The sequence below is a fragment of the Pseudomonas sp. R3-57 genome (assembly GCF_051132065.1).
Classification (GTDB): Bacteria; Pseudomonadota; Gammaproteobacteria; order Pseudomonadales; family Pseudomonadaceae; genus Aquipseudomonas.
Window position 1 is genome coordinate 4,405,080 of record NZ_CP071655.1, and the last position, 115,343, is coordinate 4,520,422.

A 115,343-nucleotide genomic window follows, 5' to 3' on the forward strand; every position below is an offset into this window, starting at 1 on the left:
ACCTCGAAGGCGTTGGCCAGTTGAGTCGACGCCTGCTGGGTATCGCTGACTTTGTTGATCGCCTGACCGAGCATGTCGGAAAAGCTGCTGCCCGCCAGTTCAGGAACAGCGGCGGTCGATTTGCGCGCAGACATGGCATCCACTTTCATGGCCTGCATGTCCATCATCAACCGATTAAATTCAATACCTTGGCTCATGGTCTACTCTCTTGGGCGGCCCGCAATTTTTTGACACTTCACTCGGCGGGTACACAGGTATTAGCAACAAGGGTGCCAGCTAGTGGGCACCGCTTTGAGAAAAGCATTTTGATTGTTTGCGCGGTGATTCAGGTGGCGAACAGATAGCCTTCAACGTCCATCCCGGCATCGCGCATTTGCGCCAGCTTGTAGCGCAGGGTGCGCGGGCTGATGCCGAGTTTTTCCGCGGCTTCTTTGCGTCGGCCGCGCTCGGCCCGCAGGGTGTCGATGATCATCTGAAACTCCCGGCGGCGCAGGTCATCGCCCAGCGCACCGGACGAATCCGCTTCGACTTCAAGCTCTCGAATCGCCGGCGCAGCGACCGGCAAAGCAGCAACCGGCAGCGCGCCAGCGAGACAGAAATCCTGCGGCTGAATCAACCCGCCCTGCTGCAGGATCAGCGCTCGTTGAATGGCATTATCCAGCTCGCGCACATTTCCAGGCCATGGGTAGGCCGTGAGGCATGCTTGCGCTTCAGGCGAAAGTCTTGCTGCGGCGTGCTTCATTTTATTGACGTGTTTGGCCAACAGTCTTTCTGCCAGCGGCAGGATATCGGCAGTGCGCTCGCGAAGTGGACGCCAGGCCAGAGGGAAAACCGACAGGCGGTAAAACAGATCCTCACGGAAGCGCCCCGCCGCCACTTCGCCCGCCAGATCACGGTTGGTCGTGGCGACCACGCGGATATCCAGGGTGATCGGCTTGCGTGCGCCGACGCGCTCGACTTCACGCTCCTGCAACACGCGCAGCAATTTGGCTTGCAGACCCAGAGGCATTTCCGAGATTTCGTCGAGCAGTAGGGTGCCACCGTCGGCCTGCTCGAACTTGCCGGGCTGGGCGGCGATGGCGCCGGTAAAGGAACCTTTCTCATGACCGAACAACGTCGCTTCGAGCATGTTGTCGGGGATCGCTGCGCAGTTGATCGCGATGAAGGGTTGATTGGCGCGGTGCGACTGCTGGTGAATGTAGCGCGCCAGTACTTCTTTACCGGCACCGGATTCGCCGGAGATCAATACTGTGGAATCGCTACGCGCCACGCGCGCGGCGAGATCGAGTAATTGCGCACTGGCCGGCTCGACGGCGATCGGCCCCTCGACTTCGCCGGCATTGATATTACCCAACGCATGCCGCGCCACCAGATCGAGCAGTGCTTTGGGTTCGAAAGGCTTGACCAGATAATCCGCCGCGCCCTGACGCATCGCGTCGACGGCGCGTTCGACCGCACCGTGGGCGGTCATCAGCAACACCGGCAATTGCGGCTGACGCGTGCGCAACAGCGCGAGCAATTGATGACCGTCCATGCCCGGCATGTTGACGTCACTGACCACCAGGCTGAAGGCTTCGTGCGCCACGGCCGTCAACGCGTCCTCGGCGCAACCGACCGCGCGGTAATCGTACCCGGCCAGCAATAGCGTATCGGCGAGCGCTTCGCGCAACGAACGGTCATCTTCGACCAGCAACACCTTGATGCCCATGGCAGTCACTCAACTCCTTGTGCGGCGGTAAACAATGGCAGGATCACCTGCGCGCAGGTGCCGCGACCGACCCGCGAACGCAGCCGCAATTCTCCCTGATGCGCCCGCGCCACTGCCTTGACCACGGTCAGGCCGAGGCCGGTACCGGTAACTTTAGTGGTGAAAAACGGTTCGCCAAGGCGCGCCAGTACGGCCGGCTCGATGCCGCTGCCACTGTCGCTGATGCTCAGGCGCAGAGTGTTGTCGCGGGTGTAGCAATGGACTTTCAGACGGACTGCGCCGGCGCTGGCCTGAATCGCGTTTTCGATCAGGTTCAACAGCGCGCCGACCAGCGTGTCGCGATTGCACAGCAACTCGCCGGCATGGCTGTCGCACTGCCAGCGGATCGGCAAGTCCTGCACATGGGTCAGCGCCGCGGCTTGCAGGGCCTGCATCAATGCGTTGGGGGTGAGGCGATCGGTCAGCGGCAATTCGCCGCGTGCGAACACCAGCATGTCGCGCACCTGATGCTCCAGCTCATGCAGGCGCTCTTTCAGGCGCCCGGCGAAACGCTGCTGCGTGGCGACCGGCAGCTCCTGTTCGGTCAAATGGCTGGCATACAGCAGCGCAGCCGACAGTGGCGTGCGAATCTGATGGGCCAGCGAAGCGACCATGCGCCCGAGTGAAGACAGACGCTCGTGGCGCGCCAGTTGATCCTGCAAATGACGGGTTTGCGTCAGATCGTTAAGCAGGACCAACTGCCCCGGCTCGGCATCCAGCGAGCGGGTGGCAATCGACAGGCGTCGACCGTTTTTCAGCGAGATTTCGTGACCATCGTCTTCACGCGGTGCGAAGCAGCGGGCGATCACCTGGCGCCACAACTCGCCTTCCAGCGGCAGGCCGAGCAATTCGATGGCGGCCGGATTGGCTTCGCAGACAATACCGTGGCCGTCGATGACGATGACGCCACCGGGCAACAGATCAAGGAGATTTTGCAGACGGTTGGCCAGGCGTTCCTTTTCCGCCAGCTCCTGCATGCGCTGGGCGCTGACCACCGCCAGCTCGCCCTTGAGCTCGGTCACCCGCGCTTCGAGCATGCTGTAGGAGTCGGTCAACTGGCTGGACATCTGGTTGAACAGCTCGAACGCCTGTTCAAGGCCCTGACGGCTTGCCTGCTCTACGGACGAGGGTTGCCCCACGATATTGGAGGCAGAAGAGATCTGGGCGGCTTGGGGCATTGTGCTCTCTCGCTTGGCTGACCGTCAGTGAAACGGAACGTTGCGAGGGCTGTAGCAATACCCGTGCCTAAAAAAAAGCGCTTATAGATGAAGCACTTGGAAAACAGGCGTCAATCATCCGCCTGTTCGTCTCCATCGCGCCGGCTCATGCCGTACTTGCGCATCTTTTCCACCAGTGTGGTACGACGGATGCGCAGACGTTCCGCCGCCCGCGCCACGATGCCGTTGGCATCGTCCAGCGCCTGCTGAATCAGGCCCTGCTCCAGACCACCGAGGTAGTCTTTGAGGTCCAGGCCTTCGGGCGGCAGCAATGCGTTGGCGCTGAAATCCGGTGTGTGACCGTTGATGGCCACGCGCTCTTCCAGATCGCTGCGCAGGCTGTCGACCATCTGCTCGTCTTCGTCGTCGACGTAGCGGAATTTCTTCGGCAACTCGACCACACCGATCACCCCGTACGGGTGCATGATCGCCATGCGCTCGACGAGGTTGGCCAGCTCGCGCACGTTGCCAGGCCAGCCGTGACGGCACAGCGACATGATCGCCGCCGAGTTGAAACGGATCGAGCCGCGCTTCTCATGTTCCATGCGCGAGATCAATTCGTTCATCAGCAACGGGATGTCTTCGACGCGCTCACGCAGCGGCGCCATCTCGATCGGGAACACATTCAAGCGGTAGTAGAGGTCTTCGCGGAAGCTGCCGATCTCAATCATGGTTTCGAGATTCTTGTGCGTCGCCGCGATAATGCGCACGTCGACGCTCTGGGTCTTGTTGCTGCCGACGCGCTCGAAGGTGCGCTCCTGCAGCACACGCAGCAGTTTGACCTGCATCGGCAGCGGCATGTCGCCGATTTCGTCGAGGAACAGCGTGCCGCCGTTGGCCAGCTCGAAACGCCCGGCACGGCTGGTGATCGCCCCGGTGAAGGCGCCCTTCTCGTGGCCGAACAGTTCACTTTCCAGCAGCTCTGCCGGGATCGCCCCGCAGTTGACCGGCACGAACGGCGCGTCACGACGCTTGGAATGGTAATGCAGGTTGCGCGCGACCACTTCCTTGCCGGTGCCGGATTCGCCGAGGATCAGCACGCTGGCGTCGGTGTCGGCGACCTGCTGCATCATCTGACGCACGTGCTGAATCGCCCGGCTGGTGCCGACGAGGCTGCGGAACAGATTGGGTTCGCGATGACGACCGCGCTCGCGAGCCTGGTCGTACATCTCGCGATAGACCTGGGCACGGTGCAGCGAATCAAGCAATTTGCTGTAGCTGGGCGGCATTTCCAGGGTCGAAAGCACCCGGCGTCGCTGGTCTTCAGGCAAGTCGACGGAAGAATTATCGCCCATCAACAAAACCGGAAGGAACTCATCCCAGGTTGAGAGTGTCTTTAGCAAGCCCAAAAGCGCACCAGGAGCATTGACGGTCCCGATCAGTACGCAAATGACCTCACGACTAGACGACAAAGAGCCGACTGCCTGCTGCCAGTCATGGCTGCCGCAGGGTAAATTTTCTTCGCCAAGAAAATTCAGAATCACCGCCAGGTCGCGGCGGCGGACGCTATCGTCATCGATCAGCAGAATTTTGGTTTCACGCCACATGCAATAGCAACTTCCCTAGTCAACTCAATGCCCGAAAAATGGGGCAAGCGAGACGCTTGCAGGACACCATGTGCCTGTAGACGCCCTAAATCTGATAATAGCCACTAGTTAAGTCAAAAAACCGTGCACAGTCAAATTTATGGCGCATATGCCTGGATTAACTGACGGTTAATCAACCAAACAGATGGTAAACCTTGGCCGCTTTTTGCGCTTGGGTGATCTGCGACATCTCATTGGCTATCGCCTGCCGCTCGCCCATGGCCACTTCGAGAAGCTCCTTGTAAACGAACAGCAGCTCTTCGAGGTTGTCGCGCAAGGCGACTTCGTCCAGCGATGCTTCCGCCATGACATCTTCCATGCAGGACCGGCAAGCCAGATCCAGCTCGCCGATGGCTTCCCAATTGCGTTCGGCCAGAGCACCGACCAGCGCTTCACGGGTATCGGCAATTCGCTGCAATACAAGACTCATGACGCTCTCCTTCAGAACTGCGGAGCAGGCACAGGCGCGATGGCGTCCCAGCCTTCCTTGACCGTGCTCAGCAAGCCGGCAACCTCGTCGAGAATGCGCGGGTCACTGCTGATGTTCGCCTCGGCGAGACGTTTCATCATGTAGATGTACAGGCCGTCGAGGTCAGCCAGCGCCTCGGCGTTGTTTTCCAGATCAAGACCCTCGCGCAGGCCACTGACAATGCCGATCGCCTTGCTGATCGACGTGCACTTGGCGGGGATGTCCTTGCGCTCGATGGCGCCTTTGGCCTGAGCGATACGGGCCAGGCCACCTTCCATCAACATTTGCACCAGACGGTGCGGGCTCGCTTCGGATGTCTGCGCATGGGCACCGACTTTCTGATACTGCCGAAGGGCTAACATCGGGTTCATGTTCTACCTCATTGCCACAATGACTCGTATAACCAGTGTATCGCCAACGAGCCTGAAAACTTTAGATCAAAAGACAAAAACCCGGCACACGCTGAGCTAGCGTAGCCGGGTTTTTGTCGTTACCAACGGTTACTTCGCGGACTGCTGCGCGTTGAGCGAGCTGAAGAACGAGGTGATGTTGCTCGCCGTCGCTTTCATCTGCCCTACCAGCAAGTCCATGGCGTTGTACTTGGCGGTCAACGTCGTGGTCAGGTTGGCCACGCGCAAGTCCAGCGCCACCTGCTGCTTCTGCAAGCTGCTGGTCAGATTGGTCAGGTTGGAGCTGCGCTGATCCAGCAGCCCGCCCGTCTTGACGTAAGGATCGACCGCCGCGCTCATGCGTGCCAACAGACCGTTTTTCGCGTCGGTACCGCTGAACAATTGCTGGACCTGGCCAGCCATGCCCGGGGTTTCCATACGCTTGTTGAACACGGCGGTGTCGAGGGTCAGCAAACCAGTCTTGCTGTCAGTCAACACACCCATCTGCGAGAGCACGGACAATTGCCCTGCTCCGCCCGCCCCTGGATCGGTCAACTGAGCGCGCACATCCGCCATCAACGAACGCGGCAGAGCGTCACCCGTGAAGGCTGCCGAAACGGTCAGATTGCCATCGGCGTCCGGCGTTGCCTTGGACAAGGTGTCGATGGTTTTCTTCAAGGTGTTATAGGAGTCGATGAACGACTGCAGCGATGTTTGAATCCCGGCGGTATTGGTGGCGACCGACACGGTAGACGGCGTTGCCACGCCACCGACGACAGGACTTGCGGTGACCAGATTCAGGGTCATGCCGCTGATTGCACCGGTCACGGTATTGGTCTTGCTGGTAACGGCAAGGCCGTCGATGGTCAGACTGGCATCCATCGCCAGCTTACCGACAGCACCGGACGCACCCGCCGCCGGGCTGCTGCCCATTTCCTGGGTGCCATCAATCTCCAGACCAGCGATCCCGCTGACCTGCAGGTCCATGCCGGCACCCGTCTTGTTCGAGCTGAGCACCAGTCGCGACGAACCGGTGCTGTCGGTCACGATGTTGGCCGAAATACCGTTGCTGGCCTGCGCGGTGTTGATCGCATCGCGGGTGGACTGCAAGGTGGCATTGGCCGGAATCGCGACATTGTAATCAATGCCATTCTGACTGATTTTCAGAGTACCACTCGGAATGGCACTGGCGGCCCCGCCGGCGAAGGCGGCACTGGCTACTTTCGAGCCGGTGGCCAGATTTTTCACAACAACGCTATAGGTACCCGGTACAGCGGTTTTATCCGATGTGGCACCGACAACAGTCGGCGTGTCCGAAGTCGCAGTAAAACCGGCGAACGCCGGGCTCGTTGCCTTGTTCAGATCACCCATTGCTTTCTGGTATGCCGCCAATGCGCTTTTCAGCGAACCGACGCCGGAAATCTTCAGGCTGTTGGTTTTGGTTGCGGTATCGATCTGCGTCTGCTTGGCAGACTTGTCGGCGTTGACCAGCGCAGTCACGATCGCGCCGATGTCCAGGCCGGAACCCAGTCCGGAACCCGGTAGAATTGGACTTGCCATGTGCATCTCCCTTCAGATTGTTGCCATTCTTTTGACCGTTACAGGCGTCCTGGGAACGGACAAACACTATTCATGCCATTTATCAGACTTTGGCGTCGAACAACACGTGACTGGCGTTGGCGAGGCTGTCCGCCAGCTTAAGGGCTTCGGCGGAAGGAATCTGTCGAACGACTTCACCTGTCTCGCTTGCGATCACCTTGACGATGACTTTGCCAGAATGCTCGTCGATCGAGAACTCCAGATTACGCTTGATCGACTGGACGAACTTTTCGATCTCTTGCACCGCCAGTTTTAACTTGGCGCTGTCCGAATCCTGATCCTTGACAGCGACCGGTGCTTCAGTCTTTTGGACTTTAGGCAGCTCTGACGGTTTGTCAGCAACCGGTGTCACTGGCTTGGGAGCCGGATAAGACACGTTAAGCTTTACGCTCATGTCCATGCCCATCACCTCTTAACGTAAAAAAGCGAGAGAGCACGACAAGCGCACTCCCCCGCTTAAACTCGATCCGAATTACTGAAGCAGCTTCAGTACAGCGGAAGGCAGTTGGTTGGCTTGAGCCAGTACGGAGGTCGAAGCTTGCTGCAGAGTCTGCTGCTTGGTCAGGTTAGCAGTTTCAGCGGCGAAGTCGGTGTCCTGTACACGACCCTGAGCAGCGGTGGTGTTTTCAGTGATGTTCTGCAGGTTCTGGATGGTGCTGGTCAGACGGTTTTGCGAAGCACCCAGGCTGGCACGGGTTGCACCGATGTTAGCGATAGCTGCGTCGATTGCAGTGATCGCGCTGTCGATGGCAACAGCAGCGTCAGAAGGGCTGGCGCCGGTCAGTACAACAGTGCCGCTGCCAACCGACAGGCTGACGGCGTCGAACTTGGAGCTCAGTACCAGGTCGATGTGGTTAGCCGAACCGGTGTTTGCGCCCACTTGCAGGGTCACAGTACCAGCCGAACCGTCCAGCAGGTTTTTGCCGTTCAGGTTGGTCGAAGCCGAGATACGGGTGATCTCGTCGGACATCTGAGCGAATTCAGCGTTGGTAGCGGTCTGGTCAGCAGTGCCGTTGGTACCGTTACGGGCTTTAACAGCCAGTTCACGCATACGCTGCAGAATGTCGGTAGTAGCTTGCAGAGCGCCTTCAGCGGTCTGGGCAACGGAGATACCGTCGTTGGCGTTCTGGATGGCCTGGGTGTTACCGCGGATCTGCGAGGACATACGGTTGGAGATCTGCAGGCCAGCGGCGTCGTCTTTGGCGCTGTTGATTTTCAGGCCGGAAGACAGGCGCTGCATCGAAGTGGACAGAGCGTCGGAAGCGCGGTTCAGGTTTTTCTGAACGTTCAACGATGTGGTGTTGGTGTTTACTGTTAAAGCCATGACGAATTCCTCGTTGGTTGGGTACTGCGGCTTCCGGCCCTGGCAACCGCCGGGTATGGCCTAGAGAACCTTCGTAATAGTTATCGTCGGGTTTGCAGGTTGCTTGAGGGCTTTTTGAAAAAATTTTGCCATCACCACGCCACCCCCGAGAAAACAAAGACTTAGCCGCCATCCCACCGCGAAAAACTGACGCCATAAAACCGCCTGCCGCGCAAAGCGGCGGGCCAGCGCCATCGGCCTGTTCAGGCCGCAGCACTTTCCAGCAGTTCGACCAGTTCGTACTCCATATAATCGGCCAGGGCCAGCCAGTCCTGACGCTCCTGACATTCGAACATTTGCGTCAACACCTGCGCCCACTGTTGCTGAGTCTCTACAGAGGCAGACGCCAGGCACTGCTGGGCGTTTTCGAAGACATCGACCATGCTCAGCGCCCCCTCGACATCACGACCCAGGCGAAACAGCGCTGCGGTGTCGCGGCACTGTTTTATGCAAGCGCTCAGGGCATTCATTGCACGAACTCCAGGTTGAACGCGGTTCCGGCGATCAGCGCCCCGGATCGACTGCTGTTGAGGAACTCGACCTGTGGATGCGCAGCAATGTAGCGCTCCAGCACACACAGATAACCGCGAAAATTGAGCTGCGTACTGACCCGCTGACCATGGCCGTCACGCACCCAGTGCCGCGCCTGATTCACCGGCGGCCCGAGATCGCCGTCATCCCAACCGGCGTGAGTCTTGTTCATCGGGAAGGCGAAGTCAGCACCAAACAGGGTGATCGTCGCAGCGCCCATCTTCACTGCAAGATCCACCGCTGGATGAATCACGCTGCCGCCGACGTGCAACTGGCCGCGCGGGTAGCGCTCACGTAAGTCCGCATAGATCGGGCTCGCGGAATAGCCGCCGTAGCGTTTGCCTTTCCACGCCTGCAATACCGTCGGATCGCTCATCGGCAGATACACCAGCGGGATGCCATCGGACTGCTCAAAAGGCAGATGCCGGAAGCTGATGCGCTGATCGATGCTCACTACAAGGTCAGGCGCAATCCCGTGCTCGCGCAGCGGGCGATAAGCGGTATCGACACAGATGAATAGCGGTCGCTCGGCACGTTGGCGGATCGCCGCCAGACTTGCGAAGTGCTGCTCCAGGCTCGGCCCGGTGGCAATCACGTAAATCTCCCGCCCGGCGCAGCTACCGAACAGTTGCGCCACATCGGCATCACCGAGCAGCACCGGCAGGCACTCCTGCAAGCGCTGCTGAATCTGCGCTGACTGCGGATCGAACTCGCGGTTGTTGAACATCAGATGGATTTCGTTGACCAGCCGATCGCGAATCTTCGCATTGCTGTCATCGGCCAGCAGCAACTCCGCCGGCAGGGCGAAAAACGGCGTGAAAAAGTCAGCATGCTCATCGGCGTAAAACAACTCGACGCGCGGATCGTCCAGCCACTGGCGCTGATCGAGCAGTTGCAGCACCAGTGCGAACAGCGCGCCATTGAGGATATGCACGTACAAGCGCTCAAGACCGGCACGCTCCAGCAGCACACCGGGCAAATCGCCCAGGCCGGTGCCATAAACATGCAGTTGCGGTTTTTCCGCCAGGCTCGCCGCCTGTACCTGCGCCTCATGCAGGCGATCATGACGGCTGGTCAGTTGCACGCCATTGACGCTCAGCGTCGCGCCGAGCCCGTGCACCAGTTCAGCAGCAACGCTTGCGCTGTCCTCGCCCAGCAAGCGCTCGAACAGCGCCGGCCAGCGCCGCTGCAACACCTGGGCATTGGCTTGGAAAAACTCGCTCATGGCGCCTCGCGCTCCGTATCAGGCAAAAAAATAGCGTTCAAGGTTAACCTTGAACGCTATTTTTGTATCCGCTGTTTTTGCGTCGATCAGGGACGATAGATGATCGCCGAACCCCACGACAGACCGACACCGAAGCCGCTCAGCGCGACCCGCTGCCATTGCGAATCGAGCGCGTGTTTTTCCAGCAACAGCGGAATGCTCGACGACACGGTATTGCCGGTCTCGACCATGTCCTTGATGAACTTCTCCGGCTCGCCTTCGAAACGTCGCGCCACGGCATCGACGATCGCCGCGCTGCCCTGGTGAATGCAGAACGCATCGATGTCAGCGGACTTGAGGCCGGAATCATCGAGTAGCTCGTGCAAATGCGCCGGGACCTTGAGCAGGGCAAAGTTGAAGACCTGGCGCCCGTTCATGAAGAACACGCCGTCGGTGACTTTCAAATGCGGTGCGCCGGAACCGTCCGTGCCGAACTTGGCCTTGCCCAGCGCCCAGGTCGGGTCTTCGCCCATCCAGGTCGCGGTGGCCGCATCGCCGAACAGCATGGTGGTGTTGCGGTCTTCCGGGTCGACGATTTTCGAATACGGGTCGGCGGTGATCAGCAGGCCGTTTTTCAGGCCGGCGGCTTCCATGAAGCCTTTGATCGCGTAGATGCCATAGACATAACCGGAGCAGCCCAGGGAAATGTCGAACGCCGCTACGTTGGTTGGCAGACCCAGTTTGTCTTGCACGATCGCTGCGGTGTGCGGCAGGCCTTCTTCGTCGCCGTTCTGGGTGACGACGATCAGCGCGTCGATCGATTCGCGCTTGAGCTGCGGGTTGCTGGCAAACAGCGCCTTGGCCGCTTCCACGCACAGGTCGGAGGTTTCCTGTTCAGCATCTTTGCGCGGCAGGAACGCCGAGCCGATCTTGCCAAGGATGAATTCTTCATCCTTCTCGAATTTTGCACCTTGTGCGTAATTGTCCACGCCGGCTACAGGAACGTAGCTCGCAATGCTTTTTATGCCAATCATTACGGCTTCCCAATAAAAAACAGCCCAAGACCACCGCTCGCAAGGATTTCGAGGGGCGCTGACAAACAGCAAATGGCCGCCACAACGGGCAGCCACGGGGAGCGCTAAGGGCTATCACTGGAACCGCAATACGGGCCAGGCGCCATCTCCCCGATCAATACAATACAGTGAAGATGCGCGTTATGACTCGCAGGTCACGCTATTTAGCCGAATCGGTGCAGATCGGCTTATTCGAGCAGCGACCAGTCCAGCGGCGTACCGCGCTTGATCGGCGCGCGGGCGCGACGTCCGAGGACGGCGTCGGTGTGCTTGGGCGGCAGACCGAGACCCGGGCGAATCGCGCGCAGATTGTCGCGACTGAAGGTGTCACCGGCGGCCATGTCGGCGGTGACATACAGCGAGCGCCGATACACCAGCGACTTGCGCTCGGCCTCGGTGACGCCGTAATGCACCTCGCCCATGGCTTGCCAGGCACGCTCGGTTTCCACCACCAGGCTGGCCATCTCTGAAGGTTCCAGGGAGAAACTGGCGTCAACGCCACCGGCTGAACGGTCGAGGGTGAAATGTTTTTCAACCACCGTCGCACCCAGCGCCACCGCTGCCACCGAAACACCGACGCCCATCGAATGATCCGACAGCCCGACCTCACAACCGAACAGTTCCCGCAGATGCGGGATCGTGCGCACATTGCTGTTGAGCGGGGTCGCCGGATAGGTGCTGGTGCACTTGAGCAGCACCAGATCCTTGCAGCCCGCCTCGCGAGCGGCACGCACGCTTTCATCCAGTTCGGCAATGCTGGCCATGCCGGTGGAAATGATCAACGGCTTGCCGGTGGCCGCCACACGACGAATCAGCGGCAGGTCGGTGTTTTCGAAACTGGCGATCTTGTAGGCCGGCACATCGAGGCTTTCGAGAAAATCCACCGCGCTGTCATCAAACGGCGTCGAGAATGCGAGCATCCCCAGCTCTTTAGCGCGGGCGAAGATCGGCGCGTGCCACTCCCACGGCGTGTGGGCTTTTTCGTACAGCTCATACAACGAGGTGCCAGCCCATAGGCTGCCCGGATCTTTGATGAAAAATTCACCTTCGGACAGATCCAGGGTCATGGTCTCGGCGGTATAGGTTTGCAGCTTCAAGGCATGCGCCCCGGCCCGGGCGGCGGCCTCGACGATTTGCAGGGCGAGCTCCAGCGACTGGTTATGGTTGCCGCTCATCTCGGCAATGATGAACGGCGGCGCATCGGCACCGATCAAGCGATTGCCAATCTTGAAGCTAGTCATGCGATTGATCCTTCAGAACACGGGTGAACACGCAGGCGTCCTGGCTGAAGCCGGCGTCACGAAACAGACTCAAAGAAGGCGCGTTGCCCGGCAAAACCCGGGCGCTGATGGCTTGCAGTTGCGGCCAATGCATCGCGACAAACGCTTCGCCCCGAGCCAGCAACGCCCTGCCCCAGCCCAGACCGATTCGCCCCTCGAGCAGATACAGCGAAACCTCCGCATCAAACCCGCGCAGGTCATAGCGCACGACACCGACCGAACCGTTGTCAGCCTCGGCGATGAGCAGCAACCGCTGCGGATTGCGCAGACTCGCCGACAGCCAGTCCAGATGCTGCGGCCAGTCGATCATCCCGGAATCCAGCGACCCGCGCCGCACCGCGTCGGCATTGCGCCCATCGAACAGCAACTGCGCATCGTCCAGCGTTGCCGGGCGCAGCTTCAGCACCGCCCCGGCCAACGCTGCTGCGACGCGCTCGGCGCCGCGGCCATCGACCAGTTGTCGCGAGCGTTCAGCCAGGCTCTGGCGCAAATAGAAATTGTTGGCGACGAAGCCGACCGCATCGCGCAATTGCTCAACGCTGACTTGCTCACGGGCGCCGAGAAACACATGCGCGCCCGCAGCGGCCATGACTTCGCCGTTGGCCTGCTGATTGTTCGACACCGCGATACAGATCGTCGGCAACCCGAGCGCCGCCCGTTCCCAACTGGTGCCGCCGCCAGCGCCGATGAACAGATCGGCTTCGGTCATGCGCTGATGAAAATCGTTGACGAAACTGTGCAAGCGCCAGTTCGGCCGCGTCTCGGCCAACGCCTGCATTTGTGCCCACGCCGGGTTGTCGGCGCCGGCAACGAAATCCACTTGCAGCTCGTTGAAATCGGCCAGGGCGAGCATCGCATGATGGGTCTGCATCGCCGCATCGAAGCCACCAAAGTTGACCAATACCCGGCGCGCCGTCGGTTTGATCTCGATTGCCGCACAAGCGAATTCCTCGCGCAACATCGCATAGCGCGGGCCGAGCAAGGTGCGGCATCCCGCTGGCAGCAGCGGCGCATAGTTTTCGCTGAGGCCGGACAAATTCTGGTTGAGCAACAGATCGACGCTGTAGCGCCGGGTGGCCAGATCATCCACCGCCGCGATGCGATGCGCCCAGCGCCGCGCCGCGGTTTGCCAGTGATGGTCGAGGCCGTAATGGTCGACGACGATCCAGTCGAATTCCGCCTGCCCGTCCAGACACTGGCCCAGCGCATCGATGTCGAACTGCCAAGGCAACATCGATTCGATGGCCTGCAACGGGTCTTCATCGCGATAGCGCTCGGGCAGCGCAAACGTCTCGAAGCCCTCGGCACTCAAGGCATCCAGTCGATGCCCGGGCAACCGCCGGCAGGCAAACGCGACATGGCTGCCCTGCTGGCGCAGAACCCGCGCCAGGGTCAGGCAACGGGCGATGTGGCCGCTGCCAATGGTCGGCGAAGCGTCGGCGCGAATCAGCACTCTCATGTCAGCTCTCCGCCCGCCTTGAGCGCTGCGTACAGGTATTCGGCGCGTTTCCAGTCTTCAGGCGTGTCGATGTCCTGGACCAGATAGCGCGGCAGGATCACCGGCAGGCTGGCTGGCGAATACAGCACGTCACCGCGCAACCACGCCGCGCTGCGCCCCCAATAGAACTGACCGGCATCCTGATACGCTTCGGGCAGGTCCTGCGAGCGGGTATTGCGATACTCGGGATACAAGGCCGTCAGGGCACCCTCCCCGTCCACGGTCAGCGCGCGCTGCACCGGAAACGCGAAATTGCAAACGGAGAACGCGAATGATCGATCGGGATGTCGCTCCAGCAACTCGAAGCCCTGACGCAGACAGTGCGCCTGTAACAGCGGCGCAGTGGCGTAGATGCAGCAAGCGAACTCAAAGGACGGCAACTGCTCCAGCGCATGCGCGATAACCGCCGCCGTGCCGGTAAAATCATCGGCCAGTGCTGCCGGGCGCATGAACGGCACCTGCGCACCGTGGGCCCTTGCGGCGTCGGCAATCTCAGCATCGTCGGTGCTGACCACGACCTGCTCGAACAAGCCTGAATCCAGCGCTGTGCGAATCGAGCGGACAATCATCGGCACGCCATCGAACGGCAAGAGATTCTTGCGCGGGATACGCTTGCTGCCGCCTCGGGCGGGGATGATTGCGACGTTGCTCAAGGGCGTTTTTCCAACAGGAACCAAGTGATGTCATCGGCTGGAAACTGCCGATCACGGTGATAGACGAAACCATAATCGAGCAGTTGCAGATCAGCATAGCGATCAAGCATTTCCCCGGCGAAATCGCGCTTGAACAGCTTGCCGCTGTTGCCACGATAGGCAATTTCCACCGGCGCCGGATTGTAATACTCGGCGATCAGGATGTAGCGCTGGCTCAGCTCGTACAACTGCGCATAGGCGCGCGGCAACAGCTCAGGGGCCAGATGGATCAGCACGCCTTTGCTCAGGGTCAGATCGTAGCGACGCTCGGCAGGAAAATCGAACAACGAACCGTGCCAGATCTGCGCAATGTCCAGCGCCTGCGCCTGTGCACACGCGCTTTCGTTGATCTCGACCCCGAACAGTTCGCAGCGCGGCAATAACTGACGCAGTGCCTGCAAATTGTTGCCAGCGTTGGTGCCCAGCTCCAGCAGGCTGTCAACGCGACCCGCGCGGCTCAGCGCTTTGGAGAAGAACCCTAGATTGCCCGCCACCAACGCCTGACCGACGTTGCGCTCAACGTACTGGTTGCCGAACTCACCCTGCCAGAATCTTTCCTGCTCGCTCAGATCGCGCATTGCACAGTCTCGTCCACCGCCGCAGCGGTCATCCTTCGGTCAGTCGCCGCAGTTGCTCGACTACATGATCCTGCTGCTCATCGCTCAGCAAGGGGTACAGCGGCAAGCTGATGGCTTGAGCGTAGTAGCGTTCAGCCTCGGGAAAATCGCCCTCGGCAAAACCCAGGTCGCGATAGTAAGGCTGCAAGTGCACCGGGATGTAGTGCAGATTCACACCGATACCGGCGGCGCGCAAACCCTCGAAGACCTGACGATGACTGAGGCTGATACGCTCGGTCTGCAAGCGAATCACATACAAGTGCCAGGCAGACTCCGCTTCTTCCTGCGGGCTCGGCAACGTCACCGGCAAATACGCCAGCAAGCGATCATAGCGCGCCGCCAGTTCGCGGCGCCGGGCGATGAATCCGTCCAGTTTATCCAACTGTGACAGGCCCAGCGCCGCTTGCAGATCCGTGATCCGATAGTTGAAGCCCAGCTCGATCTGCTGGTAGTACCAAGGCCCGTGACTGGGCTCGGTCATCTGCTGCGCATCACGGGTCATGCCATGGCTGCGCAGGCGTTGCAGACGCTCGGCCAGGTGTGGGCGATTGGTCAGGACCATGCCGCCCTCGGCGCTGGTGATGATTTTCACCGGATGGAAACTGAATACGGTCATCGCGGCAAATTCGCCGCACCCGACCGGGCGCCCGGCATAGCTGGCGCCAACCGCGTGCGAGGCATCCTCGATCACGGTGAAGTTGTAGCGCTCGGCCAGTTCGGCGATGCGCCGCATGTCACAGCTCTGCCCGGAGAATGCCACCGCAACCAGCACCTTGGGCAACGTGCCGTCGCGCTCGGCCTGCTCCAGCTTCGCCGCCAGCACCACCGCGTCGAGGTTCCAGGTCAGCGGGTCGATATCGACGAAATCCACCTCGGCGCCGCAATAGCGCCCGCAGTTGGCCGAGGCGAGAAAAGTGTTCGGCGTCGTCCACAAACGATCGCCCGGCCCCAGCCCCGCCGCCAGACAGGCGATGTGCAGTGCCGCGGTGGCGTTGCACACCGCCACGGCGAAATCCGCCTGACAGCGCGCGGCCATCGCCTGCTCGAAGCGCTCGATAGTCGGCCCCTGGGTCAGCCAGTCCGATTGCAGCACTTCGAGCACCGCATCGATGTCCGCCTGATCGACGCTTTGCCGACCGTAGGGGATCATACCGAGAGCTTCGCGTGCAGACCGGCGATCTGCCCGACCGAGAGGAACTGCGGGTTGGTGTCGGAGCGGTATTCGAAATCCTCACTCACCGCGCGCCCGCGCTCGCCGAGTTTGTCGACGGCAAAATCGACATCGACGCTGGTGAAGCGAATCGATGGCTGAATCGTGTAGTGATCCTCGAACTCGAGGGTCATGCGCGCATCGTCTAGCGGCACCATCAGCTCATGCAGCTTTTCGCCGGGACGGATACCGACGTTTTTGTGCGGCAGATGCCCGGCCATGCCGCGCGCCAGATCGACAATGCGGATCGACGGAATCTTCGGCACGAACACTTCGCCGCCGTGCATGCGCGCGAAGCTGTCGAGAACAAATTGCACACCATGGTCGAGGGTGATCCAGAACCGCGTCATGCGCTCGTCGGTGATCGGCAACTCCTGCGCGCCATCGGCGATCAGCTGGCTGAAGAACGGCACCACGGAGCCGCGCGAACCGGCGACGTTGCCGTAACGCACTACGGCAAAGCGGGTCTGCTGCTCGCCGGCAATGTTGTTGGCAGCGACAAACAATTTGTCCGAGAGCAGCTTGGTCGCGCCGTACAGATTGATCGGGCTGGCCGCTTTGTCGGTGGACAACGCCACGACTTTCTTCACGCCATTGTCGATGGCAGCGGCGATGATGTTTTCCGCGCCGTTGACGTTGGTGCGAATGCATTCGGTCGGGTTGTATTCCGCCGCCGGTACCTGCTTGAGCGCGGCGGCATGCACCACGTAGTCGATACCGCGCATGGCCTGACGCAAGCGATCGGCGTCACGCACGTCACCGATGAAATAGCGCATGCACGGCGCGTTGAACGTCTGCTGCATCTCGTACTGTTTCAGCTCGTCGCGGGAGAACACCACCACGCGCTTGGGCTGGTATTGCTCGAGCAAGCGACGGGTGAAGTTGCGCCCGAATGAACCGGTGCCGCCGGAGATGAAGATCGATTTACCGTTGAACATGTTCTGATTCCTGTCCGGCAAGCTTAAGCAAGCAACTGTTCCCAGTTGATCGGGGCACTTTCGCCCAGGGTAAAACCTTTGCCGGTCAGGCCCAGGTTGGCGTTGTAGGCCGGGTCGTGCGCGAAGGCGTCGGGCCATTTTTCACGCAGCGTCGCCAGTGCCGCTGGCGGCTGTGCCAGCTCGCCGTTGTGCAGCACTTGCACCAGAGGCGTCCACACGGTGAGGTAACCGGCCTGACCGGCCTTGAGGCACAGGTCAACATCGGCGAAACCTTCAGCAAAAGTCGCTTCATCCAGCCCGCCCAAGGCGCTGTACAGTTCTTTGCGCACCATCATGCAAACCCTGGAGACGGCCGAATAATTTTGCTCGGCGACCAGACGCTGCATATAACCCTCGGCCTTGTGTTTCTCGCCGATGAAGGGCGAACCCACGCCATCATTCAGACCAAGGATCAAACCGGCGTGCGAGACCTTGCCGTCGCGATCGACCAGTTTGGCACCGACGATCCCGACTTCCGGGCGCTGGGCGTGGTTGAGCAGCGAATCGATCCAGTTCGGGTTGACCACTTCGCTGTCAGCGGCCAGCAATACCAGATAGTCACCCTGGGCCTGCTCGCTGGCGGCGTTGTACAACGCGACCTCGCTCAACGGCTGATCGGCACGCAACACGTTGACCTTGGCATGGCGCAGCGTGCCCAGCCAGTCATTGACCTGCGCCGACTGCTGGGCGTTTGCCGCCAGCAATACTTCATAGCGGCTGTAACGGGTTCGCAGCAGCACACCTTCCAGGCAGCGACGCAGCGCCGGCAAATCATCGATGACCGGCACAATGATCGAAACCAGTGGCTGTTCGGTGTGGCGATAATCGATTTGCCAGGTGCCTGGCGTCTGCGAAGTAACCTTGGCCTTGTAGCCGCGATTGCCGAGATGGCGCAGCAATGCCAGGCGTTCATGGGTGTTTTCTTCCAGAGGCGCCTGCTCGGTGATCAGCAGCGGCTCATCGAGATGCGCCAGACCGTCGAGGCCACCTTGCTCAATGATGCGCAGCAGCAGATCGAATTCCAGCGCCTTGCTGAAATCAGCTTGATAGCCGCCGGCGTCGAGCAGCACTTGACGACGGATCAACCAGTGGCGCGCCATCAGGGACGGCACGCTTTGCAGCAGATCAAGATTGAAACCGGGGCGGAACACGTCGACCAGTGCACCGTTTTCCTTGCGCTGGATTTCATCGGTAGCGACAGCACGCACCCCGTCGGCGCCGATCAGTTCAACGCTGGCGCGCAACAGGCCGCTGGCGGTGAACTCATCACCGGCCTGAGCCAGCATCAACCAGTCGCTTGGCGACTGCTGAGCGCTCTGGTTGAGTTTGTCGACGAGATTGCCAGGCGTGACACGGACAAAGTGCAGGGTGTTCTGCGCAGTGGTCGCTGCTGGCGCCTCACCGGTGGTAAACACGACAATCCTGAATGCCTTGCAGTACCCCTCGACCAGGCTGTCGAGCGATACCTGCAACTTGTCGATGTCGTTGTCCAGATCAAGCAGGAAGATACCGAACTGCGGGCCACCACCTTCAGCAGCCACGTGCTGGCTGATCGACTCGAGCTGCTCGATGGCCGGCGCGCGTGCGGCCAGCCAATTCAACAGACGTCCCGATTGCATCTTGTCGAACGTGACCTGATGGTCGTCGACCGTCAGCGCCTCGAGGCGGGCGATCCATTCATGCAGTTGCGCCGCCGCCTCGTCACCGAGCATTTGCAATTGCGCGGCCAGACGCTTGGCAACCACTTGATTGAACGCATTCAGATCATGCGCCTGCCACAACCGGTCGATCACGCTCCCCGGCGTATCGTTATTGCGCGCCTCCAGCAGATGCGCCTGACGCGTCCATACGCCTTCCAGCCCTTCCAACTGAAGGCGACCCGCCGGCAGGGTATGCAGCATGAATTCAAACTGTTCCAGAAGATCGAAAAACGCCTGGTTGTAGAACGGCATCTCGACGTACTGCAGTGGGCCGAAGCGCCGATCAGGCCGGCGCAATTGCTGATTCCAGGTCGACTCGAAAATCAGCTCGGCAGTCAACGCCCGACGGACCGCCAGACTCTCGGCCATCGCCGCAAAGCTCTCCAGAACAAATGCCTTGGCCTGCCCTGCATCGAGGTTTTGAATACCGGTAGGCAGCGAGACGAGGAAATCGGCGAACGCCTCTCGTTCGGCGACTGACTTCGAATCAAGATAGGTCAGCGAGTGATACACATCGGTATTGTGTTCGGAAACGCCGTAGTTGATCTCGCGCACCACATAAGGAACAGGCAGGATCCGTGCCTTGGCGCTGGCCAGCAGGAAGTACACATGACCGATTTCCTGCCATTGAAAACTGGTCCCCGGCGGCAATGCCGAGTGCCAGGTTTTCATCAGGTCGGTACGGGTCACCGCGTAAAACGGCGGGATGTACTGACTCATGTAGTCAATGACGCGGTCCTGCGCGCGCTCGGAGCAATAGTCTTCCTGAACCTTCTTGTCGCGGCGGTAGTAGTTCACCCCATCGGCCTTGGCCAGGTACATCAGGCAATAGCCATGGCACATGCCATAGTCACGATTGGCCTGAAGAAAGCCGACAGACTCGCAGAGCGAATCGAACACGATGAAATCGTCATCCGCCGCCAGCACCATATAGGGCGTGGTCAGTCGCTCGACGCCATAGGCCAGTTTGGCCTGCATCCCCCAGTAGGCGAATTGCGGAACGTGATGATAATCGACGGCGGAAAAATCGCCTTGCGGACGTTCCGGCGTGGAATCCAGCACCATGATCCTGCACGGCAAGCTGCTGTAATACTTCACCGCACGGCGCAGGAACGCCGGTCGGTTGTGAGTAATCAGCACCACCGTCAACAACTCGTCGAGCGGTAGCGTCAGTTCAGAACTGTACTTGCCTTGCATAACTTCTCTCCACAACCGGCGACTCGCCGAGATAACGCTTGGGGGATGTTGCGAATTAACGAACGCGACGCAGATAGCCGTCCGGCGCCACGGTGATCAGCAGCTTGTTCTGCAACTGCTGGTCGATCTCGAAATCCTGGTTTTCCTCCAGGTATTTCCAGACGGCGGTTTTCGGGTTGTCACCCGGGCCCCACGGGCGATCCGGGAAGAAATCGGCCGGCATGTCTTCGACCACGGTGTCCATCACCACGCAATAGCTGTCGACCGACACCAGCGGTGCGTAGAGACGCAGCTCTTCGAGGACGTGATCGTGGGTGTGGTTGGAGTCGAGCACCAGAATGACTTTTTTGCCCTTGGCCGCCGCTTGCACCTGGGCGGCGATGCCTGCATCGATACTCGAGCCTTCGATCATCTTGATGCGCTTGGCCATCGGATGGCTTTCGATCGCTTCGCGGTTGTGCGCACGAATATCAAGGTCGATACCCAACACTTCGCCGTGACCTTGCAGTTCCAGCAACGAGGCGTAGTAGATGATCGATCCGCCGTGGGCGATGCCGCACTCGATGACCAGATCCGGTTTGACCTGCCAGATGATCTCCTGCATGGCCATCATGTCTTGTGGCAGCTGGATGATCGGGCGGCCCATCCATGAAAAGTGGTAGCTGTATTTGTGCCGGGCCGATTCGTTGAAGAAATCACGGGCAAGGCCGGTCAGTTTCGGGTCGTCACCCTGCTGGGCGATCTGCTCGCGGCACTCGGCTTCGAAGGCTTGGTTGATGCTGTGGTCGGTCATGTTGGTCATCTCAAGGGTCACTGGAACGAAGCGCTGTCGACGGCGTGATAGACGTAGCGTCCACCGGTCATCCGCTTGATCTCTTCGAGGTAATTGGAATTCATCACAAACAGGTTGGCGCCTTCGGGCAGCGCATCCATCGCCTCTTGCGGCGAAGACACCCGCGCACCGCTCAACGGCAGATACCGCCCCTGCTTGGCCGGGTTGATATCGACGACGCGGTCCACCGCGACACCGGCACGTTGCAGGAACAGCGAATAGATCACACCTTTGGACGAAGCGCCCCAGATCGCCGAGCCCTGCTCGGGGGCGGACTGAATGATCTGCACCGCGCGGTCGAGGCTGGCGGTGAAGCCATCCGGCAACGTCAGGCGCGGCACCGGTTGCTGCGGAGTCAGGCGCAAGGTTGCCAGGTCAGCGACGATGTACAGGTATTGGCCACCGAACAGATGACCAGCCTCGTGCACGCTGCCGAACAGACGGCGCAGGTCATCGAGGCGGAAATAATTGACGTGCTCATAGAACAGATCGAACCAGGCCTTGTGTTCGAGAATCCAGTCGAAGCACGGCACCTCGATGTAGATCTGCCCGCCCTGATTGGCCTCGGCGATCACGGTGAGGAAGCTCACCGGGTCCTGAATATGCTCCAGCACATGGCGCAGAACGATGGCATCGGCGGCCAGCCCCAGGCCGCGAGTAAACGGCGCCTTGATCACGTCGGCGTTCTCGCCTTCGTAAGCCGGGTCAATGCCGGTGATCGAGTAGCCCTGGCCCTTGAGCAGTTCGAGGAAATAGCCCTTGCCGCAACCGACCTCGATCAGTTCCCGGCCCTTGAAGTGCCTGGCGATAATGCCTTCGACGTCATTCAAGTGCTTCTGGAACTGGCCGGAATGCGCCTGCTCGTTCTGGTAATCGGCGTCGTAGTTGAGCTTGTCGGCATCGAACGCGGCATTGAAGATCAGACCGCTGTGCTCGTCCTGCACCAACAGCATGTCGGCACTCGCCGACGCCTGCGCCGAATCCGCGTCGGCAAAGGTGCGATTCTGCAACACCGGCAGGTCGGTGACCCGATACAACTCGTGCCTCATTGCGGCTCTCCCAGTAACTGTTGCAAGCGCTCGGTCACCGCCCAGAACGCCAGCGGTTCGTGGCTCGGATAAGGGTAATGACCAAGGTTCAATTCGATCGTCGCGCCGCGTTCGCGTAGACGCTGCTCAACCAGCGCGCGCACCGAAACCGCTTGGCCGCTGGCGCAATTGATCACACCGTTGAAATGCGGTTTTTGCACGATTGCGGCGAGGTAACCGGCTGCCTTTTCGATCGGTAGAAAATCGCGCAACTGCTCACCGGCCGACATGTTGAATGACGCCTCAGCGGCATCGATCGCCCGGTCCAGTGCCGCGAGCAGGCTGTTGGGGTTCTGCCCTTCACCGTGCAGATAGAACAACCGCGCCCATTGCAGGGTGAACGACCGTTCCTGCTGCAGATTCTGCAGAAACAGGTGCAGCGTATGCTTGGCCAGTCCGTACGGATTACTCGGGCGAGGCTCGGTTGTTTCACTGAGCGGGCCGCTTTGCATGCCATATTCGAAGCAGGTACCGGTGACCAGCACCTGCTTTACGCCGGCCTCGACCGCGCTTTTGATAAAGCGATAATCGGCCATCAGGTTGTGCTCGAAATGGAACAGCGCCCGATAGTTCGGCAAACCCGGCCAGGCCAGATGCGCCAGGGCATCGATGCCAGCGGTCAACGCGCTGACACCAAGATCGGCAGCATGAATATCCGCGGCGACGAACTCGACGTCGTTGATCCACGGCATGCCTTGCGCGGTTTGCGCATTACGCGCCACCGCGCGCACTTCGCAGCCGCGTGCCAGCAACGCGGCAACCAGATGCCGTCCGACAAACCCCGTGGCGCCCGTGACCAGCACCTTCACAGCACTTTCAACTCAGGCACGGCGATCACGAAGCGCCCGTCCCACTGACGAACCTGCGCCAGTTGCTGACTGACTTCGTGCAGCAGGTTCCACGGCAGCACCAGTACGTAATCCGGCTTGTCGATGTCGATCTGCGCCGGCGCCACAATCGGAATGCGGCTGCCCGGCAGAAATTTGCCCTGCTTGTGCGGGTTGGCATCCGCTACCCAAGCGAGCAAGTCAGGCTTGACCCCGGCGTAATTGAGCAAGGTATTGCCCTTGGCGGCCGCGCCGTAACCGACCACCCGTTTGCCCTCGGCCTTGGCCTGCAACAGAAAGCGCAGCAGTTCATGCTTGATGCGCTCAGCGGCGGGCGCGAGGGTTGCGTAGTACTCGGCGGTTTTCACCCCGGCGTCGAGTTCGGCCTGCAATTGTTGCTGAACGGCCGGTTGTACCGCTCGGCGCTCGCCGTCCTTGCGCTGCACGAACACCCGCAGCGAGCCGCCATGGGTGCTCAACTGGCTGACGTCGAAGACTTCCAGGCCATTGCGCTCGCACAAAGTCTGCACGGCGGTCAGCGACAGGTAGGAATAATGTTCGTGATACAGCGTGTCGAACTGCGCGCCGGCCATCAGTGTCAGCAATTGCGGAAATTCGAAGGTAGCGACGCCGCTCGGCTTGAGCAGTGTGGCAAATCCGCCGAGGAAATCGTTGATGTCCGGCACGTGGGCGAGCACGTTGTTGGCCGCCATCAGGTCGGCGCCCCAGCCTTCGCTTTGCAGCTGCGCAGCGGTGTCACGACCGAAAAACAGTTCACGAATCTCCAGGCCTTTTTCGCGTGCCGCCTGCGCGGTGCTGCGGGTCGGCTCGACGCCCAGGCAGGCAATGCCGCGTGCGGCGACGTATTGCAGCAAGTAGCCGTCGTTGGCGGCGACTTCGACTACGCGGCTGTCGGCGTGGAGACCGAAGCGTTCGACCATCTCGGCAACATAACGCTCAGCGTGGGTCAGCCAGGTGCTGGAAAACGAACTGAAATAGGCGTACTCGGCGTCGAACAGGCTGTCGGCGCGGGTGTAATCCTCGGTCTGTACCAGCCAGCATTGCTGACACACGGCGACTTTGAGCGGCACCCACTGCTCAGCCTGCTCCAGGCGATCGGCATGCACATAGGCATTGGACGGTGGCGAGGTGCCGAGGTCGATCAGCGGCAGGCTCAGCGGTGCAGCGCACCCACGGCAGTTCATAGACGCACTCCAGCAAAGTGTTGATCGAGCGCGGGATGGCTGGAATCCCGCGCTGACAAATTATTGACAGGCAGCGGCCAGGCAATCGCCAGCCGCGGATCGTTCACCGACAGACCGCCCTCATGCTCCGGCGCGTAATCGGCGCTGTGCAGGTAAAGCAGTTCGGCGTCTTCAGTCAGTGTCTGAAAGCCATGGGCAAAACCGGCCGGAATCAGCAGACTGCGGCCATCGCCAGCCTTCAGATGCTCGGCATGCCAGTGCAGAAACGTCTCTGAATCCGGGCGCAAATCCACTGCCACGTCCCAGACTTCGCCGCGCAGGCAGGTGATCAGTTTGGCTTCCGGGGCGTTGGCATTCTGGTAATGCAGCCCACGTACACTGCCCTTCTCGCGGGTGCAGGAATGGTTGATCTGGCGGATATGAAACTCGCTACCGAACGCGCTCAGACTGCCCTCGCAGAACAGCCGGGCGAAGTGCCCGCGCTGGTCTTCGAAACGTTTGTGCCGGACGTTGAACAGCCCGGCCAGTGGCAACGCCTCAAGGGAGAACTCGCTCACAGCGCGCCTCGGTACAGTTTCAGCTGGCCGAGGGTGACGTTGCGCATGTCATCGCCGTTCTGCCACGCCAGATGCCAGTCGAGGGTCTGGGTCAGGCATTGCTGCAAAGTCCAGCGTGGCTGCCAGCCGAGCAACTGGCGGGCGCGGCTGCTGTCCAGACGCAGCAGACCGGCTTCATGCAGCTCGCTTTTTTCAATGCGCAGACCGCGTGCCTGCGGCCAACGGCTGGCGAGCAATTCGACGACTTCGCCGACGCTGCACATGTCCGCCTCCCCGGGGCCGAAATTCCACGCGCCGGCGTACTCCGGGCCTTGCTCATAAAGGCCAGCGGCCAATTGCAAATAACCGGCCAGCGGCTCCAGCGCGTGCTGCCACGGACGCACGGCTTGCGGGTAACGCAAGGTTACCGGCTCGTCTGCACTCCAGGCTTTGAGCACGTCGGGAATCAGGCGCTCCGGGGCAAAATCACCGCCGCCCAGCACGTTGCCAGCGCGCGCGGTGGCCAAGGCCAGACCGTGTTCGGCGTGCTTGTCCGCCGGGAAGAACGATGCGGCGTAGGACTGCGCCAACAGCTCGCAACAGGCCTTGCTGCTGCTATACGGGTCGTGACCACCGAGGGCTTCGTCTTCACGATACGGCCACAGCCATTCATTGTTGGCGTAGACCTTGTCGGTGGTCACCAGCACGCAGGCGCGCACGCCACCGACCTGACGAATCGCTTCGAGCAGGTTCAGCGTGCCCATGACGTTGCTGGAATACGTGCCGAGCGGATCGCGATAGCCTTCACGCACCAACGGCTGCGCGGCCAGGTGCAGAACGATCTCCGGCTCGGTGTCGGCAATGATTTCCAGCAAGGCGCCGAGGTCACGCAAATCACCGCGCTGATCGTTGATGCCCTCGCTGACCCGCGCCAGTTGGAACAGGCTCGGCTCGGTCGACGGGTCCAGCGAAAAGCCGCTGACTTGCGCGCCGAGGCTTTGCAGCCACAGGGTCAGCCAGCTACCTTTGAAACCGGTGTGTCCGGTGACCAGAACGCGTTTACCGCGCCAGAACTCCGCACTCAGGCCCATTGCTTCCATGGGGCCTCCCCGCTCTGCCACAGTGCTTCGAGATGATTCTTGTCGCGCAGGGTGTCCATCGGATGCCAGAAACCTTCGTGTTCGAAAGCTTTCAACTGTTCGTCCGCGGCCAGACGCGCCAAAGGCTCAGCTTCCCAGGTAGTGGCGTCATCGGCGATGTACGGCAACACCTTTGGCGAGAGCACGAAGAAGCCGCCATTGATCCAGCCCCCATCGCCGCGGGGTTTTTCGGTGAAGCCCAGCACTTGATCGCCTTGACGCTCAAGGGCGCCGTAACGGCCCGGCGGCTGCACCGCGGTGACGGTCGCCAGACGCCCGTGGGCTTTGTGGTAGTCGACCAGTTGAACAATGTTGATATCGGAAACGCCATCGCCATAGGTGAAGCAGAACGCTTCTTCATCCTGCAGGTAACGGCCGGCGCGCAACAGACGGCCGCCGGTCATGGTTTCCTCACCGGTGTCGATCAGGGTGACGCTCCACGGCTCGCTGTAGTTCTGGTGCACGTCCATGCGATTTTCGCGCATGTTGAAGGTGACGTCAGAGGTATGCAGGAAGTAATTGGCGAAGAAGTCCTTGATCGCATAGCCCTTGTAGCCCAGGCAAATGACGAAGTCGTGGATTCCATGGGCGGAATACTGCTTCATGATGTGCCAGAGAATTGGCTTGCCGCCAATCTCGATCATCGGCTTGGGCTTGAGGTGCGACTCTTCACTGATGCGCGTGCCGAGGCCACCCGCCAAAATTACTGCCTTCATCGTCTCCCCTCTTGTTCTGCACCGGGCTGCGCATGGCTTTGTTGAGCGTTGCGGGCCTTGCGGCGACACCTTTTGCCGTTCCGGGCTCAGGTGAAATAACCGCGAGCGCTCGTTTTATGGCGATTTGAGGGGGACTTGCAGGAAACGCGCCAGCTCCAAATCACTGGCAACGATGAACACCAGCCAGAGCAAAATCAAAAGCCCCTCACCCTAACCCTAACCCTCTCCCAAGGGGAGAGGGGACTGACCGCGGTGGATGCGAGGACTACGCCGACTCGAAATACCGAGTCGAACTCAAGTCTTGAACGGCTCACAAATCGGCTCCCTCTCCCTCGGGAGAGGGCTGGGCGGGCGGCGTTCCGATGAGGGGCGCGTCCACCGAAAATCTCAAGCCATGCGGCGCTTCTAACCACTCAACAATGAGCGCCAGCTCGAGTGCTCTTGATCTTGCGTCACCGGCGACGTCGGAAGGCTGAGTGGAGGGACCGATCCGGGCGTGGGAGCGCAGCGACCGTCTGGCGTAGCCAGACACAGCGGAAGGAGGTGCAGCGAAGCAAACCGTAGCCGCTGCGCCCGGATCGATCCCGCAGCGAAGGGACCCGAGCCTGCGAGGGCCGAACGCAGGAGCAAGCGTTTTGGGTTACCTTTTTGGCGTCTGAAAAAGGTGACTCGCCGTAAGGGCGAAACCGCCAGCCGCCACACCAAAAAAAACGGATATTCACCCAAAAACCCAAGCGCCTGGTCGGCCCAGACGCCGCCAAGGCCAAAACGAAAAAAGGGACGAACCCAAAGATTCATCCCTCTTTTCAAAGCCCCCGACAACTACCCGAACATGGCAAACCCATCACCACCCGCAGGCAGCTCAAAGACCTGACCATCGGCCGTCTGAACATGCTCGATGGTGGCAAACCCCGCATACCAGTCCACCAGCCGCACACCATGGTCCGGCACGCCACTGCTACCGTCATTGGCACTGTGCAGATAAACATCATCGCCTACACGGGTCACGCTCAACTGACTGGCGTCAGCGATCATGTTCAGAATCAGCGTGTCATTGGCGTCCAGCCCTTCATCCTTGATCGTCACCAACGCCGACGTGTTCACCACATAGGTATCATCGCCCTGTTCGCCAAACCCGCTGCTGCCCAGGCTCGACGGGCCGGCGTCGTTGAAGATCAACACGTCGTTCCCCTGCCCACCATAGGCCACGCCCCGTCCGAGGGTAATGTTGTCATTGCCTTCATCGCCACTGACCCAGGTAAACAGACCGTCGCGCGCAGCCAGGATGACGTCATCGCCCAAGCCACCAAACAAGGTGTCGGACTGCCCGGCTGCATCGAGACCGGACGCCAGACCACCGTAGATATGATCGTTGCCTTCGCCACCCTGAATCTGGTCGTCACCACCACCGCCTTCAAGGACGTTGTCGCCCCACTCCCCTTCCAGAACATCATTGAACTGGCTGCCGCGCAGGCCTTCGATGTCGATATAGACGTCATGGAAGGCGATACCGCTCTGTGCGCCCCAGTTCAGCGAGGCGCTCAAGCCTTCAGCACTGTCGTCATAGCTGACGATGTCGATACCCGCGCCACCTTCGAAGTTATCGGCCCCCGCCCCGCCGAGCAGCACATCGTTCCCGGCCCCGGAAACGATCGTGTTGTCCCCGTCATTGCCGTAGCCGGTGAAATCGCTGCTGCCGGTATAGGTCAATCGCTCAACGAACGCACTCAGCCTCAACTCCGACAGGCTGGTGTATACATGATCGGTACCGCCCATGAAGCTGTCGTCTTCTTCGACAGTCACACCGGTGCTGTTGATCGTATAAACGTCATCACCGATACCGCCAGCCACCTTCACACCACCGGCATTGACGACAAAACGATCTGCGCCTGAGGTACCGATAACCTCTTCCACGTTGAGCAGCGTGTCACCAGCGAGGTTGCTGCCATTGCCGATCACGACATTGGCTACGTCGAAGGCGTAGCGGTAACTCACAGTGTCGTAACCCTGCGCACCATCAATGCTCATCGAGTCCTTGTGACGATAAATCACATCATCGAAGCCCGACCCCTGAAGCGCTTCGATGCCGGTGAACATATCGCCATAGGCGATGGTCAGGCCGTCGTAGTTGGCGAAGTCTTCGACTCGCACCCCTTCAAGGCTGTCGCTGTAGCTGACGGTGTCGTAACCGTCTCCCCCGACAAAATGATCGGCACCATCACCACCCCACAGCCAGTCGTTACCGGCGCCCGCGATGATCTCGTTGTCGGTGTCACTGCCGTAAGCCTTGAAATCACCGGTCCCCGTGAAGGTCAGCTTCTCGACGAAGCCAGCCATCTTGATGCTGTTGAGGCTGGTGCGCAGTTCGTCGTAGCCACCCCAGTCTTCCTCGACGATGGTCACGTCTTCAGCGCTGACGATGTAGACATCGTCACCGCTGCTGCCTTCCAGCGTCACGCCGGCTAGCGAACTGCTGAACGTATCGTTGGAAAAGGTCCCGACGATCTTCTCAACGGACACCAGCGTATCGAGCTTGCCGTCGGGGCCGGCGACGGTGGTCGCACCCTCGGCCAGTTCGACGTTGATTCCAGAGGTTATTGCGTAGTAATTCGCAGTGTCGAAGCCGTCCCCGCCATCAAGCTCATCCGATCCCGTACTTGCCAGCAGGACATCATCCGACTCCAGTCCATAGAGTTGGTCATTGCCGTCGGTGCCCGACAGGATGTCCGCTTCACTCGTTCCATTCACGACTGTCATCACATCTTCCTTGCGTTGTTGTTGAAACCGGATCCGTCAGTGCGGGCATTGCCTGTCCAGCGCGCATTCCCTCGCCTGATCGACTCGAACAAATCGTTGATCCTGTAAAAAAGGCGACCCGAGAGATCGCCTCAAATGAAGCCTTGCGACAGATCAATCTGCCAGCCAGCCGTATTCCCAATGCCGCAGGTTATCGCCGCGCAGCACGTAGTCGCGCAGCACCACTTCACGCAATTCATCGCCCATGCGGTAGCTGGCATCCGGATCAGCCAGATGCATGCGGATCGCTTGCAGCCATTCATCGGTCGTGTTGGTCTTGACCCGTGTGCACGGCAAGTAGCCGCGATAGGCCTCGGTGTCGGTGCAGACTACCGGGTAGCCGCAGGCGCCGTATTCCAGCAGGCGCAGGTTGCTCTTGCAGTCATTGAAGATGTGGAACTCGAGCGGCGCCAACGCCAGGTCAAGGTTCAGGCTGGCCAGTTTTGCCGGATACACATCCAGGGGAATCACACCGTGAAATTCGTGCATGTACGGCAGCAAGTCATCCGGGCACATACCGAAGAACACCCAGTCGACTTCGTTGGCCAGTTCGCGCACCACCTCGGCAATTACCGCCAGATCGCCATGGTGACTGGTGCCGCCACCCCAGCCGACACGCGGTTTTTTCGAGGTGCGGCGCTGGCTGCGCAGGTGTCCCCACAGATCCCTGGCCAACATGTTCGGCACCACGCGAATGTCGTGATGCATGTCAGATAGCGCGTTGGCCAGGGGCGCAGTCGAGACCACCACACGATCGCACAGGCCGATCGCCCGGCGAACCATGCGCTCCATGTCTGACTTGCCCGGCATATTGCGAATGTGTGCATTGCGATGGGGAACGTCGATCACATAGTCGTCGAGCTCGAAAATCCGTCGGGCATTGAAGAATTTCTTCAGCGGCGGGATTTCATCGATGGCGTGCTCCGAGTAGCGCCCCTGCAGGACGATCACATCGGGCGCCTGACGCTCGATATCAATGATCGATGGCAAGCCGTAACAGATGCGCCCTTCCACGCGGTTGGCTGCTTCCAGCTCGATCAATGGCTGACTCATGCGATAGTGACCGATGGCAGAAGCGTTGATCGGGACCGCGAGCACGTTCGGCAGTTGTGCCTTGGAGAAGGCGCTCCAGCCGGTACGCAGGCCCGGTTCAAGGCTGAAGTTGGTGGCGCCAACGCCCTGCAACGTCAGGTTGACGTTATACGCCGGATCGCGCGCAACCAGTGGCAGCCAGCGCTGATAAAAGGTGTCCTTCTCCTCGGCGTGCTGCGCTTGCTCTTGCTCCGTCGCCGCAATAACCGGTTGAGTGCCCACCGCCAGCACGGCGTGCGGGTTCATCACCACCAGATAACCGTCGCGGCCGATGCGCAGACACAGATCTACGACACTGAGCGTTTGCTTGAAATCCTGCTCATCAAGACCGCCGGCCGCCTCGAATACCGATTTGCGAATCATCAGGCAATCGCCACCGACCGCGCTCAGGTCATGCACAGCCTGCAGCCGGTGCATATATCCATCCGCCTGCATCGGCTGGCCATAGAACGGCAGTCCCGCCGGCCCATTCAGCCCCAGGATCAGACCGGCGTGCAGCACGCCACCGTCCGGGTTGAACAGCTTGGCGCCAACCACCCCGACTTCAGGGCGTTGTGCATGATTGAGCAGTTCGTCGAGCCAGTCGGCCTGGGTGATCACCGCAAAGGCATTGAGCAGCAGCACATACTCACCGCGCGCCTGGCGTGCGGCGAAGTTGTGCACGGCAGCGGCATTGTCCCTTTGCGCACACCGCAGCACGCGAATCCGGTCGCTGCCCAGCTGCGCCATGCCGTCCAGCCACGCCAGCGCTTCGGCGCTTTCGCTGCCGTTGTCGACCAGGAGCAATTCGTACTCGGTGTAGGCGGTTTTCTCCAGCAGCGTTTCGACACAGCGCTGCAAGGCGGCAGTCTGGTCCTGAGTGACGATGATCACCGACACCAGAGGGCGCTGCGCGTGGCGGTAGTCGACACGATTGAGCGGCCCGTTCTGGCGGATTTCATGAGCAATGCCGAGGCGCTGCAGATGCGTCTCGAGAATGCGCGGACTTTGCTCCACCACGCCAGGCTCGGTGAGCCATTGCGACAGGTCGAACTTCGACTCCAGCAGCACTTCAGCGACATGACCAATGACGTGCAGACCATCGCTTTCGGCCATCCGCCAGAGCATGTCGTGTGGCGCCAGCTCGGCGTACGTCGACGCAAACCCACCGAGCGCGAGGAAGCGCTCGCGCTGGAATGCCAGCGCTCGGCCGACGTATGGATAACTGCGCATGAGGTCGAGGTTGAAGTCCGGTTTGAACGCCGGCTCCGCCGATTCGCCGTCGCGCAGGCTGCCTTCATCGCTGTACAGACACGTCATCGACCGCGAATGCGCGATGCGATCGGCCATCACCAGCAATGCCGGTGCCACCGGGCGATCTCCCGGTTGCAGCAGATAGAACCAGTCGGCGCCTTCGAGTTGCGGCAACAGCGTATTGATCTGCTCCAGACCGTCATCCTGCAACGGCATGTGGAATACCCGATCCTGCAACTGCGCTTCGGTACAGGCGACGGACAGTACCAACACCAGCTCCGGCGGATAGTCCTGGGCAGCGAGCGCTTGCAGGGTGCGCTCGAGCCCGTTGCGGCTACCCTGCGCATCAATGACGATCGGCACGATTCTCGGCTGCTGCGGCCAGCCTGCGAGTGTTTCCGGTAACCATTGACGCTGCGTCTCGGTCAGCACCCGACACGCCAGCCACTGCGCATAGAGCTCGCCGAAACTGAAGCTGTCGACACCCACGCCCATTTCCTGGCGGCTTTGCTTGGTACCCAAGGTACGGCTCAGCGGCAGTTCGTCCCAAACGCGAGGCAACTCGTCGGCCTTGGTCAGTCGCACGTAGCGAACCCAGCCCTTCGCGGGCGCCGACTCGCCGCTGCGCACTTTGAGCATTTGCGAAAGCCACTCGCGCTCAACCTCGGCAGCATCCTTCATCGGTTGCTGCGCGCTCAAACGCTCAGGGTAAAGTCGCTCGGCGCTCAGAACATTGTTGGACGTCACCATGTTGCCGCGTCGCAGCAGACAGACATACAAGGCAAAATCCAGGGTCGCAACGAAACATGCACCCTCTTCAGTGAGCGCCGGCAACAATTCGGCGACATCGGCACGCCGGAACAACGCACTGCTGAAGCCGCCGAGGACGTTGACCGGGAATTTTTCGAAAATGCTCAGCACATCGTCGCCTTTGAGCAACGCGCTCACGGGTGATAGCGAGCTGTTTTCCAGACGGGCCGGCAGAATGATGTCGTTGGCGTCCCACAGCAGCCGTTGAGCGATCACCAGACTGACTTCTTCGCGCTGTAACTCATGGGCTTGCTGTTCGATGCAGGCCGAATAGAGCAGGTCATCGTCACACAGGAATTTGATGAACTCGCCGCGCGCCTGCTCGAGGCAGACCTTCAGATTGCCCACCAGCCCCAGGGTCTGCGGGTTGCGAACGTAGCGCACCTGGGCCCCGGTTTGCTCCCTGACCAGCCTGACGATGTCCATGATCTCGTCACCACGACTGTCATCGCACACGACGATGTCGAGATTGCTGTAAGTCTGGCTGACGGCACTGTTCAACGTCCGCTCGAAAAAACGCGGATTGAACGCAGGAATGGCAATGCTGACGAGGGGGAGTGAATTCACGGCGGGCTCACAGGCGGTACGAGCCCGCTCGGAAAAACGAGCCCTTGGTACCGCAAAAATCATTAACAGAGGGACAAGGTCAGCGGGCGCTTACGCGCCCGCTGCCCGTCAGATCTTGTTGAACAGACCCAACTGGCTGATCTTGCTGAACGCCAGTTGCGAGGCTTGCAGCATGGTCTGCTGCAAGGTCAGGCGCGTCATGACTTCGGCCGGATCGGAATCGCGGATCGAGCCTTGGGTCGTGGTGTTCGCCGTGCTCAGGCTGTCGTTGGTGATCGCTTGCATGTCCAGTGCCTGGCCGCGCGCACCGATGGTGGTGACGGCGGTGCCGATCTGATTGGCGGCGGCGTCGATGTTGCCGAGGCCCGCCTCCATCGCGCCCTGCAATTTCTGCTTGGCAACCGGATCGCCATCGACCGGGGTGTTCAGCGCCGTGATCATCTGGCCCAGGGTGTCGAGCACGTTCTGGGTCTGGTGATTGTTCGGCTGGATCGAGAACTGATCGCCAGTCGCTGGTGTACCGCCGAGGGCGAAGGTCACACCGGCAGCGGTCGCGTTGCCACCGACCACGGTGCCCGAGGATACCGGCTTGCTGTCGGCGGTCACTGGCGCTGCGTACAGATCGAAATCGGTCGCGCTGGTGAACTTGAGGACTGCCCCACCCTGCGGGAATGCGGCGGTATACGCAGCCTGGTCGGTGATGGTCGAACCGGTGATCACCGACGTCGAGGTATTGCCCGGGCTGCGCGTGGTAGTGAACGAATCAGGCGTGGTCGACAGCTGGAAGCTGTGCCCGGCAATGACTGCGTCCGGGTTGGTGTCGCCGGCCTTGAGGTTGACGTTCAACTTGAGGTCGACACCACGGAAACTGACGGTCTGGTTGGCACCGCTGCTGTTGCTGATCAGGCCGTTCTGGCTGGCCTCGGCAGTGACATCGTTGCCTAACGCGTCGGTGATCTTCAGCTGAGTGCTGCTGACGAAATCGATGGTATACGGCTGGCCGGCGCTGAATTTGGCGTCGTAGCCGGCAGCAGAGCCGACAGTGCCGTTGGACAGCACGACACGGCCGTCATCCACAGCGGGTGCGGTCATTTTGGTGTTGGTACGACCGGTGTTGATGGTCTGCTGGAAGGCGTCCCAACCGGTGGTATTGGTGCCGACAGTCATGCCGTCGCCAATGCCCAGATTGATGGTGGTCTGGTCGCCGTTGTAACTGAAAGTGCCGTCGGCATTTTTCGAGTATGGCGCGGTGTCGGTTTTCGAACCGGAGAACAGGTAGTTGCCGTTGGCGTCCTTGGCATTCATCAAGCCCAGCACTTGTTGCTGGATCTCGCCCATTTCCGAAGCGTACGCCTGACGGTCCTTGTCGGTGATCGTGCCGTTGTTGGCAGCCAGGGCCAGTTCCTTGGCCCGCGCCAGCGCCGTGGTGATCGACTCCAGGGTCGACTCTTGCACGTTCAAGGCGCTTTTGGTGGTGTCGACGTTGGTCTTGTATTGATCAAGCATCGCGGCCTGCTGGCCCAGTTGCAGCAAGCGCCCGGCACCGATCGGATCATCCGCCGCGGTGTTGATGCGCTGCAGGCTGCTCGCCTCGCTGGCGGTGGCAACGGCCTTGTTGAAGTTACGCTGATAGTCCGAAGCTTGCGTTCCGTAATACTGAGCGGTGGAAATGCGCATGAATTACGACTCCTTAAAGGCTGTTGATCAGCGTGGCGAAAGTTTCCTGCGCAGCTTTGATGATCTGCGAAGACGCTGTGTAGTACTGCTGGTATTTGACCAGGTTGCCGGTTTCTTCATCCAGGTTGACCCCGGACAACGAATCGCGCGCGCCCTTGGCGTTGTCCAGAATCGCGCTGGTTGCAGCGCTGTCGGACTTGCCCTGGGCAGTCTTGGTACCGACATTGGTGACCAATTTGTTGTAGGCGTCAGTCAGGCTGATGCCCTTGCTCGCCGAACCGGTGTCGACGCTCTGCGCGGTTTGCAGGCCGACCAGTGCCTGCGCGTTACGGTTGTCCGAAGACGCCGCACCGGTCAGGTTCATGGTGAAGGTCTCGCCGGATTTCGGCGTGCCGCCCACGGTGGTTTGCACGGTGAAGGTTTTCTGCACGTTCGGCGTGACGGTCGTATCCAGCACCGGATTGCCGCTGGCATCGACGATGCCGACTTTCAGATTCAGGGTGTTCGACTGGCCCGGAACGATGGTGCCGGTACCGATGGTCGCGCCCTTGGCGTCCACCAGGTTGTACGACTGACTGCCACCGCTGGCCGCGCCAAACACCAGTTTGACCGGCGTCGAATTCTTCAGCGCCGCCTGCATGTCCGCTTGAGCGGTCGGGTTGTAGATGTCGATCTTGTCGCTGAGCGTCGGCTGGGTGTAAGTGCCCAGACCGTTGGCGCTGGCCACGCCGGTCAAAGGACCTGCGGCGGCGATTTTCTTCGGATCGCTGAGCACCGTCTGGATGCTCGCCGCTGCGTTGCGGGTCGGCGTGACTTTGAACGAGTCACCGGCGCTCAACGCGCCACCGTTGAGTGCGAGGCTGAAACCGTCGATCACGGGTGGCGGGTTGGTCGTGGTGCTGAACGCGCCCATGTCGGTGCCGTCGGAACGCTTGACGGTGTAGTCAGTAGCGCTGGTGAACGTGACCTGATAATCGCTGGTGGTCAGCTTGCCGGTGTCCTTGATGGTCACATCGAGGTTGCCGGAGCCGGCGCTGTTACCATCTTTGGCAATGCTGCGCTGACTGATCAGCGCGGCACTGTTGATGTTGTTGAAAATCGCCGCGCCGAAGTCACCGTTCTTGTCGATGCCCTGGGCTTGCTGGCGGTTGATCTGATCGGCGACCACCAGGGCCACTCGACCCAGCTCGTTGAGCGACGGGTCGAGGACTTCCTTGCGATAGGTCAGCAGACCACCGATTTCGCCACCGCTGATCACCGAGGTGATGTCGATGGTGCTCGAACCGCGGTCCATCTGAATGGCCATGCGCGACGGATCGTCTTTGCTGGCAACCATGTTCAGGGTGTTGGTGGTGTTACCGATCACCAAGGGCTGGCCGCTGCCGACGTAGATATCGAAACTGGTGCCGCGCTCAACCACTTGGGCGCCGGTCAGCACCGACAGTTGGCGCACCGCTTCATTACGGCTGTCGAGCAGGTCGTTCGGCGCACCGCCGCTGGTGGAAATCTCGCCGATCTTCTGGTTCAGGTTGGCAATCGAAGTCGCCAGCTTGTTCACCTGGGCGGTCATGTCGCCCAGGCTGCCGTTGATCGTAGTGTTCTGGTCGTTGAGTTGCTTGGCGATGGTGTTGAAACGGCTGCTCAGCGCCTGCGCACCGGTCAGCACCGATTGGCGCGAGGTGTCATCGGTGGCCGAGGTCGACACGCCCTGCAGCGAAGTGAAGAACTTCTGCAGCACGCCGGTCAGGCCGGTGTTGGTGTCCGAGAGCATCGCGTCCAGCGGCGTGGCCTGGGCCAGGAACGAGGCCGCTTCGCTGTCCAGCGAAGTCGCCGTGTGCAGCTGGCTTTCCAGGTACGAGTTGTACACCCGGCGCACGTCGGCCAGGGTCGTGCCGGTGCCGATGAACACGGTGCCGTACTGCTGCGACGACTTGGTGCCCTGTACAGTTTGCTGACGTGAATAACCGGCGGTGTCGACGTTGGCAATGTTGTTGCCTGTCGTGGCCAGAGAGGACTGGCTGGCCGACAGTCCCGACATCCCGATATTGAGCAAACTCATGGTTCAGACCTTATTACCTGGTGCCTTATAAAGGCGTGGTGGAGACACCCGCCGCAGCGTAGTTTTCGAAACTGTTCATCTGCTTGGCAATTTGCGAAATCTTGTTGGCGTAGTTCGGGTCGGTGGCGTAACCGGCCTTCTGCAACTCGCGTACAAACTGTTCTGGGTTATCGGCCGACTTCAGCACTTCTTGATAGCGATTGTTGCTCTGCAGCAACGTCACCAGATCGTGGAAGCTGTCCTTGTACGAGGCGTAGGAACGGAACTCGGCCGTCTCCTTGACCATCGCACCGTTGCGGAATTCGCTGGTGATCGCCCGGGCCGAATCGCCCTTCCAGTTGCTGCTCGCCTTGATGCCGAACAGGTTGTGGCTGCTGCTGCCGTCCTGGGCGCGCATGACCGATTTGCCCCAACCGGTTTCCAGCGCCGCCTGGGCCACCAGATAACGCGGATCGACGCCGATCCGGTCGGCGGCTTCCTTGGCCATTGGCAGCATGGTGTTGACGAATTCGTCGGCAGAGCTGAAGGCTTTTCTCGCCGGCGCCAGCGGAATCTGCGCCATGGCGCGACCGTAGACCTGCATCTGCCCGCCAGCAGCCGCTTTCTGTTCTTCGGCGCGGGCCAGCCAGTCGCCGTTGTACAGCGGGCCGGAACCAGCGATGGCCGGGGTCGCGGCACGTTGTGGCAGGGCGTTGCTCGCCACCGCTGCCGTAGCTGCAGTTGCAGTTGCAGGCGCAGACGGCACCAGCCCGGCGAGCAAACGATCAGCCAGTTTCGGCGGCAAAGCCAAGCGACGCTGATTGATCAATTGCATGTCGTTGCGGTGAGAAATGTCGGTGTTCGGCGCATTCACCGAACGCGACGCCCACAACGGCCGCTCGCCATTGAGCCGTGACAACGGACCGTTGGTAGCAACGGTGCCGGCGGCAATCGGCGTCGGCACCGCGGCCGCCTTGGCCAGCGCTTCCTGCTGCTTGGCGGCGGACGCCGCAGCAGCTTCGCCCGGGGCCATCGGTTTGTTCTTCGACATCTGCCGGATCAGCACGTCGGCCAGGCCGATACCACCGCCCTCGCGGGACATGGAAACCGCCAGTTGCTGGTCGTACATTTCCTGATACTGCTTGGCGGCCGGCGTGTTCAGCGGGTTGTCCTGGCCGAGCGCATCGGTGGCCGAACGCATCGACTTGAGCATCTCGCCAAGGAACAGCGATTCGAATTCCTGCGCAACCTTGCGCATGTTTTCATCGCTGTTCTTGTCGCCGACCTTGAGCTGGTTCAGACGATTGAGGTCGGAGTACGAACCCGAATCGCTGCTGCTGACCAGACCGCTTTTGCGCATATCCATGGTGGCCGGCCTCAGATCACGATCAGGTCGGCTTGCAACGCGCCGGCCTGCTTCAGGGCTTCCAGGATCGCCATCAAGTCACCCGGTGCCGCGCCGACCTGGTTCACCGCGCGCACGATCTCGTCGAGGGTGGTGCCCGGGCCGAACTTGAACATCGGCTTGGCTTCCTGCTCGGCATTCACGCGCGAACGCGGCACCACAGCGGTCTGGCCGTTGGACAACGGGCCCGGCTGACTGACGATCGGGTCTTCGGTGATGGTCACGGTCAGGCTGCCGTGGGTTACGGCGGCCGGCGAAACTTTCACGTTCTGGCCGATGACGATGGTGCCGGTACGCGAATTGATGATGACTTTCGCCACCGCCTGACCCGGATCGACTTCGAGGTTTTCCAGGATCGACAGGTAGTCGACGCGCTGACTCGGATCGAGCGGCGCGGTGACGCGGATCGAACCGCCGTCGATGGCTTGCGCAACGCCAGGGCCGAGCATGTCATTGATCTTGTCGACGATGCGCTTGGCGGTGGTGAAGTCGGAACGGTTGAGGTTCAGCGTCAGGCTGTTGCCCTGGTTGAAACCGCTCGGCACCGAGCGTTCCACCGACGCACCGCCAGGGATGCGACCGGCCGACGGAACGTTGACAGTGATCTTCGAACCGTCGCGACCTTCGGCATCGAAACCACCGACCACCAGGTTGCCTTGGGCGATCGCGTAGACGTTGCCGTCGATACCCTTGAGCGGCGTCAACAGCAAGGTGCCGCCACGCAGGCTCTTGGAGTTACCGATCGAGGAAACGGTGATATCGACCTGCTGACCCGGTTTGGCGAACGCCGGCAGATCGGCACTCACCGACACCGCCGCGACGTTTTTCAACTGCACGTTGCCCGATCCCGGCGGCACCTTGATGCCGAACTGCGAGAGCATGTTGTTGAAAGTCTGCAGGGTGAACGGGGTTTGCGTCGTCTGGTCACCGGTGCCGTTAAGCCCGACCACCAGGCCGTAACCGATCAACTGGTTGGAACGCACGCCGGAAATGCTGGCGATGTCTTTCAGCCGCTCGGCGTGGGCGTTGAAGGCCGCCGACATCAACAACGCGGCCACCATAAGGCTCTTGAAATTCAAAGTCGCCACCTAGAAAGGGAACAGCGGGCTGAGGAAGAAACGGTCGAACCAGCCTGGCTGACTCGTATCGGCAAACGCGCCGGTACCCGAGTAGGTGATGCGTGCATCGGCAACGCGAGTCGACGACACGGTGTTGTCGGTGGCGATGTCATCGGCGCGGACCATGCCGGCGATGCGCACCAGTTCGTCACCGGTGTTCAGGGTCAGCCACTTCTCGCCACGCACAGCGATGATGCCGTTGGGCAACACGTCGGCCACGGTCACGGTGATCGAACCGGTCAGGCTGTTGCTCTGTCCGGACTTGGCGTCACCCTTGGTCGAACGGTCGGCGCTGTAGCCAGCGTTCAGGCTCAGGTCGCCGCCACCGATCGGGTTGTTGGTGGTCAGGCTGGAGCCGAACAACGAGGTCAGACCGATGCTGTTGTCGCTGTTCTTGTCCATCTGCGAGTTGGCATTCTTGCTCGCCTGGGTGCGCTCGTTCAGGGTGATGGTGATGATGTCACCGACCCGGAACGCCTTGCGGTCGCTGTACAGGTTCTGCTCGAAACCGGCCTGATAGATCGAGCCGTTGTTGGCGGCAGCCGGCAACGGTGTGCGCGGCAACACCGGGGCGTAATACGGGTCATTGGGCTTGGGCGTCGGAGCGACGCAGCCCGCGAGCGAGACGACCCCACTCAATGCCAGAACAGATACAAAGCGATTCATGACCCTACCTCACGGTGTTGCTGGCGACCTCAGGCCGCCCCATAGACTTGATTACAGATTCTGCGTTACGAACGAGAGCATCTGGTCGGCGGTGGAGATCACCTTGGAGTTCATCTCGTAGGCGCGCTGAGTAGTGATCATGTTGACCATCTCTTCAACGGTGCTGACGTTGGACGTTTCCAGGGTGTTCTGCAGCGTGGTACCGAAACCGTTCAGGCCCGGAGTACCGACTTGCGGTGCGCCGGAAGCCGCGGTTTCCAGGAACAGGTTGTTGCCCACCGCTTGCAGACCGGCCGGGTTGATGAAGTCGGCAGTTTGCAGGTTGCCGATCACCTGGGCGGCCGGGTTGCCGGCGATGGTCACCGAGACGGTGCCGTCACGGCCGACAGTGAACGTCTGCGCATCGTTCGGAATAACGATTGCCGGCTCCAGCGCGAAACCGCTGGCGTTGACGATCTGGCCATTGGAATCAAGGTGGAACGTACCGTCACGGGTGTACGAGGTGGTACCGTCCGGTTGCAGGATCTGGAAGAAACCGCGACCGTCGATCGCCATGTCCAGCGGCTGCTCGGTGGTTTGCAGGCTGCCGGCGGTGAAGTTTTTCTGGGTGCCGACAATGCGCACACCGGTACCCACTTGCAGACCCGACGGCAGTTCGCTGTCCTGAGTCGACTGGGCGCCAGGCTGACGCTTGATCTGATAGAGCAAGTCCTGGAACTCGGCGCGATCACGTTTGAAGCCCGTGGTCGAAACGTTCGCCAGGTTGTTGGAAATGGTGGTCAGGTTGGTGTCCTGGGCGGACAGACCGGTTTTGGCAACCCATAGAGCCGGAAGCATTCGATTCTCCTCGTGCGCCTGTTTTACGGCGCGACGTTCTGATAATTAGCTGATCTGCAAGACCCGAGCCATGGCCTGGTCGTCGTCTTTGGCGGTGTTCATCATCTTGACGTGCAACTCGAACTGCTTGGCCAGGGCCAGCACCGAGGTCATCTCTTCAACGGCGTTAACGTTGCTCGACTCAAGGAAACCCGAGACCAGTTTGACGTTGGCATCGGCCGGCGCCGGTTGGCCGTCCTTGGTGTAAATCGAGCCGTCGAGGCCTTTGTTCATGTTCTTGATGTCGGGGTTGACCAGCTTGATGCGGTCGACTTCAGCCATGACCCGTGGGCCCTCGCCCATCGCCCGAATGCTGATGGTGCCGTCTTCGCCGACCTCGATCTGCTGCTCGGGCGGCACGGCGATCGGACCGCCATTGCCCATCACCGGCATGCCGTTGCCGGCACGCAACACGCCGAGGGCATCGACATTGAGGCTGCCGGTGCGCACGTAGCTTTCGCCGCCATTGGGGTTCTGCACGGCGATCCAGCCATTGCCGCTCACGGCGACGTCGAGGTCACGGCCGGTCTGCACCAGCGAACCCGGGGTGAAGTCGGTGGCGGGCCGTTCGCTCATGGCAAACGCACGCGCCGGAAAGCTGTCACCGAACACCGGCATCGAACGCGCCTGTTCCAGGTCGCGCTGAAAACCGTTGGTGGAGATGTTCGCCAGGTTGTTGGCATGCGCCCGCTGCGCCAGTGCGTTCTGGCTGGCGCCGGTCATTGCCACATAAAGGTACTTGTCCACACTCTTTCCTCTGCATGCCGGACGTTTGCCGCCCACCGCTGTACTGCTGAGCCATAAGCAATTAGCAGACCAACTTTTAATTGGCGGTTCGAGGCCCGGTAAACAAAGGGTTTGAGGGATTCAGAGGGGAAAATTGAAATGCATCGAAGACGAAAAACCGGCGGTGTCCTGCCGGTGGGTGGCAACCTTTGGCAAAAGGCAACGGCAGCCACCCCATCGCGAGCAGGCTCACTCCTACAGTTGACCGCGTTCCGTCAGATGAAATCCGGTTTACTGTAGGAGTGAGCCTGCTCGCGATGAGGCCATCACAGCCAACGCAACTTCTGGCTTGATCGTTCCCACGCTCTGCGTGGGAATGCAGCCCGGGACGCTCCGCGTCCCAACAGCGGACGCAGAGCGTCCATCGAGGCATTCCCACGCGGAGCGTGGGAACGATCACGTGCTGCCCGACTCTTTGCCGACTTCGTACTCACGCAACTTGTTGGCAATCGTGGTGTGCGAAACCCCCAGGCGCTTGCCCAGTTGCCGACTGCTCGGATGCTCGGAATACAAACGCTCCAGCACCGCTTTTTCGAAGCGCCCGACAATCTCGTCGAGATTCCCATCGAGGGAAAAATCGCCAAGCGGCTGACGCACGCCATAATCCGGCAGGCGAATGTGTTCGGCCTTGACCGTGCCGCCATCGCACAGCGACACCGCCTGAAACAGCACGTTCTCCAGCTGCCGCACGTTGCCCGGCCAGTGGTAATGGCTGAGCCGGTCCATCGCCGCCGACGCCAGTTTCGGCAGCGCGCAGCCGATCTGCCGGCTGGCCTGATCGAGGAAATGTTCGACCAGCGGCGTCAGGCCATCGAGGCATTCACGTAGCGGCGGGATGTGCAGCGACAGCACGTTCAAGCGGTGATAGAGATCCTGGCGAAATTCGCCGCGTGCGCACAATTCGGACAAGTCCACCTGCGTCGCGCAGATCACCCGCACATCCAGATAAACCTCCTCGTCGCTGCCGACCCGGCGGAAGCAGCCATCCTGCAAAAAGCGCAGCAGTTTGACCTGCAAGCGCGGGCTCATTTCGCCGACGCCGTCGAGAAACAGCGTGCCGCCGGCGGTCAGCTCGAGCAGGCCGAGTTTGCCTTCGGCGCGTGCGCCTTCGAACGCGCCGGGGCCGTAGCCGAACAGCTCGGTCTCGGCCATCGACTCCGGCAGTCCGGCGCAGTTGAGCGCCATCAACGGCGACTGCCCGCGCGGACTGGCGAGGTGGCAAGCGCGCGCAAGCAACTCCTTGCCGGTGCCGGTTTCGCCTTCTATTAATAGTGGTGCATCCAGAGGCGCCATACGCCGCGCTTCACGGACCACGGCCGCCATGACTTTCGAGCTCTGGAAGATGCTGTCGAAGCCGCGCAGTTCCTGTTTGCGCACGTTATAAATTCGCTCACCGACGCGGTCAGCGCGATGCAACGTCAGTACCGCGCCGGCCATGGCTTCGCTGTCGTCGTGCTCCGATTGCAGCGGCGCAATATCGGCGAGAAAGACGTCGCCCTTGACCTTGACCCGCAGGCCATTGATCCGCGATTTGTTGGCACGCACCAGTTCCGGCAGATCGAAATCTTCGGCGTAACGCGACAGCGGAATGCCCGGCACTTCATCCACGCGCACGCCGAGCAACTGCGCCGCCGCACGGTTGGCCGCGACGATCGAGCCGCCCATGTCGATCGACAGCACCGGAAACTCCAGCGCCCCGAGCAACGCGTTCAACTCCATGTGCCGACGTTCGCTGGGCATCAGCCCGACCCGCTTGACCCCAAACACCCCGCCAATCGCCTCGAACTTCGGCCGCAGGGCCTGGAACTGGATGTTGATCAGGTTCGGGCAGTGCAGATAGATCGCATTGCCGTGCTCGCCACCGACCTCGCCGCGCGCGACGTTGATTCCGTAGGCCACGAGCAGGTTGAGAATGTCGCGCAGGATGCCGATGCGGTTCTGGCAGTGGACTTTGATGCGCATAGAAAGAGGCCCGGTTGAACGAAGAGAAACCTGTAGGAGTGAGCCTGCTCGCGATAGCGGTGTGTCATTCAGATCAGTGCTGTCTGACACACCGCTATCGCGAGCAGGCTCACTCCTACAGGGGAACAGCGCACGACTTTATGTCGAGGCGAGCAATTTGTTGTCAAGATTATGTGACAGCCACCGCCCTTTTCAAACCCGCCAATCGCCGCAGATGCGACTTATCTGGCAAAGCGTAACGATTATTTTACGAATTGAAGAGAAATTTCCTACGCACAGGCGCATCAACCGGCTGCACATCCACGCATTCTCGGGTAATCCTCTGTTCATCGCTGGACATAACAAAAACGAATTCCCCTAGCAGGAGAGCAGCATGAAGCAGACGCAATACGTGGCTCGCGAGCCCGATGCGCAAGGTTTTATCGACTACCCCGCCGAAGAACACGCGGTGTGGAACACGCTGATCACTCGTCAACTGAAAGTGATCGAAGGGCGTGCTTGCCAGGAATACCTGGACGGTATCGAAAAACTCGGTCTGCCCCACGACCGCATTCCGCAACTCGGCGAAATCAACAAGGTGCTCGGCGAGACCACCGGCTGGCAGGTTGCGCGTGTGCCGGCGCTGATCCCCTTCCAGACATTTTTTGAACTGCTCGCCAGCAAGCAGTTTCCCGTCGCGACGTTTATTCGTACCCGCGAAGAACTGGATTACTTGCAAGAGCCGGATATTTTTCACGAGATCTTCGGGCACTGCCCGCTGCTGACCAACCCGTACTTCGCAGAATTCACCCACACCTACGGCAAGCTCGGCCTGCAAGCGACCAAGGAAGAACGCGTGTATCTGGCGCGCCTGTACTGGATGACCATCGAATTCGGTCTGGTCGACACCCCGCAAGGCAAACGTATCTACGGTGGCGGCATTCTGTCCTCGCCAAAAGAAACCGTTTACTGCCTGTCAGACGAACCTGAGCATCAAGCCTTCGATCCGCTCGAAGCGATGCGCACGCCTTACCGTATCGACATCCTGCAACCCCTGTATTTCGTCCTGCCCAACCTCAAGCGTCTGTTCGACGTCGCTCACGAAGACATCATGGCCATGGCGCGTCAGGGCATGCAGCTGGGCTTGCACGCGCCAAAATTTCCGCCGAAACCAAAAGCCGCCTGAACCGCGACTTTTGCTGACAATTGCGCCTGTCCGTCGCCGCCACTTTGGTTTAGCGTGACGGTACCGACGGGCGCACACCCTTGAATAAAAAACACACTCGATTTCAGGAACCGACCATGTCCACTTTGAACCAAGCCCACTGCGAAGCCTGCCGCGCCGATGCGCCACAAGTCAGCGACGAAGAACTGCCGATCCTGATCAAGCAGATCCCTGACTGGAACATCGAAGTCCGCGACGGCATCATGCAGCTGGAGAAAATCTTCCTGTTCAAGAACTTCAAGCACGCGCTGGCGTTCACCAATGCAGTCGGCGAGATCTCCGAGGCCGAAGGTCACCACCCGGGCCTGCTGACCGAGTGGGGCAAAGTCACCGTGACCTGGTGGAGCCACTCGATCAAAGGCCTGCACCGCAACGACTTCATCATGGCCGCGCGCACTGACGAAGTGGCCAAGACCGCAGAAGGACGCAAGTAATGCACTTCGACGCCATCGGCCGGGTGCCCGGCGACCCGATCCTCGGCTTGATGGAGGCTTACGCGCAGGACAGTAATCCGCGCAAGTTCGACCTCGGCGTTGGCGTCTACAAGGACGCCCAAGGCCTGACGCCGATTCCCGAGGCGGTGAAAATGGCCGAATCGCGGCTCGTGGAAAGCCAGGACACCAAGACCTACATCGGTGGCCACGGCAATCCGCTGTTCGGCAAGGTCATCAATGAGCTGGTGCTTGGCGCCAACTCCAAACTGATTGCCGAACAACGTGCCGGCGCGACCCAGACGCCGGGCGGCACCGGTGCCTTGCGTCTGGCGGCCGATTTCATCGCTCAGTGCCTGCCGGGCAAAGGCGTGTGGCTGAGCAACCCGACCTGGCCGATTCACGAAACCATTTTCGCCGCGGCCGGGGTCAAGGTCAGTCACTACCCGTACGTGGGCAGCGACAACCGCCTCGACGTCGAAGCGATGCTCGCCGTACTCGAGGAAGCGCCAAAGGGTGATGTGGTGTTGCTGCATGCGTGCTGTCACAACCCGACCGGTTTCGACCTCAGCCATGACGACTGGCAGCGCGTGCTCGAGGTCGTGCGCAGCCGTGATCTGCTGCCGCTGATCGACTTCGCTTATCAAGGCTTTGGCGACGGTCTGGAGCAGGACGCCTGGTCGACGCGGTTGTTCGCGGCACAGGTGCCCGAGCTGTTGATCACCAGCTCCTGCTCGAAGAACTTCGGTCTGTACCGCGACCGCACCGGGGCGCTGATCGTCTGCGCGAAAAGCGCTGACAAGCTGATCGACATTCGCAGCCAACTGGCCAACATCGCCCGCAACCTTTGGTCGACGCCGCCGGATCATGGTGCTGCGGTGGTCGCCACCATTCTTGCCGATCCGGAGCTGAAAGCCCGTTGGGCCGATGAGGTGGAAGCCATGCGCCTGCGCATCGCGCAACTGCGCAGCGGCCTGGTGGAAGCGCTGGAACCGCACGGTTTGCGCGAACGCTTCGCGCATATTGGCGTGCAGCGCGGGATGTTCTCCTACACCGGTTTGTCGCCAGAGCAGGTCCAGCATCTGCGCGAGCGGCACAGCGTGTACATGGTCAGTTCGGGCCGGGCCAACGTCGCCGGCATCGACGCCACCCGCCTCGCCTTGCTGGCCGACGCCATCGCTGACGCCTGCAAATAACTCAAACACCGCAATTCCCCTGTGGGAGCGAGCCTGCTCGCGATGGCGGTGTATCAGTCAGCTTCAATGTTGATTGATACACCGCTATCGCGAGCAGGCTCACTCCTACATTTTTTTGCGTTGACCTCTCGCCCCTGCGGCCATCTGTCGCATTAATTTGAATTAAAAGTCTGATTGTCATTTTTCCTGCTGTATCCTGCGCAGGCTTTGTAAAAGCGCGGAGCACCTGATCTATCAACAGACTTAGCGAGGAGCGCAACCATGCACGAGATTCCTAATCTCCCCTTCCCAAGCCTGCACGTACCTGAGCAGACGACCCCGCAACACGCCGGCGCCGAAAAGCCCGAGCCGCAAGAAGCCGCTGACAGCCGCAAAGCCGACAGCGAAGCGTAAGACCCGCCGTACAGACCGTGTGGAAAGCGCTAACATGCGCTTTCCACACTGCCTGAAACCCGAGCCCGCCATGACCGACGAATTCTCCGAAAGCCAAGCCGCCGTCCTGATCGGTGCGACCGAGAAAATGATCGACATCTGGAACCGCCTCTCCCCGGAGAAACAGGCCGCCTTGCTCGAGCGATTCGGCAGCGAAGAAAACGCCCTCGCCGCCTTGGTCACCACGCAATTGGTCGCTCCGGCCAAGCCCTGATCGCGCCGCCCGGCAAATAGTTTTACTTTTCCCCGCCTCTGATCGGTTCACGCCGGTATCATGAGCAGCCTATCTAATCTGCTGCTGCCGTGGATCGTTACCCATGTCGTCCTCTATACCCGAGCCCCAGCGCCCACTGGCGGTTACGCTGCAAGTCGTTTCCATCGTCCTTTTCACCTTTATCGGTTACCTGAACATCGGCATTCCCTTGGCGGTGTTGCCCGGTTACGTGCACAGCGACCTCGGTTTTGGCGCGGTGATTGCCGGGCTGGTGATCAGCGTGCAATACCTCGCCACCCTGCTCAGCCGCCCCTACGCCGGCAAGATCATCGACAACCAGGGCAGCAAACGCGCGGTGATGATCGGTCTGGCCGGCTGTGGCTTGAGCGGTGTATTCATGCTGCTTTCGGCGTGGACGCCAAGCCTGCCGCTGTTCAGCCTGATCAGCCTGTTGATCGGCCGTCTGGTATTGGGCAGCGCCGAGAGTCTGGTCGGCTCCGGCTCGATTGGTTGGGGCATCGGCCGCGTCGGTGCGGCCAATACCGCCAAGGTGATCTCCTGGAACGGCATCGCCAGTTACGGCGCGCTGGCGATCGGTGCACCGTTCGGCGTCTGGCTGGTGGGCCGGTTGGGCCTGTGGAGCATGGGCGTCAGCATCATCCTGCTGGCCCTGCTCGGCCTCGCGCTGGCATGGCCGAAGACCGCCGCGCCGATTGTTGCCGGTGAGCGCCTGCCGTTCATCCATGTGCTGGGCAAAGTCTTTCCCCATGGCTGCGGCCTGGCGCTGGGCTCGATCGGCTTCGGCACCATTGCCACGTTCATTACTCTGTATTACGCGACCCAGCATTGGGACAACGCGGTGCTGTGCCTGAGCCTGTTCGGCGCCAGCTTCATTGGCGCGCGGCTGCTGTTCGGCAACCTGATCAACCGCCTCGGCGGGTTCCGCGTGGCGATTGCCTGCCTGTCGGTGGAAACCCTCGGGTTGCTGCTGCTGTGGATCGCACCGGATGCACACTGGGCGCTGGCGGGTGCGGCGTTGAGCGGGTTTGGCTTCTCGCTGGTGTTCCCGGCGCTGGGCGTCGAGGCAGTGAATCTAGTGCCAGCCTCAAGCCGTGGTGCGGCAGTCGGCGCTTACTCGCTGTTCATCGATTTGTCGCTGGGCATCACCGGGCCATTGGCCGGGGCGATTGCCGCGGGCTTCGGTTTTGCTTCGATCTTTCTGTTCGCTGCGCTCGCGGCGCTGAGCGGGCTCGGCCTGAGCGTCTATCTGTACAAGCACACCGCGAAGTACCGCGAGGATTAGAAATCGACCTTGCCGCGCCCGGCCTTGATGTCGCCGCGCTTGGACTTGGATTCGAGCCGACGCTTCTTCGAACCGAGGGTCGGCTTGGTCGGGCGACGTTTCTTTTCCACTTTGGTGGCGCTGAGAATCAGCTCGACCAGCCGCTCCAGCGCGTCGGCGCGGTTGGCTTCCTGGGTGCGGTATTGCTGCGCCTTGATGATCAACACGCCATCGCTGGTGATGCGACTGTCACGCAGCGCCAGCAAACGTTCCTTGTAGAACTCGGGCAGCGATGAGTTGGGAATGTCGAAGCGCAGGTGCACGGCGCTCGACACCTTGTTGACGTTCTGCCCACCGGCGCCTTGCGCACGGATGGCCGTCAGCTCGATCTCGGCATCGGGCAAATGCACGTTGTTGGAAATCACCAGCATGGAAAAGCGTCCGTATTCAGAGGGTGCAGGATACCTTGGAAACGAATCTCAAGCCTGTCACAGATCCCCTGTAGGAGTGAGCCTGCTCGCGATAGCGGTCTGTCAGGTACATATTTGTCGACTGGCACACCGCTATCGCGAGCAGGCTCACTCCTACAAGGGAATTGCATGAGGCTGAAAACAACAAACCCGGCACTCTGGCCGGGTTTGCTGTTTCTGCTTAAGCGGTTACTTGGCGATCACCGGCAGCGCCTGCTGCGCACTGCGCTTGTTCTTGATCAGGTAGCAGACCCACATGAACACCACCCACACCGGAATCGCGTACACCGAGATCTGAATGCCCGGGATCAGCAGCATCACGCCGAGGATGAACACCACGAACGCCAGGCAGACGAAGTTGCCGTACGGGTACCACAGCGCCTTGAACAGCGGCGTCTGCCGGGTCTGGTTCATATGCTGGCGGAACTTGAAGTGCGAGTAGCTGATCATCGCCCAGTTGATCACCAGCGTCGCAACCACCAGCGACATCAGCAATTCCAGCGCATGTTGCGGGATCAGATAGTTGAGCAGCACCGCGACCAGGGTCACCGCCGCCGAAGCCAGAATCGAACGCACCGGCACGCCGCGCTTGTCGATTTTCGCCAGGCCTTTCGGCGCATCGCCCTGCTCGGCCATGCCCAGCAGCATGCGGCTGTTGCAGTAGGTGCCACTGTTGTAAACCGACAGCGCCGCCGTCAGCACGACGAAGTTGAGGATGTGCGCGGCGGTATTGCTGCCGAGCATCGAGAACACCTGCACGAACGGGCTGCCGCTGTACGAATCACCCGAAGCGTTGAGGGTTTCCAGCAGGCTGTCCCACGGCGTCAGCGACAGCAGGATCACTAGCGCGCCGATGTAGAAAATCAGGATGCGGTAGATCACCTGGTTGATCGCTTTCGGGATCACGGTTTTCGGCTTGTCGGCTTCGGCTGCGGTGAAACCGAGCATTTCCAGACCGCCGAAGGAGAACATGATGATCGCCATGGCCATCACCAGACCGCTGACGCCATTGGGGAAGAACCCGCCGTGGGACCACAGGTTGCTGACCGAGGCTTGCGGGCCACCATGGCCGCTGACCAGCAGGTAGCTGCCCAGGGCAATCATGCCGACGATGGCCACGACCTTGATGATCGCGAACCAGAATTCGGCCTCACCGAAGACTTTGACGTTGGCCAGGTTGATCGCATTGATCAGCACGAAGAACGCCGCCGCCGAAACCCAGGTCGGGATGTCCGGCGCCCAGTAGTGAATGTACTTGCCGACGGCGGTCAGCTCGGACATGCCCACCAGAATGTACAGAATCCAGCAGTTCCAGCCCGACAGGAAACCGGCGAAGCCGCCCCAGTATTTGTGCGCAAAATGGCTGAAGGAACCGGCCACCGGCTCTTCGACAATCATCTCGCCCAGCTGGCGCATGATCATGAAGGCGATGAAGCCGCAGATGGCGTAGCCGAGGATCATCGACGGGCCAGCGGATTTCAGCACCCCGGCCGAGCCGAGGAACAATCCGGTACCGATCGCGCCACCGAGGGCGATCAGTTGAATGTGGCGATTTTTCAGGCCGCGTTTCAGCTCGCCTGACTGCGAGGGTTGTCCACTCATGAAAAAGGTCTCACGCAAGGTTTGATGGTGTGCAGTAGACGTTGCTGCAAGGTTGCGATTTCAGGCAGCCCCGATCAAACCCCAGCGCAGGCACCAGGAGTTCAGCTTGTTTACAACGGTCATGCGTCACCTGCTTGTTTTTATCTGTGACGAAATCGAACCCGGCACGCTTGTGGCGCGACGGAGTGAACAAGGCGGGTAGCCTTGAGATTTGCGCGATTACGCAGAGGGTCACAGTTAAAACGCGGCGCATTGTACACCGCTAACCCCCTGCTGCCAGACTCCGCTGGATCAGCGTGTCGGTTGCCGGGATTGCGTGTGTCCGCCCCGAGAGGTTCGGGCGGCTGCAAAAATTGAGTCAGGCCTTTGCAGGCCATCGGCGTGGACGAGGAAAAAACCGTCCCACAAAGAGAGGTGGAGATCAGTCACGGCGTTCATTGCGCCTCCTTCTTGTTATGCGCCTGCACGACAGGCATGGGCCGCATATCACCTTGCAAACGCCGCTGAAACAAGCGCGCCAGAGCCTTGCGCAACCCCCGCTGGGAGGGCATTCGGCAGGTTTTCCTTACAGCGCTGCGCTGGCTCGCCATTCAGGCGACCTGGCACGGATTTCCGTAAATATTTCCTGACAGCGCGTAACGTAACGTTTCCATTTCAGAACATTCCGTCAGACGTCTGCAAATTGACGGTAGCTAGCTTGCTATTGAAATACGCAGGCTAGTTTTTTGTTTTCAAATAAGAAAAACCGCCGTTAAAAACAGAACAAAAAGTCTATTTAAAAATTAAATGGATAATTTTTTGCATTACAAAATTAGCTGAACTAGGTTTTTCACGACTCGCCGGCCACCTCGACCGGCCAGTCATAAACCGTGAAAGTCATCTAGGAGATCGACCATGCAAGCACTGGAAAAAGACTTGGATACCGAACTGCAACTGGACGAATGGTTTGAAGCACCGACCCATGAGGCCGCCGTGGAAATGATGCAAGCCGACGCGGTCGTGCCGTTCGGCACGGCGATGTGGCCTCTGTAAGACATCCCCGGGCAGGCACGGTCCGGCCGGTCGTGCCTGCCGCTTCATTTCCCGGTCAGTCAGGGAGGACTCATGGATAAGCCCCGCGCCATCTCGCATTTCCTTTACTACCTCGAACACCACCCTGCCCTTGCCGGCCTCGATTCAGCGAAGGTATTGCTCGGCCACACCGCCGATTACCAAGCCCTGACCAGCGCCATCGCCGAACAGGCCGGCGAACATCCGCGCTTCCGTTTCAGCGCCTGCCGCCTGGATCTGGAGAGCACCGCAGCGCTGGCCGAGGCGATTGGCGACAGCGATCTGTACATTTTTTTCTACGACTCTTCGACCCTGCCCAATCCGCGCCCCGACGGCCCGGAATTCGTCCGCGCGCTGCAAGCGGTGATGGCGGAAAACTGGAAGAAGTCGCTGCTGTTCAAGGATTACGGCGATTATTTCTACGACACCTTCAGCGTCACCCCGCAGCGCATCGCCGGTCTCAACAGCCATTTGATCCAGCGCATGTCGCAGGCGACCACGTTGAGCTTCAAGGACGATGACGGCTCATGGTTCGAAACGCCGCTGAGCAGCATCAAGAAATGGACCGACATCAACGGGGTCGGCAACTTCGACCTGGCCCCTGGCGAGATCGCCACGCACAGCGAAGCCATCAACGGTCATGTGAAATTCAAGGGCACCTTCCTCAGTACCATTCCGTTTGCGCGCAAGTACGGCGTGCTGGAATCGCCGCTGGAATTGTGGATCGAGAACTCGACCATCAGCCGCATCGCCACCGACGTGCCGGGGCTGGAGCATGATTTCAACAAATACCTCGACGCCAACCCGTCGAACCGGCGGATTGAGGAACTGGGCATTGGTACTAACGAAGGCGTGAAAGACCTGTACGCGCGCAATGCCGGGTTTGAAGAGCGGCATTGTGGGTTGCACCTGGGGTTGGGTGGCGGGGCCAAGGGTAGTCATCACCTGGACCTGATTTTCTCCGGCGGGGTGCTGGCGCTGGATGACAAACCAGTATTCGATGGGCGCTTTGTCTTCTGATCCTGGGTTTGTGTAAGGCCACTGGCGCCATCGCGAGCAGGCTCACTCCTACAGGGGAACGCATTTCAAATTGTAGGAGTGAGCCTGCTCGCGATAGCTATTTCCCAGCCACCGCACACTTTCGTCAGACGAAAAAAAAACGCCAACCCTGCGGTTGGCGTTTTTGCTTCAGCTTGAAGCTTGCAGCTTAAAACTTGCAGCTGTCTTTATTCCGGCTTGCGACGACCAAAACCCGGGCGCTGGCCAGAACCTGCCGGTGCGCCGCGGCGCTTGCCCGAGGGCTTGTCGCCGTCGACCAGTTTGATTCCCGGACGCTTCGGCGCCGGTTTGGCCGGGCGCTTGTTGGTGGTGTCCGCCGGACGATCCGCCACTGGCGTACCGCGACCGGCCGATGCACGACCTTCACCACGCTCGGTACGGCCGTTGGCCGGACGCGGAGCGCGCTCGCCGTCACGGGCCACTGGCTTGCGACCTGGACGCTCGCCTTCGATCTGCGGCTCACGGCTCGGGCGCGGCGCGGTTGGTCCGCCAGCGGCAGGACGCAGGGTGCGCACGCGCTCGGTCTTGGCCATCGGCCGCGACGATTTGCGCTGCATGCGTTCCAGCTTGTCCTTGCTCTTGGCGTTCAACTGCGGCATCGCCACCGGCGTCAAGCCAACTTCAGCGCTGAGCACGTCGACTTCGTACTGGCTCATTTCGCGCCAGCGGCCCATCGGCAGGTCAGAGTTGAGGAACACCGGACCGAAACGCACGCGCTTCAGGCGGCTGACCACCAGGCCCTGCGATTCCCACAGACGACGCACTTCACGGTTGCGCCCTTCCATGACCACGCAGTGGTACCAGTGGTTGAAACCTTCGCCGCCCGGTGCCTGTTGAATGTCGGTGAAACGCGCCGGGCCGTCTTCCAGCACCACGCCGGCTTTCAGACGCTCGATCATCTCGTCGTCGACTTCACCGCGTACACGCACGGCGTATTCACGGTCCATCTCGTAGGACGGGTGCATCAGGCGGTTGGCCAGCTCACCATCAGTGGTGAACATCAGCAGACCGGTGGTGTTGATGTCGAGACGACCGATGTTGATCCAGCGGCCTTCTTTCGGACGTGGCAGCTTGTCGAACACGGTCGGACGGCCTTCCGGGTCGTCACGGGTGCAGATCTCGCCGTCAGGCTTGTTGTACATGATCACGCGGCGGACCGACTCGGCGGCTTCTTCGCGCTTGATCACCTTGCCATCGATGGTGATGGCGTCGTGCATGTCGACGCGCAGGCCGAGGGTGGCGTCTTTGCCGTTGACCTTGATGCGGCCCTGGCTGATCCAGGACTCGACGTCACGGCGCGAGCCGACGCCGATACGGGCGAGGACTTTCTGCAGCTTTTCGCCTGCCGGGCCGATTTCCTGGTCGTCTTTCTGATTGATGTCACTCATCTGGGCACCTCCCGGTGTGGTCTGTTCAGGCGGCGCCTGAAGCATTGGAATCTGGTCTTCGGGCCGAAGGGATCGGCGAAGGGTCGCGAATCATACGCGGATGTACGGCATTGCGCATCAGAGACTAGCTGATCGAGCGCAGGTTATTTGTTTTTCCGCCGACCGGCACCGCGCAGTTTGATCAGGCGCAGCGCGGCTTCGGCGAGCACGGTGCGCTTGTCGTCCTTGTCGAGTTTCTTCCAGGCCTTGATCTCGCGCTTGCTGCGGCCACAGCCGAGGCAGATGTCGTCGGAGAATTTGCACAGGCTGATGCACGGGTCTTTGGTCGAACTCATCGCTTTCTCCAGAAACACACAAGTCCCTTGTAGGAGTGAGCCTGCTCGCGATAGCGGTGTGTCTGACAAGAAAATGTCGACTGACACACCGCTATCGCGAGCAGGCTCACTCCTACAGGGGACGGCGGTGTTCTTCAAATGGGGTCAGTCCCCGAATTCGCGCCGTTCGGCTTCGATGGCTTCGGCCAGTGCGCGGGCTTCGGCTTCTTCTTCGCTGAGCTCGGGCTCCGGCGGTTCGAGGGCGGCGACGGCGGCCAAGAGTTTCTCACGGGCTTCGGCAACACCCAGAACGTCGTCTTCAGCTTCGGCTTCAAGCTCGGCTTCTGGTTCAGCGTCAAGGGTCGGCTCGCTCAGCTCGGGCTCGCTGATCGATGTGTCAGCATCAGCCCCATCGCGCAGCAAATCATCGAAGTCGGTCTTGATCCCCTCCTCCATGCTGTCCAGCTCCAGCAGCAGGCTGTGGAAACTGGTTTCCTCTTTTTCTTCTTCCGGCTCGGCACTGGCGTCGGCCAGTTCCTGCAAACTTTGCGGCACCGGCGCGTCGTCGAAATCGAGGACTGGTTCGGCTTCCATCTCACGCAGTTCGGCCAGCGGCGGCAAGTCTTCGAGGTTTTTCAGGTTGAAATGATCGAGAAACGCCTTGGTGGTGGCGAACATCGCCGGTTTGCCCGGTACGTCGCGGTAGCCGACCACGCGGATCCACTCACGCTCGAGCAAGGTCTTGGTGATGTTGCTGTTGACCGCCACGCCCCGCACGTCTTCGATCTCGCCACGGGTAATCGGCTGGCGATAGGCGATCAGCGCGATGGTCTCGAGCAAGGCGCGGGAATAACGTTGCGGGCGCTCTTCCCAGAGTCGGCCGACCCACGGTGAGAACTTCTCGCGAATCTGCAAGCGGTAACCCGACGAGACTTCCTTGAGCTCAAAGGCGCGGCCCTCGCAGGACTTGCCCAGCAGGGTCAGGGCTTTTTTGAAGACTGCCGGCTCCGGCCGCTCGCCTTCTTCGAACAGTTCATACAGGCGCTCAAGCGATTGCGGTTTTCCCGAGGCCAACAGAAAGGCTTCAAGCAGGGGCGCCAGCTCGCGGGGTTCAGTCAGGTTCATACAAGGACTCGTTATTCGGCTCGGGCTCGCACGTGGATCGCGGCGAACGGCTCATTCTGCACCAGCTCGACCAAGGATTCCTTGACCAGTTCAAGGATCGCCATAAAGGTCACCACCACACCGAGGCGACCTTCTTCGGCGGTGAACAGCTCGACGAACGGCACGAAACCGCCGCCCTTGAGCCGCTCCAGCACATCGCTCATGCGCTCGCGGGTCGACAGCGCTTCGCGGCTGACCTGGTGACTTTCAAACATGTCGCCACGGCGCAGCACTTCGGCCATGCACATCAGAATTTCTTCCAGCGCCACGTCGGGCAACAGCTTGCGTGCTCGCGCTTGCGGGGCATCCAGCTTGGGCACGATCACATCGCGGCCGACCCGGCTCAGGCCATCGATGCCTTCGGCGGCAGCCTTGAAGCGTTCGTACTCCTGCAAACGGCGGATCAGCTCGGCACGCGGGTCGTCTTCTTCGTCTTCGACGGTTTCGGCGCGCGGCAGAAGCATGCGCGATTTGATCTCGGCGAGCATTGCCGCCATCACTAGATACTCGGCGGCCAGTTCCAGACGCACCGACTGCATCAGCTCGACATAACCCATGTACTGGCGGGTGATTTCCGCCACCGGGATGTCAAGAATGTTGATGTTCTGTTTGCGGATCAGGTACAGCAGCAGGTCGAGGGGGCCTTCGAAGGCCTCGAGAAAGACTTCCAGCGCATCCGGCGGAATGTACAGATCCAGCGGCATTTCCATGACTGCCTGGCCATAGACCATGGCAAACGGCAGTTCCTGCTGGGCGCCGGCCTGGGGATCGACGACGGTTTCCACCGCGGACATTCAGGCCTCGACCATGAACGGCGTCGGGTCGCCGCAACCGACGCGGACCACTTCCGGGTCGTCGCCGGTCAGGTCAATCACCGTGGACGCCTTGATGCCGCCGAAACCGCCGTCGATGATCAAATCGACCTGATGCTCGAGCAACTGGCGCATTTCGTACGGATCGCTGAGCGGGTCTTCATCGCCGGGCATGATCAGCGTCACGCTCATCAGCGGCTCGCCCAGTTCGGCCAGCAGCGCCAGCGCGATCGGGTGGCTCGGTACGCGCAAACCGATGGTGCGCTTTTTCGGGTGCAGCAACAGGCGCGGCACTTCGCGGGTGGCGTTGAGAATAAAGGTGTACGGGCCCGGCAGATGCGCCTTGAGAATACGGAACGTGCCGGTGTCGATCTTGGCGTAGTTGCCCAGTTGCGACAGGTCGCTGCAGATCAGCGCAAAGTTATGTTTCTCGTCGAGCTGACGCAAACGGCGCACGCGCTCGATGGCGGTCTTGTCGCCGATCTGGCAACCGATCGCATAGGAGGAGTCCGTGGGATAGATCACCACCCCGCCCTTGCGGATGATCTCAACCGCCTGTTTGATCAGGCGCGCTTGCGGGTTTTCCGGATGTATCTGGAAAAATTGACTCACATTCTCTACCTGTTCAGACGGCGGCAATAACTGGGTCATGTTTGAACCGACACCACAGGGGTGGAAGGTCCTCGGGAACCGGCCGGTACTGGCCGATCTCGGACCAGCCGCCAGGGCCATGGAAGTCACTGCCGGCGCTGACCAGCAGACCGAACTCACGGGCAAGGATCGCCAGGCTGCCCACCTGTTCCGCAGGCTGAAAGCCATTGACCACTTCAATGGCATGCCCGCCCGCTTGAATATAGTCGGCAATCAGCTTGCGGCGCTTGCTGCGGGTGAAATCGTAATGCCAAGGATGCGCCAGGCTGACCCAGGCACCGGCGGCGCGCAGCGTGCCGACGGTATCTTCCAGTGTCGGCCAGTGCAATTTGACGTCACCCAGCTTGCCGGCGCCGAGCCATTTGCGAAATGCCTCGGCGCGATCCTTTACAAAACCTTCACGCACCATCCAGTCGGCGAAATGCGGACGGGCCGGCGCGTTGCCGCTGTCGCCCAGTTCCTGCTGGATCTGCCGGGCGCCGTCGAGGGCACCGGGCATGCCCTTGAGGGCGAGTTTGCGGCTTATTTCTTCCGACCGCAGCCAGCGACCATCGTGCAATCTGGCGATCGCTTCGACCAACGGCGCGGCGTTGACGTCGAAACCGTAGCCCAGCACATGAATGGTCGCCCCGCCCCAGGTGCAGGACAACTCGACGCCGTTGATCAGTTGCATGCCCAGCTCAGTGGCGGCCGCGCGCGCTTCGGCGAGGCCTTCAAGGGTGTCATGGTCAGTCAACGCCAGGACTTGCACGCCGTTTTCGAACGCACGCGCAACCAGAACCGCAGGCGCCAGGGCGCCGTCGGAGGCCGTGCTGTGGCAGTGCAAATCAACATTCACGGGGAGTTGTAACCTCAAATCAGCTGGCGCTATCGCGCGCCCATATGTTTGTTATTATGCCGCCACATCCAGCTTCTGGCTCTCACTGTGAAACAATTCATCGATTTCATCCCGCTTCTGCTGTTTTTCATCGTTTACAAACTTGATCCACGGGTCGTCGATATCGCTGGCCAGCCAGTGACCGTAGGGGGTATCTACAGCGCCACGGCGATGCTGATCATCAGCTCCCTGGTGGTCTACGGCGCGCTGTTCATCAAGCAGCGCAAGCTGGAAAAGAGCCAGTGGCTGACCCTGATCGCCTGCCTGGTGTTCGGCAGCCTGACGCTGGCCTTCCACAGCGAGACCTTCCTTAAATGGAAGGCGCCGGTGGTCAACTGGCTATTCGCCGCGGCCTTCATCGGCAGCCACTTCATCGGTGACCGCCTGCTGATCAAACGCATCATGGGCCATGCGCTGACCCTGCCGGACCCGGTCTGGACCCGCCTGAACATCGCCTGGATCGGGTTTTTCCTGTTCTGCGGCGCCGCCAACCTGTTCGTCGCCTTCACCTTCCAGAGCATCTGGGTCGATTTCAAGGTGTTCGGCAGCCTGGGCATGACCGTGCTGTTCCTGGTCGCACAGGGCGTTTACCTGTCGCGTCACCTGCACGACGCCGATACCACAACACCAAAAACCGAGGACTGACATGCTCTACGCCATCATTGCCACCGACGTCGCCAACTCGCTCGAGGCCCGCCTCGCCGCGCGCCCGGCGCATCTGGAACGCCTGCAAGCGCTCAAGGGCGAAGGCCGCATCGTGCTCGCCGGCCCGCACCCGGCGGTCGACAGCAATGATCCGGGCGCAGCGGGTTTCACCGGCAGCCTGATCGTCGCCGAATTCGACTCGCTGAGCGCTGCGCAGGCCTGGGCGGACGCCGATCCGTACATCGCTGCCGGCGTCTACGCCAATGTCGTGGTCAAGCCGTTCAAGCAAGTCCTGCCTTAAGCCTGTCCCCACGCGATGAACCTTGTCGGTTCATCGCGTTCTCAATCGCTCATTATTCTCGTTTGCCTGCCGACAACCTGCCCAATATCCATTGCAAACAGGTGTCGCGATGCGCAAGGGGCCGTTGTGTCTGATGTGGGTCACGTTGTCGATCATGGCGCCCGCCCATGGTGAGGAAATCACTGATGGCGGCAGTTCCACGCCATTTTCGCTGAGTGCCGGCAGCCAGATCACCGAGTTGCAGCAGCGCCTCAAGGCCAGCGAGCAACAACGAGAAGAACTGAGCAAACAACTGCAAAATGCCGACAACACCCGTGAAAGCGCCCAGCTTGCCCGGTTGCGCCAGGAGAATCAGCGCCTGAAGCTGCAACTCAAGGAAGCGCAGGCCAGTCCCCGGCCGCGTCTGCTGACCGATCAGCAACAGTGGTTCGTCACGGGAGCCGGGGTAGCGCTATTGGCGCTGCTCTGCGGTATCTTTGCCAGTGGAGCAAGCCGAAAACGTCGGCAATGGCTAAATTGAGTGAGTCATGAGCGAGCTGTTATTGATTGATGATGACCAGGAGTTGTGTGAACTCCTGAGTAGCTGGTTGAGCCAGGAAGGCTTCCAGGTGCGCGCCTGCCACGATGGCCAGAGTGCCCGCAAGGCGCTGGCCGAAACCGCTCCGGCGGCGGTGGTGCTGGACGTGATGCTGCCCGACGGCAGCGGTCTGGAACTGCTCAAGCAATTGCGCAACGATCACGCCGATCTGCCAGTGCTGATGCTCTCGGCCCGCGGCGAGCCGCTGGACCGCATCCTCGGTCTGGAGCTGGGCGCCGACGATTATCTGGCCAAGCCTTGCGATCCGCGCGAACTGACCGCCCGCCTGCGCGCCGTGTTGCGCCGCAGCCACCCGGCTGCGGTGTCGACGCAGCTTGAACTTGGCGACCTGAGTTTCAGCCCGGTGCGCGGTGTGGTCAGCATCGATGAAAAAGAACAGACCCTCACCGTTTCTGAAAGCCGCTTGCTCGAAGCCTTGCTCAAGCAGCCTGGCGAGCCGCTGGACAAGCAGGAACTGGCGCAGATTGCCCTTGGGCGCAAGCTGACTCTGTATGACCGTAGCCTCGACATGCATGTCAGCAACTTGCGCAAGAAGATCGGGCCCCACCCGGACGGACGGCCGCGGATCGTTGCGTTGCGTAGTCGGGGTTATTACTACAGCCTTTGAGTCGGCGCAGTTTGCCTGTGCAGATGGCTGGCTATGGTGCGTTTTGAGTGCATATCCGTTGCTGCGGTAACGGCTCCTTATGGTTTCGCCCTTACGGCGAGTCCCTTTTTCAAACGCCAAAAAGGAACCAAAAGGCTTGCTCCTACGTACGGCCCTCGCAAGCTCGGGTCCCTTCGCTCCGGGATCGCTCCGGGCGCAGCGGCTACGGTTTGCTTCGCTGCACCTCCTTCCGCTGTGTACGACTTCGTCGTACGGTCGCTGCGCTCCCACGCCCGGATCAATCCCTCCACTCAGCCTTCCGATGTCGCCGGTTAGGCAAGATCAAGATCAAGGGCACTCGAGCTTGCGCTCATTGTTGAGTGGTTAGAAGCGCCGCATGGCTTGAAATTTTCGGTGGATTCGCCCCTCACCCCAGCCCTCTCCCCTTGGAGAGGGAGCCGATCTCTGTGCTTTTCAAAATGTGCGTTCGACTCGGTGTTGCACGTGGGCGTAGCTCTCGCGTCCACCCCGGTCAGTCCCCTCTCCCTCCGGCAGAGGGCTAGGGTGAGGGGCTTTTGACGTTGCTTTGATCTTCAAGCGCCCGGGGTATGTCAGCTCGATGACAAATCGTCTTTACCCAAGCTTTACGCTGTACTGACCGCCGCTGACCTTGATCTGCGTAATCTGCACTCATCCGGAACGTACCGGGAACGAGACAAGGAGATACACCATGCGCAAGACTCTTATCGCTCTGATGTTCGCTGCCGCTCTGCCAACCGTCGCCATGGCCATGCCACAGGATGGCGGCCCGCTGGGTGGCCCGCTCGACGGTCCGCGCCACGGTGGGCAGATGCACGGTGGCATGCACGGCAAGGGCCCGTACAGCCAGCTCGACCTGTCCCGCGAACAGCGCGAGCAGATCCGCAAGATCATGGGCGAGCAGATGCACGAGCGTAAGCAAGTGGTCGACAAGTACCTGGAGAAACTCTCGCCGGCGGACCAGAAAGCCATGAAGGACGAGATCGCGGCCAACCACAAGAAAGCCGAGTCCGATGTCCGCGCCTTGCTGAAACCGGAGCAACAGAAGCAGTTCGACGAGATCCAGAAAAAGCGCGCCGAACGCCGTGCCGAATGGGCTGAGTTCAAAGCGTGGAAAGCGCAGCAGGCGCAAAAGGCGCAATAATGGTTTGACCCTGGGCCCGACGGCTGACCCCGTCGGGCCTGTTTTCAACGATCCACATGCAGGAGCGAGCCTGCTCGCGATAGCGGTGTGTCAGACAAGCATGATTTGGCTGATAGACCGCTATCGCGAGCAGGCTCACTCCTACATTGGGTTTTGTGTGTTTTTTGAGGACTTTCTGTGCGTTCACTGTTCTGGCGTATTCTCGCGAGCTTCTGGCTGGCGATTGCTCTGGTCGCGGGGCTGTCGATTCTGCTCGGGCACATGCTCAACCAGGACGCGTGGATTCTCAGCCGCCATCCCGGCCTCAATACGCTGGCCAGTGAATGGACGCAAACCTACGAAGCCCAGGGCGAAGAAGCCGCGCAGGACATCCTCGAACAGCGCAAGCGCCAGTATCACATCGACGTTCAAGTACTCAATGAAACCGGCGACCCGGTCGTACGCGGCACCTTCCCGCGCCGTGCCGCCGCGTTCGAAGCGCGGCAGAACAACGACGACCGCCGCCTGCCGTGGCGGCGTCTGACCGATGAGATCACCAGTGAAAAAACCGGTGACACTTATCTGTTCATCTACCGCATACCGCACCCGGAACTCGACGCGTGGCACCGCGAAAGCCTGCTCTGGCCGCTGAGTGCGCTGGGCATCGCGCTGGTGGTACTGACCCTGTTCAGCCTGCTGGTGACTTTCTCGATCACCCGCCCCCTCAGCCGCTTGCGTGGCGCGGTGCATGATCTGGGGCAAACCACTTATCAGCAGAACAGCCTGGCCAAACTGGCCAACCGCCGCGATGAATTCGGCGTCCTCGCCACCGACTTCAACCGCATGGGCGCGCGCCTGCAAAGCCTGATCGGCAGTCAGCGTCAGTTGCTGCGCGATGTCTCCCACGAATTGCGCTCGCCACTGGCACGGCTGCGCATCGCCCTGGCATTGGCGGAACGGGCGAATCCGCAAGAACGGGAAAAACTCTGGCCACGGCTGACCCGCGAATGCGATCGGCTGGAAGCCTTGATCAGTGAAATTCTGGTATTGGCGCGGGTCGATGCCGACAACGCCAGCGCTGAAGAGGTGGACCTGAACACGCTGCTCGGCGCCTTGCAGAAGGATGCGCAACTGGGCTCGCCGGAGCAGACTGTGCGCCTGCAGGCCGAGCCGCAATTGAATCTCAGAGGCTGGCCGACCATGATCGAGCGTGCCGTCGATAACTTGCTGCGCAATGCCCAGCGCTTCAATCCGCCGGAGCAGCCGATTGAATTGCAGGCCTCGCGTCAGGGCGAGCGGATCGTCATCAGCGTGCGCGACCATGGCCCGGGCGTGCAGGCTGAGCATCTGAGTCAATTGGGTGAGCCGTTTTATCGGGCGCCGGGGCAGACGGCGGCAGGGCATGGGTTGGGCCTGGCGATTGCCAAGCGGGCGGCGGAGCGGCATGGCGGCTCGCTGGTGTTGGCGAATCATCCGCAGGGTGGGTTTGTGGCGAGTCTGGAATTGCCGTTAGTGCCTGGGATTAACGTCCAGCCCTGAACAAACTCTGTAGGAGTGAGCCTGCTCGCGATTGCGGTGTGTCAGTTGATAAAGAATTGACCGACACACTGCAATCGCGAGCAGGCTCACTCCTACATTTGATCGCGAATGTCAGGCGTTGCCGGGCCAGGCGCTGACGAACTCGCTCAGATCAACTTTCTCAGCCACACGCGGCTCTTTCTGCGGCGTACCGAGGTACAAGAACGCGATGACTTCTTCGCCTTCTGCCAGCCCCAAGCCTTTTGCCACATGACTGGAATACGCCAGATCCCCAGTCCGCCACACCGCACCAATCCCCTGCGCATACGCCGCCAGCAAAATCCCATGCGCAGCGCACCCGGCCGCGAGCAATTGCTCGGCCTTCGGGTATTTGACGTGCTCCTGCAATTTGGCGATCACCACCACCACCAGCGGTGCACGCAGCGGGCCGTTGCGGGCTTTGTCGATCATCGCTTCGGTGACTTCGCCTGCCTGCATTTGCGCAGCCTCGGCCAGCAACTCACCCATTTGCTCACGCGCGGCGCCTTCGACGGTCAGGAAACGATACGGCTGCAGATGCCCGTGATCCGGCGCGCGCAAGGCGGCGCCAAACAGGGCTTCGCGCTGCTCGGCAGTGGGGGCCGGTTCGACCAGTCGGGGAACGGAAACACGGTTGAGCAACGCGTCGAGAGCCTGCATCGGCCACCTCCTTTGAAAAATGTGCGGCTATTCTAGCTTTAACTGTGCAGCGCCTGCCGGTTTACATGCCCTGCCCCGCAGGTAGAATGGCGCCCTTCTTCCATCAGCCCGAGCGGATTTCATGGCGTTGCCGACCTTACGGACCATTGGTTTCATCATCGGCATTTTCCTGATTACCCTGGCTGTGGCCATGGTCGTGCCGATGGCTACCCTGGTGATTTTCGAGCGCACCAGCGACCTGCCGTCCTTCCTCTGGGCGAGCATGATCACCTTCGTCGCCGGCCTCGCACTGGTGATTCCCGGCCGTCCGGAACACGTTCATCTGCGTCCGCGAGACATGTATCTGCTGACCGTCAGCAGCTGGTTGGTGGTGTGCATTTTTGCCGCGCTGCCGTTTCTGCTGACCCAGCACATCAGCTACACCGACTCGTTTTTCGAAAGCATGTCGGGCATCACCGCCACCGGCTCTACCGTGCTCAACGGCCTCGACACCATGTCGCCGGGCATCCTGATGTGGCGCTCGATGCTGCACTGGATCGGCGGCATCGGCTTTATCGGCATGGCGGTGGCGATTCTGCCGCTGTTGCGCATCGGCGGCATGCGCCTGTTCCAGACCGAATCTTCAGACCGCTCGGAAAAGGTCATGCCGCGCTCGCACATGGTGGCGCGGCTGATCGTGGCTGCTTATGTCGGCATCACCATCCTCGGCAGCCTCGCATTCTGGTGGGCGGGGATGAGCCCGTTCGATGCGATCAACCACGCGATGTCGGCGATTTCCACCGGCGGTTTTTCCACATCCGACCAGTCGCTGGCGAAGTGGACCCAGCCGGCGGTGCATTGGGTAGCGGTCGTGGTGATGATCCTTGGCAGCCTGCCGTTCACCCTGTACGTGGCGACGTTGCGCGGCAATCGCAAGGCGCTGATCCGCGATCAACAAGTGCAGGGGCTGCTGGCGATGTTGCTGGTGACCTGGCTGGTCCTCGGCACCTGGTACTGGTGGACCACCAAGCTGCACTGGCTCGAAGCGCTGCGCCATGTGGCGCTGAACGTGACGTCGGTGGTCACCACCACCGGGTTCGCCCTTGGCGATTACAGCCTGTGGGGCAACTTTTCGCTGATGTTGTTTTTCTACCTGGGCTTTGTTGGCGGCTGTTCCGGCTCGACGGCGGGCGGGATCAAGATTTTCCGCTTTCAGGTCGCCTATATCCTGCTCAAGTCCAACCTCAATCAGTTGATTCACCCGCGAGCAGTGATCAAGCAGAAGTACAACGGTCATCGCCTCGACGAAGAGATCGTGCGCTCGATTCTGACTTTTTCGTTCTTTTTCGCCATCACCATCTGTGTGATCGCCTTGCTGCTGTCGTTGCTCGGCGTCGACTGGATGACTGCGCTGACCGGCGCGGCGAGCACCGTGTCCGGGGTAGGCCCCGGACTGGGCGAAACCATCGGCCCGGCCGGCAACTTCGCCACCCTGCCGGATGCGGCCAAGTGGATTCTGTCGGCCGGCATGCTGCTCGGCCGACTGGAGATCATTACGGTGTTTGTGCTGTGTATTCCGGCGTTTTGGCGTCACTGACCGCGGTCGGCGCTTGCAGCAACCGCGCCCGATAATCACCGGGCGTGGTGTCGAACCAGCGGCGGAAGGCGCGGAAGAAGTTGCTCGGGTCGGCGAAGCCCAGCAGGTAGGCGATTTCCAGCAAGGTCATGCTCGGTTGCGCCAGATACTGTTCGGCAAGTTCGCGGCGGGTGTCGTCGAGCAATTGCTGAAAACTGGTGCCCTCCTCCTGCAAGCGACGCTGCAAGGTGCGCTGCGACAGATGCAGTGTCTGCGCCACGGTGTCGCGCTTGGGCTCGCCCTGCGGCAGCAAGCGGCACAGCACTTGCCGCGCCTTGTGCGTCACGCGGCTCTCGGAAAACCGCGCCAGATATTCCCCGGCAAAACGATCATGCAACAGCGCCATCGCTTCGTTGGCGGTGGGCAGCGGCGCTTCCATGTCGGCGCGCTTGAAAATCAGCGCGTCGTACGGCGCCTCAAACACCAGCGGCGCGTGAAAGGCGTGTTTATACGGTTCGAGGTCGGCGGGTTGATCGCCCTGCAGCAGCACCTTGACCGGGTGCAGCGGGCGCCCGCTGAGCCAGCCGCACAGGGCCAATGCACAGGCCAGCGAGGCTTCGGCGCTTTGCCGGGTCGGCGGCAGATGATCGCCATGCACGGTCAGAATCAGCCCGTAACCTTCATCGAGCAAACGAAAACTCAGGTCGGCACTTTCGGCAATGATGCGCTGATAACGCACCAGCCGTTGAAAGCCTTCGGCCAGGGTATTGCTCGACATCAGCGCGTAACCGGCGACATGAAACGAGGCCGGTCGGACCACCTTGCCCATGTTCAGGCCGATCGCCGGGTTACCGGACAAGTCGACCGCGCGTTGCCAGAGCCGGGTCATGGAGTCCTGCGTGAAACGCGCATCCGGATCATCCAGCGCTGCGTAATCGAGCCCCAGTTGCTTGAACAGAACCCGGCAATCCAGGCCGTCCATCTCCAGCGCTTTGACAATCCCCATCGCCCAGCTTGCAGAAGTCGTTCGTTCGCTCATGGCGTTTTTCTTATACATGATGGGCCACATGTCACGGCCCGATTTGCGAAGGATACTAAAGTGGCGCCGATTGTCACTGGCCCACCCCCATGATCACTCTAGACTCAAATAAGCTACCCGCCGCACAACTCGTCGCCAGAACAATAACCACAGAGATCGCAGTCGTGGAAAACGTAAAGCAATTCAGCAGCTTCGCTGAGTTTTACCCGTATTACCTCAGCGAGCACAGCAACAGCACCTGCCGGCGCCTGCACTTCATCGGCACCAGCCTGGTGATTTTCATCCTCGCCCTGACCATCGCCAAAGGCGCGTGGCTGCTGTTGCTGGCCTTGCCGCTGGCCGGTTACAGCTTCGCTTGGGTCGGGCATTTCTTCTTTGAAAAGAATCGACCGGCGACTTTTCAGCATCCGCTGTACAGCCTGCTCGGTGACTTCGTCATGTACCGCGACATGATTCTGGGTCGCGTAGCGTTCTGAAGGAGCTCTGCCCGTGAATGCCACTGCCCGCTTTACCCACATGAAAGACGGCACCGAGGAAGACTGGGCGATCATCGCCGCCGACTTCAGCGCCTATGCCAGACAGCTGCCGGCGCGGATCGTCACGCACCTGAAATTGCTCGAAGGTGATTTCGGCGGGTTTCCGGTAGATCGTCTGACCCACTCGCTGCAAACCGCGACCCGTGCGTTTCGTGATGGCCGCGATGAGGAATATGTGGTCTGCGCGCTGCTGCACGACATCGGCGACACCCTCGGCTCGTACAACCACCCGGACATTGCCGCAGCGATTCTCAAGCCCTTCGTCAGCGCCGAAAATCTGTGGATGGTCGAGAAACACGGGGTGTTTCAGGGCTATTACTTCTTTCACCACCTGGGCATGGATCGGCACCTGCGCGAGCAGTTCAAGGAACACCCGCAGTTTCAGGCAACCGCCGAATTCTGCGCCAGGTACGATGCGGCGGCGTTCGATCCGATGTATGACACGCTGCCGTTGAGCTTTTTCGAGCCGATGATGGAGCGGCTGTTTGCGCAGCCGAAAAACTCGATCTACAAAGCGGCGATGGAGCAACACAGCCCAGCCTGATGGTGACTCGGGAACCGCTGCGCGGTTCATCGCGAGCAGGCTCACTCCTACAGGGGAACGCATTTCAAATTGTAGGAGTGAGCCTGCTCGCGATGAGGCCAGTGCGGCCAGCCGAGAACTACGCCAGTTCGGTGACCTTGGCCGCCCTGAGCTGCGCCTCGCGCGCCTGCGCATCCGCCAGCCGATACAGCTCGATCGTGCCGTCCCAATGCTCGATCAACGCCGTGCACGATTCCACCCAGTCGCCGCAGTTGAGGTAATCCACCTCGCCGACTTTGCGGATTTCGGCATGGTGGATGTGCCCGCAGACCACACCATGCAACTCGCGCTTGACGCATTCATGGGCGATGGCTTCTTCGAAGTCGCTGATGAAACTCACCGCGGTTTTGACCTTGTGTTTCAGGTACGCCGACAACGACCAGTAGCCATAGCCATAACGCGCCCGCCAATGGTTGAGCCAGCGATTGAGGGTCAGGGTGAACTCGTAGGCTGAGTCGCCGAGGAAGGCCAGCCAGCGGTGATAACGGGTGATCACATCGAACTGATCGCCATGGATCACCAGCAGATGGCGACCATCGGCGGTGACGTGCACCGCCTCGTCGACCAGCTGGATATTGCCCAGAATCAGTTTCGAATAGCGGCGCAGGAATTCGTCGTGGTTACCGGTGACGTAGATCACTTCGGTGCCGCGCTTGCTCATGGTCAGCAGGCGGCGGATCACGTTGGTGTGCGCCTGTGGCCAGTACATGCCGCCGCGCAGTTTCCAGCCGTCGATGATGTCGCCGACCAGGTAGATCTTGTCGGCGTGATAACCCTTGAGAAACTTCGACAAGTGTTCCGCCTGGCAATCGCGCGTGCCCAGGTGCACGTCGGAAATCCACAGGGTTCGCACCCGTTGCTTGCGGCTGGGTCTGGCGAGCTCGGCGCTGGTCATGGGCAACCCTCTGCGATGTTTTCGCCATCGTGCACCGGCCCGGTGAATCGACCATGACAAGCGCAAGTCAGTCCTGTGACAACGCAGCCTTGCGGCGTCGGTGTAGACTGGCGACCACTGCGGAGACTGCCTGCCATGCGACCGATCCTCACCCTGCGTCACTACACTCGCGACCTGATCGTGCACAGCCACGACCACGCGCAATTGGTATTCGGGCTGTCCGGTGCGCTGGATTTCGAGGTCGAAGGTTGTGGCAGCCAGGTGCGCCAGCAGAGTTTTGTGGTGATTCCGTCCGGCGCCCATCACGCCTGTGGCAGCCCCAGCGGCAGCCGGTGTCTGGTGCTGGACGTTCCTGACGGAGGATGGCTGACGGATTCGCTGGGTGAGCATGCCGACGCCAGTCGCCGCTTGCTCGATCAGCCGGGGCGGTTGTCGCTGGATGCGGGGCAAAGCCAGTTGGTCAGTTGGCTGGCAAACAGCCCGGTCGCCGATCCGTTGATTGCCCAGCAAGGCGCGGTGTTGCTGCTGGCCAGTCTGAATCACGCGCAACCTGCCGAACTCGCGGCTCGCCGCCTGCCCTATGCCGCGCTGGATGCGCACATCGAGCAATACGCTGCCTATCCGCTGCAAGTCGCCGATCTGGCGCGGGTCGCCGGGTTGTCCAGCGCACGGTTGCACGCACGCTTTATGGCCGAATGCGGGCAGACGCCGATGGACTACATTCGCAGTCGGCGCCTGCATCTGGCGGTGCAATGGTTGCGCGACACGCCGCTGCCGATCGGCGAAATCGCCTGCCGCGTCGGCTATGCCTCGCAGAGTGCGTTTTCTGCTGCGGTGCTGCGTGAGTTCGGCGCGTCTCCGCGTCAGTTGCGCCGCGATTCCTGCGACAAAAGTCGCTAGCCTGCCGACAGATTTGCCGGGTGATTCGCGGTTTAATACAGCGCTGAACGACCATCTGCGCACTGATCGTTCCCACGCTCTGCGTGGGAATGTAGCCCGTGACGCTCCGCGTCACTGGACGCAGAACGTCCCTGGAGGCATTCCCACGCGGAGCGTGGGAACGATCAAAGTCCCACGTCTTATGAAATAAAGGATTGCAATGACTCCGCGTACCGCCCTCGGCGCTCTGCACATCGGCGCTTTGATGTTTGGCCTGACCGGTGTGTTCGGCAAACTCGCTGCCGCCTCGCCGGCGGTGATCGTCTTTGGTCGCGCCGCGTTCGCCGTACTCGCCCTCGCCTTCTTTGCCCGCTTCGCCAGTCAGCACGGCTGGCAAAAACTCCAGGCCGTGGACTGGCGTCGCCTCGCGCTCAGCGGCGTATTGCTGGCCGGGCACTGGGTGAGTTTTTTCCTCTCGGTGAAAGTCGCCGGCGTGGCCATCGCGACGTTGGGCTTTGCCAGTTTCCCGGCCTTCACGGTGATTCTCGAAGGGCTGATCTTTCGCGAACGCATCCGCGCCAACGAGATGCTGCTGGTGCTGTTGGTCAGTGTTGGCCTGATTCTGGTCACCCCGGCTTTCGATCTAGGCAGCGGCGCGACCATCGGTCTGCTCTGGTCGGTGCTGTCGGGGCTGCTGTTTTCGCTGTTGTCGCTGACCAACCGCGCCAGCTCCGGGCGGATTCCCGCAGTGCAGGCGGCGTTGTGCCAAAACGTCGTGGTGGCGCTGTGTCTGTTGCCGGTCGCGGCGCCGCAACTGAGCGCAGTGCGCGCGCTGGACTGGTTGTGGATCGCCCTGCTCGGGGTGTTCTGCACCGGGGTCGCGCACAGTCTGTTCGTCGCCAGTCTGGCGGTGATCAAGGCGCGCACGGCGGCGGTGGTGTTCGCCATGGAGCCGGTCTACGGCATCACCATCGCCTGGCTGCTGTTCGACGAGAACCCGACGCCGAAAATGTTACTTGGCGGCGCACTGATCATTGTCGCCATCGTCGTCTCAGCGCGGATGTCCGGGCATGCCGAGAAGAAAGCGGTCGCCGCCGAGGCCGCCTCTCACTGAGTGCGGTCGTTGTGGCCGAGGTCGCGCTCCGGGTCGATTCGGTCACGAACCCTCTGTTTCAGCACCTTGGCCTCGGGAAAACCGCCGTCAGCCTTGCGTTCCCATATCTGCACGCCATCGCAACTGATGTGGAAGATTCCGCCGGTACCCGGCACCAGCGACACTTTGCCGAGGTCGTCGCCGAAGGTGCTGAGCAGTTCCTGCGCCAGCCACGCGGCGCGCAGCAGCCATTGGCATTGCGTGCAATAAGTGATGACAACTTCTGCTTTTGCGACAGTCATGTTCGCTGAAACTCCTGAGACAGAGGGCGCCGCTATAATAGCCGGCTTTATCGCTTGCCCCGAGACTCACAATGCGCCGTTTGCTGTTCTGCCTGCTGCTTGGTTTCCTGCCATTTTTCGTTCACGCCAGCGATGCGCCGCGACCGAAAATCGGTCTGGTGCTGTCCGGCGGCGCGGCGCGCGGGCTGGCGCACATCGGCGTGCTCAAGGCCTTGGAAGAACAAGGCATCAAGATCGATGCGATCGCCGGCACCAGCATGGGCGCCGTCGTGGGCGGCTTGTACGCCTCGGGCTACAAGGTCGATGAGCTGGAAAAACTCGCCCTGAGCATCGATTGGCAAGCCGCGCTGTCCGACGCACCACCGCGCGAAGACGTACCGTTCCGGCGCAAACAGGACGACCGTGACTTTCTGGTGAAACAAAAGCTCAGCTTCCGCGACGACGGCAGCCTCGGCCTGCCGCTGGGGGTAATTCAGGGCCAGAACCTGGCGCTGCTGCTGGAAAGCCTGCTGGCGCATACCAGTGATACCCGCGACTTCGACAAGCTGCCGATTCCCTTCCGCGCCGTCGCCACCGACATCGCCAACGGTGAAAAAGTGGTGTTTCGCAAAGGTCATTTGCCCCAGGTGATCCGCGCCAGCATGTCGATCCCGGCGGTGTTCGCCCCGGTCGAACTCGACGGCCGACTGCTGGTAGACGGCGGCATGACCGACAACATTCCTCTCGATGTCGCGCGGCAAATGGGTGTTGACGTAGCCATCGTGGTCGACATCGGTACGCCATTGCGCAATCGCAAGCAACTGGCCACGGTGGTCGACGTGTTGAATCAGTCGATCACCCTGATGACCCGCAGCAACTCCGAAGAACAACTGGCTGCGCTGAAATCTACGGACGTGCTGATCCAGCCGGCACTGGCCGCTTACGGCGTGACCGATTTCGGCAAGACGCAGGAGATGATCGACGCCGGTTATCGCGCGACTCGAATTCTCGACAAGCGCCTCGCCGTGCTCAAACCCACGCAATCCCAGGACGCCGAACTCAACGCCGCGCGCTCACCGGGCCAGCGCACGCCGATCATCACCGCGATCCGCGTCGAGAACGATTCGAAAGTCGACGACGATGTGATCCGCTATTACATCCGCCAACCCGTAGGCGAGCCGCTGGATCTGGGCCGTCTGCACTCGGACATGGGCACGCTGTACGGCCTCGACTATTTCGAACAGGTGCAATATCGCGTGGTGCACAAGGGCGCCGATCACACTCTGGTCATCAGTGCCCGCGGCAAACGCAGCGGTACCGATTATTTGCGCGTCGGCCTCAACCTGTCGGACGACATGCGCGGCGACAGTGCTTTCAACCTAGGCGCCAGCTACCGCGTCAATGGCATCAACCGCCTCGGCGCGGAATGGCTGACCCGCGCGCAGATCGGCGATAAACAGGAGCTGTACAGCGAGTTCTATCAACCGCTGGACGTTGGCTCGCGGTATTTCGTCGCGCCGTACGCGTCGTTCGAAGCGCAGAACGTCGACTCGGTGCTGGATAACGACCCGATCGCGCAATATCGCGTCGAGCGCTACGGTTTCGGCCTTAACTTCGGTCGCCAGATCGGCAACAACGGCGAAGTGCGCTTCGGCGTCGGCGAAGCCTGGGGCAAAGCCGATGTGCGCATTGGTGATCAGGATCTGCCGAGCGAGAACTTCAACGAAGGTTTCTATGCGCTGAAGTATTCCTACGATTCGCTGGATAACGTTTACTTCCCGCATGAGGGCAAGGACATCAGCCTGACCCTGGTGCAGTACGAGCCGGGGCTCGGTTCGGATACGCGTTATCGGCAGTGGGATTTCAAGGTCGACAAAGCCATGAGCCATGGGCCGGACACGCTGATCCTCGGCGGGCGCTACGGACGCACGCTCAACGACGCCAATGTGGTGACGTCGAGCTTTCTGCTTGGCGGTGCGCGGCAGTTGTCGGGTTTCCGTGAAGATGCGATTTCCGGGCAGAACATCAGCCTGATGCGCGCCGTGTTCTACCGTCGCCTGACGCCTCGCGCCTATCTGCCGCTGGACTTCCCACTGTACGCCGGCGCCTCGCTGGAACGCGGCCGGGCGTGGAACAACGACAATGAATTCGACAGCGGCTACATCAACGCCGCCAGCGTGTTCATCGGTTTTGATACGCCGCTGGGGCCGCTGAATTTCAGTTATGGCTTGAATGATGCGGATGAACAGGCTGTGTATTTGAATCTGGGGCAGACGTTCTAGTGGTTTGGTCTGACAATCCGCTATCGCGAGCAGGCTCACTCCTACAGGGGGATGCATTTCAAATGTAGGAGTGAGCCTGCTCGCGATGGCGGAGTCAGCCGCACCACACATAGTTCAGGATCAGCGAATCCCCGCCAACAACGTCCGCGCTGTTTGCTTCAATGGTTCATCGCCCTCTTTGAGCAATTCATTGAGCAGTGCGATTGCACTGTCGATGTCGCCGTCATCGATGCAGGTCTGCGCCTGTTCCAGCTTCTGCGAGGCGCCAGGTTCAGGCGCCTGCAGATCCAGCGGTTCGAGCACTATCGAAGGCTTGGGATCAGCGAACTCATTGAGAAAGTCGTCGTCCAGCGGCTGCGCCTCTGGCTCGGGAATCCACTCCAGTTCTGTATCTTCCCCGGTCGTCGGTTCGGGCAGTTCGAAATCCTGAGGCAGCACTTCCAGGCCGGCACCGAGGTCGGAGTTCTCGACTGACGGTGCCTGGCGGGTATCTTCGAGGTCCCAACTGGACTCCATCGACAATTCGCCCAGCTTCGGTTCGAAGTCATGCTCGGCCGGCGGTTGTGCGGCTAGCCCAGGCGCGGCCGCGACAGTCGACAATGCAGGCGCCAGCGGCGCGGTGCCGGCCAGTTTCGGATGGCGGGCGCGCGTTTCCCGTAACGGCTGCTCGTCCATGCCGCGTTCGCGCAGGTGATTTTCCTGCTGTTCATACGCGGCGCTGTCGCCCTGACGCCCGAGCACTTCGAGCAATTGCAGGCCGAGGTCGAGGCGTTCAGGCTCCTTGTGCAAGGCATCACGCAAAACCCCCGCCGCTTCGTTGAGCCGACCATAGGCGAGGTAGATGCCCACCGCTTCCATGACATCCCCGGCTGTCGGCTCTTCGCGGTTGTCGGCACTGACTTGGGTTGCGACAGGCTCGGCAGTGTCCATCGCGTCGGCCGGCGGCTCGGCAAGGGGTGCCATCTGCGGCAGCGGTTCGCCGTCTCGTAGCCGCTGTCGACGATGCTTGCGCACGAACAGCGCCGCCAAAGCGCCGAGCAACAGCACCAGAGCGCCGAGCAAGGGCCAGTTCAAACCGTCTTCGGCAGGCTCGACCGGTGTGACCACTGGTGCGGCAGTGGGCACGACAATAGCGGGTGGCGGGGCTTTTTGCAGCTCGGCCAACCGCGTCTGCAGGTCAGTGATCTGCTTCTTGCCGTCAGCAATCTGCACATCCTGCGCCTGCACCTTCGCGTTCAATGCGTCGACGGTTTTCTGCAACTGCTGGTTCAGCAACTCGCTGGCGGCCAATTGCTCCTGGGTGTCGTCGACCGGTGCGGGCGTTGCCGCAGGCGCTGTTTCACGCTTGCCCTGAGCGGCCTGCGCCGGGGTGACGGGCTCAACGGTGGGAAATGCCGAGGATTGTGCGCGGGGGTCCGGCTCATCGGTCGCCGGCACGATACCCGGCGTACCCGGTGGATCGATCAGCACGGTGTATTCACGCAGTAAACGCCCATTGGGCTGATTGAGCTGCACGAGGAAATTCAGAAAGGGTTCGTTGACCGGCTTGCTCGACGTTACCCGGATCATCTGGCGCTGGCCACGCAGGATCGGAATGAACTTGAGGTCATTGAGAAAGAACACTCGCTCGACCCCGGCCTGAGCGAATTCATCCGCGGTGGCCAGGCTGACCGCCAGATCGTTTTGCGTCAGCCCGCCGACATCCACCAGGGCAATGTCGGCCTTGAGCGGCTGATTGAGGGCTGAATGAACGGTGATGTCACCCAGCCCCAAGGCCATCGACCAGGCCGAATAACTGAATACGCCAGCGACCAGCAGCCATTTGGCGCCACTGCGCAGTACCACGTGCCGACTTGCGAGCATGAGCATCCCTTAAATAAGCAAAACCGACTTCTATGCGTTCGCACATCCGGTACGAACACGATATTGCCCAGTAGTTCTTATAGTCGGCTCAGCGCGATCTCTCCAAGAATCGGCAGGTGGATATGCCTCAAGACTTTTCCAGGTTGCCCAGAATGTGCGCGTGAACGCGCATGCACACCTTCAGATCCGCCTCGTCGACGCCATCGAACAACTCGCGTCGCAGTTGCGTGGCAATGGTTTCGATTTGTTCGATCAACGGCAAGGCCGGTGCACAGAGGACGATTTTTTTCGCCCGGCGGTCTTCCATCACCGATTGACGTTGCACCAGGCCCTGGGTTTCCAGACTATCGAGCAAGCGCGCCAGAGTCGGCCCCTCGACGCCGACGCTCTGCGCCAGCTCACGTTGGGTCGGCGCTTCTTCGAACCGTGCCAGGTGCAGCAGCACCAGCCAGCGCGCTTGGGACAGCCCCAGCCCGGCCAGTCGACGGTCAAGTTCGGCACGCCAGCCACGGGACATATGGGCCAGTTGCATGCCAAAGCGGTGTTGATCGGTTAACGGCATAAAACACTCACGGATAGACTGAAAATACGGAAAATCTAATTATTAGTCAGCTAAGCATGGGCGGCAGTCATAGGCAAGTGGCGGTCTGTACTGAATCGTTACAACTGCTCATAGATCAAAAGCCCCGATGGGGACGGCCTGATTACATCTCAAATTCAGACTGCAACGCCGCCCGCACGCAATAAAGCACACCTTCCGGCACCCGCCCGGCAAACAGCTCTGCCACCTCAGCGACCGACGGCAATTCGCCCTCCCCGTCAAGAAATGCGTCCTGCACCTCGCCCATCAGTTCTTCAGGCAAATCCAGCGCCTGTTCGAGCGAGAGCTGCTGCTTGCCGATCGCTTCGGCGAGCATCGTGTAGACGTTCTTCTCCGAGCACTGCAACTGCCCGGCAATCTGCAGCGGCGTCATGCCGGCGCGGGCCAGAGTGATCAGTTCGTGGCGTAAATCGGCGACCGGTTTCGGCGCTTCGGCCTCGCCGCCAAGCACTTCGAGGAAGGCATCGCCGTAGCGTTCCAGCTTGCGCGCGCCGACGCCGCTGACCCGGGCCATTTCCGCTAGCGAGGTCGGCTGGCTGCGGAGCATTTCCAGCAAGGTCGAATCGGGGAAGATGACGTACGGCGGCACGCCATGTTCTTCGGCGAGTTTGCGTCGCAGTGCGCGCAGGGCTTCCCACTGTTCGCGCTCTTCGCCACGCACCAGTTGGCTGGCCGGGCTCTTGCTGGCGGTTTTGGCGGTGGCTTGCGGTTTGAGATCGCGACGCAGCTCCAGGGTCACTTCGCCCTTGAGCAACGGCCGGCAACTGTCGTTCAAGCGCAGGCCGCCATAACCTTCATGATCGACATCTGCCAGACCGCGCGCCACTAACTGGCGGTACAGCGAGCGCCAATCGCTCTCGCTCAGGGCCTTGCCGACGCCGTACACCGACAGATGCTGGTGCCCGAAGCTGCGGACTTTCTCGTTGTCCTTGCCCAACAGCACATCGACCAGATGCCCGACGCCGTAGCGCTGACCAGTGCGGAAAATTGCCGACAACGCCTGACGCGCCGGCTCGGTGGCGTCCCAGGTCTGCACACCATCGACGCAGTTGTCGCAATGGCCGCACGGCTCGGGCATGTCTTCGTCGAAGTAGGCCAGCAGGGTCTGACGGCGGCAGCGGGTTTCTTCGCACAGCGAGAGCATGGCGTCGAGCTTGTGCTGCTCCAGACGCTTGTGGCGCTCGTCGCCTTCGGAGTTCTGCAGCAGTTGTTTGAGCATCACCACGTCTTGCAGACCGTAGGCCATCCACGCATCCGCCGGCAGACCGTCACGGCCGCCGCGACCGGTTTCCTGGTAATAGGCCTCAAGGGATTTCGGCAGGTCGAGGTGCGCAACGAAACGCACGTTGGGCTTGTCGATGCCCATGCCGAACGCCACCGTGGCAACCATGATCAGGCCTTCCTCGTTGAGGAAGCGCTTCTGGTGATAGGCGCGCAGATCATTGGGCAGACCGGCGTGATACGGCAGCGCCGGGAAGCCTTGCTCACTGAGGAACGCAGCAACTTCCTCGACTTTCTTGCGTGACAGGCAATAGACGATGCCCGCATCGCTGCGCCGTTCGGCAAGGAACGCCAGCAACTGCTTGCGCGGCTGCTCCTTGGGCACGATGCGGTAGAAAATGTTCGGGCGGTCGAAGCTCGACAGAAAGCGCTCGGCGTTCTGCAGGTGCAGGCGATCGACAATCTCTTCGCGGGTGCGCTTGTCGGCGGTGGCCGTGAGGGCGATGCGCGGAACGTTAGGGAACAGCTCCGCCAATTGGCCGAGTTGCAGGTATTCGCGGCGGAAATCGTGGCCCCACTGCGACACGCAATGCGCTTCGTCGATGGCGAACAGGGCAATTTCCAGGCTTTGCAGGAACGCCAGCATGCGCGGCTGGACCAGACGCTCGGGCGCCAGATAAAGCATCTTCACTTCGCCGCGTTTGATCCGCGCCGCAAGATCGCGTTGCTGCTCGGCACTCAGGGTCGAGTTCAGCGCAGCGGCCGCCACACCCAGCTCTTCGAGGGTGGCAACCTGATCGTCCATCAACGCGATCAGCGGCGACACCACCACCGCCAGGCCGTCGCGCAGCAGCGCCGGGACCTGGAAGCACAGGGACTTGCCGCCACCGGTAGGCATCAGCACCAGCGCATCACCGCCGCTGGCCACACGCTCAATGATTGCACCCTGACGGCCACGGAAACTGTCGTAGCCGAAGATGTCCTTGAGGACGCGTTGAGCCTGTTCGAGCATAAAAACTCCAAAAATCTACCGGTACATCCCTGCTCAGGCTGGTTCAGAACAGCCGCGACTGCTTAAACAAAAGGTAAGCAACCGTTGCATGACCAGCACGATGCGGGCAGGGAGCGCAAAACGCGGCAGTATACCCGAGGCCTCTCCTGCGCAGGGTGCCGCTGATAAGACACTGCCCATTCAGCCATACATGGATCCTGTAGGAGTGAGCCTGCTCGCGATGACGGCGGCACATCCGGCAATAATGTGACTGATACACCGCTATCGCGAACAGGCTCACTCCTACAGGGTTTTGTTTAACTGGCGGCAAATCTGCCAGGCGGCTGGCTTGAGCGCGCAAGAAGGCCTAGAATTCCCGCATTGTTTATTCCCAAGGTAGCCCCGTAATGTCCTTCGCTGAGCAACTGACCCGCCTGCAAGTCTTCCTCGACGCCGACGAGCTGCACGACGAGGCGCTGGATTATGTGGCCGCCCACGGTTACCTGACCGCGCTGTCGATCTGCTCCGAAGACGTGCCGGAGCGTGAATGGATCGACGCCCTGTTCGCTGAAGAGCCGCACTACAGCAGCGAAGCCCAGCGCGAAGAAATCGAAGCCACGCTGATCGGCCTCAAGGCCCACATCGCCCGTCAACTGGCGTCCGATGAAGAATTCGAACTGCCTTGCGAACTGGACCTGGGCGACGACCCGGACGATTCCGAACTGCGCGGCTGGTGCATCGGTTTCATGGAAGGCGTATTCCTGCGTGAAGCCGCCTGGTTCGAAACCGCCGAGGAAGAAGTCAGCGAAATGCTTCTGCCGATCATGGTTGGTTCCGGCCTGTTCGACGAACAGCCCGAGTTCGAAGACATCGCCAAGGACGCCAACCTGATGGACGACATGATCGTGCAGATCCCGGAAGCCCTGACCGCGCTGTATCTGCTGTGCCAAGCGCCTGACGAAAAACCGGCGATCCTCAAGCCACGTCACCACTAAGACCCGGCCTATGGACAACCCCATAGGCAACCGCTCCCTGATGTTGCGCTACACCCTGCTGGCCGTCGGCTGGCTCAGCGTGACATTGGGGGTGATCGGCATCTTCCTGCCGGTCCTGCCCACCACGCCCTTCCTCCTGCTCGCCGCTGCATGCTTCGCGCGCAGCTCCCCACGTTTCTATCAATGGCTGGTCGAACACCCACGGCTCGGGCCATGGATCCGCGATTATCTCGATGGCAACGGCATTCCGCTCAAGGCCAAGGTCTACGCGATCGGGCTGATGTGGGCGAGCATTCTGTTTTCGTGCTACCTGGTGCCGCTGGTGTGGGCACGCGGGTTCATGCTGACCAGTGCGGTGCTGGTGACGGTTTATATTTTGCGGCAGAAAACCCTGCGCAAGCGCTGAGGCGTCCTTAAGAGCAGCCTCCACCATTCGTCGGGAACAGCCTGCCACCTGTAAGATCTGACAGTAGCCGATGAACAATGAATGAGCATAAAACGGAAGCACCCGTTTCCATGCTCAGGCGGCATGCCTCATGACCTCTTTCAGACTCTTCCTGTTTCCTGTGCGCCACGCTTCAGACGTCGCGCCCTTGCAACTTTATCCGGTGTATTTTGCCGGGATGACCCAACCCGTCGAAGATGGCGACGGCGGCATCAACCTCCAGACGTTTGAAGAAGACGAGGCAGGTATCTTTTCACTGATCGATCCTTATCTCGGCATGGGGACAGACGACAAGATCGACGTGTTCTGGAACGACAAAGTCATTCACAACATCGAGGTAAAAGCCGAACAGGTGAACAACCGGTTGTTCTTCTACTTGCCGAACACTGAAATTGTCCCTGGTTTTGCCACCTGCCATTATCAAGTGACGCGAGCAGGCGAGTCGTCGCCCGACGAGCCGTCGACGGTATTGACGCTGCTGATCAAGCTCAACAGGCCTGCCGGCGACGACGAGTCTCAACACCTGCCTTGGCATTCGCATCTGGACATGGTGGGTCTGCCCCAGGATGTCATCGACAATGGCGTCACCGCGCCATGGGCCGATAAAGGCGTGCCCATGAACATCAAGCACTACCGTGACATTCGAGTGAATGATGTCATCTGGGTGCGGTGGGGGGGGATCTTCCTGCTACCTCCGCATGTAGTGACACAAGCCGAAGCTGACGGCACGCAAGATATCGTGATCACCGCAACACCCAACGACATCAAGACTGCCGGGGATAACGCTGCGCTGGTGATCAAATACGAAGTTCATGACGAGGTGTGGAACTTCAGCGAAGACTGGTCAAAGCCGACCACGGTTTCCGTCGATTCCGGCGCTGTTCGCCTGGGCGCGCCGATTTTTCAGGACGCCATCAATGGTGAACTGCATCTTGAGGAGCTGGACCATCAGGCAACCCCACTGCTGATCAAGGTCGAGACGAACGAAGGGTTCGCCGCCGGTGACACCCTCGTCATCAAAGTCACAGGAATCGGCGGCGTGGGTACGGCCCCGCGAACATTATCCGAGGAAGTCATCGTTGGTAACCCGCCATACATTCATGAGTTCCCGATTCCTTTCGTTTTCGTAAGCCTGTTCGCAAGAGGTTCGCTGGACGGCTCCTACGAATTGCGCAAAAAAGACGGCAGCCCATCACTCTTTTCCAAGCGGACGTTTGTCCACGTCATAGGCGATCCGGCGCAACTGCCCGCACCGACCATTGATGAAGTGGTGGGCGCTATTTTGCCCGCTGACAGTAAAACAGCCAGCGTCAGGATCGCCTATCCGAGTCTCAAAGTTGGCGACACGGTCAACATGATCTGGCAGGGCACCGAATCAGACGGAACACCTTATTGCTATGAAGAGCCGTATGACATCAGTAGCAATGATCAACAAGCGGGCTTCACTTACCTGTATGTAATGAACGAGCACATCCTGCGGTTGAATAACGGCAGCCTCAAACTTTATTACTGCGTATACAACGAAGACCCTTCCGACTACGGGCTCAGCAAGTCGGATTATCTGCGCGTCGAAGTACGCGCCCTGCCCGCCACACTGCCAGCGCCTGATGTTGAAGAAGCCGTGGAAGGAGTCATCGACCCAACGCTGGTTTATACCCAGGCGCATGTACTGGTCAAACCGGTGAATTGGGTCAAGGGCGATACGCTGACGTATCACTGGTCGGGTGTCACGGCTTACGGTTCCACGAAGGGAAGCGTGCCGATCACGCAATTGACGATCGATAAGACAGTGCGGTTTCGGGTTGATGTGCGATACGTCTCGGCCAATATCGGCTATCCGGTTACGGTCCGATACACCCTGCTCCACGCAGCAACCGAAAAATACAGCTATTCCGCGCCCTTCGAGGTGATGGTCGGAATCCCGTTGGGGCATTTGCCCCCTCCCACGGTTGTACAAGCGCCCAGCGGCTCGTTGAACCCAATGGATGCGCTTCATGGTGTCGATATCGTCTGCAGTTATTCCACCATGGACGAGGCACTCGATACGCTGGCCTTGAAATGGCGTGGCACCCCGGGAGTTGGCACTTCGGAAGATCTCGAACTGCCCGCAGAAGTTTCCGGAAGCGTCTCTTTTCACCTTCCCCCATCCGTCGTCGGTGCCAATATTCGGCGCTCTGTCAGCGTCAACTATGACGTGGAACGATATGGACTGTGGACGCCGTCGGACGTAATGCTGCTCAACGTCCAGGATTTTCAAGACCCGGAAAACGATTTGCCACGACCCAGCGTTCCACAGGCAGTTGATGCAGTGCTGGACCTGATGGAGTTTGCTGGAGATCCTCGCGTGCTGGTCGATGTGTGGCCGTTCATTGCCAAGGGTCATCTCACCTGGGTTTATCTCGAAGGGCAGACCAGCACGGGCAGCTACCGGATCGATGTGCTCAAAGCCCATCCGCTCAGCGATTCGCAAGTGGCGGCGGGCTTGAACGATCCCTTGCTAAGAAGTGAACTGCTGAAATTGCTGCACAGTTCTCGAGCGGTGGTGAAATGCAAAGTGATTTTCGACAACAGCACCGAGGAATCCGCTGCCATCGAGTTTCCCTCCCTGCCGTTAACCATCCGCACACGCTACGACTACGTGACGCCGGTCATCACCAGAATTCTCAATCCGCAAGGACAGGAAATCCCCGAGGGCGGTCTGACCTACGACAAGCGCGTAACGATTCATGGCACGGCGACGCGCGGGGAAAACGTTGAAATCAAGGTCAACGGCATTATTGAAGGTACACCGCTGGCGTCTGATTCCTGGGCATGGGAGTGCCCCGTCGATGGCCTCGAAGAAGGCATGCAAACCGTCACGATCAAGGCGTTGTATGACGCAGACGTGCCGGTTGGCAATCCTCGAACATTTACCGTCGGTGTTGCCACCAAGCCGAGCATTACTGCTGTCACTGACTCGATAGGACCAGTGGCGCACAACGGCGTGACCTATGACGGCGAGGTGACCGTAACCGTCCTCGCTGATCCGGACCAGCGTGTTCAGCTTTATGATGGGGCCGCTTCCATCGGTTCACCGATTGATCTGGATGGCGCCGGCAAGGGCTTGACCAAACTGACGGCGCTGACTCAAAAGCCCTACGCCATCAAGGTTCGCGCACTGTATGGCGAGCAGTTGGAATCGCCCGTACACAACTTTACGGTCAAGCCTCACCTGGCAGTCACTTTGACATCTGTCCGGCATTCTGGCGGTGAGCTGGGCAATGGCGGCTCGACTATCGATACGTCCGTTACGCTCACTGGGACGATAACGCCGTTTTACAAGGTGCAAATTTTTCACAATAACAACCCACAACAAAATCCTGTGCCCAGCGATGCAAGCGGCACATGGAGAACCACCCTTTCAATCAATCTCGGCGACCATGCGGTTTACGCAAAAGCCGTTAGCACTGAACAGAAGTCCGCGACGCGAACATTTAAAAGAATTTCGCCTATGAACTTCGATACAAGTACGGTGACATTGGGTGGTAAGACGTACATCTGTGCGGGATACCCTCACCTGTTTCCGACCCCGAACGCAGGCAACTCGATCCGGCGGCAAGCGTCTGGCGGAATCGGCGCAATTACCTATCGTTCAGACAATCCCGACGTCGCAGCAGTCGATGCCAGTGGTTTTGTCACGGCACGGAGCAAAGGTAGCGCGAGAATCTTTGCAAGGGATTCTGCTCAGCAAGAAAAATATTTCATTGTATATGTCACTAATGTCGTTCTTTGTATTGGTCGCGGTAACGGTGGTTGGGCAATGGCGAACTCGGCTGTGGCTGCTGTAGGCGCACGTATTCCCAGCATGGGCGAACTGAACGAAATTCATGCTGCTTACGGTGCTTCATGGCCGATGGGCAATCACCATTATTGGTCCACCGATAAAGGCAACTATTGGTGGCCTTGGAAAAGCAAAAGGACCAAATACCTGGTCACAGGTGGAGATGGCGACGCCAAAGAATTCGGCCACGCTTCAAATATTGTCGGTATTCGATAACTAAACCGGCAAACAGGTTCGTTAATGGTGCTGTCCTGTTTTGTCTTTACACAGACTTGGCCTTTCGGGAAGGCTGCGTTTGCAGCCTATACAGTACCGTTTATCAGATTCATGCCCGCACCTGTCAGATCTGACAGGTGCGCTTTTCCCGCTTTTATCTCTTAATCACTCCATCGCCCGATCCCCGGCAGGAGTGTTCCCGCATGCTCACTCAACCGCGCAAAAGAATCTCCACGCTGGCCCTGCTCGACCCGGAAATCACCGGCGGCATACAGTTGCCGGATGGCACCTGGGGCATCAATCTTGCCGCCGCGCAGCTCAACTTTCCCGACCGGGGCCTGAAGATTCAGATTCCGGCCTGGTCCAGCATGAGCAAGGGCGACAACTGCAAGTTGCTGCTGAATAAAACCATAGTCGATCAAAAGTTTATCGCCGAGGACATCGAGATCGGCGAGCGCGTCACCGTGTTTGTCCCGCCGCAGCGTTTGCTGACCGGTGAGTGGGAACTGTCCTACAGTGTGAAGCGCATCAGTCAGGCTGACGAACCCGGGCCGGTGCTCAAGCTTTTCGTCAAACTCGAGCTGCCCGGTGGTCAGGACACCAATCCGGACTATGGCCATTCAGAATTGGCCATGACCTTCGAACCGCTGGATATCCTCACAACCGGTGTAGGGCCTGAACACCTCGACAAAGGCGTACACGTCATCGTTGCGCCCAAACCCGACCGCTATAAACCTTACCCCTTCGCGGCTGTTGGGGATGTGATCACCGTGGCGTGGGCCGGGAAAACGGTTGAGTCAACGCCGGTCACCCAGGAACAGATCGATGACCCGGATGCGCATCCGATCAGAATCCATGTTGACGGCAAAACAATCGAATTGGCCGGTGATTCCGCAGGCGTGTCGGTCAGCTACAAGATCCGCGACCGCGTGTACAACGAGTCCGAGGACTGGTGCGAGGCCGTGTCCATCGCCGTCGATACCCAGAATCTGCGTCTCGGCGCGCCCATCCTCAAGCAGGCCGATGGTCTCATCGTGGATCTGGAAGACTTGGGCGACGAACTACCGCAGGTGGAGGTCTGGGCGGATGATGTGAATATCTTCAAACAAAACGACGACATCGTCGTCCTTGTCACCGGCACCACCCTTGAGGGCAAGGAAATCTCCGTGACCGTGACCCAGCGCATTCAAACCGCGCCACCGGTGCGGGTTACCGTCGCGCACAGCAACAGCGCCCTGCGCGCCCTGGCCAAACGCACGGCCGTGTATTCCTATCAGGTGCTGCGCGCGGGTGTCCCGATCGAGAATTATCAGTCCAAGTCACGCGCCTACAGCGTGATCGGCGAACCGACCCGCCTGGCCGCGCCCATCGCCCTCGACAACGTCGGTGGGGCGGTTGACCCCGACCTGGCCGAATACCGCATTCGCATCCCTTACGATCCGTTGATCACCCCAGAGAACGCCATCGAACTCAAATGGTTCGGCACCCGGCCTGACCTGACCACCTACGACCCGGAACTGGAGTGGTATTTCCCCAGCGAAGACGAGGCCAATGACCCCAACGGTTTCATCATCACCGTCGAAGGCAAACACGGCAAAACCCTGGAAGGCGGCACGCTGGATCTATCGTACAACCTGCTGACCGATGAAAACGGCACGGTCACCCGCCGCCCTTCCCTGCACGCCCCGCTGCTGAACGTTGGTGAACCGCAACGTGAACTGGTCAAACCCATCGTCTTCGGCGAACAGGACGGCGCCCTCGACCCCGCCGACCTGCCCGGTGGCCTCGGCAAAGTCACCGCGCCCAGGCCGATAGCCGTACCCACGCAAACCGATGACGTCGTGACGTTTTTCTGGGTCGTCGAAGGCCAGCCACCGGTCAGCGACTTCAAGAAACTCAATGCGCTGTCCAGGGACAAGGACGTGGTGTTCGCGCTGAACGCCGAGTTTGTGGCCAAGAACATCGAGGCGCATCGCGGGAAAAAGGTGACGGTGAGTTACGAGATTTACCGCGCCGCGAGTAATACGACCAGTCAATCGAATGTGCTGGAGTTTGTGATCGGTGAGCCGGTGGTACTGGATCCGCCGACGATTGATTCGGTCAAGGGATCGACGAGCGGAGATGAGATCGCCGAAGGTGCCACCACGGTTGAAACCAGCGTGGTGCTGAGTGGCACAGCCGCTAAAGGCAAGGAGGTCGCGATACTCGACGGTGCCGAGGTCAAGGGTACGGCCACAGCTGATTCGGTCTCTGGAATCTGGACGTACACCGCGCCGGGGCTGAGTGCGACGACGCACAGTTTTACCGTGAAAGAGACTTTCGGCGAAGAGCGGCCATCCGCTGCGCGCGGCTTCGTCGTCACCGCGTTGATTGTTCCGACGCTGGACAATGTGCTGGATGACAAAGGCGTGGAGGTGCCTGACGAGCAAGCGACTATCAGCACTACGTTGACACTCAAAGGCACCGCAAGCCTGGCCCAGGAAGTCGAAATCTTTGACGGTGAAGAGTCAAATGCGGTGTCAAAAGGTGTCGCGACGGCGGATGAGACGACCGGTGAATGGGAGCGGGACATCGAAGTTGCAGTGCAGCAAGCGCTACACCGGTTGTATGCAAAATCGCTGTATCACAGCAGTTCGGTATATTCGAATGTTCGTCATGTGAGTGTGATTGAAGATGTTGCCCCGACCATTGACTCAGTTAAAGGCTCGCCGAGCGGCGATGAAATCCCCGAGGATGGCTTCACCGTAGAAGCAGCCGTCATTTTGAGCGGCGTTGCCGCAGCCGGGCGGGAAGTTGAAGTGCTCGACGGTACGGTTATCAAAGGTAAAAAGACCGCCGATGGAGTAACTGGCATCTGGAGTTTGCCCGTTTCAGACCTGAGCAAAGCCAGACACAGTTTTACGGCCAGATATCTGGAACAACCGAGCCTGGTGTCGGCAGCGAGAACGCTAACAGTGACAGAAAACGTCGCCCCCACGCTGACGTCAATTAAAGGCTATCCCAGCGGTTTTGACATTCCACAAGGTGGGGAAACTGCGGAAACAGCCGTGACGCTGAGCGGCGTTGCCGCTAAAGGTCAGGAAGTCGAGGTATTTGACGGAGAGGTATCCATTGATCAAGCGTCAGTACATGCTGATACCGGCGCATGGAACCTTTTTATTGGAGATCTAAGTGAAACAGAGCATAGATTTACTGCCAGAGCTTTATATGGCAACGCTGAAACTTCGGCTTCTTGGGCAATAACTGTAAGCAAGAATATCGACGACTTCACAGACTTCAGCAATAGCAACTGGAATGGTTGGTCAAACATTATCGAAAACCGAGGTGAAATAAAAAACACTCTTGGAGAATTTTATTGGGCAAACAACTTATCTTTTCTCAAGCCTAACGAACGCGTAGGAATCAAGAAAACTTATAAAAAACTAAAGCGAGGAGGTTATCAAATAAGTTTTTCATATAAGTATGACTATGTGGAAATCTCAATACCGGGCCATTTAAGGGTGGATTTTAATGGTCAGCTTGCTTACCACCTTGACGAATTACCAGCAGACAACATCTGGAAAAGTACTACAGGAAATTATTATTACAATTCCGAAAATCAGGATGTCGTTATTGAAATAAGCTGTAGACACAATAGAAATCAAACCCTATCGGTCCCTATTAACTTCGACAATATCACTATCAAGAAGCTTCCATGACCAAGAAAACCTTCAAAGACCAAGTTGGTTTTATTTGGAGTCCGGCGACAGTCATTCATAGGAGTCGAACCAGCGAGGGAACGGATGCCGTCAGCGGATAAAGGGAAGGCATTTATTTAACAGCCCCAAACACGAAACCCGCGCTCCTACTAAAAGGAGCGCGGGTTTCTAGTTAAGATCAGTCGCAGCAATCGCCACCTGAAACCGCCCCAACCCTCCTTCCTACGAATCCCTCGACTCCACCAAACTCAACGCCGCCGACCGAGCCCTTGATCACTACCTCAGCCGCCCGGGTCTCCGCCACCGCCGCGCAAAAACGCACGATGTACGCCGCGACCGCCGATTTCCAAAACGAAAAACTGCGGATCAATGCCTGCGAAACCCTCGCCTCGGGCAGAACCATCGCCAATGACTTCGCCTACCTTATCCCCGCGTCGCAGCGTAGAACGCTGCTAGGTATCGCACAGCTGATCATGCTGGAGGAGGTGGCGGTGAGTCGGGTATTGGATAATCTGGAGTTGCCGCAGTAACACCCCTTGAGTGGGTTATCGGGGACAGACCACGTTTTCACCCAGACCTTTCCTGCTATGGCATAGTGCGCTTTGGGGTCGGGTTCTATTGTGGTCCGGTCGCTGACGAATCAGCGATCGGGTTTAGCGACCCGGATCTTAAATAGGTGCATCAGCGCTCCAGGCTTCGTTGCGGCTCAGTATGTCTGCAACTTCGTTATGGTGGCTGTATGTGGGAGACCTTCGGGTCTGCCGGGTGCCTATAACCGGTTCGCTAACCTGCGTACAGCCGCCACCTTACTGTTTAGCGACAGTTCTGGGCGGCTCCACTTTATAGGAGCTTCGCATGATCAAACCAACCCCCAACCCACCCGTAACCGACCCCACCTCCCCCTACGAATCCCTCGACTCCACCAAACTCCACGACGCCGCCGACCGCGCCCTCGATCATTACCTCTGCCCGCCCGGCTCCCCGCCACCGCCGCGTAAAAAACGCACGATGTACGCCGTGACCGCCGACTTCAAAAACGAGGAACTGCTGGCCAATGCCTGCGAAACCCTCGCCTCGGCGAGAACCATCGCCAACGATTTCGCCAACCTCATACCGGCGTCGCAACGCAGAACACTGCTGGGGATCGCGCAACTGATCATGCTCGGCGAGCTGGCGATGAATCGGGTGCTGGATAACCTGGAGTTGCCGCAGTAGCGCCACCGATGATCGTTCCCACGCGCAGCAAAGGAATGCAGCCCGGGACGCTCCGCGTCCCCTCCACAGCTGGAACGCGGAGCGTCCCTTGAGGCATTCCCACGCAGGAGCGTGGGAACGATCAAGACTCCCGCCGATTATCGGTGCCAGTTCTGGCCCCATCGCGAGCAGGCTCGCTCCCACATGGGTTGACCGCGTTCCCCTGTGGGAGCGAGCCTGCTCGCGAAGACTGACCTATAAGCAATGCAGCACCCTCAGGCATACTAAAACCGCCGTCGCGATAACCGGGACGGCGGTTTTTTCGTTTCGGACTGCGCTTACACCGTATCCACCTTCAACGAATGATCATTCAACATGCCGCTGATGATCGTCGCCGTGTCATGCCCGCCAGCCACCATGCCGTCCGCCCCCGGCGTGACGCCGTAGTGACTGGCGAGGTTGACGCCGGCCAGATCGATGGTCTGGTTCGGCGTGGCGCCGGCCATGGCGCTGACATCGATGCTGGTCATCACCGACGCGCCGCTGCCGCTGACGGTGAAGTGCAAATAGTCGTCCAGCGAGGCGGTGCTGGCGTTTTCGCCTTGCAGCAGTTGCGACAGGTCGAGCTTGTCGGTGCCGGGGGTGAAGTCGGTGATCAGGTCGTGGCCGCTGTTGCCCTTGAGCCACTGGAAGGTATCCGCCCCGGCCCCGCCGGTCAGGGTGTTGTTGCCCAGGCCACCGATCAGCAGGTCATCGCCACCGCCACCGTTGAGGGTGTCGTTGCCGAGGCCGCCGTTGATCACGTTGCTGTTGTTGTCGCCGGTGAGGCTGTCGTTGAAGTTCGAGCCGAGCAGGTTTTCGATGCCGGTCAGGGTATCGCTGCCGGCGCCCAGGGTGTTTTGCGCGCCGAGCAGGCCGAGGTTGACGCTGACGCCGGCGGTGGCGTGGGCGTAGCTGGCGGTGTCGCTGCCGGCGCCGCCGTCGAGCAGGTCGTTGCCCGCGCCGCTGTAGAGCAAGTCATTGCCGGCGCCGCCGTGCAGCTCGTTGTTGCCGCTACCGGCGGTGAGCACATCGTTGCCGTCACCGGCATTGATGATGTTGTCATCGTTGCCGGCCACCAGCACATCATCGCCGGCGGTGCCGGTGAGGATGTGGCCGTCCTGATAGCTGATGCTGACGTTGGCCGTGTCGCTGCCGCCGTGGTTGTCGTTGGCGGTGTAAGTGCCGTGATAATCCGCGGTCACGTCGTGGGCCCCGGCGTAGTTCAGCGTCATGCTCAGTTGATAATTTTCCGCCCCGTTCGGGTTACCGTTCCCGGTAGCGTTGGCGATGTTGGTGATGTGGATCTGATAGACGCCATCGGCTGATGCCGTGAGGGTTTGCCCGTCAGTCAGGGCAATCCAGGCGCCGCCATTGAGTGAGTACTCCATGCTGATCCGACCGGGATCGAGGTTGTGATCCAGGTTGAGGGTTTCGCCCTGGCGTAGGTTGACGGTGATGCGGTCCTCGTCGTTGGCGTTGCTGTTGCTCACCGAGCCGAGATACCCCGTGACAACGAGCACGGCGGTCATGGTCGCGGCGTTGGCATTGAACGCGTTGCGCACGTTGGCGAGGTTCTGGTTGGCCGTGTTGTTGGCCTGGACATTGAAGGTGATCGCACCTGAGCCGGTGAAGTCCGCCGCTTTTGAAATCCAGCCGGTGTTGAAACTGGTCGGTGTGGCGTTGAGGGTGTCGCCGGTCGGATCGGTGTCATTGGCCAGCAACAGTTCGCCCGGCACCACGATGTTGCCCGACAGCACGTTGGTGATGACGTGATCGTCGATTGCCACGGGTGGCGCGTTGGGAATCACTTTGACGGTCAGCGTCGAGCTGGCGAGGTCGCCGTCGTTGTCGCTGACGGTGAAGCCGATGTTCTCGGTGATGACCACGGCGGTGGTTTTCTGCGAGGTGTAGGTGTACTCGCCGGTGTCGAGGTTGATCAGCAACGTGCCGCTGTTGTGGGTGGCGATGCTCAGCGTATTGCTGGCGGTGTTGAAGGTGCCGTGATTGGCCCCGCCGCTCGCGGTCAACGAGCCCTGACCGCTGAGGGCTTTCGGATCGTAGGTGTAGGTGGTGCCGTCGACCACGATGGACTTGATGAAACCGCCATCGGCGCCGAACGAACCGCCCTCGCCGAGCAGCGAGCCAGTGACCGGTGCGCCCTGCACTGTGCCGGACAACACCGAGTTGAGCTGATTGAGGTCGGTGACCACCACCGCGTTGGTGTTGGTGTGGCTGATGCCGTCATACGCGAGAGGGTCGAGGTTGGCATTGCTTACGCCGCTGCCCAGGCCAATGGCGTAGTTCTTGATGTTGTTGGCATCGAGGAAGTTTTTCAGCGCGGCTTCGTCGGCCGTGCCGATGTCACCCTCGTTGGGTTTGCCATCGGAAAAGAAGTAACCGACGTTCTGCGCCCCGGTGAGTTTGCCCGAGGTGTTGAACGCGCTCTGCATCACCGCCACCGCGGCATCGTAATTGGTACCGCCGCCGGCGTTGAGCCCGGCGAGCAAGGTTTTTGCCGTGGCGACATCGACCCACACCGAGGTGCGATCGGTGGCGCCGCTGCTGAAGGTGACGAGCTGCACTTTCACATCGCCGAGGTCGTCGTATTTTTCGAGCAAGGCGCTGATCGCCTGCTTGGCCAGATCCAGCCGCGACAGGCCTGGGACACCAGAGGCGTCGGCCATGCTTCCGGAAATATCGAGAACGATGAGGATGTTGGAGTCGATTTCCACCGCCGCCACCGAGCGATCCGACGCGACGGCTTTCGGCACGTCGTCGACGATGTTCACCACCAGTGTGCTGGTGGTGCTGTTGCCCAGCGCATCGGTGGCTTTGTAAGTGAAGCTTTCGCTCAGGGTGTTCGGCCCGTCGTTGGCGTTCGGCGTGGTTTTCGGCGCCGAGGTCAGCGTGTAGGTGTAGGTGCCGTCGGCGTTGAGCTGCAGCTGCCCGTAGCTGCCGGTGGCGCTGCCGACCAGGCTGTAGGTGATCGCACCCGTACCACCGCTGACGGCCCCGACCAGCGTGCCGGTCGCGGTTTCGACGCTGTTGGCGGGATCGCTACCGGTCACCGTGCCGGGCGCCAGATCCTGGCCATCCTTGGTCAGGTCGAGGGCTTTTTCATAGACCGTCACGTCAGAATCGCTGGCGGCTATCAGGCAGCTGTCGTGCACGTCGATGGTGATGGTGGTGGTGCTTTCGTCACCGTCGGCATCGCGCACGGTGTAGGTGAACACGTCCACCGCGCCCGGGCCGTTCACCACGTTGGGATTGCTGTGATAGACGGCGTTGCCGTTGGCGTCGAGGGTCAGGTAGCCGTAAGTGCCATTGATCTGTGAATTCAAACCGCCGATGGCAGAAGTGGATGTGTCGCCGCCTGCACGCACGCCAACCACTGCGCCGGTCAGCGCCGGACCGTCAGCGCCGCCCACATCGTTGCTGAAGACATTGCCGCTGACGGTGTCGCCTTCCGCAACCGAGGCTGCATCCGGATTGGCAATCGGCAGATCGTCGACGATATTGACGTTGATCTGGCCGCTGGCGCTGCTGCCGTCGGTGTCGGTAGCGACGACGGCGAAATTCTCGGTGAGGCTGTTGGCGCCGTTAGCGTTCGGGTGGGTTTCGTTATCGACCAGGGTGTAGCTGTAACTCACGACACCGGTGGCCGGGTTGTAACTAGTGACGGTGAAGGTGCTGCCCAGCGGCGAGACGACCGATTGCGGGAAGCCTGCGGCGACACCGTTGTTCACCACGGCGATGCCACCGACGGTCAGGGTTTGCAGGCCATCGAGGGCGGTAACCGTGAAGGTCCCGTTCTGGGTCAGAGCCGGTGTGTCTGGGCTGCTGCCGTCGCTGAGGTTTCGCTCGTAGACGGTCAGTTCGCCGCCTTTCACATCGAGGCCGTCAAGGCAGATCGGGTCGTCATTGTTATGGATGTTCAGCACCAGATTGGCGGTGCTGGTATCGCCGTCGGCATCGGTCAGTGTGTAGGTGAAGGTCTCACTGCCGTTGCCACCGCCGCCGAGGTTTTTGAAGTCCGCATCGTTGGCGTTGAGCGTATAGGTGTAGGTGCCGTTGGCGTTGAGCACCAGCGTGCCGTAAGTACCGGTGAAGGTGCCGGGGGTGATCGGTCCGGCATTCGGTCCGGTCGCCACCACGTCGGCGCCTTGCACATCGTTGGTCAGCACATTTCCGGTGAGGCTCAGCTGGTTCTCCGAAGCGCTGTTGGCGTTGCTGTCATTCAGCGCTTTCGGCACGTCGTCGACGACGCTGATCACAATCGTACTGGTGACAATGTTGCCCAGTGAATCAGTGGCCTGATAAGTGAAGGTTTCCGTCAGGGTGTTGGCACCGTCGTCGGCCTGCGGCGTGGTGGTCGCCGGCGCGGTCAGCGTGTAGGTGTAAGTGCCGTTGGGGTTGAGCTGAATCTGCCCGTAGTTGCCGGTGGCGCTGCCGACCAGCGCATAACTGATCGCACCGACCGCGCCGGTGACCGAGCCGACCAGCGTGCCGGACGCGGTTTCGCCGCTGTTGCCCGGATCGCTGCCGACCACACTGCCCGCCGCCAGATCCTGGCCGTCCTTGTTCAGATCGAGGGCGTTCTCATAGACGGTGACATCGCTGTCACTGACCGCTTTCAGGCAACTGTTATAGACATCGATGGTGATGGTGGTGGTGCTCTCATCACCGTCGGCATCGCGTACGGTGTAAGTGAATACGTCTACCGCGCCGGGGCCGTTCACGGTGTTGGGATTGCTGTGATAAACCGCATTGCCGTTGGCGTCGAGGGTCAGGTAGCCGTAGGTACCGTTGATCTGCGAATTGAGGCCGCCGATGGCGGATGTGGACGTGTCGGCACCGGCGCGCACGCCGACGACCGCACCGCTGACGGCCGGACCATCCGCGCCGCCAATATCGTTGTCGAGCACGTTGCCGCTGACCGTGCCGCCCTCCTTCACCGACGCAGCGTCGGCGTATGCGCTCGGCAAGTCGTCGACGATGTTGACGTTGATCTGGCCGCTGGCTGTGCTGCCATCGGTGTCCGTGGCCACGACATTGAAGTTCTCGGTAATGCTGTTGGCGCCGTTGGCGTTCGGATGGGCTTCGTTGTCGACCAGGGTGTAGCTATAGCTGACCACGCCAGTGGCCGGGTTGTAACCGGTGATGGTCAGCGTGCTGCCGAGCGGCGTGACGATCGATTGTGGAAAGCCTGCGGCGACGCCACCGGTCACCACGTTGATGCCGCCCACGGTCAGGGTTTGCAGGCCATCCAGCGCGGTGGCGGTGAAGGTGCCGCTCTGAGTCAGGGCTGGCGTGTCGGGGCTGGTGCCGTCGCTGAGGTTTTTCTCGTAGACGGTGAGCTCGCCACCGTTGACGTCGAGGCCGTTGATGATCACCGGATCGTCGTTGTTGTGAATCTGCAGAACTAGGTTGGCGGTGCTGGTATCGCCGTCGGCGTCGGTGATCGTGTAGGCGAAGGTTTCAGTGCCGTTGCCGCCACCGGTCAGCGCTTTGAAATCGGCGTCGCTGGTGTTGAGCGTGTAGGTGTAAGTGCCGTCGGTGTTCAGCACGAGAGTGCCGTAAGTACCGGTGAAGGTGCCGGCAGTCACTGGGCCAGTCGGCACGCGGTCGGCGCCTTGTACGTCGTTGGTCAGGACGTTGCCGGTCAGCGTCAGTTGGGTTTCCGAAGCAGTGCCGTTGTTGTCGTCGAACGCCTTGGGCACGTCGTCGGTGATGTTGACGTCGAGGGTGCCCGTGGCGGTGGTGCCGTTGTCATCGACCACGGTGACCGCGAACTGCTCGGGCAGGTTGTTGGTGCCGTTGGCGTTCGGGTGGGTTTCGTTGTCGACCAGGGTGTAGCTATAGCTGACCACGCCCGTGGCAGGGTTGAAACCCGTGATGGTCAGCGTGCTGCCCAGCGGCGTGGTGATCGATTGCGGGAAACCTGCGGCCACGCCGTTGGTGACCACGGCGATGCCGCCGACAGTCAGGGTGGTGACGCCGTCGAGTGCGGTGATGGTGAAGGTGCCGCTTTGGGTCAGCGCGCCGGCATTCGGGGCGCTGCCGTCGCTGAGGTCGCTTTCGTTGACCGTCAACTCGCCACCGTTGACGTCGAGGCCGTTGATGATCACTGGATCGTCATTGTTGTGGATCTGCAAGACGAGGTTGGCGGTGCTGGTATCGCCGTCGGCGTCGGTGATCGTGTAGGCGAAGGTTTCAGTGCCGTTGCCGCCACCGGTCAACGCTTTGAAATCGGCGTCGCTGGTGTTCAGGGTGTAGGTGTAGGTGCCGTCGGTGTTCAGCACGAGAGTGCCGTAAGTACCGGTGAAAGTGCCGGGAGTGACTGGCCCGGTCGGCACGCGATCGGCGCCTTGTACGTCGTTGGTCAGGACGTTGCCGGTCAGCGTCAGTTGGGTTTCCGAAGCGGTGCCGTTGTTGTCGTCGAACGCCTTGGGCACGTCGTCGGTGATGTTGACGTCGAGGGTGCCGGTGGCGGTGGTGCCGTTGTCGTCGACCACGGTCACGGCGAACTGCTCCGGCAGGTTATTCGTGCCGTTGGCGTTCGGGTGGGTTTCGTTGTCGACCAGGGTGTAGCTGTAGCTGACCACGCCCGTGGCAGGGTTGAAACCGGTGATGGTCAGCGTGCTGCCCAGCGGCGTGGTGATCGATTGCGGGAAGCCTGCGGCCACGCCGTTGGTGACCACGGCGATACCGCCGACGGTCAGGGTGCTGACGCCGTCGAGCGCGGTGATGGTGAAGGTGCCGCTTTGCGTGAGTGCGCCGGCATTCGGGGCGCTGCCGTCGCTGAGGTTGCTTTCGTTGACCGTCAGCTCGCCGCCCTCGACGTTCAGGCCGTTGATGACCACCGGATCGTCGTTGTTGTGAATCTGCAGAATGAGGTTCGCCGTGCTGGTATCGCCGTCGGCATCGGTGAGGGTATAGGCGAAGGTTTCGGTGCCATTGCCGCCGCCAGTCAGCGCTTTGAAATCGGCGTCGCTGGTGTTCAGCGTGTAGGTGTAAGTGCCATCGGCATTGAGCACCAGGGTGCCGTAAGTACCGGTGAAGGTGGCGGGCGTGATCGGGCCAGTCGGCACGCGGTCGGCGCCTTGTACATCGTTGGTCAGCACGCTGCCGGTCAGGGTCAGTTGGGTTTCTGACGCGGTGCCGTTGTTGTCGTCGAACGCCTTGGGCACGTCGTCGGTGATGTTGACATCGAGGGTGCCGGTGGCGGTGTCGCCATTGCTGTCGCCGGCGATCACGGTGAACTGTTCGCTGACGGTATTCGCGCCGTCACCGGCCGAATGGGTTTCGTTGCCGGTGAGGGTGTAGCTGTAGCTGACCACGCCAGTCGCCGGGTTGTAACCGGTGATCGTCAGGGTGTTGCCCAATTGCGAAGTGATCGACTGCGGGAAGCCGACCGCCACCCCGCCAACGATTATGTTGATGCCACCGATGCTCAGGCTGGTCAGACCATCGGGGGCGGAAATGCTGAATGTGCCGCGCTGGGTCAGCGCGCCGTTGTTACTGGCTGAGCCGTTGGGCAGATTGGCTTCGTTGACCGACAGTTCGCCGCCCTGAACGGCCAGGCCGGTCAGCGTCACCGGGTTGTTCGCCGGTGGCGGTGGCGCAATGATCGGCGCGGGCGCGTCATCGCCATCGTCGTTGTCCGCGTCGCGGCGATAGTCGGGAAACTCGGGGATGCCGTTGAAACCGGCGGTGGGGAAACCGATGATCGGGTCGACCCGGCCGCCGACTTCGCTCAGCAGCACAAAACTGTGACCGCCGCCCAGTTCACCGGTATTGCCGCTGGGCGCGTTGGGCCCGGCAGCGGTGGCTTCGGCGCTTTGGCTGGGGTCGTCACCGGCGGCAATGGCTTTCTGGATTTGCTCGACATCGGTCAGTTGTGCCTGACTCGGGGTCTGGGCTTCGTCTACGTTCACCGGCACCGCCTGATCGGCCAGCAGTTGCCCGGTCATGGTGATGCTGCTTCCGCGACCGAGGGTCAATTGCTCGCCGTTTTGCAGTTTCACCGCCACCGCGCCTTCCGCGCCGGTGATCAATTGATCGCCAGCATACAAACGATCGCCTTCGAACAGCGGACGTTTGATGCCGTCGCCCGCTTGAGCGAACACCTGGCCAATGACTTTTGTGACCGTACCGATGAGCGTTGCCATGTGAAATCCTCCGCTGCCGACCACCGTCGGCACTGGTTCGCGAAGCAGCCCATGGCTCAATCGGGTTGCCGGGGGCGACGCTCGCACCCTCGACAGTTCGTTTCGCGGGTTCCTTGCCGGGAAAACCTCAGCGCATTCAAGCACTTCGGCATCCTGTTCAAGGCAATGCACCCACTAGCGCTACGTAACGGTGGTGAATCACTCGAGTGACAAAAAACTGTCGCTCGCTCGCCGTTACGCGTCCCTCCCCTTCAGCAGTACTTCGCCGTCTAAAGCAAAGTGAATGGAACTTTCCTCAAGCCCTTTTGAGCTCCCTAAAGCGCATAAAACAAAGGCTTTCGAGCTGAACAATGTGCTGCTTTTGAAAAACCGCATAAGTTTTTTTTGGCATAAGCCTTATGAAAATTTTTTCTTAGCTACGCTTCAGGATGTTCTTAGCTCTGATGTTACAAGAGTGAGACGCCGACACCTTAAAATATCGTCAATTATTTGGCGACAGTAACACACCATCAGGACTTACGGAGATGCACCCATGCGCGTTCTAACCCCCCTCTGCAGCGCGGTTTTGCTGGCCATGGCTTGCACTTCTCAAGCCCACGCCATGAATCTGACTGAAGCCATTCAAAGCACGATTGCCACTCACCCGGAACTGGCTTCGCGCGTGGATGCGCGGCTGTCGGCAGACGAGCAAGTCAAAGTTGCCAAGGGCGGTTTCTATCCGTCCGTCGATCTGAATGCCGCCTACGGTCGCGGCTACAGCGACAACACCAACACCCGGGCTTTCGGTAACCACAACACCGAGATCCTCAATTACACCCAGTCCGAACTGCGTCTGCGGCAGATGATCTTTGACGGCTTCAACACCGCCAACGAGGTCGAGCGCACCAAAGGCGTGTCGAACTCGCGCGCCTATTACGCGCAAGGCACCGCGCAGGATCTGGCCCTGCGCACCATCGAGGTCTATCTCGAAGTGCTCAAGCGTCGCGAACTGGTGACGCTGGCGAAAAACAATCTGCAGGCGCACTTGCGGGTCAACGACCAGATCGGCCTGCGTACCGAGCGTGGCGTCGGCAGCACCGCGGACTCCGATCAATCGGTAGCGCGTAAGGCGCTGGCGCAGAACAACCTCGATACCGCCGAAGTCGATCTGGCCGACGCCGAATCGAACTTCTACAGCGTGGTCGGGCGCATGCCAGATGAGCTGGAAACGCCGGCTTCGACCCGCGGCGAACTGCCGACGGAACTGCGCGAAGCCCAGCAAAGCATGGTTGATAACAACCCGTACCTGAAATCGGCCCAGGCTGACGTGCAGTCTGCCGAAAGCCAATACGAAGTAGCGAAGTCGCCGTTCTACCCACGCTTCGACGCCGAAGCCGCGGTGGGTGCGAACAACAACGTGCAGGGCGATGAAGGCCACGACAACGAGTGGCGCGTCGGCGTGGTGATGAACTACAACCTGTTCCGCGGCGGCAGCGACAAGGCGCGCCTGGCGGCCAACGCCCACGACATCAACCAGGCGATGGACATCCGTAACAACGCCCTGCGCCAGCTCAACGAAAATATTCGTCTGGCCTGGAACGCCATGGAAAACGCGAAGAAACAGACGCCGACCGCGCGCGAATACGCCGAAACCACCAAACGCGTACGCGCCGCCTATCAGGATCAGTTCGGCCTCGGCCAACGCACCCTGCTCGACCTGCTCGACAGCGAAAACGAGCTGTACAACGCCAACCGTCGCTACACCGAAATTCGTTACACCGAGGAATACTCGATGTACCGCGTGCTGGCGAACATGGGCCAGTTGCTGAGCAAGCAGCGGGTGGTGCTGCCAGCCGATGCGATTGCCGCGACCGAGGTGAAAAACCAGGCGCGCTTGCCTGAGTTGAAGTAACCCCATAGGCGCCGTGGACACTTGATCGTTCCCACGCTCTGCGTGGGAATGCCTCTAGGGACGCTCCGCGTCCAGTGACGCGGAGCGTCACGGGCTGCATTCCCACGTGGGAGCGTGGGAACGATCCGATAACCAAGCCCGTTCAACTGAGGCAATCAATATGACCCGCATGGAAACCGGCGCCGCCGGCATCGATCCGCGTTTGAGCTTCGATGATCCGTTACTCGACGGTCTGCTGATCCTCTGCAAACTGCACGGTGCGACGGTCAGCCGCGCCAGCCTGAGTGCCGGGTTGCCTCTGAACAAACAACGCCTGAGCCTGGATCTGCTGCCCCGTGCGGCCGCCCGCGCCGGGTTGCAGGCGCGTTTGCTGCGCCGTGATCTGAAAGACATTTCGCCGTTGAACCTGCCGATCCTGCTGCTGCTCAACGACGGCCGCACGGCGGTGCTACGGCGCTTCGGCGACGACGGCAAAGCCTTGCTGCTGCCCAGTGAAGCCGATGGCGGCGAGCAATGGGTCAGCCGCGACGAACTCGCCGAACACTACAGTGGCCAGGCCTTGTTCGCCCGGCCGCGGCACGAACTCGAAGACCTGCGCGCACCGCTGGTGCCGCGGGTGCAGGCGTGGTTTCGCGACACCTTGAAGCTGTCGAAATGGCTATACAGCGACGCGATTCTCGCCAGTTTTTTGATCAACCTGCTGGGCCTGATGGTGCCGCTGTTCGTCATGCAGACCTACGACCGCGTGGTGCCGAACCAGGCGACGTCGACCTTATGGGTGCTGTCGATCGGCCTGTTGATCGGCACCGGTTTCGAACTGGTGTTGCGCGTTGTGCGTGCACATTTACTCGATACCGCCGGGAAGAAAACCGATGTGATTTTGTCTGCGACCTTATTCGAACGCATCACCGGCATGTCGATGAAGGCGCGGCCGGCGACCATCGGCGGGTTCGCACAAAGCATTCATGATTTTCAGGGGCTGCGCGAATTCCTCACCGCCGTGACCTTGACCAGCCTGATCGACCTGCCGTTCGTGGTGTTGATGCTCGCGGTGATTGGCCTGCTCGGTGGCTGGCTGGTGGTGATTCCGCTGCTGGCATTTCCGCTCACGATCATTTTCGCCATGATCATTCAGGTCAAACTGCGCGACACCGTGCAACAGAGCCTGAGCCTCGGCGCCGAACGCCAGGCGCTGCTGATCGAAACCCTCGGCGGCCTGGAAACCCTCAAGGCCTGCAGCGCCGAAAGCGAACGTCAGCACAAATGGGAAAGCACCCACGGCGCCCTCACCCGCCTCGACAGCCACGCGCGCAACCTTTCGGCGCTGGCGACCAATGGCACCTTGTTCATTCAGCAGTTCTCGGGGATGGCGACGATTGTCGCCGGGGTCTACAGCATCATTGCCGGTAACCTCAGCGTCGGTGCGCTGGTCGCCACCTACATGCTCGGCAGCCGGGTACTTGCGCCGCTGGGGCAGATCGCCGGGCTGATCACCCGCTATCAGCAAGCGCAACTGACCATGAAAAGCACCGATGCGCTGATGGCCTTGCCGCAGGAACGCGACGGCAAGCAGCGGCCGCTGGAACGCACGCAACTGCAAGGCGCGCTGGACGTCAGCGGCGTGACCTTTCACTACAACGGCCAGAATGCGCCGGCGCTGAGTAACGTCAGTTTCAGCCTCAAGCCCGGCGAACGGGTCGGCATTATCGGCCGCAGCGGCTCAGGCAAAAGCACCCTGGCGCGGCTGGTGATGGGTTTCTACGAACCCGAAGAAGGTCAATTGCTGCTCGACGGCCTCGACCTGCGCCAGCTCGATGTCGCCGACCTGCGCCAACAGATCGGCTACGTCGCCCACGACCTGCCGTTGCTGGCCGGCAGCCTGCGCGACAACCTCACCCTCGGCGCTCGCTACATCAGCGACGCGCGCATGCTCGAAGTGGCTGAGCTGACCGGCGTCACCGAACTGGCCCGCCAGCACCCGCAAGGCTTCGACCGGCCGGTGGGCGAACGCGGACAATTGCTCTCCGGCGGCCAGCGCCAGGCGGTGCTGCTGGCACGCTCGTTGTTGCTCGACCCGCCGATCATGCTGCTCGACGAACCCACCAGCGCCATGGACAACAGCAGCGAAGATCAGCTACGGCTGAAACTGCATCAATGGGTGCAGGGCAAAACCCTGCTGCTGGTCACCCACCGCACCTCGATGTTGAGCCTGGTCGATCGCTTGCTCGTACTGGACAACGGCCAGGTCGTCGCCGACGGTCCGAAAGAAGCGGTCATCGATGCACTGCGCAAGGGCCGTGTCGGCTCGACGGCGGTCTAGGAGTTGCCCATGTCTGCTTCCACCGATAGCCAGGATCGCGGCTACTTCGACAGTTTCGGCAAGAGCGCCGAGGCCGACTTCATGCCGGAAACCGCCGGCGCTTCGTTGCAGGATTCGCCGCGCAAATCGCGGATCACCGTGTGGCTGGCGGCGGCGCTGCTGATCAGCGCGGTGGTCTGGGCGAAGTTTGCCGTGCTCGAAGAAGTCACCATGGGCGAAGGCAAGGCGATTCCTTCGAGCAAGGTCCAGGTAATCCAGAACCTCGAAGGCGGCATCGTCACCGAGATCTTCGTTCGCGAAGGCCAGATGGTCAGCAAGGGCGATACCCTGCTGCGCCTGGATGACACGCGTTTTCGCTCGAACAAAGGCGAAAGCGAGGCCGACCGCTACGCGCTGACTGCGCAGGTCGAACGCCTGTCCGCCGAGGCCGAGGGCCGGCCGTTCAAACTCTCCGCGGAGGTGATTGCCAAGGCGCCGCAAGTCGCCGAAGACGAGCGCTCGCTGTACGAACAGCGCCAGCGCCGCCTCGCCAGCGAGCAGCGTACCTTGAGCGAACAACTGCGGCAGAAAACCCAGGAGCTGGCGGAGTTTCGTTCCAAGCAGGGCCAGTTCAGCTCCAGCCTGGCGTTATTGCAGCAAGAGATGAACATGTCCGAACCGCTGGTGAAAACCGGCGCCGTGTCACCGGTGGAAATCCTTCGCCTCAGGCGCAGCGCGGTGGAAATCCGTGGTTCGCTGAACGCCACCACGCTGGCAATTCCCCGCGCCGAATCGGCGATTGCCGAGATCCGCAGCAAGATCGACGAATCGGAGCAGACCTTCCGCTCCGAAGCCGCCAAAGAGCTCAACGAGAAACGCACCGACCTGTCGAAAATCACCGCCACCAGCATCGCCATCGATGACCGCGTCACCCGCACCACGGTGACTTCGCCGGTGCGCGGGGTGATCAAGCAGATGAAGGTCAACACCATTGGCGGCGTGGTCCAGCCGGGCAGCGACATGGTCGAAATCGTGCCGCTGGAAGACAACCTGCTGATCGAGGCCAAAGTACGGCCGCAGGATGTGGCTTTCCTGCATCCGGGCCAGAAAGCCATGGTCAAATTCAGCGCCTATGACTACACGATCTACGGCGGGCTGAGCGCCAGACTCGAGCTGATCGGCGCCGACACGATCACTGACGACAAGGGCAACAGCTTCTACCTGATCCAGGTGCGCACCGATAAAAACCATCTGGGCGGGGACGTCAAACCGCTGCTGATCATTCCGGGGATGGTGGCGACGGTGGACATCATCACCGGCGAGAAAAGCGTGCTGGATTATCTGCTCAAACCGGTGCTGAAAGCGCGGACCGAGGCGATGCGAGAGCGCTAGAGATATCCGGATTTTGTGGTGAATTGGCTGGCCCCATCGCTGGCAAGCCAGCTCCCACAGGTTCTGAGGTGTTCACAAGTTTTGTGGTCGACACGGACACTGTGGGAGCTGGCTTGCCAGCGATGGGGCCAGCAAGAACACCGACTATTTTTGCTGATAGTTCCCACGCTCCGCGTGGGAATGCCGCCCGGGACGCTCCCGCGTCCCTTTGCAACGATGACGCAGAGCGTCACTGGATGCATTCCCACGCAGAGCGTGGGAACGATCAGCGGTTGTGATTACGCTGAAAGGTCTCCTCCCCCATCGCCGCAATCTGCCCTTCGATCAGCGCTTCAAACGGATTGAGCAACGGCTCGAACGAAACCGGCGCTTCCAGGGTCTGCAACGCCTGCACAATAGCCTCGATAGTCGACAACGCCCCCGGCCCCGGTGCCTTGCGCAAGCGATAACGCGACACGCCGCCTTCAGCCAAAGTCACCCGTGGCAACGCTGCCAGCAACGGATTGAGGTGCAACATCTTGCGTGCCTTGCGCCAGGTACCGTCCGGCACGACCAGCAACAACGGTTCGTCAGTCGGCGCATAAGCCTGCAGCGGCTGCGCATCGTCGGCCGGAAACAACAGCCGCGCCTGATAGCCCGGGCGGTTCAACAGCGTCGGTAGATCTTCGAAGACTTCACCGACGATCAACTCGGCATTGCTCAGGCCCAGCGCCGCCAGCCGCGCAGTATTCAACGCATGGTTGACCTCGCTCGGGTGCTGCAACAGCAACACCCGCGTGCGGCTGTCGAGGCGCGGGATCAGCGGGCACAGGCAGTGGGTTTGAGGGCGCAGGCAGCGCGGGCATTGTGCTCGGGACATGATGGGTTACGCCTGATTCAACTGGGCTTTGAGCAAATCGCGAAAGGTCTGGATCAGCGGCTCGCGACTGCGGCCACGGCGCATGATCATCGAAAACGGCGCCTGATAGCCGAAAGTGGCCGGCAGCAAAACGCGCAAGTCGCCCTTGTCGGCCCAGGCCTGGGCATAGTGCTCCGGCAAGTAACCGATGTAGGCACCGGAGAGCACCAGTATCAACTGCGCCTCCATACTTTCCACGGTGGCGGCGCTGTGTTTGAAACCATGCCGGGCCAGTTCGGCCTGGCTCCAGTAACCACGCCCGACCATGCGCTGCTGGGTGATGACTTGCTCGGGAATGCGCCGCTCGTTGAACAACGGGTGGCGATTGCTGCAATACAACCAATGTTGCTCGCGGTACAACGGCATGTAGACCAGCCCGCTCATGCGCGTGGAAAACGCACCGATGGCCAGGTCGAGGCGGTTGTCCTGCACGCCCAGTTGCAGTTCATACGGACTCATCACCGACAAGTGCAAATGCACCGCCGGGTGCTCCTGACTGTAGGCGCCGATGGCTTCGGCAAAGGGCAAGGCTTTGTCGCTGACAGTGGAGTCGATCACCCCGAGATTGAGAGTGCCGCGCAATTCGCCTTTGAGCGCCGCGGCGTATTGCTCGAAGCCTTCGAGTTCGCCGAGCAGGCGCAGGGTTTCCTGATGGAACAGCTCGCCCTTGCTGGTCAGGCTGAACCCGCCTCGCCCGCGATGGCACAGCACCAGGCCGAGCGCCGCTTCGAGCTGGCTCATGTAGGTGCTGATCGCCGAGGTCGACAGGTTGAGTTCCTGCTGCGCATTGGCAAAACCCTGATGGCGCACGACGCTGACGAAGATGCGCAGCAGTTTCAGGTCGGGTAAAGCGTTGGCCATTGGTACTCCGGGCGTAAGAAATGTGTCGCCTGCTGAATTCCCCTCACCCCAGCCCTCTCCCGGAGGGAGAGGGAGCTGATCTCCATGGCGTTCAAATCCTGAGTTCGACTCGATTTTTCAGGTCGATGCAGATTCCGCCAACAACTCGGTCGGCCCCCTCTCCCTCTGGGAGAGGGCTGGGGTGAGGGCAACAATCTTCAACCCTACACTTCATTCGAACCCGCCAAAGTCTAATCCCACCACCTCCATTAGTTTAGAAAAATCTGAACTAAGTTTTTGCCCGTAGCGATTCTTCCCTGCCACTACATTTCGCATCATCGCCCCCACAGCGGCGTCCGAACCCGTATTCACAGCGCGCCGACATAAATAAAACAAAGACGATGAGGCCCTACCCGTGGACAAGATTCTTCACCAACCACTGGGCGGCAACGAAATGCCGCGCTTCGGCGGCATCGCCACCATGCTCCGACTCCCCCATGTACCGACCGCTGCCGGTCTGGACGCTGCCTTCGTTGGCGTGCCCCTGGACATCGGTACTTCGCTGCGCCCCGGCACCCGTTTCGGGCCGCGCGACATCCGCACCGAATCGGTGATGATCCGCCCGTACAACATGGCCACCGGCGCCGCGCCGTTCGACTCGCTGTCGGTCGCCGACATCGGTGACGTGGCGATCAACACCTTCAACCTGCTCGACGCCGTGCGCATCATCGAAGAAGCCTACGACAACATCCTCGAGCACAACGTCATCCCGATGACCCTGGGCGGCGACCACACCATCACCCTGCCGATCCTGCGTGCGATTCACAAAAAGCATGGCAAGGTCGGCCTGGTGCATATCGATGCCCACGCCGATGTGAACGATCACATGTTCGGCGAGAAGATCGCCCACGGCACGACTTTCCGTCGCGCCGTCGAGGAAGGTCTGCTCGACTGCGACCGTGTGGTGCAGATCGGTTTGCGCGCGCAGGGTTACACCGCTGACGACTTCAACTGGAGCCGCGATCAGGGTTTCCGTGTGGTCCAGGCTGAAGAGTGCTGGCACAAGTCGCTGGCACCACTGATGGCCGAAGTGCGCGAGAAAGTCGGCGGCGGCCCGGTGTACCTGAGCTTCGATATCGACGGCATCGACCCGGCCTGGGCGCCCGGCACCGGCACCCCGGAAATCGGCGGTCTGACCACCATTCAGGCAATTGAAATCGTCCGTGGCTGCCAGGGCCTCGACCTGATCGGTTGCGATCTGGTAGAAGTCTCGCCCGCTTATGACACCACCGGCAACACCTCGCTGCTGGCCGCCAATCTGCTGTACGAAATGCTCTGCGTACTGCCTGGCGTGGTTCATCGCTAAGGGTCGGGTCATGAACGCACGTGATCAGGTTCTGCACGCGGCCGCCGAGTTGGTCGCCGCGTTTGCCCGTAACGACCGCGAAGCCTACTTCGGCGCGTTCAGTGCCGATGCGAGCTTCGTGTTTTACACCCTCGAACAGCCACTGCTGTCACGCGATGCCTACCAGGCGTTGTGGGACCGCTGGCGTCACGAGGATGGCTTCGAGGTGCGGTCGTGCACCTCGAGCAACGCCTTCGTCAGCCTGCAGGGTGACGTGGCGATTTTCATTCATGACGTGGCCACCGAGCTGCGCATGCAAGGGGAGCAACACTTCAGCCAGGAGCGCGAGACGATTGTCTTCAAAAAACAAGCGTCGAGCCTAGAACAACAAGGCCTATGGCTGGCCTGTCACGAACATTTGTCCGCAATGCCGGAAGGGCTGCCATCCCCTTAGCCAATGGTGACGCTCACGCACGATGAGCGCGCCTGATGATCGGAGCAGATCATGAATAACAACAACAACGAAAAAAGCCTTAGCAGCATTGAAACCAACGGGGTCGAACAGATCCCGGACCATGAGCGCGACGCCCGACCCAGCGACCTGTTTCGCTTGATCTTCGGCGGCGCCAATACTTTTGCCACCGCGGTGCTGGGCAGTTTCCCGGTGCTGTTCGGCCTGTCGTTTCAGGCCGGCGTCTGGGCGATTGTCCTGGGTGTAGTGGTGGGTGCGCTGATTCTCGCGCCGATGGGCCTGTTCGGCCCGCTCAACGGCACCAACAACGCCGTGTCTTCCGGTGCGCATTTCGGCGTGCACGGGCGGATCGTCGGCTCCTTCCTGTCATTGCTGACCGCAATCGCGTTCTTCTCACTGTCGGTGTGGAGTTCGGGTGACGCGCTGGTCGGCGGCGCCAAACGCCTCCTCGACTTACCGGAAACCGACGTCACTTTAGGCCTCGCCTATGGTCTGTTCGCGCTGCTGGTGCTGACCGTATGCATCTACGGCTTCCGCTTCATGTTGTGGGTCAACCGCATCGCGGTGTGGGCCGCAAGCCTGTTGTTCCTGCTCGGGATCTTTGCCTTTGCGCCGGCCTTTGACAGCCAGTACGCCGGCAGCGTGGCGCTCGGTCAGGCCGGTTTCTGGGCGGCGTTCATTGGCGCAGCGCTGGTGGCGATGAGCAACCCGATCTCCTTCGGGGCGTTCCTCGGCGACTGGTCGCGCTACATCCCACGGACAACGCCGAAGGGCCAGATCATGCTGGCGGTGATCGCGGCGCAACTGGCGACGCTGATTCCGTTCCTGTTCGGCCTCGCCACTGCGACCATCGTGGCGATCAAGGCTCCCGACTACATTGCCGCGAACAATTATGTCGGCGGCTTGCTGGCGGTATCGCCGAGCTGGTTCTTCCTGCCGGTGTGCCTGATCGCGGTGATCGGCGGCATGTCCACCGGCACCACCTCGCTGTATGGCACCGGGCTGGACATGTCCAGCGTGTTCCCGCGTGTGCTGTCGCGGGTCAAGGCGACGTTGCTGATCGGCGTGCTGTCGATTGCCTTCATCTTCCTCGGTCGTTTTGCCGCCAACCTGGTGCAAAGCGTGTCGACCTTCGCCGTGCTGATCATCACCTGCACCACGCCCTGGATGGTGATCATGATCATCGGCCTGGTGGTGCGTCGCGGCTTCTACTGCCCGGACGATCTGCAAGTGTTCACCCGTGGCGAACAGGGCGGGCGCTACTGGTTCAGCCACGGCTGGAACTGGCGCGGTCTGGGTGCATGGATTCCGAGCGCGGCGGTCGGCCTGTGCTTCGTCAACCTGCCGGGGCAGTTCGTCGGCCCGCTCGGTGAACTGGCTGGCGGCATCGACATCAGCCTGCCGGTGACCCTGGGCCTGGCGTCGCTGGTGTACCTGACACTGCTCAAGCTGTTCCCGGAACCGCGGGAGGTGTTCGGGCCGACCGATGTGCGCCGTGAAGCCGCCGTAAAACCTCAACTGCGTCAGGCCGCCTGACACCGATCCCCTGTGGGAGCGAGCCTGCTCGCGATGACTGCGGCACATCCCACAAAGATGTGACTGACAGACCGCTATCGCGAGCAGGCTCACTCCTACAAGGGAACTGATTTCAGCCTCACCATAAAAAAGACAATCGGAGACTCGCCATCATGGCTTTGGATTTATTCGTCGTACTCATCTACGCCGCCGCGATGCTGATACTCGGCTACTACGGCATGCGCAAGGCCAAGACCCACGAGGATTACCTGGTCGCCGGGCGTAACCTGGGGCCGTCGCTGTACATGGGCACCATGGCCGCGACCGTTCTCGGTGGTGCGTCCACCGTCGGCACCGTGCGGCTGGGTTACGTGCATGGCATCTCCGGGTTCTGGCTGTGTGCGGCACTGGGGTGCGGGATCGTCGCGCTGAACCTGTTCCTCGCCAAACCGCTGCTGAAGCTCAAGGTGTTCACCGTCACCCAGGTGCTGGAAAAGCGCTACAACCCGATGGCCCGCACCGCCAGCGCAACCATCATGCTCGCTTACGCGCTGATGATCGGCGTGACCTCGATCCTGGCGATCGGCACCGTGCTGCAAGTGCTGTTCGGCCTGCCCTTCTGGATCTCGGTGCTGCTGGGCGGCGGTATCGTGGTGATCTATTCGACCATCGGCGGCATGTGGTCGCTGACCCTGACCGACATCGTCCAGTTCGGCATCCAGACGGTCGGCCTGATGTTCCTGCTGTTGCCGATCTGCCTGTACCGCGTCGGTGGCTGGGATCAACTGGTCGCGCAATTGCCGGCGGCCAGCTTCAACTTCACCAGCATCGGCTGGGACACGATCATCACCTACTTCATGATCTACTTCTTCGGCATCCTCATCGGCCAGGACATCTGGCAGCGCGTGTTCACTGCCAAAAGCGAGAAGGTCGCCAAGTATGCCGGCACCTCGGCCGGGATCTACTGCATCATCTACGGTCTGGTTTGCGCGCTGATCGGCATGGCCGCGCATGTGCTGATTCCGGATCTGGACAACGTCAACAACGCCTTCGCCGCCATCGTCAAAGTCTCGCTGCCGGACGGCATCCGTGGCCTGGTGATCGCTGCTGCATTGGCGGCGATGATGTCCACCGCCAGCGCCGGCCTGCTCGCCGCGTCCACCACGTTGACCGAAGACCTGCTGCCGAAACTGCGCGGCGGCAAACAGTCGAACGTTGCCGTCAGCCGTCTGTTCACCCTGCTGACCGGCGTGGCGGTGCTGGGCATTGCACTGGTGGTCAATGACGTGATCAGCGCACTGACCCTGGCTTACAACTTGCTGGTCGGCGGCATGCTGATTCCGCTGATGGGGGCGATTTTCTGGAAACGCGCGACCACCGCCGGTGCGATCAGCGCCATGACGCTGGGCTTCATCACCGCGCTGGTGTTCATGGTCAAGGACGGCATGGACGCGAACACGCCGATCTATTACAGCCTCGGTGTCAGCCTGGTGAGCTTCGTGCTGGTCAGCCTGTTTTCGCCACGCCCGGCGGCTGTGGCGCCTGCAATCTGAGGTTGACGTAAATACTTGATGCTTTCTTCGACGGGTGTGGCGTCGGTTGCCACACCCGTTTTTTTACGCCTGCAAAAAGCAAGAAATCGCAGCCTCCGACCGCACCCGCACGTTGATGTGCAGGGACGGCCGAAGACTGCGATTTCTCTGGATCTGGAAAACCGGGGCGTTAGCGCCGACGTGGCTGGCGGCGGCGCTGCTCGTCATCGGTGCGAATCGGCACAGGTTGCATTGGCGGTTCGATCAAGCCGAGCGCAACACCCAAATCGTGCAGCCAGTTTTGAATTTTCTCTTTCATCGTCGTGCCCCCTTCAGGGTGGTGCTGAGCGGCCGGAATTCTGAGGCCGCTTCGCACTGATAATAGTCCGAAGTCCTACGCAATGCTCGGCCAAATCCGCAATGATCTGTTACTGAATTGATCAGAATCTGCCGGCATTGGTTCAGGCTGTTTCGCGGGCTTGCGCCACAGGCGCGGGATAGACCGCTTGCTGCACGTCGATCCAGGCATTCAGATTGGCCCCAAGCATGCCTTTACGCCACATGAGCCACGTTGTCGCACCCACGAACGGCTCCGCCAGCGGATGCACCGCGACGCGCTCGCGCCCCGGCAGACTGGCCAGCATCGACTCTGCCATCAGCGCAACGCCGCTGCCGGCAATCACACAGGCGAGCATGCCCTGATACGACTCGATCTCCATGGCCCGCCCCATCGCCGCGTGGTAATGGGCGAACCAGGCTTCCAGGCGCATGCGGTACGAACAGCCCTGGCGAAAGGTGAACACTGCACGCCCGGCGACATCCAGAGCGGTTCGCACCGGCGGATGTTCAGGTTCGGTAATCAACACCAGACGCTCGTCGCACAACGGCACGCCGTCGAGCCCGGCCAGCTCCAGCGGGCCGTCGACCAGTGCCGCGTCGAGGCGTCCGGTGAGCAAACCTTCCAGCAGCTCGCCGCTCGGCGCTGCCTGCACTTGCAGATTCACCGCCGGGTATTGCTGGTGATAACGCGCCAGCAATTCCGGCAGATGAATCGCCGCCGTGCTGTACATCGTGCCGAGCACAAAATCCCCGGCCGGTTGCCCGCCCATCACTGCTGCACTGGCCTGATCGCGCAGGGCGAACAGCTTTCCGGTGTAGTCCAGCAAGACTTTTCCCGCAGGCGACAACTGCAAACGCTGACGCTCACGCACGAACAATTCGACGCCCAATTGCTCTTCAAGCTGCTTGAGCCGGGTCGACAGGTTCGACGGCACCCGATGCAAGCGCTCGGCGGCGCGAGTGATGGAACCCTCCTCGGCGACGGCCTGAAAGATTCGCAGTTGACTGAACTCCACTACCCTTCTCCAGAACAGAACAAGTTGCTCACTATTATTCAATTTTAAAGAAAGTCAATCAGTCCTAGCCTGACGGTCATTGCTCTCTCGACGGAAGCCCGACCATGTCGCCTCTGATTCGCTTATCCGCCTGCTTCGTTGCCCTGATGATAGCCATGGGCATTGGCCGTTTCGCCCTGACCCCGCAAATGCCCCACCTGCTCAGTGAAGGCCAGATCGACCTGACGGGCGCCGGACTGATCGCCGCGGCCAACTACCTCGGTTACCTGCTCGGCGCGGTGGATGCGATGTTCGCGCACCGCCCGCAGCAGGTGCAGCGACGCCTGCACGGTGGCTTGTGGCTGTGCGTGGTGCTGACGCTGGCGTCGTTCTGGGCGGATGGCTTCTGGTCGCACTTGCTGTTGCGCTTCGGCACCGGCGTGGCGAGTGCCTGGGTGCTGGTGATGATTACCACGTTGAGTCTGCCGTTGGCCGCGGCGGCGGGCCGACCACGGCTGGGCGCACTGGTATTTGCCGGACCGGGTTTGGGGATTTTTCTCACAGGCTTGCTGGCGCTGGTCTCGCATGGATTGCAGCAGACGTCGGCGACGCTATGGCTGATTTATGCGGCGGCCGCACTGGTGATGATGTTGAGCGTCTGGCGTCTGCTGCCGACGCCAGTCGCCACGGTTGCAGTGGCGGCGCCAAGGGCGAGCCCGGCGAATCGCGGCATCGGTCGTCTGGCACTGGTTTATGGGCTGTACGGGATTGGCTACATCATTCCGGCGACCTTCCTCTCGCAGATGGCCAACGCGCAATTTGACGGGCAATGGCAGGCCGATCTGTTCTGGCCGTGCTTCGGTCTGGCGGCGGCGCTGGGGGTGTTGCTGGTCAGCCTGCGCCGTCACGATCCGCAAACCACGCGGCACTGGCTGATGGCAACGCTATGGCTGCAAGCGGGCGGTGTGTTCGCTTGCTTGCTGGGCAGCGGCGTCGGTCTCGGCCTGGGCGTGATCCTCTGCGGCACGCCGTTTCTGGCGTGCATGCAACTGGTCATGCAGCGCTCGCGGGAACTGGCGCCCCACGCCACCCAGCGCAACGCCGGTTTGCTGACTGCCTGCTTTGCCGTCGGCCAGCTCAGCGGGCCATTGCTGGCGGCGCTGAGCAGCCACTTCAGCGGTGGTCTGCAACCGGCGCTGGTGATCGCCGCTTGCGGCTTGCTGATCGCTGGCGGCCTGGCGATGCAAGCGTCTAGCGCTGGCCCAGCGCGCTGCGCAAACGCCGACGCAGCCACTGCTCGGCGCTGACGAAGGTGATGCCGAGCAGCACCAGCACCGCGCCGAGGATGAAATTCAGCGTCAGTTGTTCGCCAAGCAGCAGCACGCCAAACGTCACGCCGAACAACGGTGTCATGAACGAAAACACCGCCAGATTCGCCGCCAGATAGCGACGCAGCAGCCAGAACCACACCAGATAACTGAAGAATGACACGATCAGTCCCTGGAACAGCACACTGGCCACCGCGACGGTGGTCAGGCTGACGTGGGTAATCTGGCCGCTGAACAGCGCGATCAGCAACAGGCCAAGGAAGCCGACGATCAACTGATAAAAAAGCGTCAGTGTCACCGGCGCTTCCGACAGCCGTGAAGCGCGCACCACCACCGTCGTCGCGCCCCAGCAGGCGCCCGCCAGCACACCGAACGCATCGCCCAACAGCATGCGTCGATCGAGGTTATCCCACGACACGCCGCCGGCGAAGGCGATCGCGATACCGATGAACGCGAGCAGAATCCCCAGCCATTGCAGCGGCCGCAGGCGCTCACTGGCCAGCAGAAAATGCACGCCCAGCGCGGTGAAAATCGGCGCGGTATAAAGGAACACCGACATGTGCGCGGCAGTGGTCAGTTGCAGGCCTTCGGCAATGAACAGGAACTCCAGGCCGAACAACGCACCGGCCAACAAGCCGCCGCGCCAGGTATTGCCGACCTGACCCCAACCGCCCTTCCAGCAGATCAGCAAACCGACCAGCAACGCGGAAATCCCCGAACGCGCCGCCGCTTGCATAACCGGGGCGATATCCGCTGCAGCCCACTTGATCAACACTTGCTGTACACCCCAGATCAGGCACAGGCCGATCATCACTTGCAGGGCAAAGCTGTCGGCATTGCGCCGCTCGACACTCACCGCAACACCTCGAACACACACAACATGGGCAGGCCATCCACTGGTCAGAATAAGAATGTCAGGGATTATTGATCAGGCGCGCAGAAAAAGCCGTGTGGAAAAGACATTTTGTTCTTCTGTGGCGTCAACTTTGAATGGCGGATGGCTGCGCCATCCATCGCCAGCAGGCTGGCTCCCACAGGGGAATTGTGGCCAACCCGGTAATTAGGGTACTAACCACAATCAGGGTGGGAGCCAGCCTGCTGGCGATAGCGGCAGCCGCCACAACATCAATTACCGATTTAAATGACCAAATCGATTCGCCAACAAAAACCCCACCGCACACGCCACCGCCGTGGCAAACGTCCCCCACGCCCAGTCCATCAGACTCACCTGCACCGACCAGCCGCGCAATGTCGCCCAATTGGTCAGGTCGTACGTGCCATACGCGATCAGCCCGAGCAACGCGCCCATTTTCGCCGCGCGTTGCCAAGTGAGGGCCGGCACCACCACAAACACCACGCAACCGCCGACGTACAGGCAATAAAAAACCGCTGCGGGGACCAGCAGCGGTTTATCGAGCATCAGCGGACCGAGCAGTTCGCGGTAGGTCGGCGCCATCAACAGGCCGAGCCAGACGCCGTCGAGCAAAAGAAACGTCAGCAGCGTGGCGACGTAGGCGATCAGCGTTTTTTTCATCGAACCGTTTCCCTGTGTGCCCATGGAGCATGGGCCATCCATGGGCTCAGGTTAGTTCAATGCGATCGGCATGGATAACAATCTTGCCTTCCTTGTACAGCGAACCAATGGCCTTCTTGAAGTTGCCCTTGCTCACGCCGAACAGGCTGCTGATCAGCGCCGGGTCGCTCTTGTCGCTGACCGCGAGCGTGCCGCTGTTGTCGCGCAATTTGGCGAGAATCTTCGAACTCAGGCTGCTGGCCGCTTCCTGACCAACCGGTTGCAGGCTCAGGGCAATCTTGCCATCGGCACGCACTTCCTTGATGTAGCCTTTCTCTAGCATGCCGGCGCGCATGAACTTGAAGATCTCGTTCTTGTGAATCAGACCCCAGTGCTTGTTGTTGATTATCGCTTTGAAGCCCATGTCGGTGGCTTCGGCCACCAGCAAATCGACTTCCTGGCCCGGGCTGTAGTTGGCCGGGGTTTTGTCGAGGTAGCGATCCAGACGCGCTGTGGCGGTGATGCGGCGGGTGTGCTTGTCGAGGTAGACGTGCACCACGCAGTATTCGCCGGCGGTCATCTGGCGTTTTTCTTCGGAGTACGGCAGCAACAGATCCTTGGGCAGACCCCAGTCGAGGAACACACCGATGCTGTTGACCTCAACGACTTTCAGGCTGGCAAACTCACCGACCTGGACTTTCGGTTTTTCTGTCGTCGCGAGCAGTTTGTCTTCGCTGTCCAGATAAACAAAGACATTGAGCCAATCTTCATCTTCGCTGGGAATATCCTTGGGGATATAACGGTTGGGCAGAAGGATTTCGCCGTCGGCACCGCCATCCAGATATAAACCGAAGTTAGTGTGTTTAACCACTTGCAAACTGTTGTAACGCCCGACTAAAGCCATTTTCCAGAACCCTCATTGCGTGGGCGGCATTCTACCCGTTTTTGGCCTGAGCGTCGGGCGACAGATCGGCGCGCCACGTTTAATCTTCGCAAGGCCTTGATTTGCCTCGCTGGCAGGCGGACCACATGCCATTCGTCAGGCCAACGAGGCCACGCTCGAGTGAATATTCAACGCTTGCGTCAGATAAATGTTCTTATTTAAAACAGCAGGTTAGACGATTATCTCAGAGATCGAAGCGATAATAATGCAGCGCAGCGGTCGGTTATTCCGAAGGATATTTACCAAGCAATTGTCAAGTTATTCCTGTACGATGCCTGGCCGAGTTACTTTCTACAGGTTAATGGCCGCCATGCGTGTAAAAGCATCCACCAGCAAAGCAAAGCCAGCTCCAGCCGTTGAAACCAGCGAATCGATCAACGATCAGATCGCCGCGTTCCTCAAGTCCGGCGGCGAGATTCAGCAAATTGCCAAAGGCGTCAGTGGCCAGACATTCGGCCCGTCCAAGCAGATCAGCCTGGGCAAGAAGTAATACCCGGTTTTACACCCGTCCAGAGGCGCTTTGAGCTTCGAAGCGCCTGGACTGGCACCGCGCAACCTCCCTTCGTTTTAAACAAAAATTCCCGAAAATCGACGAACGGCCATCAATGCCGGGCATTCGCCGGTATCCTTGCACGCGTCTAGATCAAGCGTTTCAGCAGGCGCAGCCCTGCCCTCGCGGTTCATGGAGTGACGCATGCGCCCATCTTCCTGTTTATTGCTCGTCAGCCTCTGCGCCAGCGCGTCCGCGCCTGCGCAGGTATTTCAGCGTGAACTGGGCGACTTCGACCTCAAGCTCGACACCACCCCGAGCCGCAGCATGGCCCAGGGTCTGGTCAAACCGGCGGCGGTCGGCTCGTTCCACGGCGGCCTCGATCTGAGCCACGACAGCGGCCTGTATGTCGGCCAGTACGCACCGAGCATGGGCCTGACGCCGGGCAAGGATCTGGAAATCGATTCCTACGTCGGCTACAAACAACCTTTCGATCAGGTTCTCGGCTACGAAGTCGGCATGATCCATTACAGCTATCCCAGCGTGGACACCCTCGACAGTCAGGAACTGTTTGGCGGCCTGACCCTGCTCGGCAGCCGTTTCGGCGTGGCCCTTAGCAACGACCCGGATAAACAGAACAACACGCTGTTTGCCGACCTCGGCGGCAATCAGCCGTTCGGCATCGGCGTCAGCATGAAATACACCACGCACCAATTGAACACGCCGATGGCAGTGGACGGCGGCTACGTCAGCAGTTTTACCGATTGGTCAGTGAAGTTGTCGCGGCCGTTCATGGGCGTCGACCTCGACCTGATCTACAGCAATTCCAGCCTCAGCGGCGACGATTGCTCGGCCTATTCCGGGCACAACAGCCAGTGCGATGGCCTCGTCACCCTGAAAGCCGCACGCGCGTTCTATTGATCGGCTGAACTGCCGCGCGCATCCTGCATCACATAAGAATCAGATTTCCGACGCCAGGCTCTCGCAAGGATTTGCCCATGTCTCGCTGGTTCAAACACATCGCTGCTTTATTGATCTTCACCCTCGCCCTCGGCGCCTGCAGCCGTGTCGGCCTGGCCTACCGCAATCTCGACGTGATCATTCCGTGGACGCTCGGCGATTACCTGGACATGAACGGCGAGCAGAAAGACTGGTTCAACGAACGGCTCAGGGAACATCTGAGCTGGCACTGCACCACGCAACTGCCCGGTTATCTGGATTGGCTCGATCGCCTGCAAAGCATGGTCGAAAGCAACCAGGTCACCGACGCTGCCCTGCAGGAGCGCACCGCCGAAGCCAAACAGGCGATCGCCCAAACCGCTCGGGAAATCACGCCGTCGGCCATTGAGCTGCTGCAGGGTCTGGATGACAAACAGGTAGCGGAAATGAACGACGCCTTCGCCAAGGATTTGCGCAAGCGCCAGAAGGAATACGTCGAGCCGCCGGTGGCGCAACAGATCAAGGAACGCGGCGAGCGCATGGAAAAACGCCTCGGCGACTGGCTCGGCCCACTCAGCGACAAACAGAAACAACGTGTAGCGCAGTGGTCCGCAGCCTTGGGTGATCAGAACATCCAGTGGATCGCCAACCGCGCCCACTGGCAGCAGCAATTCAGCGCCGCCGTGGCACAGCGCCAAAGCCCTGAATTTCCCCAACGCATCGAGACACTGCTGGTTAACCGTGAGCGTTTATGGACAGCGGATTACCGCAAGGCCTACGCCAACACCGAAGCGCAGGGACGCGCGCTGGCAGTGGACCTGATGGCCGACAGCACGCCG

Annotated in this window: 95 protein-coding genes and 1 pseudogene (2 of these 96 cut by a window edge); 37 read left to right on the top strand and 59 right to left on the bottom strand. The window is 60.5% G+C overall.

Going from position 1 to position 115,343, the window contains the following annotated elements; all coding sequences use genetic code 11:
- The 36 genes from fliE to J3P93_RS19995 form a co-directional block, all read right to left on the bottom strand.
- Positions 1–197, bottom strand: the 5' portion of a protein-coding gene (gene fliE, locus J3P93_RS19820) for a flagellar hook-basal body complex protein FliE (protein WP_090282354.1). Its footprint begins 133 nt before the window's first position; the window shows 197 of its 330 coding nt (coding positions 1–197); its start codon is at positions 195–197; its stop codon lies beyond the left edge, outside the window.
- A 128-nt stretch (positions 198–325) separates the two neighbouring features.
- On the bottom strand, positions 326–1,708 hold the full coding sequence (locus J3P93_RS19825) for a sigma-54-dependent transcriptional regulator (protein ID WP_434598442.1): 1,383 nt from the start codon (positions 1,706–1,708) through the stop codon (positions 326–328).
- A gap of 5 nt (positions 1,709–1,713) precedes the next feature.
- Positions 1,714–2,925 carry a sensor histidine kinase gene (locus J3P93_RS19830; protein WP_434591007.1) on the bottom strand — a complete coding sequence of 404 codons (1,212 nt, stop codon included), beginning with the start codon at positions 2,923–2,925 and terminating at the stop codon, positions 1,714–1,716.
- 110 nt (positions 2,926–3,035) lie between these two features.
- Positions 3,036–4,511, bottom strand: a complete 1,476-nt coding sequence (locus J3P93_RS19835) for a sigma-54 dependent transcriptional regulator (protein ID WP_203421214.1) — start codon at positions 4,509–4,511, stop codon at positions 3,036–3,038.
- Between the two features lie 172 nt (positions 4,512–4,683).
- Positions 4,684–4,980, bottom strand: coding sequence for a hypothetical protein (locus tag J3P93_RS19840; protein WP_016771085.1), 297 nt, complete (start codon positions 4,978–4,980; stop codon positions 4,684–4,686).
- An 11-nt stretch (positions 4,981–4,991) separates the two neighbouring features.
- Positions 4,992–5,390, bottom strand: coding sequence for a flagellar export chaperone FliS (gene fliS, locus J3P93_RS19845; RefSeq protein ID WP_434591011.1), 399 nt, complete (start codon positions 5,388–5,390; stop codon positions 4,992–4,994).
- Between the two features lie 129 nt (positions 5,391–5,519).
- Positions 5,520–6,968 (bottom strand): flagellar filament capping protein FliD, encoded by a 1,449-nt coding sequence (gene fliD, locus J3P93_RS19850; RefSeq protein WP_434591014.1) that lies wholly within the window; start codon positions 6,966–6,968, stop codon positions 5,520–5,522.
- Between the two features lie 82 nt (positions 6,969–7,050).
- Complete coding sequence (locus J3P93_RS19855; RefSeq protein WP_434591017.1) at positions 7,051–7,407, bottom strand: flagellar protein FlaG; 357 nt, start codon at positions 7,405–7,407, stop codon at positions 7,051–7,053.
- Between the two features lie 72 nt (positions 7,408–7,479).
- Entirely contained in the window at positions 7,480–8,331 is an 852-nt protein-coding gene (locus tag J3P93_RS19860; RefSeq protein WP_073472782.1) for a flagellin domain-containing protein, read from the bottom strand.
- Between the two features lie 242 nt (positions 8,332–8,573).
- The gene (locus J3P93_RS19865) at positions 8,574–8,840 is read right to left on the bottom strand and encodes a hypothetical protein (RefSeq protein WP_434591020.1); all 267 of its coding nucleotides are present in this window, start codon (positions 8,838–8,840) and stop codon (positions 8,574–8,576) included.
- Positions 8,837–10,126: a motility associated factor glycosyltransferase family protein gene (locus J3P93_RS19870; RefSeq protein ID WP_434591023.1), complete on the bottom strand. Its 1,290-nt coding sequence runs from the start codon at positions 10,124–10,126 to the stop codon at positions 8,837–8,839. Before J3P93_RS19870 ends, J3P93_RS19865 begins: the two co-directional genes overlap by 4 nt.
- A gap of 86 nt (positions 10,127–10,212) precedes the next feature.
- A complete protein-coding gene (locus tag J3P93_RS19875; RefSeq protein WP_434591026.1) occupies positions 10,213–11,139 on the bottom strand; it encodes a ketoacyl-ACP synthase III in 927 nt (308 codons plus the stop codon).
- A 227-nt stretch (positions 11,140–11,366) separates the two neighbouring features.
- Positions 11,367–12,419, bottom strand: a complete 1,053-nt coding sequence (pseI, locus tag J3P93_RS19880) for a pseudaminic acid synthase (protein WP_434591029.1) — start codon at positions 12,417–12,419, stop codon at positions 11,367–11,369.
- Positions 12,412–13,917, bottom strand: a complete 1,506-nt coding sequence (pseG, locus tag J3P93_RS19885; RefSeq protein ID WP_434591031.1) for a UDP-2,4-diacetamido-2,4,6-trideoxy-beta-L-altropyranose hydrolase — start codon at positions 13,915–13,917, stop codon at positions 12,412–12,414. The genes pseI and pseG overlap by 8 nt, the downstream gene beginning before the upstream one ends.
- Positions 13,914–14,609 (bottom strand): pseudaminic acid cytidylyltransferase, encoded by a 696-nt coding sequence (gene pseF, locus J3P93_RS19890; protein WP_434591034.1) that lies wholly within the window; start codon positions 14,607–14,609, stop codon positions 13,914–13,916. Before pseF ends, pseG begins: the two co-directional genes overlap by 4 nt.
- A complete protein-coding gene (locus tag J3P93_RS19895; RefSeq protein WP_434591037.1) occupies positions 14,606–15,226 on the bottom strand; it encodes a pseudaminic acid biosynthesis-associated methylase in 621 nt (206 codons plus the stop codon). Before J3P93_RS19895 ends, pseF begins: the two co-directional genes overlap by 4 nt.
- A gap of 28 nt (positions 15,227–15,254) precedes the next feature.
- Complete coding sequence (gene pseC, locus J3P93_RS19900) at positions 15,255–16,415, bottom strand: UDP-4-amino-4,6-dideoxy-N-acetyl-beta-L-altrosamine transaminase (protein ID WP_434591039.1); 1,161 nt, start codon at positions 16,413–16,415, stop codon at positions 15,255–15,257.
- Positions 16,412–17,413 (bottom strand): UDP-N-acetylglucosamine 4,6-dehydratase (inverting), encoded by a 1,002-nt coding sequence (pseB, locus tag J3P93_RS19905; protein WP_434591042.1) that lies wholly within the window; start codon positions 17,411–17,413, stop codon positions 16,412–16,414. The genes pseC and pseB overlap by 4 nt, the downstream gene beginning before the upstream one ends.
- Before the next feature lie 23 nt (positions 17,414–17,436).
- Positions 17,437–20,349: a glycosyltransferase family 2 protein gene (locus J3P93_RS19910; protein ID WP_434591045.1), complete on the bottom strand. Its 2,913-nt coding sequence runs from the start codon at positions 20,347–20,349 to the stop codon at positions 17,437–17,439.
- A 55-nt stretch (positions 20,350–20,404) separates the two neighbouring features.
- Positions 20,405–21,142 carry a cephalosporin hydroxylase family protein gene (locus tag J3P93_RS19915; RefSeq protein ID WP_434591048.1) on the bottom strand — a complete coding sequence of 246 codons (738 nt, stop codon included), beginning with the start codon at positions 21,140–21,142 and terminating at the stop codon, positions 20,405–20,407.
- 17 nt (positions 21,143–21,159) lie between these two features.
- Positions 21,160–22,230: a class I SAM-dependent methyltransferase gene (locus tag J3P93_RS19920; RefSeq protein WP_434591051.1), complete on the bottom strand. Its 1,071-nt coding sequence runs from the start codon at positions 22,228–22,230 to the stop codon at positions 21,160–21,162.
- Positions 22,227–23,078 carry an NAD-dependent epimerase/dehydratase family protein gene (locus tag J3P93_RS19925; RefSeq protein ID WP_434591053.1) on the bottom strand — a complete coding sequence of 284 codons (852 nt, stop codon included), beginning with the start codon at positions 23,076–23,078 and terminating at the stop codon, positions 22,227–22,229. Before J3P93_RS19925 ends, J3P93_RS19920 begins: the two co-directional genes overlap by 4 nt.
- Positions 23,075–24,301, bottom strand: coding sequence for a methyltransferase domain-containing protein (locus J3P93_RS19930; protein ID WP_434591055.1), 1,227 nt, complete (start codon positions 24,299–24,301; stop codon positions 23,075–23,077). The genes J3P93_RS19925 and J3P93_RS19930 overlap by 4 nt, the downstream gene beginning before the upstream one ends.
- Positions 24,298–24,858 carry a dTDP-4-dehydrorhamnose 3,5-epimerase family protein gene (locus J3P93_RS19935; RefSeq protein WP_434591057.1) on the bottom strand — a complete coding sequence of 187 codons (561 nt, stop codon included), beginning with the start codon at positions 24,856–24,858 and terminating at the stop codon, positions 24,298–24,300. The genes J3P93_RS19930 and J3P93_RS19935 overlap by 4 nt, the downstream gene beginning before the upstream one ends.
- On the bottom strand, positions 24,855–25,937 hold the full coding sequence (rfbG, locus tag J3P93_RS19940) for a CDP-glucose 4,6-dehydratase (protein ID WP_434591059.1): 1,083 nt from the start codon (positions 25,935–25,937) through the stop codon (positions 24,855–24,857). The genes J3P93_RS19935 and rfbG overlap by 4 nt, the downstream gene beginning before the upstream one ends.
- A complete protein-coding gene (gene rfbF / locus J3P93_RS19945; RefSeq protein WP_434591062.1) occupies positions 25,919–26,692 on the bottom strand; it encodes a glucose-1-phosphate cytidylyltransferase in 774 nt (257 codons plus the stop codon). Before rfbF ends, rfbG begins: the two co-directional genes overlap by 19 nt.
- Before the next feature lie 822 nt (positions 26,693–27,514).
- Complete coding sequence (locus J3P93_RS19950; protein WP_434591065.1) at positions 27,515–29,449, bottom strand: calcium-binding protein; 1,935 nt, start codon at positions 29,447–29,449, stop codon at positions 27,515–27,517.
- Between the two features lie 153 nt (positions 29,450–29,602).
- A complete protein-coding gene (locus J3P93_RS19955) occupies positions 29,603–33,190 on the bottom strand; it encodes a glycosyltransferase (protein WP_434591068.1) in 3,588 nt (1,195 codons plus the stop codon).
- 108 nt (positions 33,191–33,298) lie between these two features.
- Positions 33,299–34,867: a flagellar hook-associated protein 3 gene (locus tag J3P93_RS19960; protein ID WP_434591071.1), complete on the bottom strand. Its 1,569-nt coding sequence runs from the start codon at positions 34,865–34,867 to the stop codon at positions 33,299–33,301.
- Positions 34,868–34,880: 13 nt separating this feature from the next.
- A complete protein-coding gene (gene flgK, locus J3P93_RS19965) occupies positions 34,881–36,926 on the bottom strand; it encodes a flagellar hook-associated protein FlgK (protein ID WP_434591074.1) in 2,046 nt (681 codons plus the stop codon).
- Between the two features lie 25 nt (positions 36,927–36,951).
- Positions 36,952–38,271 carry a flagellar assembly peptidoglycan hydrolase FlgJ gene (flgJ, locus tag J3P93_RS19970; RefSeq protein WP_434591077.1) on the bottom strand — a complete coding sequence of 440 codons (1,320 nt, stop codon included), beginning with the start codon at positions 38,269–38,271 and terminating at the stop codon, positions 36,952–36,954.
- A gap of 11 nt (positions 38,272–38,282) precedes the next feature.
- On the bottom strand, positions 38,283–39,371 hold the full coding sequence (locus J3P93_RS19975; protein WP_167359923.1) for a flagellar basal body P-ring protein FlgI: 1,089 nt from the start codon (positions 39,369–39,371) through the stop codon (positions 38,283–38,285).
- A gap of 27 nt (positions 39,372–39,398) precedes the next feature.
- Positions 39,399–40,094, bottom strand: a complete 696-nt coding sequence (flgH, locus tag J3P93_RS19980) for a flagellar basal body L-ring protein FlgH (protein ID WP_042558188.1) — start codon at positions 40,092–40,094, stop codon at positions 39,399–39,401.
- Between the two features lie 51 nt (positions 40,095–40,145).
- Positions 40,146–40,931 carry a flagellar basal-body rod protein FlgG gene (gene flgG / locus J3P93_RS19985; protein ID WP_090282324.1) on the bottom strand — a complete coding sequence of 262 codons (786 nt, stop codon included), beginning with the start codon at positions 40,929–40,931 and terminating at the stop codon, positions 40,146–40,148.
- A gap of 45 nt (positions 40,932–40,976) precedes the next feature.
- Positions 40,977–41,717 (bottom strand): flagellar basal body rod protein FlgF, encoded by a 741-nt coding sequence (locus J3P93_RS19990; protein WP_203421190.1) that lies wholly within the window; start codon positions 41,715–41,717, stop codon positions 40,977–40,979.
- Positions 41,718–42,152: 435 nt separating this feature from the next.
- Positions 42,153–43,718 (bottom strand): sigma-54-dependent transcriptional regulator, encoded by a 1,566-nt coding sequence (locus tag J3P93_RS19995; protein ID WP_434591082.1) that lies wholly within the window; start codon positions 43,716–43,718, stop codon positions 42,153–42,155.
- A gap of 373 nt (positions 43,719–44,091) precedes the next feature.
- Between J3P93_RS19995 and phhA the strand changes: the two genes are divergently transcribed.
- The 6 genes from phhA (at position 44,092) to J3P93_RS20025 (ending at position 48,498) form a co-directional block, all read left to right on the top strand.
- Entirely contained in the window at positions 44,092–44,883 is a 792-nt protein-coding gene (gene phhA / locus J3P93_RS20000) for a phenylalanine 4-monooxygenase (RefSeq protein WP_434591085.1), read from the top strand.
- A gap of 116 nt (positions 44,884–44,999) precedes the next feature.
- A complete protein-coding gene (locus tag J3P93_RS20005; protein ID WP_159812594.1) occupies positions 45,000–45,356 on the top strand; it encodes a 4a-hydroxytetrahydrobiopterin dehydratase in 357 nt (118 codons plus the stop codon).
- Positions 45,356–46,549, top strand: coding sequence for an amino acid aminotransferase (locus tag J3P93_RS20010; protein WP_434591089.1), 1,194 nt, complete (start codon positions 45,356–45,358; stop codon positions 46,547–46,549). The genes J3P93_RS20005 and J3P93_RS20010 overlap by 1 nt, the downstream gene beginning before the upstream one ends.
- A gap of 261 nt (positions 46,550–46,810) precedes the next feature.
- Entirely contained in the window at positions 46,811–46,942 is a 132-nt protein-coding gene (locus tag J3P93_RS20015; protein WP_258450101.1) for a hypothetical protein, read from the top strand.
- A gap of 70 nt (positions 46,943–47,012) precedes the next feature.
- Positions 47,013–47,195: a hypothetical protein gene (locus tag J3P93_RS20020; protein ID WP_434598445.1), complete on the top strand. Its 183-nt coding sequence runs from the start codon at positions 47,013–47,015 to the stop codon at positions 47,193–47,195.
- 103 nt (positions 47,196–47,298) lie between these two features.
- Positions 47,299–48,498: an MFS transporter gene (locus tag J3P93_RS20025; RefSeq protein ID WP_434591093.1), complete on the top strand. Its 1,200-nt coding sequence runs from the start codon at positions 47,299–47,301 to the stop codon at positions 48,496–48,498.
- Here the strand turns inward: J3P93_RS20025 and arfB are convergent.
- Both arfB and J3P93_RS20035 read right to left on the bottom strand, forming a co-directional pair.
- On the bottom strand, positions 48,495–48,908 hold the full coding sequence (arfB, locus tag J3P93_RS20030) for an alternative ribosome rescue aminoacyl-tRNA hydrolase ArfB (protein ID WP_203421186.1): 414 nt from the start codon (positions 48,906–48,908) through the stop codon (positions 48,495–48,497). The genes J3P93_RS20025 and arfB overlap by 4 nt on opposite strands.
- A 228-nt stretch (positions 48,909–49,136) precedes the next feature.
- Entirely contained in the window at positions 49,137–50,549 is a 1,413-nt protein-coding gene (locus tag J3P93_RS20035; protein ID WP_122704742.1) for an amino acid permease, read from the bottom strand.
- An 894-nt stretch (positions 50,550–51,443) separates the two neighbouring features.
- On the opposite strand from J3P93_RS20035, the gene J3P93_RS20040 reads away from it, so the two are divergent.
- Entirely contained in the window at positions 51,444–51,581 is a 138-nt protein-coding gene (locus J3P93_RS20040; protein WP_003222780.1) for a hypothetical protein, read from the top strand.
- Between the two features lie 72 nt (positions 51,582–51,653).
- Positions 51,654–52,619: a leucyl aminopeptidase gene (locus tag J3P93_RS20045; RefSeq protein WP_434591097.1), complete on the top strand. Its 966-nt coding sequence runs from the start codon at positions 51,654–51,656 to the stop codon at positions 52,617–52,619.
- A 206-nt stretch (positions 52,620–52,825) separates the two neighbouring features.
- Here J3P93_RS20045 and rluB read toward each other — a convergent pair whose 3' ends face one another.
- From rluB to J3P93_RS20075, 6 genes are all read right to left on the bottom strand, one after another.
- Entirely contained in the window at positions 52,826–54,046 is a 1,221-nt protein-coding gene (gene rluB / locus J3P93_RS20050; RefSeq protein WP_434591100.1) for a 23S rRNA pseudouridine(2605) synthase RluB, read from the bottom strand.
- A gap of 143 nt (positions 54,047–54,189) precedes the next feature.
- The gene (locus tag J3P93_RS20055; protein WP_090282312.1) at positions 54,190–54,381 is read right to left on the bottom strand and encodes a DUF1289 domain-containing protein; all 192 of its coding nucleotides are present in this window, start codon (positions 54,379–54,381) and stop codon (positions 54,190–54,192) included.
- 144 nt (positions 54,382–54,525) lie between these two features.
- Positions 54,526–55,485 (bottom strand): SMC-Scp complex subunit ScpB, encoded by a 960-nt coding sequence (gene scpB, locus J3P93_RS20060; protein ID WP_434591103.1) that lies wholly within the window; start codon positions 55,483–55,485, stop codon positions 54,526–54,528.
- Positions 55,486–55,496: 11 nt separating this feature from the next.
- Positions 55,497–56,195, bottom strand: coding sequence for a segregation and condensation protein A (locus J3P93_RS20065; RefSeq protein WP_170947221.1), 699 nt, complete (start codon positions 56,193–56,195; stop codon positions 55,497–55,499).
- A gap of 123 nt (positions 56,196–56,318) precedes the next feature.
- On the bottom strand, positions 56,319–56,948 hold the full coding sequence (locus J3P93_RS20070; RefSeq protein ID WP_016771124.1) for an L-threonylcarbamoyladenylate synthase: 630 nt from the start codon (positions 56,946–56,948) through the stop codon (positions 56,319–56,321).
- Positions 56,949–56,961: 13 nt separating this feature from the next.
- On the bottom strand, positions 56,962–57,825 hold the full coding sequence (locus J3P93_RS20075) for a PHP domain-containing protein (RefSeq protein ID WP_434591107.1): 864 nt from the start codon (positions 57,823–57,825) through the stop codon (positions 56,962–56,964).
- Between the two features lie 87 nt (positions 57,826–57,912).
- On the opposite strand from J3P93_RS20075, the gene J3P93_RS20080 reads away from it, so the two are divergent.
- The 6 genes from J3P93_RS20080 (at position 57,913) to J3P93_RS20105 (ending at position 62,695) form a co-directional block, all read left to right on the top strand.
- The gene (locus tag J3P93_RS20080) at positions 57,913–58,509 is read left to right on the top strand and encodes a septation protein A (RefSeq protein WP_434591109.1); all 597 of its coding nucleotides are present in this window, start codon (positions 57,913–57,915) and stop codon (positions 58,507–58,509) included.
- Position 58,510: 1 nt separating this feature from the next.
- Complete coding sequence (locus J3P93_RS20085) at positions 58,511–58,810, top strand: YciI family protein (protein WP_007919677.1); 300 nt, start codon at positions 58,511–58,513, stop codon at positions 58,808–58,810.
- 109 nt (positions 58,811–58,919) lie between these two features.
- Entirely contained in the window at positions 58,920–59,330 is a 411-nt protein-coding gene (locus J3P93_RS20090; RefSeq protein WP_434591111.1) for a translation initiation factor 2, read from the top strand.
- Between the two features lie 7 nt (positions 59,331–59,337).
- Positions 59,338–60,015 carry a response regulator transcription factor gene (locus J3P93_RS20095; RefSeq protein ID WP_208938276.1) on the top strand — a complete coding sequence of 226 codons (678 nt, stop codon included), beginning with the start codon at positions 59,338–59,340 and terminating at the stop codon, positions 60,013–60,015.
- Positions 60,016–60,724: 709 nt separating this feature from the next.
- Entirely contained in the window at positions 60,725–61,177 is a 453-nt protein-coding gene (locus J3P93_RS20100; protein WP_203421178.1) for a Spy/CpxP family protein refolding chaperone, read from the top strand.
- Positions 61,178–61,354: 177 nt separating this feature from the next.
- A complete protein-coding gene (locus J3P93_RS20105; RefSeq protein WP_434591116.1) occupies positions 61,355–62,695 on the top strand; it encodes an ATP-binding protein in 1,341 nt (446 codons plus the stop codon).
- 111 nt (positions 62,696–62,806) lie between these two features.
- On the opposite strand, the gene J3P93_RS20110 is transcribed toward J3P93_RS20105, so the two are convergent.
- Positions 62,807–63,373: a nitroreductase family protein gene (locus tag J3P93_RS20110; RefSeq protein ID WP_203421176.1), complete on the bottom strand. Its 567-nt coding sequence runs from the start codon at positions 63,371–63,373 to the stop codon at positions 62,807–62,809.
- 121 nt (positions 63,374–63,494) lie between these two features.
- On the opposite strand from J3P93_RS20110, the gene J3P93_RS20115 reads away from it, so the two are divergent.
- Positions 63,495–64,949, top strand: a complete 1,455-nt coding sequence (locus tag J3P93_RS20115; RefSeq protein WP_090282303.1) for a TrkH family potassium uptake protein — start codon at positions 63,495–63,497, stop codon at positions 64,947–64,949.
- Here the strand turns inward: J3P93_RS20115 and J3P93_RS20120 are convergent.
- Positions 64,906–65,967 carry an AraC family transcriptional regulator gene (locus J3P93_RS20120; RefSeq protein ID WP_434591120.1) on the bottom strand — a complete coding sequence of 354 codons (1,062 nt, stop codon included), beginning with the start codon at positions 65,965–65,967 and terminating at the stop codon, positions 64,906–64,908. The two genes, J3P93_RS20115 and J3P93_RS20120, sit on opposite strands and share 44 nt — an antisense overlap.
- 164 nt (positions 65,968–66,131) lie before the next feature.
- On the opposite strand from J3P93_RS20120, the gene J3P93_RS20125 reads away from it, so the two are divergent.
- Together J3P93_RS20125 and J3P93_RS20130 are read left to right on the top strand one after the other, a co-directional pair.
- Positions 66,132–66,443, top strand: coding sequence for an Mpo1-like protein (locus tag J3P93_RS20125; protein ID WP_434591123.1), 312 nt, complete (start codon positions 66,132–66,134; stop codon positions 66,441–66,443).
- Between the two features lie 13 nt (positions 66,444–66,456).
- Positions 66,457–67,047, top strand: a complete 591-nt coding sequence (locus tag J3P93_RS20130) for an HD domain-containing protein (RefSeq protein WP_434591126.1) — start codon at positions 66,457–66,459, stop codon at positions 67,045–67,047.
- A gap of 118 nt (positions 67,048–67,165) precedes the next feature.
- On the opposite strand, the gene J3P93_RS20135 is transcribed toward J3P93_RS20130, so the two are convergent.
- Positions 67,166–67,981 (bottom strand): UDP-2,3-diacylglucosamine diphosphatase, encoded by an 816-nt coding sequence (locus J3P93_RS20135; protein WP_090282299.1) that lies wholly within the window; start codon positions 67,979–67,981, stop codon positions 67,166–67,168.
- 135 nt (positions 67,982–68,116) lie between these two features.
- Between J3P93_RS20135 and J3P93_RS20140 the strand changes: the two genes are divergently transcribed.
- Both J3P93_RS20140 and J3P93_RS20145 read left to right on the top strand, forming a co-directional pair.
- Positions 68,117–68,881 carry an AraC family transcriptional regulator gene (locus J3P93_RS20140; RefSeq protein ID WP_434591128.1) on the top strand — a complete coding sequence of 255 codons (765 nt, stop codon included), beginning with the start codon at positions 68,117–68,119 and terminating at the stop codon, positions 68,879–68,881.
- 199 nt (positions 68,882–69,080) lie between these two features.
- Complete coding sequence (locus J3P93_RS20145; protein WP_434591130.1) at positions 69,081–69,974, top strand: DMT family transporter; 894 nt, start codon at positions 69,081–69,083, stop codon at positions 69,972–69,974.
- On the opposite strand, the gene J3P93_RS20150 is transcribed toward J3P93_RS20145, so the two are convergent.
- Positions 69,968–70,255 (bottom strand): SelT/SelW/SelH family protein, encoded by a 288-nt coding sequence (locus tag J3P93_RS20150; protein WP_090282296.1) that lies wholly within the window; start codon positions 70,253–70,255, stop codon positions 69,968–69,970. The genes J3P93_RS20145 and J3P93_RS20150 overlap by 7 nt on opposite strands.
- A gap of 71 nt (positions 70,256–70,326) precedes the next feature.
- Here J3P93_RS20150 and J3P93_RS20155 point away from each other — a divergent pair, with 71 nt between their 5' ends.
- Positions 70,327–72,516 carry a patatin-like phospholipase family protein gene (locus tag J3P93_RS20155; RefSeq protein ID WP_434591134.1) on the top strand — a complete coding sequence of 730 codons (2,190 nt, stop codon included), beginning with the start codon at positions 70,327–70,329 and terminating at the stop codon, positions 72,514–72,516.
- Between the two features lie 120 nt (positions 72,517–72,636).
- Here the strand turns inward: J3P93_RS20155 and J3P93_RS20160 are convergent, their stop codons facing one another.
- The 3 genes from J3P93_RS20160 to recQ all read right to left on the bottom strand — a co-directional run bounded on the left by J3P93_RS20160 (position 72,637) and on the right by recQ (position 77,213).
- Complete coding sequence (locus J3P93_RS20160; RefSeq protein WP_434591137.1) at positions 72,637–74,379, bottom strand: FimV/HubP family polar landmark protein; 1,743 nt, start codon at positions 74,377–74,379, stop codon at positions 72,637–72,639.
- A 127-nt stretch (positions 74,380–74,506) separates the two neighbouring features.
- Positions 74,507–74,941 (bottom strand): MarR family transcriptional regulator, encoded by a 435-nt coding sequence (locus J3P93_RS20165; protein ID WP_090282294.1) that lies wholly within the window; start codon positions 74,939–74,941, stop codon positions 74,507–74,509.
- 142 nt (positions 74,942–75,083) lie between these two features.
- The gene (recQ, locus tag J3P93_RS20170) at positions 75,084–77,213 is read right to left on the bottom strand and encodes a DNA helicase RecQ (protein WP_434591140.1); all 2,130 of its coding nucleotides are present in this window, start codon (positions 77,211–77,213) and stop codon (positions 75,084–75,086) included.
- Between the two features lie 386 nt (positions 77,214–77,599).
- Here recQ and J3P93_RS20175 point away from each other — a divergent pair, with 386 nt between their 5' ends.
- The 6 genes and pseudogenes from J3P93_RS20175 to J3P93_RS20200 all read left to right on the top strand — a co-directional run bounded on the left by J3P93_RS20175 (position 77,600) and on the right by J3P93_RS20200 (position 87,581).
- Complete coding sequence (locus J3P93_RS20175; protein ID WP_434591143.1) at positions 77,600–78,187, top strand: UPF0149 family protein; 588 nt, start codon at positions 77,600–77,602, stop codon at positions 78,185–78,187.
- A gap of 10 nt (positions 78,188–78,197) precedes the next feature.
- Positions 78,198–78,593: a YbaN family protein gene (locus J3P93_RS20180; RefSeq protein WP_434591146.1), complete on the top strand. Its 396-nt coding sequence runs from the start codon at positions 78,198–78,200 to the stop codon at positions 78,591–78,593.
- A gap of 130 nt (positions 78,594–78,723) precedes the next feature.
- Positions 78,724–82,668 carry an Ig-like domain-containing protein gene (locus J3P93_RS20185; protein ID WP_434591149.1) on the top strand — a complete coding sequence of 1,315 codons (3,945 nt, stop codon included), beginning with the start codon at positions 78,724–78,726 and terminating at the stop codon, positions 82,666–82,668.
- Between the two features lie 203 nt (positions 82,669–82,871).
- Positions 82,872–86,366 carry an Ig-like domain-containing protein gene (locus J3P93_RS20190; protein ID WP_434591152.1) on the top strand — a complete coding sequence of 1,165 codons (3,495 nt, stop codon included), beginning with the start codon at positions 82,872–82,874 and terminating at the stop codon, positions 86,364–86,366.
- Between the two features lie 208 nt (positions 86,367–86,574).
- Positions 86,575–86,896: pseudogene (locus J3P93_RS20195) on the top strand (DUF6124 family protein); the annotation flags it as partial.
- 325 nt (positions 86,897–87,221) lie between these two features.
- A complete protein-coding gene (locus tag J3P93_RS20200; RefSeq protein ID WP_434591154.1) occupies positions 87,222–87,581 on the top strand; it encodes a DUF6124 family protein in 360 nt (119 codons plus the stop codon).
- 317 nt (positions 87,582–87,898) lie between these two features.
- On the opposite strand, the gene J3P93_RS20205 is transcribed toward J3P93_RS20200, so the two are convergent.
- Positions 87,899–95,773, bottom strand: a complete 7,875-nt coding sequence (locus tag J3P93_RS20205) for a retention module-containing protein (protein ID WP_434591157.1) — start codon at positions 95,771–95,773, stop codon at positions 87,899–87,901.
- 532 nt (positions 95,774–96,305) lie between these two features.
- Here J3P93_RS20205 and J3P93_RS20210 point away from each other — a divergent pair.
- The 3 genes from J3P93_RS20210 to J3P93_RS20220 all read left to right on the top strand — a co-directional run bounded on the left by J3P93_RS20210 (position 96,306) and on the right by J3P93_RS20220 (position 101,355).
- Entirely contained in the window at positions 96,306–97,664 is a 1,359-nt protein-coding gene (locus tag J3P93_RS20210) for a TolC family outer membrane protein (protein ID WP_093103615.1), read from the top strand.
- A gap of 160 nt (positions 97,665–97,824) precedes the next feature.
- The gene (locus J3P93_RS20215) at positions 97,825–99,984 is read left to right on the top strand and encodes a type I secretion system permease/ATPase (protein WP_434591160.1); all 2,160 of its coding nucleotides are present in this window, start codon (positions 97,825–97,827) and stop codon (positions 99,982–99,984) included.
- A 9-nt stretch (positions 99,985–99,993) separates the two neighbouring features.
- Positions 99,994–101,355, top strand: a complete 1,362-nt coding sequence (locus tag J3P93_RS20220) for an HlyD family type I secretion periplasmic adaptor subunit (RefSeq protein WP_434591163.1) — start codon at positions 99,994–99,996, stop codon at positions 101,353–101,355.
- Positions 101,356–101,620: 265 nt separating this feature from the next.
- On the opposite strand, the gene J3P93_RS20225 is transcribed toward J3P93_RS20220, so the two are convergent.
- Together J3P93_RS20225 and J3P93_RS20230 are read right to left on the bottom strand one after the other, a co-directional pair.
- Entirely contained in the window at positions 101,621–102,214 is a 594-nt protein-coding gene (locus tag J3P93_RS20225; protein WP_434591166.1) for a tRNA-uridine aminocarboxypropyltransferase, read from the bottom strand.
- 6 nt (positions 102,215–102,220) lie between these two features.
- On the bottom strand, positions 102,221–103,114 hold the full coding sequence (locus J3P93_RS20230) for a LysR family transcriptional regulator (RefSeq protein WP_203421161.1): 894 nt from the start codon (positions 103,112–103,114) through the stop codon (positions 102,221–102,223).
- Positions 103,115–103,508: 394 nt separating this feature from the next.
- Here J3P93_RS20230 and speB point away from each other — a divergent pair, with 394 nt between their 5' ends.
- From speB to J3P93_RS20250, 4 genes are all read left to right on the top strand, one after another.
- The gene (gene speB / locus J3P93_RS20235; RefSeq protein WP_003222717.1) at positions 103,509–104,459 is read left to right on the top strand and encodes an agmatinase; all 951 of its coding nucleotides are present in this window, start codon (positions 103,509–103,511) and stop codon (positions 104,457–104,459) included.
- A gap of 10 nt (positions 104,460–104,469) precedes the next feature.
- Entirely contained in the window at positions 104,470–104,892 is a 423-nt protein-coding gene (locus J3P93_RS20240; RefSeq protein ID WP_434591172.1) for a YybH family protein, read from the top strand.
- Between the two features lie 51 nt (positions 104,893–104,943).
- Positions 104,944–106,446, top strand: a complete 1,503-nt coding sequence (locus J3P93_RS20245; protein ID WP_434591175.1) for a purine-cytosine permease family protein — start codon at positions 104,944–104,946, stop codon at positions 106,444–106,446.
- A gap of 152 nt (positions 106,447–106,598) precedes the next feature.
- Positions 106,599–107,978, top strand: coding sequence for a sodium:solute symporter (locus tag J3P93_RS20250; protein ID WP_434591177.1), 1,380 nt, complete (start codon positions 106,599–106,601; stop codon positions 107,976–107,978).
- Between the two features lie 169 nt (positions 107,979–108,147).
- On the opposite strand, the gene J3P93_RS20255 is transcribed toward J3P93_RS20250, so the two are convergent.
- Together J3P93_RS20255 and ptrR are read right to left on the bottom strand one after the other, a co-directional pair.
- On the bottom strand, positions 108,148–108,276 hold the full coding sequence (locus J3P93_RS20255) for a PA1414 family protein (protein ID WP_003198971.1): 129 nt from the start codon (positions 108,274–108,276) through the stop codon (positions 108,148–108,150).
- Positions 108,277–108,418: 142 nt separating this feature from the next.
- Positions 108,419–109,312 carry a putrescine utilization regulator PtrR gene (gene ptrR / locus J3P93_RS20260; RefSeq protein WP_336355130.1) on the bottom strand — a complete coding sequence of 298 codons (894 nt, stop codon included), beginning with the start codon at positions 109,310–109,312 and terminating at the stop codon, positions 108,419–108,421.
- A gap of 104 nt (positions 109,313–109,416) precedes the next feature.
- Between ptrR and J3P93_RS20265 the strand changes: the two genes are divergently transcribed.
- The gene (locus J3P93_RS20265) at positions 109,417–110,598 is read left to right on the top strand and encodes an MFS transporter (protein WP_434591179.1); all 1,182 of its coding nucleotides are present in this window, start codon (positions 109,417–109,419) and stop codon (positions 110,596–110,598) included.
- Here the strand turns inward: J3P93_RS20265 and J3P93_RS20270 are convergent.
- The 3 genes from J3P93_RS20270 to J3P93_RS20280 form a co-directional block, all read right to left on the bottom strand.
- Complete coding sequence (locus J3P93_RS20270) at positions 110,543–111,475, bottom strand: DMT family transporter (protein ID WP_434591182.1); 933 nt, start codon at positions 111,473–111,475, stop codon at positions 110,543–110,545. The genes J3P93_RS20265 and J3P93_RS20270 overlap by 56 nt on opposite strands.
- Before the next feature lie 273 nt (positions 111,476–111,748).
- Positions 111,749–112,153, bottom strand: a complete 405-nt coding sequence (locus tag J3P93_RS20275; RefSeq protein WP_434591184.1) for a DUF2177 family protein — start codon at positions 112,151–112,153, stop codon at positions 111,749–111,751.
- A 46-nt stretch (positions 112,154–112,199) separates the two neighbouring features.
- Positions 112,200–113,036 carry a CvfB family protein gene (locus tag J3P93_RS20280; protein WP_090282275.1) on the bottom strand — a complete coding sequence of 279 codons (837 nt, stop codon included), beginning with the start codon at positions 113,034–113,036 and terminating at the stop codon, positions 112,200–112,202.
- 340 nt (positions 113,037–113,376) lie between these two features.
- Here J3P93_RS20280 and J3P93_RS20285 point away from each other — a divergent pair, with 340 nt between their 5' ends.
- From J3P93_RS20285 to J3P93_RS20295, 3 genes are all read left to right on the top strand, one after another.
- Positions 113,377–113,565, top strand: a complete 189-nt coding sequence (locus J3P93_RS20285) for a hypothetical protein (protein WP_016985943.1) — start codon at positions 113,377–113,379, stop codon at positions 113,563–113,565.
- A gap of 204 nt (positions 113,566–113,769) precedes the next feature.
- Positions 113,770–114,486 (top strand): TorF family putative porin, encoded by a 717-nt coding sequence (locus J3P93_RS20290; protein WP_434591188.1) that lies wholly within the window; start codon positions 113,770–113,772, stop codon positions 114,484–114,486.
- A 77-nt stretch (positions 114,487–114,563) separates the two neighbouring features.
- Positions 114,564–115,343 carry the 5' portion of a DUF6279 family lipoprotein gene (locus tag J3P93_RS20295; protein ID WP_434591191.1) on the top strand. The gene runs 90 nt beyond the window's last position, so 780 of the gene's 870 nt are visible here — the first part of the coding sequence; its start codon is at positions 114,564–114,566; its stop codon lies beyond the right edge, outside the window.

Coding starts and splice junctions, on each gene's coding strand:
- J3P93_RS19825 (WP_434598442.1), bottom strand. CDS start 1,708: ATGGGCATCAAGGTGTTGCTGGTCGAAGATGACCGTTCGTTGCGCGAA.
- J3P93_RS19830 (WP_434591007.1), bottom strand. CDS start 2,925: ATGCCCCAAGCCGCCCAGATCTCTTCTGCCTCCAATATCGTGGGGCAA.
- J3P93_RS19835 (WP_203421214.1), bottom strand. CDS start 4,511: ATGTGGCGTGAAACCAAAATTCTGCTGATCGATGACGATAGCGTCCGC.
- J3P93_RS19840 (WP_016771085.1), bottom strand. CDS start 4,980: ATGAGTCTTGTATTGCAGCGAATTGCCGATACCCGTGAAGCGCTGGTC.
- fliS (WP_434591011.1), bottom strand. CDS start 5,390: ATGAACCCGATGTTAGCCCTTCGGCAGTATCAGAAAGTCGGTGCCCAT.
- fliD (WP_434591014.1), bottom strand. CDS start 6,968: ATGGCAAGTCCAATTCTACCGGGTTCCGGACTGGGTTCCGGCCTGGAC.
- J3P93_RS19855 (WP_434591017.1), bottom strand. CDS start 7,407: ATGGACATGAGCGTAAAGCTTAACGTGTCTTATCCGGCTCCCAAGCCA.
- J3P93_RS19860 (WP_073472782.1), bottom strand. CDS start 8,331: ATGGCTTTAACAGTAAACACCAACACCACATCGTTGAACGTTCAGAAA.
- J3P93_RS19865 (WP_434591020.1), bottom strand. CDS start 8,840: ATGAATGCCCTGAGCGCTTGCATAAAACAGTGCCGCGACACCGCAGCG.
- J3P93_RS19870 (WP_434591023.1), bottom strand. CDS start 10,126: ATGAGCGAGTTTTTCCAAGCCAATGCCCAGGTGTTGCAGCGGCGCTGG.
- J3P93_RS19875 (WP_434591026.1), bottom strand. CDS start 11,139: ATGATTGGCATAAAAAGCATTGCGAGCTACGTTCCTGTAGCCGGCGTG.
- pseI (WP_434591029.1), bottom strand. CDS start 12,419: ATGACTAGCTTCAAGATTGGCAATCGCTTGATCGGTGCCGATGCGCCG.
- pseG (WP_434591031.1), bottom strand. CDS start 13,917: ATGAGAGTGCTGATTCGCGCCGACGCTTCGCCGACCATTGGCAGCGGC.
- J3P93_RS19895 (WP_434591037.1), bottom strand. CDS start 15,226: ATGCGCGATCTGAGCGAGCAGGAAAGATTCTGGCAGGGTGAGTTCGGC.
- pseC (WP_434591039.1), bottom strand. CDS start 16,415: ATGATCCCCTACGGTCGGCAAAGCGTCGATCAGGCGGACATCGATGCG.
- pseB (WP_434591042.1), bottom strand. CDS start 17,413: ATGTTCAACGGTAAATCGATCTTCATCTCCGGCGGCACCGGTTCATTC.
- J3P93_RS19910 (WP_434591045.1), bottom strand. CDS start 20,349: ATGCAAGGCAAGTACAGTTCTGAACTGACGCTACCGCTCGACGAGTTG.
- J3P93_RS19915 (WP_434591048.1), bottom strand. CDS start 21,142: ATGACCGACCACAGCATCAACCAAGCCTTCGAAGCCGAGTGCCGCGAG.
- J3P93_RS19920 (WP_434591051.1), bottom strand. CDS start 22,230: ATGAGGCACGAGTTGTATCGGGTCACCGACCTGCCGGTGTTGCAGAAT.
- J3P93_RS19930 (WP_434591055.1), bottom strand. CDS start 24,301: ATGAACTGCCGTGGGTGCGCTGCACCGCTGAGCCTGCCGCTGATCGAC.
- rfbG (WP_434591059.1), bottom strand. CDS start 25,937: ATGGAAGCAATGGGCCTGAGTGCGGAGTTCTGGCGCGGTAAACGCGTT.
- rfbF (WP_434591062.1), bottom strand. CDS start 26,692: ATGAAGGCAGTAATTTTGGCGGGTGGCCTCGGCACGCGCATCAGTGAA.
- J3P93_RS19950 (WP_434591065.1), bottom strand. CDS start 29,449: ATGACAGTCGTGAATGGAACGAGTGAAGCGGACATCCTGTCGGGCACC.
- J3P93_RS19960 (WP_434591071.1), bottom strand. CDS start 34,867: ATGCGCATTTCCACCGCTCAGTATTACGGAACGCAAGCTTCGGACTAT.
- flgK (WP_434591074.1), bottom strand. CDS start 36,926: ATGAGTTTGCTCAATATCGGGATGTCGGGACTGTCGGCCAGCCAGTCC.
- flgJ (WP_434591077.1), bottom strand. CDS start 38,271: ATGGATATGCGCAAAAGCGGTCTGGTCAGCAGCAGCGATTCGGGTTCG.
- J3P93_RS19975 (WP_167359923.1), bottom strand. CDS start 39,371: ATGGTGGCCGCGTTGTTGATGTCGGCGGCCTTCAACGCCCACGCCGAG.
- flgH (WP_042558188.1), bottom strand. CDS start 40,094: ATGAATCGCTTTGTATCTGTTCTGGCATTGAGTGGGGTCGTCTCGCTC.
- flgG (WP_090282324.1), bottom strand. CDS start 40,931: ATGCTTCCGGCTCTATGGGTTGCCAAAACCGGTCTGTCCGCCCAGGAC.
- J3P93_RS19995 (WP_434591082.1), bottom strand. CDS start 43,718: ATGCGCATCAAAGTCCACTGCCAGAACCGCATCGGCATCCTGCGCGAC.
- phhA (WP_434591085.1), top strand. CDS start 44,092: ATGAAGCAGACGCAATACGTGGCTCGCGAGCCCGATGCGCAAGGTTTT.
- J3P93_RS20005 (WP_159812594.1), top strand. CDS start 45,000: ATGTCCACTTTGAACCAAGCCCACTGCGAAGCCTGCCGCGCCGATGCG.
- J3P93_RS20010 (WP_434591089.1), top strand. CDS start 45,356: ATGCACTTCGACGCCATCGGCCGGGTGCCCGGCGACCCGATCCTCGGC.
- J3P93_RS20015 (WP_258450101.1), top strand. CDS start 46,811: ATGCACGAGATTCCTAATCTCCCCTTCCCAAGCCTGCACGTACCTGAG.
- J3P93_RS20020 (WP_434598445.1), top strand. CDS start 47,013: ATGACCGACGAATTCTCCGAAAGCCAAGCCGCCGTCCTGATCGGTGCG.
- J3P93_RS20025 (WP_434591093.1), top strand. CDS start 47,299: ATGTCGTCCTCTATACCCGAGCCCCAGCGCCCACTGGCGGTTACGCTG.
- arfB (WP_203421186.1), bottom strand. CDS start 48,908: ATGCTGGTGATTTCCAACAACGTGCATTTGCCCGATGCCGAGATCGAG.
- J3P93_RS20035 (WP_122704742.1), bottom strand. CDS start 50,549: ATGAGTGGACAACCCTCGCAGTCAGGCGAGCTGAAACGCGGCCTGAAA.
- J3P93_RS20040 (WP_003222780.1), top strand. CDS start 51,444: ATGCAAGCACTGGAAAAAGACTTGGATACCGAACTGCAACTGGACGAA.
- J3P93_RS20045 (WP_434591097.1), top strand. CDS start 51,654: ATGGATAAGCCCCGCGCCATCTCGCATTTCCTTTACTACCTCGAACAC.
- rluB (WP_434591100.1), bottom strand. CDS start 54,046: ATGAGTGACATCAATCAGAAAGACGACCAGGAAATCGGCCCGGCAGGC.
- J3P93_RS20055 (WP_090282312.1), bottom strand. CDS start 54,381: ATGAGTTCGACCAAAGACCCGTGCATCAGCCTGTGCAAATTCTCCGAC.
- scpB (WP_434591103.1), bottom strand. CDS start 55,485: ATGAACCTGACTGAACCCCGCGAGCTGGCGCCCCTGCTTGAAGCCTTT.
- J3P93_RS20085 (WP_007919677.1), top strand. CDS start 58,511: ATGCTCTACGCCATCATTGCCACCGACGTCGCCAACTCGCTCGAGGCC.
- J3P93_RS20090 (WP_434591111.1), top strand. CDS start 58,920: ATGCGCAAGGGGCCGTTGTGTCTGATGTGGGTCACGTTGTCGATCATG.
- J3P93_RS20095 (WP_208938276.1), top strand. CDS start 59,338: ATGAGCGAGCTGTTATTGATTGATGATGACCAGGAGTTGTGTGAACTC.
- J3P93_RS20100 (WP_203421178.1), top strand. CDS start 60,725: ATGCGCAAGACTCTTATCGCTCTGATGTTCGCTGCCGCTCTGCCAACC.
- J3P93_RS20110 (WP_203421176.1), bottom strand. CDS start 63,373: ATGCAGGCTCTCGACGCGTTGCTCAACCGTGTTTCCGTTCCCCGACTG.
- J3P93_RS20115 (WP_090282303.1), top strand. CDS start 63,495: ATGGCGTTGCCGACCTTACGGACCATTGGTTTCATCATCGGCATTTTC.
- J3P93_RS20120 (WP_434591120.1), bottom strand. CDS start 65,967: ATGAGCGAACGAACGACTTCTGCAAGCTGGGCGATGGGGATTGTCAAA.
- J3P93_RS20135 (WP_090282299.1), bottom strand. CDS start 67,981: ATGACCAGCGCCGAGCTCGCCAGACCCAGCCGCAAGCAACGGGTGCGA.
- J3P93_RS20140 (WP_434591128.1), top strand. CDS start 68,117: ATGCGACCGATCCTCACCCTGCGTCACTACACTCGCGACCTGATCGTG.
- J3P93_RS20145 (WP_434591130.1), top strand. CDS start 69,081: ATGACTCCGCGTACCGCCCTCGGCGCTCTGCACATCGGCGCTTTGATG.
- J3P93_RS20150 (WP_090282296.1), bottom strand. CDS start 70,255: ATGACTGTCGCAAAAGCAGAAGTTGTCATCACTTATTGCACGCAATGC.
- J3P93_RS20155 (WP_434591134.1), top strand. CDS start 70,327: ATGCGCCGTTTGCTGTTCTGCCTGCTGCTTGGTTTCCTGCCATTTTTC.
- J3P93_RS20160 (WP_434591137.1), bottom strand. CDS start 74,379: ATGCTCGCAAGTCGGCACGTGGTACTGCGCAGTGGCGCCAAATGGCTG.
- J3P93_RS20165 (WP_090282294.1), bottom strand. CDS start 74,941: ATGCCGTTAACCGATCAACACCGCTTTGGCATGCAACTGGCCCATATG.
- recQ (WP_434591140.1), bottom strand. CDS start 77,213: ATGCTCGAACAGGCTCAACGCGTCCTCAAGGACATCTTCGGCTACGAC.
- J3P93_RS20175 (WP_434591143.1), top strand. CDS start 77,600: ATGTCCTTCGCTGAGCAACTGACCCGCCTGCAAGTCTTCCTCGACGCC.
- J3P93_RS20180 (WP_434591146.1), top strand. CDS start 78,198: ATGGACAACCCCATAGGCAACCGCTCCCTGATGTTGCGCTACACCCTG.
- J3P93_RS20185 (WP_434591149.1), top strand. CDS start 78,724: ATGACCTCTTTCAGACTCTTCCTGTTTCCTGTGCGCCACGCTTCAGAC.
- J3P93_RS20190 (WP_434591152.1), top strand. CDS start 82,872: ATGCTCACTCAACCGCGCAAAAGAATCTCCACGCTGGCCCTGCTCGAC.
- J3P93_RS20200 (WP_434591154.1), top strand. CDS start 87,222: ATGATCAAACCAACCCCCAACCCACCCGTAACCGACCCCACCTCCCCC.
- J3P93_RS20205 (WP_434591157.1), bottom strand. CDS start 95,773: ATGGCAACGCTCATCGGTACGGTCACAAAAGTCATTGGCCAGGTGTTC.
- J3P93_RS20210 (WP_093103615.1), top strand. CDS start 96,306: ATGCGCGTTCTAACCCCCCTCTGCAGCGCGGTTTTGCTGGCCATGGCT.
- J3P93_RS20215 (WP_434591160.1), top strand. CDS start 97,825: ATGACCCGCATGGAAACCGGCGCCGCCGGCATCGATCCGCGTTTGAGC.
- J3P93_RS20220 (WP_434591163.1), top strand. CDS start 99,994: ATGTCTGCTTCCACCGATAGCCAGGATCGCGGCTACTTCGACAGTTTC.
- J3P93_RS20225 (WP_434591166.1), bottom strand. CDS start 102,214: ATGTCCCGAGCACAATGCCCGCGCTGCCTGCGCCCTCAAACCCACTGC.
- J3P93_RS20230 (WP_203421161.1), bottom strand. CDS start 103,114: ATGGCCAACGCTTTACCCGACCTGAAACTGCTGCGCATCTTCGTCAGC.
- J3P93_RS20240 (WP_434591172.1), top strand. CDS start 104,470: ATGAACGCACGTGATCAGGTTCTGCACGCGGCCGCCGAGTTGGTCGCC.
- J3P93_RS20245 (WP_434591175.1), top strand. CDS start 104,944: ATGAATAACAACAACAACGAAAAAAGCCTTAGCAGCATTGAAACCAAC.
- J3P93_RS20250 (WP_434591177.1), top strand. CDS start 106,599: ATGGCTTTGGATTTATTCGTCGTACTCATCTACGCCGCCGCGATGCTG.
- J3P93_RS20255 (WP_003198971.1), bottom strand. CDS start 108,276: ATGAAAGAGAAAATTCAAAACTGGCTGCACGATTTGGGTGTTGCGCTC.
- J3P93_RS20265 (WP_434591179.1), top strand. CDS start 109,417: ATGTCGCCTCTGATTCGCTTATCCGCCTGCTTCGTTGCCCTGATGATA.
- J3P93_RS20275 (WP_434591184.1), bottom strand. CDS start 112,153: ATGAAAAAAACGCTGATCGCCTACGTCGCCACGCTGCTGACGTTTCTT.
- J3P93_RS20280 (WP_090282275.1), bottom strand. CDS start 113,036: ATGGCTTTAGTCGGGCGTTACAACAGTTTGCAAGTGGTTAAACACACT.
- J3P93_RS20285 (WP_016985943.1), top strand. CDS start 113,377: ATGGCCGCCATGCGTGTAAAAGCATCCACCAGCAAAGCAAAGCCAGCT.
- J3P93_RS20290 (WP_434591188.1), top strand. CDS start 113,770: ATGCGCCCATCTTCCTGTTTATTGCTCGTCAGCCTCTGCGCCAGCGCG.